68 protein-coding genes and 8 pseudogenes (1 of these 76 running past the window's edge) are annotated in these 115,343 nt (G+C 41.8%); 26 read left to right on the plus strand and 50 right to left on the minus strand.

The genetic code is table 11. The features are described from left to right. The first annotated feature begins 59 nt into the window (after nt 1-59). The 4 genes from ACQVGS_RS12495 to ACQVGS_RS12510 all read left to right on the plus strand — a co-directional run bounded on the left by ACQVGS_RS12495 (nt 60) and on the right by ACQVGS_RS12510 (nt 2,863). Nucleotides 60-452, plus strand: coding sequence for a hypothetical protein (locus ACQVGS_RS12495; RefSeq protein ID WP_017696898.1), 393 nt, complete (start codon nt 60-62; stop codon nt 450-452). 20 nt (nt 453-472) lie between these two features. Further along, nucleotides 473-724: a phage holin gene (locus ACQVGS_RS12500; RefSeq protein ID WP_017696899.1), complete on the plus strand. Its 252-nt coding sequence runs from the start codon at nt 473-475 to the stop codon at nt 722-724. 155 nt (nt 725-879) lie between these two features. Next, on the plus strand, nt 880-2,040 hold the full coding sequence (locus tag ACQVGS_RS12505) for a Rap family tetratricopeptide repeat protein (RefSeq protein WP_254518254.1): 1,161 nt from the start codon (nt 880-882) through the stop codon (nt 2,038-2,040). Between the two features lie 289 nt (nt 2,041-2,329). Then, the gene (locus ACQVGS_RS12510; RefSeq protein ID WP_254518253.1) at nt 2,330-2,863 is read left to right on the plus strand and encodes a GNAT family N-acetyltransferase; all 534 of its coding nucleotides are present in this window, start codon (nt 2,330-2,332) and stop codon (nt 2,861-2,863) included. 22 nt (nt 2,864-2,885) lie between these two features. Here the strand turns inward: ACQVGS_RS12510 and ACQVGS_RS12515 are convergent, their stop codons facing one another. The 8 genes from ACQVGS_RS12515 to ACQVGS_RS12550 all read right to left on the minus strand — a co-directional run bounded on the left by ACQVGS_RS12515 (nt 2,886) and on the right by ACQVGS_RS12550 (nt 10,454). Further along, nucleotides 2,886-3,737: a class I SAM-dependent methyltransferase gene (locus ACQVGS_RS12515; RefSeq protein ID WP_254518252.1), complete on the minus strand. Its 852-nt coding sequence runs from the start codon at nt 3,735-3,737 to the stop codon at nt 2,886-2,888. A gap of 173 nt (nt 3,738-3,910) precedes the next feature. Continuing rightward, nucleotides 3,911-5,056, minus strand: coding sequence for a HesA/MoeB/ThiF family protein (locus ACQVGS_RS12520; RefSeq protein WP_254518251.1), 1,146 nt, complete (start codon nt 5,054-5,056; stop codon nt 3,911-3,913). A gap of 4 nt (nt 5,057-5,060) precedes the next feature. Next, nucleotides 5,061-5,891: a class I SAM-dependent methyltransferase gene (locus ACQVGS_RS12525; RefSeq protein WP_254518250.1), complete on the minus strand. Its 831-nt coding sequence runs from the start codon at nt 5,889-5,891 to the stop codon at nt 5,061-5,063. Between the two features lie 11 nt (nt 5,892-5,902). Then, entirely contained in the window at nt 5,903-7,141 is a 1,239-nt protein-coding gene (locus ACQVGS_RS12530; RefSeq protein WP_254518249.1) for an MFS transporter, read from the minus strand. Nucleotides 7,142-7,253: 112 nt separating this feature from the next. Beyond that, nucleotides 7,254-8,504, minus strand: coding sequence for a Y-family DNA polymerase (locus ACQVGS_RS12535; protein ID WP_254518248.1), 1,251 nt, complete (start codon nt 8,502-8,504; stop codon nt 7,254-7,256). Continuing rightward, complete coding sequence (locus ACQVGS_RS12540) at nt 8,497-8,790, minus strand: YolD-like family protein (protein ID WP_081720806.1); 294 nt, start codon at nt 8,788-8,790, stop codon at nt 8,497-8,499. Before ACQVGS_RS12540 ends, ACQVGS_RS12535 begins: the two co-directional genes overlap by 8 nt. Before the next feature lie 259 nt (nt 8,791-9,049). Further along, nucleotides 9,050-9,304, minus strand: a complete 255-nt coding sequence (locus ACQVGS_RS12545; protein ID WP_491830277.1) for a DUF2651 family protein — start codon at nt 9,302-9,304, stop codon at nt 9,050-9,052. A gap of 19 nt (nt 9,305-9,323) precedes the next feature. After that, on the minus strand, nt 9,324-10,454 hold the full coding sequence (locus tag ACQVGS_RS12550; RefSeq protein ID WP_024121526.1) for an eIF2A family protein: 1,131 nt from the start codon (nt 10,452-10,454) through the stop codon (nt 9,324-9,326). 104 nt (nt 10,455-10,558) lie between these two features. On the opposite strand from ACQVGS_RS12550, the pseudogene ACQVGS_RS12555 reads away from it, so the two are divergent. After that, nucleotides 10,559-10,845: pseudogene (locus ACQVGS_RS12555) on the plus strand (thermonuclease family protein); the annotation flags it as partial. A gap of 467 nt (nt 10,846-11,312) precedes the next feature. On the opposite strand, the gene satA reads toward ACQVGS_RS12555, so the two are convergent. Together satA and ACQVGS_RS12565 are read right to left on the minus strand one after the other, a co-directional pair. Then, nucleotides 11,313-11,834 carry a streptothricin N-acetyltransferase SatA gene (satA, locus tag ACQVGS_RS12560; RefSeq protein ID WP_024121525.1) on the minus strand — a complete coding sequence of 174 codons (522 nt, stop codon included), beginning with the start codon at nt 11,832-11,834 and terminating at the stop codon, nt 11,313-11,315. Nucleotides 11,835-12,509: 675 nt separating this feature from the next. Further along, nucleotides 12,510-13,484, minus strand: coding sequence for an amidase domain-containing protein (locus tag ACQVGS_RS12565; RefSeq protein ID WP_254518246.1), 975 nt, complete (start codon nt 13,482-13,484; stop codon nt 12,510-12,512). A gap of 327 nt (nt 13,485-13,811) precedes the next feature. Here ACQVGS_RS12565 and ACQVGS_RS12570 point away from each other — a divergent pair, with 327 nt between their 5' ends. The 3 genes and pseudogenes from ACQVGS_RS12570 to ACQVGS_RS12580 all read left to right on the plus strand — a co-directional run. Continuing rightward, nucleotides 13,812-14,072 (plus strand): YjcN family protein, encoded by a 261-nt coding sequence (locus ACQVGS_RS12570; RefSeq protein WP_254518299.1) that lies wholly within the window; start codon nt 13,812-13,814, stop codon nt 14,070-14,072. A 123-nt stretch (nt 14,073-14,195) separates the two neighbouring features. Next, nucleotides 14,196-14,492: an RNase A-like domain-containing protein gene (locus ACQVGS_RS12575; protein ID WP_254518298.1), complete on the plus strand. Its 297-nt coding sequence runs from the start codon at nt 14,196-14,198 to the stop codon at nt 14,490-14,492. Between the two features lie 16 nt (nt 14,493-14,508). After that, nucleotides 14,509-14,754, plus strand: a pseudogene (locus ACQVGS_RS12580) (contact-dependent growth inhibition system immunity protein); the annotation flags it as partial. On the opposite strand, the gene ACQVGS_RS12585 reads toward ACQVGS_RS12580, so the two are convergent. Beyond that, nucleotides 14,743-14,958, minus strand: a complete 216-nt coding sequence (locus ACQVGS_RS12585; protein WP_024121522.1) for a hypothetical protein — start codon at nt 14,956-14,958, stop codon at nt 14,743-14,745. The pseudogene ACQVGS_RS12580 and the gene ACQVGS_RS12585 overlap by 12 nt on opposite strands. Before the next feature lie 128 nt (nt 14,959-15,086). On the opposite strand from ACQVGS_RS12585, the gene ACQVGS_RS12590 reads away from it, so the two are divergent. Next, nucleotides 15,087-15,230, plus strand: coding sequence for a hypothetical protein (locus tag ACQVGS_RS12590; protein ID WP_180948931.1), 144 nt, complete (start codon nt 15,087-15,089; stop codon nt 15,228-15,230). Nucleotides 15,231-15,319: 89 nt separating this feature from the next. On the opposite strand, the pseudogene ACQVGS_RS12595 reads toward ACQVGS_RS12590, so the two are convergent. After that, nucleotides 15,320-15,840, minus strand: a pseudogene (locus ACQVGS_RS12595) (hypothetical protein). Between the two features lie 120 nt (nt 15,841-15,960). Between ACQVGS_RS12595 and ACQVGS_RS12600 the strand changes: the two are divergent. Beyond that, nucleotides 15,961-16,221 carry a hypothetical protein gene (locus ACQVGS_RS12600; protein WP_101861265.1) on the plus strand — a complete coding sequence of 87 codons (261 nt, stop codon included), beginning with the start codon at nt 15,961-15,963 and terminating at the stop codon, nt 16,219-16,221. 39 nt (nt 16,222-16,260) lie between these two features. Here the strand turns inward: ACQVGS_RS12600 and ACQVGS_RS12605 are convergent, their stop codons facing one another. Continuing rightward, nucleotides 16,261-16,482, minus strand: coding sequence for a hypothetical protein (locus ACQVGS_RS12605; protein WP_081638308.1), 222 nt, complete (start codon nt 16,480-16,482; stop codon nt 16,261-16,263). A 198-nt stretch (nt 16,483-16,680) separates the two neighbouring features. Here ACQVGS_RS12605 and ACQVGS_RS12610 point away from each other — a divergent pair, with 198 nt between their 5' ends. Then, nucleotides 16,681-16,962 carry an LCI fold-containing protein gene (locus ACQVGS_RS12610; RefSeq protein WP_101861264.1) on the plus strand — a complete coding sequence of 94 codons (282 nt, stop codon included), beginning with the start codon at nt 16,681-16,683 and terminating at the stop codon, nt 16,960-16,962. A gap of 344 nt (nt 16,963-17,306) precedes the next feature. On the opposite strand, the pseudogene ACQVGS_RS12615 reads toward ACQVGS_RS12610, so the two are convergent. Further along, a pseudogene (locus tag ACQVGS_RS12615) lies at nt 17,307-17,644 on the minus strand (SLOG family protein); the annotation flags it as partial. 205 nt (nt 17,645-17,849) lie between these two features. After that, complete coding sequence (locus ACQVGS_RS12620; protein WP_101861263.1) at nt 17,850-18,722, minus strand: LysR family transcriptional regulator; 873 nt, start codon at nt 18,720-18,722, stop codon at nt 17,850-17,852. A gap of 101 nt (nt 18,723-18,823) precedes the next feature. On the opposite strand from ACQVGS_RS12620, the gene ACQVGS_RS12625 reads away from it, so the two are divergent. Then, nucleotides 18,824-19,702: a DMT family transporter gene (locus ACQVGS_RS12625; RefSeq protein ID WP_024121515.1), complete on the plus strand. Its 879-nt coding sequence runs from the start codon at nt 18,824-18,826 to the stop codon at nt 19,700-19,702. A gap of 342 nt (nt 19,703-20,044) precedes the next feature. Next, complete coding sequence (locus ACQVGS_RS12630; RefSeq protein ID WP_024121514.1) at nt 20,045-20,275, plus strand: membrane protein; 231 nt, start codon at nt 20,045-20,047, stop codon at nt 20,273-20,275. 32 nt (nt 20,276-20,307) lie between these two features. On the opposite strand, the pseudogene ACQVGS_RS12635 reads toward ACQVGS_RS12630, so the two are convergent. The 4 genes and pseudogenes from ACQVGS_RS12635 to ACQVGS_RS12650 form a co-directional block, all read right to left on the minus strand. Then, nucleotides 20,308-20,409, minus strand: a pseudogene (locus tag ACQVGS_RS12635) (hypothetical protein); the annotation flags it as partial. A gap of 52 nt (nt 20,410-20,461) precedes the next feature. Then, nucleotides 20,462-20,914, minus strand: coding sequence for a YoqH family protein (locus tag ACQVGS_RS12640; protein ID WP_024121513.1), 453 nt, complete (start codon nt 20,912-20,914; stop codon nt 20,462-20,464). A 63-nt stretch (nt 20,915-20,977) separates the two neighbouring features. After that, nucleotides 20,978-21,429: pseudogene (locus ACQVGS_RS12645) on the minus strand (Y-family DNA polymerase); the annotation flags it as partial. Then, nucleotides 21,422-21,754 carry a YolD-like family protein gene (locus ACQVGS_RS12650; RefSeq protein WP_060398795.1) on the minus strand — a complete coding sequence of 111 codons (333 nt, stop codon included), beginning with the start codon at nt 21,752-21,754 and terminating at the stop codon, nt 21,422-21,424. The gene ACQVGS_RS12650 and the pseudogene ACQVGS_RS12645, both read right to left, overlap by 8 nt. A gap of 173 nt (nt 21,755-21,927) precedes the next feature. On the opposite strand from ACQVGS_RS12650, the gene ACQVGS_RS12655 reads away from it, so the two are divergent. Then, on the plus strand, nt 21,928-22,263 hold the full coding sequence (locus tag ACQVGS_RS12655; protein WP_188323764.1) for a YolC/YozM family protein: 336 nt from the start codon (nt 21,928-21,930) through the stop codon (nt 22,261-22,263). 36 nt (nt 22,264-22,299) lie between these two features. Here the strand turns inward: ACQVGS_RS12655 and ACQVGS_RS12660 are convergent. Further along, nucleotides 22,300-22,655: pseudogene (locus tag ACQVGS_RS12660) on the minus strand (hypothetical protein). A 202-nt stretch (nt 22,656-22,857) separates the two neighbouring features. Beyond that, entirely contained in the window at nt 22,858-23,220 is a 363-nt protein-coding gene (locus ACQVGS_RS12665) for a hypothetical protein (protein WP_213418658.1), read from the minus strand. Nucleotides 23,221-23,378: 158 nt separating this feature from the next. Here ACQVGS_RS12665 and ACQVGS_RS12670 point away from each other — a divergent pair, with 158 nt between their 5' ends. Further along, a complete protein-coding gene (locus tag ACQVGS_RS12670; protein WP_106033591.1) occupies nt 23,379-23,462 on the plus strand; it encodes a putative holin-like toxin in 84 nt (27 codons plus the stop codon). A gap of 331 nt (nt 23,463-23,793) precedes the next feature. Here ACQVGS_RS12670 and ACQVGS_RS12675 read toward each other — a convergent pair whose 3' ends face one another. Genes ACQVGS_RS12675 through ACQVGS_RS12685 form a run of 3 tightly spaced genes read right to left on the minus strand, consistent with a single transcriptional unit; the run spans nt 23,794 to nt 26,718 of the window. Further along, nucleotides 23,794-24,390, minus strand: a complete 597-nt coding sequence (locus tag ACQVGS_RS12675; RefSeq protein ID WP_188323762.1) for an SMI1/KNR4 family protein — start codon at nt 24,388-24,390, stop codon at nt 23,794-23,796. Between the two features lie 55 nt (nt 24,391-24,445). After that, nucleotides 24,446-24,904: an SMI1/KNR4 family protein gene (locus ACQVGS_RS12680; protein WP_015417527.1), complete on the minus strand. Its 459-nt coding sequence runs from the start codon at nt 24,902-24,904 to the stop codon at nt 24,446-24,448. Between the two features lie 14 nt (nt 24,905-24,918). Then, nucleotides 24,919-26,718 carry a T7SS effector LXG polymorphic toxin gene (locus ACQVGS_RS12685; RefSeq protein ID WP_491830278.1) on the minus strand — a complete coding sequence of 600 codons (1,800 nt, stop codon included), beginning with the start codon at nt 26,716-26,718 and terminating at the stop codon, nt 24,919-24,921. Between the two features lie 252 nt (nt 26,719-26,970). Here ACQVGS_RS12685 and ACQVGS_RS12690 point away from each other — a divergent pair, with 252 nt between their 5' ends. Next, nucleotides 26,971-27,963 carry a hypothetical protein gene (locus ACQVGS_RS12690; RefSeq protein ID WP_491830279.1) on the plus strand — a complete coding sequence of 331 codons (993 nt, stop codon included), beginning with the start codon at nt 26,971-26,973 and terminating at the stop codon, nt 27,961-27,963. A 14-nt stretch (nt 27,964-27,977) separates the two neighbouring features. On the opposite strand, the gene ACQVGS_RS12695 is transcribed toward ACQVGS_RS12690, so the two are convergent. Both ACQVGS_RS12695 and ACQVGS_RS12700 read right to left on the minus strand, forming a co-directional pair. Then, the gene (locus ACQVGS_RS12695) at nt 27,978-28,529 is read right to left on the minus strand and encodes an SMI1/KNR4 family protein (RefSeq protein WP_188323759.1); all 552 of its coding nucleotides are present in this window, start codon (nt 28,527-28,529) and stop codon (nt 27,978-27,980) included. Nucleotides 28,530-28,615: 86 nt separating this feature from the next. Further along, nucleotides 28,616-28,867, minus strand: coding sequence for a SunI/YnzG family protein (locus ACQVGS_RS12700; protein WP_188323758.1), 252 nt, complete (start codon nt 28,865-28,867; stop codon nt 28,616-28,618). A 179-nt stretch (nt 28,868-29,046) separates the two neighbouring features. Here ACQVGS_RS12700 and ACQVGS_RS12705 point away from each other — a divergent pair. Continuing rightward, a pseudogene (locus ACQVGS_RS12705) lies at nt 29,047-29,928 on the plus strand (thermonuclease family protein). A 42-nt stretch (nt 29,929-29,970) separates the two neighbouring features. Here ACQVGS_RS12705 and ACQVGS_RS12710 read toward each other — a convergent pair. After that, nucleotides 29,971-30,444: a hypothetical protein gene (locus tag ACQVGS_RS12710; protein WP_188323757.1), complete on the minus strand. Its 474-nt coding sequence runs from the start codon at nt 30,442-30,444 to the stop codon at nt 29,971-29,973. A 451-nt stretch (nt 30,445-30,895) separates the two neighbouring features. On the opposite strand from ACQVGS_RS12710, the gene ACQVGS_RS12715 reads away from it, so the two are divergent. Further along, a complete protein-coding gene (locus ACQVGS_RS12715; protein ID WP_188323756.1) occupies nt 30,896-31,171 on the plus strand; it encodes a hypothetical protein in 276 nt (91 codons plus the stop codon). 543 nt (nt 31,172-31,714) lie between these two features. Then, nucleotides 31,715-32,863 carry a site-specific integrase gene (locus ACQVGS_RS12720; RefSeq protein ID WP_188323755.1) on the plus strand — a complete coding sequence of 383 codons (1,149 nt, stop codon included), beginning with the start codon at nt 31,715-31,717 and terminating at the stop codon, nt 32,861-32,863. A gap of 117 nt (nt 32,864-32,980) precedes the next feature. On the opposite strand, the gene glnA is transcribed toward ACQVGS_RS12720, so the two are convergent. From glnA to spoVK, 5 genes are all read right to left on the minus strand, one after another. Then, nucleotides 32,981-34,315 (minus strand): type I glutamate--ammonia ligase, encoded by a 1,335-nt coding sequence (glnA, locus tag ACQVGS_RS12725; RefSeq protein ID WP_024121509.1) that lies wholly within the window; start codon nt 34,313-34,315, stop codon nt 32,981-32,983. A 57-nt stretch (nt 34,316-34,372) separates the two neighbouring features. Next, entirely contained in the window at nt 34,373-34,780 is a 408-nt protein-coding gene (gene glnR, locus ACQVGS_RS12730) for a transcriptional repressor GlnR (protein WP_491830280.1), read from the minus strand. A 109-nt stretch (nt 34,781-34,889) separates the two neighbouring features. Further along, complete coding sequence (locus ACQVGS_RS12735) at nt 34,890-36,155, minus strand: methionine gamma-lyase family protein (protein ID WP_024121508.1); 1,266 nt, start codon at nt 36,153-36,155, stop codon at nt 34,890-34,892. A gap of 17 nt (nt 36,156-36,172) precedes the next feature. Continuing rightward, complete coding sequence (gene hflX / locus ACQVGS_RS12740; protein ID WP_095713882.1) at nt 36,173-37,435, minus strand: GTPase HflX; 1,263 nt, start codon at nt 37,433-37,435, stop codon at nt 36,173-36,175. A 130-nt stretch (nt 37,436-37,565) separates the two neighbouring features. Continuing rightward, complete coding sequence (spoVK, locus tag ACQVGS_RS12745; RefSeq protein ID WP_049809927.1) at nt 37,566-38,534, minus strand: stage V sporulation protein K; 969 nt, start codon at nt 38,532-38,534, stop codon at nt 37,566-37,568. 1,183 nt (nt 38,535-39,717) lie between these two features. Between spoVK and ACQVGS_RS12750 the strand changes: the two genes are divergently transcribed. Next, nucleotides 39,718-40,485: an N-acetylmuramoyl-L-alanine amidase gene (locus tag ACQVGS_RS12750; protein ID WP_101861257.1), complete on the plus strand. Its 768-nt coding sequence runs from the start codon at nt 39,718-39,720 to the stop codon at nt 40,483-40,485. Nucleotides 40,486-40,551: 66 nt separating this feature from the next. Here ACQVGS_RS12750 and ACQVGS_RS12755 read toward each other — a convergent pair whose 3' ends face one another. From ACQVGS_RS12755 to ACQVGS_RS12800, 10 genes are all read right to left on the minus strand, one after another. Next, complete coding sequence (locus tag ACQVGS_RS12755; RefSeq protein ID WP_095713879.1) at nt 40,552-41,172, minus strand: hypothetical protein; 621 nt, start codon at nt 41,170-41,172, stop codon at nt 40,552-40,554. Between the two features lie 48 nt (nt 41,173-41,220). Continuing rightward, a complete protein-coding gene (nrdF, locus tag ACQVGS_RS12760; protein WP_044155791.1) occupies nt 41,221-42,210 on the minus strand; it encodes a class 1b ribonucleoside-diphosphate reductase subunit beta in 990 nt (329 codons plus the stop codon). Nucleotides 42,211-42,227: 17 nt separating this feature from the next. Further along, entirely contained in the window at nt 42,228-44,330 is a 2,103-nt protein-coding gene (nrdE, locus tag ACQVGS_RS12765; protein ID WP_024121499.1) for a class 1b ribonucleoside-diphosphate reductase subunit alpha, read from the minus strand. Then, the gene (nrdI, locus tag ACQVGS_RS12770) at nt 44,290-44,682 is read right to left on the minus strand and encodes a class Ib ribonucleoside-diphosphate reductase assembly flavoprotein NrdI (RefSeq protein WP_491830281.1); all 393 of its coding nucleotides are present in this window, start codon (nt 44,680-44,682) and stop codon (nt 44,290-44,292) included. Before nrdI ends, nrdE begins: the two co-directional genes overlap by 41 nt. A gap of 232 nt (nt 44,683-44,914) precedes the next feature. Continuing rightward, nucleotides 44,915-45,145, minus strand: a complete 231-nt coding sequence (locus tag ACQVGS_RS12775; protein ID WP_024121497.1) for a hypothetical protein — start codon at nt 45,143-45,145, stop codon at nt 44,915-44,917. 81 nt (nt 45,146-45,226) lie between these two features. Beyond that, nucleotides 45,227-45,499: a YmzC family protein gene (locus ACQVGS_RS12780; RefSeq protein ID WP_024121496.1), complete on the minus strand. Its 273-nt coding sequence runs from the start codon at nt 45,497-45,499 to the stop codon at nt 45,227-45,229. Between the two features lie 110 nt (nt 45,500-45,609). Further along, entirely contained in the window at nt 45,610-47,184 is a 1,575-nt protein-coding gene (amyS, locus tag ACQVGS_RS12785; RefSeq protein ID WP_127695160.1) for an alpha-amylase, read from the minus strand. Between the two features lie 167 nt (nt 47,185-47,351). Beyond that, a complete protein-coding gene (gene hfq, locus ACQVGS_RS12790; RefSeq protein WP_003221097.1) occupies nt 47,352-47,573 on the minus strand; it encodes an RNA chaperone Hfq in 222 nt (73 codons plus the stop codon). A 39-nt stretch (nt 47,574-47,612) separates the two neighbouring features. Further along, on the minus strand, nt 47,613-48,557 hold the full coding sequence (gene miaA / locus ACQVGS_RS12795) for a tRNA (adenosine(37)-N6)-dimethylallyltransferase MiaA (protein WP_491830282.1): 945 nt from the start codon (nt 48,555-48,557) through the stop codon (nt 47,613-47,615). Nucleotides 48,558-48,657: 100 nt separating this feature from the next. Further along, nucleotides 48,658-49,035 carry a YmaF family protein gene (locus ACQVGS_RS12800; protein ID WP_240671154.1) on the minus strand — a complete coding sequence of 126 codons (378 nt, stop codon included), beginning with the start codon at nt 49,033-49,035 and terminating at the stop codon, nt 48,658-48,660. A gap of 126 nt (nt 49,036-49,161) precedes the next feature. Between ACQVGS_RS12800 and ymaG the strand changes: the two genes are divergently transcribed. The 3 genes from ymaG (at nt 49,162) to erbB (ending at nt 50,260) form a co-directional block, all read left to right on the plus strand. Next, entirely contained in the window at nt 49,162-49,419 is a 258-nt protein-coding gene (ymaG, locus tag ACQVGS_RS12805) for an inner spore coat protein YmaG (RefSeq protein ID WP_106020801.1), read from the plus strand. Between the two features lie 156 nt (nt 49,420-49,575). Next, a complete protein-coding gene (gene ebrA, locus ACQVGS_RS12810) occupies nt 49,576-49,893 on the plus strand; it encodes a multidrug efflux SMR transporter subunit EbrA (protein ID WP_024121491.1) in 318 nt (105 codons plus the stop codon). A 13-nt stretch (nt 49,894-49,906) separates the two neighbouring features. Continuing rightward, entirely contained in the window at nt 49,907-50,260 is a 354-nt protein-coding gene (gene erbB / locus ACQVGS_RS12815; RefSeq protein ID WP_106020799.1) for an SMR family multidrug efflux transporter EbrB, read from the plus strand. Nucleotides 50,261-50,272: 12 nt separating this feature from the next. On the opposite strand, the gene ACQVGS_RS12820 is transcribed toward erbB, so the two are convergent. From ACQVGS_RS12820 to ACQVGS_RS12830, 3 genes are all read right to left on the minus strand, one after another. Then, on the minus strand, nt 50,273-50,728 hold the full coding sequence (locus ACQVGS_RS12820; RefSeq protein WP_101863296.1) for an OsmC family protein: 456 nt from the start codon (nt 50,726-50,728) through the stop codon (nt 50,273-50,275). 71 nt (nt 50,729-50,799) lie between these two features. Continuing rightward, nucleotides 50,800-51,507 (minus strand): poly-gamma-glutamate hydrolase family protein, encoded by a 708-nt coding sequence (locus tag ACQVGS_RS12825; protein ID WP_106020797.1) that lies wholly within the window; start codon nt 51,505-51,507, stop codon nt 50,800-50,802. 285 nt (nt 51,508-51,792) lie between these two features. Beyond that, nucleotides 51,793-52,026: a WYL domain-containing protein gene (locus ACQVGS_RS12830; protein ID WP_326230056.1), complete on the minus strand. Its 234-nt coding sequence runs from the start codon at nt 52,024-52,026 to the stop codon at nt 51,793-51,795. A 221-nt stretch (nt 52,027-52,247) separates the two neighbouring features. Between ACQVGS_RS12830 and aprX the strand changes: the two genes are divergently transcribed. The 3 genes from aprX to ACQVGS_RS12845 all read left to right on the plus strand — a co-directional run bounded on the left by aprX (nt 52,248) and on the right by ACQVGS_RS12845 (nt 55,591). Further along, on the plus strand, nt 52,248-53,576 hold the full coding sequence (aprX, locus tag ACQVGS_RS12835) for a serine protease AprX (protein ID WP_151175046.1): 1,329 nt from the start codon (nt 52,248-52,250) through the stop codon (nt 53,574-53,576). A 145-nt stretch (nt 53,577-53,721) separates the two neighbouring features. Next, on the plus strand, nt 53,722-54,081 hold the full coding sequence (ymzB, locus tag ACQVGS_RS12840; protein ID WP_024121485.1) for a protein YmzB: 360 nt from the start codon (nt 53,722-53,724) through the stop codon (nt 54,079-54,081). 268 nt (nt 54,082-54,349) lie between these two features. Beyond that, entirely contained in the window at nt 54,350-55,591 is a 1,242-nt protein-coding gene (locus ACQVGS_RS12845) for a cytochrome P450 family protein (RefSeq protein ID WP_491830283.1), read from the plus strand. Nucleotides 55,592-55,642: 51 nt separating this feature from the next. Here the strand turns inward: ACQVGS_RS12845 and ACQVGS_RS12850 are convergent, their stop codons facing one another. The 5 genes from ACQVGS_RS12850 to ACQVGS_RS12870 form a co-directional block, all read right to left on the minus strand. Then, the gene (locus tag ACQVGS_RS12850) at nt 55,643-63,337 is read right to left on the minus strand and encodes a beta-ketoacyl synthase N-terminal-like domain-containing protein (protein WP_491830284.1); all 7,695 of its coding nucleotides are present in this window, start codon (nt 63,335-63,337) and stop codon (nt 55,643-55,645) included. A 15-nt stretch (nt 63,338-63,352) separates the two neighbouring features. Continuing rightward, complete coding sequence (locus tag ACQVGS_RS12855) at nt 63,353-79,834, minus strand: non-ribosomal peptide synthetase (protein WP_491831819.1); 16,482 nt, start codon at nt 79,832-79,834, stop codon at nt 63,353-63,355. Nucleotides 79,835-79,916: 82 nt separating this feature from the next. Further along, complete coding sequence (locus ACQVGS_RS12860) at nt 79,917-92,717, minus strand: SDR family NAD(P)-dependent oxidoreductase (protein WP_491830285.1); 12,801 nt, start codon at nt 92,715-92,717, stop codon at nt 79,917-79,919. Between the two features lie 15 nt (nt 92,718-92,732). Then, nucleotides 92,733-106,472, minus strand: a complete 13,740-nt coding sequence (locus ACQVGS_RS12865; protein ID WP_491830286.1) for a type I polyketide synthase — start codon at nt 106,470-106,472, stop codon at nt 92,733-92,735. Next, a protein-coding gene (locus ACQVGS_RS12870) for an amino acid adenylation domain-containing protein (protein ID WP_491830287.1) crosses the window boundary here: on the minus strand, nt 106,456-115,343 show its 3' portion. Its footprint extends 6,265 nt past the window's final position; 8,888 of the gene's 15,153 nt are visible here — the last part of the coding sequence; the start codon falls outside the window, past its right edge; its stop codon occupies nt 106,456-106,458. Before ACQVGS_RS12870 ends, ACQVGS_RS12865 begins: the two co-directional genes overlap by 17 nt.

Raw genomic sequence — 115,343 nt, forward strand, 5'->3', positions numbered from 1 at the left:
CTTAATTTTAGGAGGTGATGTAATGTCACCTTTCTATATTCATTAAAGGTTGGTGACAAATGGATAACTTTGAGCAAAGCACCATTTCAAGATTAAGTGCACTAGAAGAAAAAGCAAAACACACTAATAACAAGATTGACTCTCTTGAAGAAAGAACAAATGTTATCGGTCGTATCGCAACACTTGTTGAGCAACAAGTCGAAATTAATAAAGACTCTCAAGCACAATCAAGAGAACAGTTCAGCACTCTAAACGAAATGAGCAACAGTTTAAAAAATCTAAGCAAATCATATGAAAAACTGGACAATCGAGTTGAAATATTGGAACGCTCTGATTCTACTCGTAAAATTGATCCCTCACAATTTACAAAAGACCTTGTATTCAAGGTGCTGCCAAGTGTAATTGCCACAATTATCGGCGCATGGTTACTCATACATTTTGGCCTCAAATAAAATGAACAGGAGACGATTAAATGACTAAAATCAATTGGAAAGTAAGACTAAAAAAGAAAACATTTCTTGTGGCAATTTTCTCTGCCACGCTTTTATTTGTACAGGCAATTGCCTCTGCTTTTGGATACGACTTAACTGTATTTGGTGACGATTTAACAGAGAAATTTAATGCACTTCTAACTTTTTTAACTGCAATGGGTATCATCGTTGATCCAACAACTCAAGGTATTTCTGATAGTGAACAAGCAATGGATTATGATTCACCGAGATAAACCCCTACCCTTCTCTTAATTGAGGAGGGTATTTTTTTCGTTTTTTCAAGTTTCACGCTTATAATCATTTTATTTGTAATTTTCATACAAATCACTTTACATTTCTTTCCTCCAGTGCAACTATATAATAAAAAGGACAGAAAGGGGTTTGAAACTTGAAGACTGAAAAAGCCATTCCCTATGACTTAGTGGCGACAAAAATGAATCATTGGTATGTGGCAATTAAAAAAAATTGGGTCGGTAGAGCTGAGGAAATGCGAAAAGAAGTTATGCAAGAAATAAAGATTATGGAAGAGAATCAAGATGTCTTGCTATACTACTCTCTACTCGAATTTAGACATAAATTAATGTTAGCGTATATGTATCCTAACGCAATAAAAGACATTGAGAAAAATTATGGTGAGTTAAAAGAATATGAAGGTCATGAAAACTTAACAGGAATGCTCGAATATTACTATTATTTTTTCATGGGTATGTTCTATTTTAGACAAAAAGAAATGACGTTCTCTCTTAATCACTATAGACAAGCAGAGAAATATTTGGACTCAATCGATAGCGAAGACATTGAAGTAGAAAAAGCTGAATTTTATTTTAAATTGTCAGAAGTGTATTACCACATGAAACAGACTTATTTTTCAATGAATTATGCCATGAGAGCCTATAATATTTTTAAAAAGCAGCCTGATGTTGATGGAAACTCTACATACGGTGTACAAAAAGTACGTTGTCAATTCGTCATATTTGGCAATTTGCTGGATAGCATGAAGTTTGATGAGGCGTTAAAACGAGCATATAAAGCTTACCAAGAAGCAGAAGAGCTGAATAAAAATGAGAAGAATCGTGGACATTTGATACGTTCAGCACTGTTTAATATTGGATTATGTTATAATCAAATGGAAGAACTTGATAAAGCATTTTTTTACTTTAATAAGTCGCTCCAAATCATTGAACCAGAAAACCATGATTATGCAGCTAAAACATTGTTTGTTATCTCCTTCTTAAAAGGAAGGCAAAACGATACTAAAAATGCTCAAGCGTTTTATGAACAATCAAAGCAAATAGCAGAACAGTATAACAATGAAGTAGTTATTGAAAAGCTGAAAATGGTTAAAGGTCTTTTCTTGGACTCAGATTTAAATTTAGTAAGAGAAGCATTCCAGTTCTTCAGAGAAAGAGGCATGTACCCTGATATGGAAAGCTATGGAGTTGTTGTAGCTGATTTTCTTACAGCAAAAAAAGAAGCTTGGGGTGCAATTGAATTTTATCGTTTGGCAAATGAAGCAAGAAGACAAATTAAAAGGGGAGAAGCAATATGAAAACAAAACTAATTATCTGCGCAGTTCTATTATTCGGTGTTGCCGGAACAGTGGGTGCTTCCTATCTCCAACAACAAAACGATACGTTCAAGGTTGCTGAAAGAGCCGAAACTTAAGTGTAATTGCATGAAGAGTGAGATCAAAAAATTCACTCTTCATGCTCAGTAAAACCGTCTTGTAAGTGTGTTCACTAACTTTGTGTTTTTATAAGAACCTTTTACTTTCCAATAAAATTTAAATTTATATGAACTTTCCCTATGTAATTCAACACTTGATCAGAGGTGATAAGATGTTTACTGTTAACGTTAATAATAAAGTAAAATTAAAGTTGTTAGATTTAGATGATAGAGATACTTTATTTAGATTAGTTGATAATAACAGAAGCTATTTGAAGAAATGGCTACCATGGGTAGATTCTGTTCAAAAGAAAACTGTTTATGATGGCATTATTAGATCTTGGGCAAAGGAATATATTGAGAAAGAAAGTTTGAACTTAGGAATTTTATACAATGAGAAAATTGTTGGGATGATAAGTTTACATGAAATTGATTTTGACAATAGGAAAACAAGTATAGGGTATTGGATAGAAGAACAAAGCCAGGGCAAGGGAATAGTTACCAACTGCCTTGAATTTTTAATTGACTACGCTTTTAGCAAATTAAAATTGAACAGAATAGAAATAAGGTGTAATCCAGAAAACACAAAAAGTATTCAAATACCTATTGCGCTAGGCTTTGTAAAAGAAGGAGTACTTCGGAATTCAGAATATTTAAACGGAAAGTCACAAGATTTAGTTGTATTTAGTATGATAAAAACAACATAAATCAAGCGAGCAAACAGCTCGCTTAGTCATTTTTTTGGAAAAATAGTATTTCTCCAGATAAATAATTTTCATTTTCTTTAAATACTGTTAACGTTTCTGTTAATCTGTTTTTCAAGGCTAGTTTATAATCTTCCCCAATTGGCATATTTTCTTCTCTGCATAATATTTCTTCCCTGTAAAGTATGTGGTCAATAACTTTGTTAATATCTACATCACTATAGTCTTCTGACATTGAAACCTGATTAAATAATTTGAATCCGCATCTTTCATATAATTCTTTGTATTGATTTAAGTCATAATTCAATAGTTCAGATTCAAGTTTTTGAGATGCTCTCTTAATAACATCCTCAGGCGGTTTAATTTTATAATATAAACATGTGTCAATAACCACCCCATTATTGACCAGTACTCTATGCATTTCTTCTAATGCCTTTTGATGCCCGTTCGATAAAAATGCCAATGTACCAGTAGTTATTATATGAGTAAATTCTTTATTTTCAAATGGCATATCCTTAATATCACCACAAATAAAATCCACATTTAGATCCACATAATCACAGATTTTCTTGCTTATTTCAACAAGATCATTTCTGATATCAATCCCTGTCACTTTTGCATCTGTGAGCATTTTCAACAAAAAACTTGAATGTCCAGTATTTGAACCTATATCTAAAATATTTGATTTAGAATTAATGTTTGAATTATCGACTAATTTTTTTATAGTATTCCATCCTCCGGGCGCTACGTTAGGATCACCAATGTACGCTGAGAAAGTTAAATAATCCATAGACAAAACTTCATTAGATGTTCTCCGTGGCATTATTTCATATAATATATTATATAAATAATTAATATCTTCAATTTCAATTGACATATTAACCACTTCCTAAAATGTTGTTTTTATACATCCTTTTAAATAATAATGAGAGCGAGCCTTATAAAGACTCGCCCTTAGAATTAATTCATTACGGGACCATCAAATCCAATTTTAATAGGTTTCTTCTTTTTAATTTTTTTAACTTTCATTAACATTCACCCCCTTTCAAGTTAATTATTTGCAGTTATTTTGTAACAAGTACACTGATTTTTAGCATTTTCAATCTCATGGAAATCAATCTTAAGGCTACGAGTATCGATATTTAAAACTTTATTAATAGTGATAGGTGTTATAGTTAATTGCGCAAGCGCTTTAATTATTTCATGAGCAACAATTGAAGAGACTAAGAAACAAATGGGACCAATTGATGGAGGAGTTATTTTATTATCAAAGTAATTTACTTTTTCTCTAACGTTGTTTGAAATTGAGGAGTCAACTCTTGTGCTAAAGTGCTCATCACAATTTAAGCATAGAGTTTTTCTTGGAATAATCAATGGTCCAACTACGCCGATATCGCCTGAGTAACCAGTAAAGATAACAGGGACATTTTCTGATACACATGCTTCATTAATCCACATAGGCAGTTTACCTACAGGACTGTCAGCAGACACAACAACAAAATCAGAATTATTAATTACTTGTTTTGCTTGCTCTACCGAATGAATTGTTTCGTTTACACATTCAACTTTTACTTCATTATCAATTGATTGGAGTCTTTCCTTTGCGACCTCAACCTTTAATCTACCGATGTCTTTTTCACTATAGAGAGTTTGTCTGTTTAAATTACTTAACTCGACAATATCTCCATCTACACAACGTATATTTTTAATACCCGCTCTAACTAGTAAATCTGCAACTGGAGATCCAATCCCTCCCATTCCGATTAGTGTTACATGAGCTTTCATTAAATTCTTCATTTGTATAAAACTTTGATCATAATCATTATTAAACAATGAAAAATAGCTTTGTTGTCTACTGTATCGTTTTTTTATTTTTTTATGTTGGTAATTTTCTTCCGAAATTTCTTTTTTTTCAAGCAAACTATTTTCATATAAGATTTTCGCAACCTCTAGGCAATCCTCTTGATCTATATTATGATCTCGATTCATAAATGCACAAATAATATTAAGCGGTATTGATTTTTTTAAGAAATCAAAAAAGTCTAATATTAAATCTGGATCTCCTTCAATTTCAACTTCCTCACTTCCTCTATTGCAAATACATAAAGAGTTCTCAGTAATTTTAGTTATCATGGTACTCTCTTTAAGAATATATATTTTCTTGTAATCAATTACAGGTTTTTCGCAATTTGTCATATTATTACCACCAAGCACCTTTAGTAACTTTTCTATATATCAAAATACAATAATTTAAAAGTTTCCGATTTTCAAATAGTACCTGATATAACTCAAGCCACTTATCTTTAACCACACCCTTTAATTCTTGTGGTATTTCAAAACTCTCTACTTCTTGTTCTACATATTGTTCAATTGTTGATTCGTCGGCATGTTGTAACTCACCATCATAGAAATATACTTGTTGAAGGTTATCCTGATCTTCAAACGCTTGAATCCAATCTGCTTTGCTGAAGGCCTTCATATTTGTACCTAGGGTACTGTTAACCCTGTTTAAAAGCTCTGGCTGCGGTTTTTCTTTATAATAAAATTCTATTTCAACTATGTATCCCCATGGTCTAACTACTCGAGCATATTCTTTAATTGCTTGTTTAGGATTTTCCATAAAAGCAGTTGATCCTCCACATAAAACTCCATCAAATAAATCATCAGGGAAAACTAAATTCGTAGCATCACCTTGCATAAAAGTCGTGAGTCCTGGGTAGGAGATATCTTTTAACTTTGCATATTCTTTAGCAGTGCTGATCATTTCATGACTAATATCTAAACCAATCACTTTGCTCCCTGTTAAACGAGCCAATTCGTGTGTAACAAAACCAGTATTGCAACCAGCATCTAGAAGGAGTGAACCTGGTTCAAAATTACATTGTTCAACTGCTTTTTTAATAGAAGGAAAGCCGCCTGGTGGAATATTAGGTTGGTTTAAAAATGCTAAAAACTCGACATACGACATTTCATTAATATCATTCACAGTTGGATATGATGATTTTATGATTTCACTTGTTCTACTTCTCAATTAAATCACTCCTAAATTGTATAATTTGTAGTTGATTTTTCGTGGTCATCTAAATTAATTTTCGGAAAGTAAATTAACATAATCAACAAACCTACTGAACATAAAACAAATGAAAGTCCAAACGATGAAACTATACCATACAAATCAGCAATTCTTCCCAGTATTACAATGGATCCGGCATGTATAACACTATCCATTACATTATACAAAGAAAATAATTTTACCTTATTCTCAGTATTCCCAGCATTATTTTGTATAATAGTAACTTGTGCCACTTCTTTTAAATTGGTTGGTACACCAAACAGAAGAAACAGAAGTGCAGCAATAAAAAAGCTAGAATTCAAAATATAGCCTAAAACCACAACTGAATAGAATATAGAAGCTATTAATAAGGAAAAAAGCAACCTTTTTTTCAAGAAGTTATTTAACCTTAATACAACTAATCCGCCAATGATTGATCCGCATAAAAACGTAGCTGTTAAATAACCCCACCAAACCTCATTTCGATGTAAAACATTGATTACATATGCAAGTATGAAAGAGCTTGTCCAAATTCCCCCTCCTAAAAGAAAAAAAACTTCAGAAATAAAAAGCATCTTCAACTTTTTATTTTTCAAAATTAGCTTTAGTATACTTTTTGAATTTTTCTTTTGCTTTGTTTGTTGATAATTGGCAAGGTATAATTTATTTTTATCAAGGGTGCTAAATATTATAATAGAGAGTAATAGAAGAATTATAGATATGATTGTTACGTAGTTATAATTAAGTAGGGAAACTAACATACCACCACTAGACCATGCAATTAGATTGATAAGATTCCTTGTAATAGTTAAAGTACTATTACCTTTAACATTATCATCTTCAACAATCGGGATAATTGAATAATTTAAGGATTGATTGATGCCACTAGTGAATGGAATTAATGTAATTACCAAGAAGTATAAACTTAAGTTATTTATATATAGAACTATAAAAAACATTAAGAGAAGAACTAGCTTTATAATACTGCTTATTAAATATAGTTTTTTTAAATTTGATGTTAAAGACAAAACCCATCCAACAAAAAAGCTGCCTCCACTAAAGGCTATCATTGCAAGTACGACAGGCAAAGAGGCAAGTGTTAACGAATCTGTTAAGAAATAAATATAAGTTGTTGCAACTACTATATACAGAGTATCGGATAAAGTTGAAAAGCTAAAAGATAAAATAAATTTAAGAAAATTATTTTTCATATTTATGTAGAATACCACACCCCCTTTTTCATAATTATAACATTTCTTCTTTCTTTTTCAATACCAATTAATTGATTTTTTAGAATTTTTTATAATATCTAAACTTAATGAGTCTGATATCTCTTTTTTGCTATGAATTGTGCCCTCCTGTTAGCCCAGCTCTGTGAAGTGCTGTCCCTGCAGGTGTATAAGAAACTGCTCTTAGAATCGCTTTCGATCCGTATTTGCTTCTAATTCCATCCATCACAAACCCGAGTCTCCTTCTCTTTTCATTATCTACTTCAAATAAACTTAACTGCTGATTAACATCATCCTCAATATTCGATAACGTAACTGAGATACTTCGCACCGTCTTCCCCGAGTAAAACTTATTAAAGAGCATCAAGCAACATTCATAAATGTCCATCGTGATATTCGTGGGTAGATCAATTGTTTTGGATCGATGAAAACCACCGCCAAGCTCATCTTTACTGTATCCAATTCCTAGGCTGATTGTCCGACCAACTTTGTTGTGTGTACGTGCCCTTCTTGCGACTTCCTCACAAATCTCCAGAAGAACAGCCTTAATTTCTTCTCTCCTTGTGTAATCCCTCAGTAAGATCTGACTCTTACCAAAACTAATCTGACCTTGCATTATCGGTGCACCTATTTCTGATAAATCGATTCCATGTGCATGGTAGTACAACTGGTTTCCCATTATTCCGAACTTCTTTTCAAGCAGCTCTAAAGGAAATTTAGCTAACTGACCTACAGTCGATATTCCCATCCGATTCAGATTTCTTTCCATCCTCCCTCCTATTCCCCACATTTTAGACAACGGGTGAACCTTCCAGAGTTTATTTGGTACATCTTCATATCTCCAACGTGCAATACCACTTTTCGTTTTCTTACTCTCTAGGTCAAGTGCAAGCTTACTGAGCAACATATTATCTCCAATGCCTACTGTGCACATCAAACCAAATTCTCTCCACATGCTGCTTTGGATTGCTTTGGCCATTTCTTCAGGATCTTCTTTTCCTGCATCTAAAAAAGATTCATCAATTGAATACGTATGGACACATTTCTCAGGAACAAATCTGTAAAACAGCTTTGTAATTTCAGTTGAAACTCTGATGAAAAGCTTCATTTGTGGATTTACAATGTGTATCCTTGGATCTTCAGGTATCTCAAAAAGTCTCGATCCTGTTTTGATTCCAAAATCTTTTTTAAGTGCAGGAGATGCAGCTAATACTACACTTCCCTGTCTCTCCGTATTCCCTACAACAGCAAGATAACATGTTAAAGGGTTAAGCCCCATTGTTACAGCCGATACAGAAGCATAAAAGGATTTCATATCGACACAAAGTATATTCTTACGTGGAAATTGTGAGTAATCAATCATTGTATGTAACTCCTATGATGTTATTCATGTTGATATAGACTGTATTGTCGTTCTGGTCTTTAACGTGAAGCTTTTGTTGTTCAAAATTAATGTAATGGACTCTGCCGGTGACATTTTCAACGAATCCATTGTTAAAAAGCTTCAATACCAGCTCTTTATTAAATTCTAGCGCTTCAGAGACGATAATATCCATCTCTTCAATTTGTTGAGCGTCTAAGGACGGCTTTTCAATTTTTGATACATCAAGTAAGTCTTGTTTAAGCTGTGTTAAATGTTCTGGAAGCATCATTGATGTCCATTTGATTGTCCCTCGATCTCTAAGTATATCGACTCACTCCTTTATTGATCTAATATTAACAGAACAAATGTTCTTTATTCAATATAACGAGAACAAAAGTTCGATGTAAATGTTGGTAATAAATAAAACCCCCTTATATAAGGAGGTTAATTAGGAGCAAATCAAGTTCCCATATTACTTAGGGTTTTATTGAAAGAAATGTACGAAAAAATGCTGTCAAAGTTATCGCAACGCTTCGCTTCTACTATTATCCTCTAATCAAAGTTGCAATGGATTTAGTTAGAATTCCAGATATAAAACATACAACTGTCATGATAGACACCCAGATTAAAAAAGTTGGCTCTAATCCTATTTCAATTTCAATTAGCATAAAAACTAAAGAGAGTACGAATATAATCAAGGTTGTTACCCATACTCTTTTGAAAATAAAGTATCCAATTATCCCTAAGATAAATGATACAGCCGGCAGTACAAGTAGTATTAAAAATGCAGGACCACCCAAATGAGATATCCTCCTAATCTTATTCATTATGCAATAATTCAAAACGTGCAATTTCCCATTCTTTTTTCGCTTTTAATGGTGTTGTGTTAACCTTTTTCCCTGATTTTAAGTCATAGGAGGTTATTTCCCCTAAGATATTTTCTTTTTGCATGTCAAACCCTTTGATAAGGACGTACATGTTACTATCATCAAATTTAATATCATTTAATAACATTTCACTATTGCCTGCATAGTATTTGAAAGATTTTTTCTTATTTAGATTTTCATCAAAAAAGCTAACTTTTCCATTGTATGAGACAGCAACGATCTCATCATTTATTCTCTTTAATTTTGTTGGGATGAATCCATTCTCCATTACAACTTCTTTTTTTGTTTTTAATGTCTCCTTATCAATCAATAGTATTTTTGAAGCTTCTTTTTCATTTACATTATCATTAATAGCTAACATAAATGTTCTTTCATCAAAAGTTTGGAATGCATCTTTATCATCTGTGAAATAAACAGTTTTATTTGGAATGGAGGCCTTCTTTTCCTGCTTGTTCGTTTTTGGATTAATTGAGATGACGGACATATTCTCTTCATCACTCGTAATAGCGTAAATTTTATTATCTAGGACTTGTGCTGAAACAATCTCTCCATCAAGTTTAATTTGGTTTTTCTTTTGTTTGTCATCTTTCCAATAAACCAATTCACCTTGTAATCCTGAGTCAGTGTACCCAACGTTTATATCATGTAACACATAATTCTCTGAAGTGTTAATGAAAAAAGCTCCTTCATCTTCGGTTGCTTTAGATAAGCTTTTATCATTAAATTTCTTAATACGTCCAGTTTTGTTATTGATCATAAAATGGTTATTGCTTCTGTTTGAAGAAAAAAACGTATCATCTTTATTGTATGATGATGTGCTAAGATTAATTCCGTCCTTTATCATGATACTATCCTCTACTGATCCATCATCTTTATATATTGCTAACTCAGAACCTCTGTCTAATGTGTGTGAAAATCCAACAATAAAATCTGCTTTACTTATATTTTTTAATCCAGTTTTATTGTTGTTCCTTTCTGTCTTATTCCCTGTCGGTTGTAAATCACAAGAGCATGTGACTATAAGAATACTCATCAGAATAAAAAGGGCCTTTAGTCTTTTCATTTTTTCCTCCTTATGAAGCAACAAAACAATCGGTTTTAATCCGATTGTTTTGGCTTTTTCTGATTTGTTTAAATCATCATTTTCTGTGGTGGAATATTACCGTAGAAGAAAAGGAATCTACTAAAGAAAAAACTGCGGACAAATCTAAGGTAAAAGACGATAAGGAATTGGTCGATGTTACTTTAGATAGAGCTATTGATGGATACACAATTAAAGTTAACTACAACGGAAATGTAGACTCAGTTCGCTACTTACTAGTTGACACTCCTGAGACTAAAAAGGCAGATTCTTGTGTTCAACCGTATGGGGAAGATGCATCTAAGAGATCCAAGGAATTGGTAACAGTGGTAAGCTACAACTAGAATTTGATAAAGGTGATCGAAGAGATAAATAGAAGACTGTTAGCATATGCTCTCCTGAACTTTATTTTAATTTTTTCTAATTCTGGTGACATAATTATTGCAATTCTCAATAACAGTTGCCATATCACGAGGAAGTATTGACATCAATGTTCCTCTTATACTTTTTTGTTTATTTTCAACTTCTGTTTTAGAATCATTTTTCGATCGCCCATACTCCCCCTATAAACAATAATGTAAGGTTCAGAATCGCTGATTTCATATAGATCGTACCTTTCTTTACCACCCTATTTAGGAGTCGATATAATCCAGTCCAGGGAGGCGTTTGGCAATGTGGACTATATTTATGAATAGTATGCTTATTTTAGCGCGCAAAAATTAAATACAACCACAGTGGAATTCTTGAAGGGAATATAAAAAGACCGCCGTTTGATGGTCCATCATTTCAACAAGGCGATACATCAAATTCTCTCAAATAATTGAAATGCATCTATTAAAACTAAAATTTATAGTACCAAAAAATTGCATTTTCATTTGCTGTTGGAAAGTTTGAATAAAGCATAGTATCGACTGCACCTATTACAAAGTTATTTTTGGCATAAAAATGACAAGCTGAAACATTAATATCTTGTGTTTCAAGCATAAGACCACTAAAGTTATACTCCTTTGCCCACTCAATAGCTTTATTTAATAATGCCGTCCCAACACCATTTTTTCTATAATCTTTTGCAACAGCAATGTCTTCAATTAGTGCATATCCATTCCAATTAGAACGAAGCTTAATCCGACCAACGCAGTTGTTTTCAACGTAATAAAAAAATACAGCTTTCTCCTCTTCTTGAATATAACTGATATCAATTTCATCATCTTCATATTTCTTGAAATAAGGTTCAGAAAATATCTCTTCTGTATATTTCCAAACATTGTTTTTAAATGTTGGGATAATTCTACCTGATACAATGAAACTTTCGTTTGGTTTATTAAAATCCTTCATATTAAATTGAGTCATTTTAATTATCACATCAATCTGCCTCCAATCGAAATTGATTTGTAGTACAACTTGTATTATATCGTTATTTTCACTTCGACTTTTTTCATTTATTCTGCCTCTTTCGCTCAAGAACACCTAGATTCTATTATATGTCATTTATAGGATGAATCAATAACCCCTTGCGAAAACAGTTTTTATAAAAGAAGCCAGAGAGTATGTGAGAGAACTCTCAGACCTATAGTGGCTGATATATCACAGACGAGATCATTATTTGTACTGCATCTTCTGAAAAGCTTTACTTGAAACAGGGATGCATAAGGGAGAAGAAATATTCGTGGAAACAAAAACATAAGAATTTAATTCAGCAGCTCATTAGCAAAAGAATTAACAACATACATGTACTATATAATTTCTTTCAATTAGGCAGAAAGTCCTTAAAAGCGGTTTATTTTACCTGTGATAATTATACCAAACACTTGTTAAAAAGAGCTTGGACATGGAAGGTAAATGGTGGCTTTTTCTTTATGAAAAATATGCATTTTCTCGAGCTTCCCCTTTTCCATTTTTATAATTGATTATTTTTGATATTTTGATATATCACGCAGCCACTAAACAAAAAAAGTGGTGGCGATTTTGGAAATGAAAAGTCCAACAGCGCCACCACGTCCTAAAATTATATAATTTTCATCAAATCAAAAATCTTAATTACATACGGATGCTACTTGCGTAACGTTTTCCACCCTCTTTGGAAGTGTAATACTCTCTAGGGACATTGTGTCTATTGGTAGTATGGTAACTCACAAGAATCTTATTATTAGCTCGGCTAGTAACAATAGCAGTGTGCTCCATCCAACCATCAGAACGAGGAAGACCTATTTTATTCCTAGTATCATAATGATATACATCACCAAGCGCAACATTCGTATAAACGTCTTTTACAGTTTTCATTTTTATGCCGCCAGGTTCTAAAATATAGTTTCTAAAAGAACCTGCATTAATCCATGCATTTGTATAAGGCTTCCACTCTTTGAAATAAGGCATTGAACCCGCTCTTAAAGCCTGAGATACAAAGTTAGTACAGTCTCCATTTTTATAATATTTATAATTTTCATTTGGAGAAAAAGCATATTTGTCAGCGTATTCCATGGCTTTCCAACGATTATATCCTTTTACAGCAGATGCAGAGACTTCCGCCCCGTTGATCTTTTTTTCAGATTTTTGTTGCGTTGACAGTTCCTTATTTTCTTCAACTTCTTGATTGTAATTCTTTAAAAACTCATCCAATTTTATATTTGACGAATCGTCACCTTCATTCTCATAATGAAGCGTAGAAGATTTTTTTGTCTTAGGTGCCACTTTGCTTTCTGATGAAAGACTTTGTTTCTTGGAAACATTATTATTAGAAATCTCTAATTTAATATTGTCTCCTAACCCTGTATCTACTTTTTCTTCACCAAAAACAAAGTTTCTAACAATATAGGCCTCTACAAATGTTTTATTGTTTTCTTCATAAGTAGTGACATCACTAATTTTATATGTAAATTTATGCAGCTTTTGTTTGTCAACTGTGGTGAAAGCATAATACAACAAAATACCTTCATCAGAATCAGTTAATTTTGAAACATCTTTATGAGCAAAAGGCTCACTGTTCTCAAAATCTCTTTTTTGTTGTTCTAACATTGTATTAAGCTCTTTCATACCAATGTCATTTGATACATACGTTCTATCTTTTTCTTCATTTTCAGAAGACGCGGCAAATACATGATTCGACAAAAACAGCAAAGGCAACAGGCAACAAAATAAAGAAGTCAACAGAACTTTTTTCTTAACACCATCCATGTTTTCAGAATATAGGAAACTTTTACATTTACACCAACGGAAATATGGCATAAAATACATGAATAATAAAACGTAAAATCAAATACAAAAAAGGATAGTAGAAAAAAATGAAAAAGGACCAAAATATTGCTATCTATTTTAGCAACAGTATTAATCATATTAATTTTAATGCCTCCCCTTTCACCAGTTTTTTTCAATACTTCTTCAGAAAAAGGAGCCATAAGACATGAAATCTATAAAATGGGATACCCATACCAAAGCTATTTCATAATCCTTCAAAAAAGGGAAAGTGACAAATCATCAGGGAGTCTTTATTCTTTGATGTTATTTAATGCTTGGAAAAGTGAAACTGGTCAAACTCCTTATCTCTGTTATTCAAAGAAAGTAACAGAGGACGAATACAAAGTTGATTGCGGAACAGCACCTTAATTAGTTAAAAGACCCTCTCTATGAGAGGGTCTTTTGCCACTTCAATAATGATTCAAGTTTTGCTTTTTCTTTTATTTTATTGAAAGACACGTTGGAAGGACCGACGAAGAATTAATAGAAAGACTGAGTACTGATCCTAACCCACATATTACAGCTTCATCTACTTTCAAAGACAGGGCTACCGCTGAGAGAATTGCTAATTCAGTTTTAAACGATCCAAAAAATATAAAGAAAATCGAAAATTGGATTGATGATCCTAAAAAACCTAAATTAATGTTAAGATACAAGGGCGATGGAGAAATAATCGGTAGAAGTGTATCAAGAAATTCAGAACTAGTAGAAAACGTTACAAACGCAAAAATTATACTCAAAAAAGATAACAACGGTAACTTTATTCTTACAGGATATCCAACCAAATAGAAAGAGAGGAAGTATCATGGATGAAAGTTATGATTTCTTAGACGAATTAGAAAATTTTTTAGGTGCAACATTTCATCAAGATATCCGATCCCCTGAACACGCATTAGACGAATTTATTGAGGAAATTAGTAAAGAAGGTTTGCTATTTACAGTAAAGTATTGCGAAGAGTTTCTAAATAGCGATCAAACTAAAGAAGAAAAGGAAGACATTATAAAGTGTAATGCAGAAATATATTTCCCGACAATTGGATTACCACCTATTCCTAGCCGTTTCAGAAAGCCCGTACTTTTTTTCTACTTTGAAAATATCTCCGTTATCATACGGTTCCTCGTCTTGAACATCAGCGTCTACGATAATTACCTTCTCACCAATTTTTGCCTTTCTTTTGACCTCTACATATTCGCGCTTGATGCCGCCAAGTGTTTCGTCAGCCAGTACGTGAACATTTTGATTGCTTTTCGTCATTTAAATTTCCCCCTTTTTTTAATTTCCCATTTAAATTTTCACCTTAATTTCCATAGGTTAATTGTAAATACCTTTGTTGCTTACTAAGTTGAATGTCAAATTTATTTTAATTAATGGAGGAGATAGTTATGAATTATTTACTTGATTTATTCTTTAATTGGTTGTTTGAAAAGAGCTTGGATAGTTTTATTGCTGTTGTAATTTTTCTTGCATTTAATCCAAAAAAGAAGTACCCCGATCACTTTCAAGATAAACGGCGTTTCAGGCTATAAAGACGCTATCTGTAATTTACTCGCTACCTGTAAAATCTAAATCTTTTGCGGGTAGCGTACCCTTGAGTTATCTGGTTAAAAACTATCTTTTATTTAGATATCGTTATTGAACTCCAATCAAACGTTTCGAGAATTTTAAGCAACCTTTCAACTTTTGGCGCTCTCCAAGATGTCATCGCGTACGTATGAGCTTCTGAAGTATAATGATGCTTATTCAATTTGAGTGGCTCTTTGCTTCTGCTTTTGTCAAAAACATTGTATCTGGTTGTATAATGTGAACCTTTCTTTCTGGAATTAGTTCTGCTCCTTCATCAATGTATTTTTGAATCCACTCAATGACATCGTCATAGTCATCCTCAATTTCTTGCAACTCTATAAGGGCTTCCTTAGACAGCTCACTATCATCTTTTATTTCTTCTAGATAATCATCTAAAACATATGATTCTGCAATATATGGCAGGTATACAGAATAGCGTTCTGCGTTTTCCTCCCGAGCTTCAGCCCATTCATAATCACCGACTGTCCAATACCGCGGTGAAGCTTGACAATCGTTGTCTTGTGTTTTCAACTCATTTTGAAGCTCTTTTAAAAACTGAATATCTTGATTCATTCGTTTCCTCCTATCTGTTTAAAATCACGATTTTAACTATTTATGATCCATTATTCACTTCCGAAGCGACTTCCATTTACCTCATAATTAATGTATAAAATGTTAATGGAGTTGATATAATTGAACCCTCGAAAAATTTTATTGAGTTCTGCTTTAACATTTGGCATGCTAATATCCGCTGTTCCTGCCTTGGCAACAAGTTCTTCGTCTGAAGTGGTAGTAAAAAGTGATGAATATGATTATGACACCATATATCAGCTTAGCCCAATACCAAACTTCAAGCCTTCTATTGAATACAACGGATATACTTATACTCTTACAAGATATTATTTCGATTACTCAATTCAGTTTTATACGGCTATTTATACAAAAGTTGTTTAAATTTAAAGGTAGGGGCTTTTTAGCTCCTTTTTTCTTGTTTTAAGAAAGGCATTTCTTTTTATGCTGTCTTCTATGTACAAAATCAAATGCAATATCGACTTTTTCTTGTTTCTGTTCTTTAGCTGCTCGCTGCGTAACAACAATTAGTTGACCATTTTCTTGGCGATCAATACTCTGAACTGAATGTCCTTTAGCAGCGTAATATTCTCCGATAATCTCATCAACGTGGTTTCTAAGAAGATTCCTCTTTATCACTAATATAACCTCCACTTATTTTATTTTTATTCTATATTTTTTATGATTCCATCCTATAATCCATCTCTCCATTTGCCTTCTCATCTATCACGACATTAACCGACACACAATTTCCATATATATGGGAGTAATTTCGCTATTTCCCTATCCATCAAAACCATATAATGTAATTGCAAGAAAAAATTATAAGAATGGGGGATTTACATGAGTTACAAAAAAGCATTAACAGGTATTGCATTATCTGTAGGTTTACTTGTTTCAGCATCTCCAGCATTCGCTGCAAGTACAAGCCCAAGCCCGAGTCAGGGAATAGCTAATGTTGCAAGTGATGATTATAAAGCTCAAGCTATCACTTGGGATTTACCTAGCAGTACAGGTATTTTTGCCAACTCATTTGAAGACGGCGGATATCGCTGGTATTTAAAAGGTATTACGAAAGTTTCAGATGGATATTGGATTGGGCACTATGAAGGTGTACGAATATAAGATCGCAATTGGGGGCTTCTAGCTCCCTTTTTAAATTCAATGTTATTCAAATATGAACTTACGATAGAGTATTATTATTGATTATTTTGTCCAGTCCTCTCTAGATAAAATAATCCTTTTATTGTGATTCTGTGATCTTTATTAGAAATCTCATTCTTTCCTTCTTTGTTCTTGTTGAATAGTAGCTTTCTCTTAAAAAGTCCTGAAACCTGTGAAATGGGATAGGTACTAAACCAAGGTTTCTCACTTGATTACAATAACCCCCATAGTATTCTTGCTCATATCCTCTCTGTTCAGATCTGTAGTTAAAAGGATTCAATGCTTTATTACCTCCCGCTGGGTTATTAAGATGTATAAGATATATCCAATTCAAAGCTATAATCGGGATGAAGCCTCCATAGTTGATGCCCTAAATGAGCTCTTTGGGCATAATTTAAGCAGTCCTTGTGCCACTTTTAGTTCCATCATAAACAGCTACTATTGCTTCACTGTGATCAATCATGTATTCATTTCGTTTTTGCATCTTAGCTGGTGAAAACTCTCCTGGTTCATCTCCACTAACTTTATATTTATCTAATTCTTCAATATTAATAATCTCATCTGCTACATCAAGCATACGTTTATACCACATTTTTTGATCTGCAGACCATACTTTATCTTGTTCTTTGAAAATAATGTTTGGCATAGACTCATCCTTCTTATGTCAATTTTAAAGCTGGATTATAATTAACCCAGCTTAACAGCTTTTTGATTTTAAAAAAGGCTTTTCCAATCATAATCATATTTATCCACGGGCACAAAGTTTCAATAAGGTGATGGGAAAAGCAACGTTCGAATTGTTGCTTTTTTCTTATGATTGACCGCCTTATGTTTTTTTGTGTACGGATTTAAATCACATCTGCTTTCAACACCTTGATAAACTCTTGCACCGCCGGCGTTATTTCATCAAAAGAATGCGCGATAACGCCAATATCACGGGTGATCCGCGGAAAGATGTCTTTTTTGATCAATTGATGCGGGACAGATGACAGTGTAAAGTTTGAAATAATGCCTATGCCCAAGTTGTTTTTGACCATATTGATCAAGGTTTCGGCATTTTGCACAGTTAAGTTTTCCTTTAATTCAATGTGGTGCCGCTGAAACGTGTTTGACATCGCAATTTCATGACCGCCTTTGCAAAAAATAAGGTCATCTTGATATGTTTTGAGGTCAACATGCTTTTCCTGTTTTAATTCGTCATATTGCGGTGGGATGACAGCCACCATATAGTCTTTGCACAATAGTTGATGGTCAAACGGTTCAAATGGAGATGCTGCGACCCCAATATCAACCGTTCGATCCTCGACCCATCCTTTGATTTGATCAGAGGTCCCTTCGACCAATTCTATGCGGATCAGCGGGTAGTTTGATCTGAATGCCGCAATCGCCTGCGGCATGATATTTGTTGAAACAGCAGGAAATGAACCGATTTTCACCTTCCCGCTTAACAGCTTGTTTTCCCGGTTGGCTACTTGATATATTTTGCTTTCAATCCCCTTCATTTGCCTCGCCAGCAGCAAAATTTCCTTTCCGACATCAGTCAGCATTAAACCATGATGTTTATCTCTGATCAATAATTTCAGCTGCAGCGAGCTTTCCAGATTTTTAATCGCTTTGCTAACCGCTGGCTGAGAGATGAACAATTCTTTTGCCGCTTCGGTAATATTCAATTTCTCCCCGACTTTTACAAATATGTGAAGGTGGTTCATGTTCATAACCATTTGGTTATACCCCCAATAATAAAAATGTATTTCAGTTATATATAAATGTAACATATGATAGAAACCAGCACGAATATATAAACAAGAAAGGCGGCTTTATAATGGTAAAAGTCATGCTGGGAATCATATCTGTCACACTTATTTGGGGCTATACTTGGGTAGCGATGAAAGTTGGAATTCATGACCTCCCCCCGCTTTTGTTTTCGGCTTTGCGCCTGTTCATCGGGGCGGTTCCTTTATTTCTCATTCTCTTCATTCAAAGAAAGAAACTTTCAATAGGAAAAGCACATGTCAAAAGCTATATCATCATGAGCCTGCTAATGGGTCTGGGTTATATGGGGATCTTAACGTATGGAATGCAATTTGTTGATTCAGGAAAAACCTCTGTTTTGGTGTATACGATGCCTATATTTGTTACGGTGATCAGCCATTTTACATTAAACGAAAAAATGAATGTGTATAAAACGATCGGGCTGATAAGCGGCTTCTTCGGACTTTTATTTATATTTGGAAAAGAAATGCTGCATGTCAATCAAAGCGCTTTATTTGGAGAACTATGCGTCCTTGCGGCAGCGCTTAGCTGGGGAATCGCAAATGTGTTTAGCAAGCTTCAATTCAAGCATATCGATATCATTCATATGAATGCCTGGCATCTTCTGATGGGAGCCGTCATGTTATTGGTTTTCTCCTTTATATTGGAACCGGTGCATTCAGCCGAGTGGACATATCAGGCGATATGGTCATTGGTGTTTAATGGTTTGCTTTCCACCGGCTTTACATTTGTCGTATGGTTTTGGGTACTCAATCAAATCGAAGCGTCAAAAGCATCCATGGCACTAATGTTCGTTCCCGTATTGGCTCTATTCTTTGGATGGCTGCAATTGCACGAACAGATCACCATAAACATCATCATCGGCGCACTGCTGATATGCTGCGGCATCTTTATGAATACATTTAAATTTTCACGACAGAAAGTGTGAATGTATATACATTTCTCGGGAGTGGTATTTAGTAATAACAATTTCCAAAGCCTTTAGAGAAAATGAAAGATTTCTATACAGCGTTTTTTATAAAACCGAAAACGACAAATACATCAATCCAAAAAATAATTTAAAACTATTTCATACAGCTTCAATCAGGAACCCGGCTTGAGCAAATGAGACGGTCGGATCTGATGCGGGGAAATTGAAAAAAAGAGCATGTAATTTAATGCTCTTTTTGTTTTAAATTTGTTTAAAATACTTCGTTATCTTGATCCCTTTGCCTCTCCAATAATATATAACGTGTTAAGGTTTAATAAAAACTTCATTAGGAGTGGTTCTTTGCTTAAAGCTTCAAAAATTTTCATTTCATGTGCAGCTTTGATACTATGTGTGTATTCTCTATATAGTCAAAGTGAATTCCTCTTGATTTCTCTCCAAGTATTAGTTGCACTTCTCTTTGTTTTAGTGGGAGTGGAATCACTTTCAAATAAACAAACAAGGTCAGGGTATTTGTTGTTCGGATCAGCGGCCTTTATACTTGTTGTGAACGTTGTAAAATACGTGATTTAAGTTAAACAAAGGAATGTGGAGTCCCAGAACCAATACATTACCGCAGCGACAATGCTCATTATCGATTCTTCGCTTATTGGTTTTCCGACAGTTATTTTTGTATTCTCTTCAGGCAAAATAATCGATTTAATCATCCACTTCAACCCAATCCAAATTTATTTTCACTGTTGTGCCCTCAAATAACTTCTAATCACAAGATTGAATATTATTCGTTAATACACTTGGCCCCAACTGTTGAGTTCTAGAATTAGAAAGACGTACTTGAACTTTAACATTCTTCATTTCGGCTGTAATTAAGTCAAATCTTCCCGCCCAACTAGGGCTCTCTTCCTCAGGAGTAGGATAAAGTTTAAACCGCCAACTAATCTCACCAGGTTTAGTAGCAAATCCTTCGTAACTGTCGTAAGTTCCAAAAGAAGAAGGAGCAGGAAGATGGACAGCAAGAATGCTTATATTGGTTCTGGCAGCACTCGGTGGGTTCAATTGCACCTTATAGATTAATGCTACACCTTTAGCATTTTTAAAATTTTTATCTACCGGTTCCAGTATTACACTGCAAGGCATTGGACTGGCGTTTGTTTGAATGGGATAGGCAACAATAATACTCAATAAGGATAAAACTAAAATAAATCGTTTCATTGAATGTTCCTCACAATTTTTTAGTTAATTTTCCTTATTTCTGGATTGATTATTCATATGTATTTCACCAATTCCAACTGTACACATCAGGCCAAACTCTCTCCACATGCTACTTTGTATTGCTTTGGCATTTCTTCAGGATCTTCTTTTCCTGCATCTAAAAAAGATTCATCAATTGAATAAGTGTGGACACATTTTTCAGGAACAAATCTGTAAAACAGTTTTGTAATCTCAGTTGAAACTCTGATGAAAAGCTTCATTTGCGGATTTACAATGTGTATTCTTGGATCTTCAGGTATCTCAAAAAGTCTCGATCCTGTTTTGATTCCAAAATCTTTTTTAAGTGCAGGAGATGCAGCTAACACTACACTTCCCTGTCTCTCCGTATTCCCTACAACAGCAAGATAACAAGTTAAAGGATTAAGCCCCATTGTTACAGCCGATACAGAAGCATAAAAGGATTTCATATCGACACAAAGTATATTCTTACGTGGAAATTGTGAGTAATCAATCATTGTATGTAACTCCTATGATGTTATTCATGTTGATATAAACTGTATTGTCGTTCTGGTCTTTTACGTGAAGCTTTTGTTGTTCAAAATTAATGTAATGGACTCTGCCGGTAACATTTTCAACGAATCCATTGTTAAAGAGTTTGAATTTCAGCTCTTTATTAAATTCAAGTGCTTCAGAGACGAGAAGATCCATCTCTTCAATTTGTTGGTCATCTAAGGATGGTTTTTCAATTTTTGATACATCAATCAAATCTTGTTTAAGTTGTGTTAAATGTTCTGGAAGCATCATTGATGTCCATTTGATTGTCCCTCGATCCCTAAGCATATCGACCCACTCCTTTATTGATCTAATATTAACAGAACAAACGTTCTTTATTCAATGTAAATAAGAACAAAAGTTCGATGTAAATGTTGGTAATAAAATATAAAGGTCAATAATGATATACGTAGTATTAATAAAGGAGAGATTCTTATCGACGAGGGAGAGTGTAATGGTGAATGAAGAAGAGGTTAATTGGATTTTTGATTTTAGTTCCTGTTTTGATTATGTCAGGTATAACTTTAACCGAAGCAAATAAAAAGTCCCCTTTGGAAGTAATTGATAGTATTCGGGATGAATTTGGTTTATTTAGTGTGCAAATTGGTCAAACAGATCCGGCAATTACAATTGGCATGGATCAAACGAAAAGTGAAGCAAAGCTCCGTGAATATTTAGAACATAATCTGTCAAGAGAAGCAAAGGAAAAATATAAGATTTATATATTCAAAAATGATATTGAAAAGTTGGAGAAAGAACATCGAGAGTATCTGAAATCAAATAACTCTAATAAATAAAACGCCCAGCACTTTAAGCTGGGCTCTATCTCAAATTCAAATTGAATTTTTGTAAGCATTAACTGCTTCGTTTCGCAACAGCATATTATCTTTGTTAACCATGCCTAAGTTGTAAGCTTTTTTGATAATATCTAGTACCTGCGAATCCATTGCAGAAAGGCTGCCTCCTGGATTAAATCTTGATTTCCAATAATCTAAAGACTTATTTAGGTCAAGTGATCTTTTTTTGTTCTTGGGTTTAACTACTTCATTTTTCTCAAGTTTCTCACAGAATTCACTAAAGCCAATGGATGAAGGAGTTGGATTATTCCCTCCATACCTTCTGTAGCCAAGCTGCAAAATGTTAAGAATTTCGGATCATAAATAAGATCACTTGAGTTTACATTCATCATCGATAACTACAATCCTTTCAGAGCTTTTTATAATTGTATCACCTTTTCCATTTTTATACATGTTAAACATCGACAATCACCCAAATGATTTGATAAGGTTCTGTAAATTTTAATTTTGATAAATACGCAAAAATAAAAGGAAACCATAGTAAATAGGGTTTCCTTCAATCTTGTTTATGTAACGCACCCGATTGTAGAACAATTAAATAAGACGGCTCCCTAAAGATTCGATTGCCAGCTTTAGTGCAGTTAAGCGACTCTCATTTAATGTTTTTTGAGAACTGCCTTCTTTTGCTTTTGCTATTTGTTTTTCAATAGATGGGATGATATCTTGTAGAACTTCTTTAGAAGTCAATATGACTTCTTGCTCATAGCAAAAATCTTCACCATTCCAAGTACCTTTTAAGCTTTCTAAACCAATTTTTACTGCATTTAGCCTCTTTTTAACAAGAGTTGTGTTCGAACCTTTTTCTGTCATGCTTTTATAAGCATTTGAAAGTTTACTAAAAGTTGACTCCAAGGATTTAATGGACAAACCTTGGATTTCTTGGCTAACATTCTTCATATTCAATCCTCACTTTTCGTTTTTCTTTTAAATGTTGTTGTCAATATAATGTGATTTTTAACGACAAGGGGATTTACGTATAGTATAATATTTCCTGTACATTAAGTTTGCTCACTCAAGGGAGTCTTGCTCATCCCCTAATGAAAGGGGGTGATGCTATGTCAACATTCCAGGCATTAATGCTAATGCTTGCATTCGGGTCGTTTTTAATCGCCCTGTTGACGTATATAAATAAAAAATAGACCTCCCTTGAGCCTAAGAACCTGAAGGGGTAGGTCTACCAAGAAACCACATCGAGCAAGCCCTTTGATGGGCAGCTTTTTGTACAGATCCGGGGTGTTGGTAGCACCCTGGTCTTTTTATTTTATGCATTCCTTATTAAACAATGCATTTTTTTATACGCTAAAACGTATAATCTTTATACTAATTATAACCACTTAAAATGGTATTTACAATACTAATGCGCTCTCTGATTAAAACCATTATTTTATTTGGATTGTGGATGCTTACTTCTACAACATCTCATACAATTGCAATACTTTTGCCTAGAAGAGCGTTTTTAAAAAATAAAGACTAGTTGTCCTTCCCAAAGAGCAACTTTCCAAAATCATTGTCCAAAATCTCAATTTCAACATTGCCAACATTATCATCAGTTTCAATTGGTTCATCAACTAAACTTAGGATAAACTCCTCAAACGAGTTGGCAATCAGGAAAAAGTCTTTCTCAGGATGACTTGATTCATGATCCCAAAACAATATCTTGTCATCATCGATATCCATACATATTTCATTCCCACCTGCCGAGCTTGCAATCGGGATAATATTTCTAGGAAAGCGATCAGAATATGTATCGATCGCTTTCTGAAGACTGTTATGATCATTCGCTAAACCATAAAAACCCTCTAACAATTGCGTTTCATCGTCCTTATCCATCCAAGGGTCTTTCTCTATAGGTTTATAGCAAACGTCATACTCAATCTCATCTGTTGTTTTTTTACTTTCCAGATAACATCCTCCATATTTCTTCAAAAAGTCCTTATAATCTAAAGGTAATTGATTGCTTATGTTCATTTCAAGCTCTTTGAGTTGTTCATTTGTATTAATACTAGGATCTGTGCCAGCATCAATCGTAAACTCTTTCAACTTTTGTTCGATCTTAGTGAAGCTCATTTTAATACTCCTTCATATGCTATGGAAAAACAAGTTATAGACCTTCTTTTTAGTTTTAATCATCCCAATCCTCATCATCGATCCAGTCGTCTTTCGCTTCTTCAAGTTCTTCTATTAAAAACTCAAGAAATGTACTACCAACTTGTTTACCATATCCCTCTTGGTTGTCCCAAAGAATGACAGGGCATTCACCATTTTTCATCTTGTTAGTGTCAAGACAATAAGAAAATTCATCTACATATTCGATCACTACAAGACCATCGGAAAGGTTATAATATTTTTTATATTCATTAGTCTGTTCTACAACTTCAGCACCGTGAGAGTCATATCCGAGTATCATTGTTCCATATGCTCCCCCTGAACCATACTCAGTTAAAAACCACTTATAGCTGTCTGGAAGGGTTACATTGAGATCCTCTTCTATTTCTCTAATCTGCTCCTCAGTGACTCCTCCCGTGAGAATTGAATTTTCTTTATTTTCATCAAAGAAAGTTTTTATTTTCGAATAATCCATTAAACTTTCACCTCTTATTCTTGGTTCTCAAATTGCTGAGCTCTCCATCTCCAATACCTTCTTCTGAAACTTTTATATTGTTTATCAAGTACTGGATCATTTCTAAAACTCTGTCCATTCCCTTTTAATCCATGCAAAACATCACTGTACTTATTATGCCAGCTTTCAGGTATCTCCAGCATAGTACCAGGCTCTTCTTGAATTAAGTGATGTAAATTTATTTGCGTGCCATCTTTGGCAAATGGCGCATTTCCATTTTTCATTAGCTGAAGATTCGTGAGGCCTTTTCGATTTTTTTGATTGATATCAATATCTTTCATTGTATATACTCTTCGACTTACATCCCTAATTTCACCTTTAGCTTTTACTTTTCCGTCTATTTCGTATGCTTCATATTTTTCTTTATTTAACCAAGGAACATTTATTTTCTCTCCAGTAAATGGCTTTCTGCTCTCGTCTAATTTCTTAGCGTTAGTTAAAAGTTCATTTTTAAGGTTTTGGCTATCAACCACATTGTATGGCACGTCCCCTGCCATCGCAAGATTATATTTAGAGTTATACGGAAGCAAATCTGGAATCTTGACGTCCTTAATTTTCTTCCCTGCTTGACTTGCTTTGTTTATGACCTTCCCCGCTGCATCTGCTTTGTTAATGGCTCCTGCACCTTTTGTTCCAACAACAGCTACAGCCACTGAACCAACAGCATACGTCACCCATCTTGATCTAGAATAGGCATCTCCATTCACCATATCTTTTTGATATGACTCTTCAATTGCAGCAGATATAGCATCATATGTTTTTACTGGATGAAGAACTGCATTGCCCAGCGCTGAGAGTGTTTCTCCTGGATCGGTGATGAAATCCCATATGCCGGTTACAGTGTCTTTTCCTACATCATATAAGCCTACTCCAACACCTTTTACGATATCCCAGGTGATTTCTCCGGCTCCCTCTAGCTGCTTCGCTTGTTCAATTTGCACTGCAAGTTGTACTTGAGCTGGCTCGAGATTCTCGTACCCTACTTTCTTAGCAATCTCTAAATATTCATCAGGATCAGACACACCATCATTAAGTTTCTTTTTCAATTCTTTAATTTCTCGTTCTTTTGCTTCTTCTTTCTTCACGCTTAAGTAAGCTTCAGAATGCTTCTCAATTTTGCCTTTTTTCTTATGTATGTCACTTTCTCTATATGCTTTGGCATTATAGTGAATCGGAGTGGCGTTTTTCCCTTTCCCTGTAGATTCTTGCAGCTTTTTAAAATCTTGCTGAATGAATTGTTCGTTTGGCTCAGTCTCTGCGTACTCTGTTTTTAAATCCTCATCAAGCTTGTTTAGCTTATCGATTGTTTTTTCACGTTTGTCATCTGAAGAAGAAAGTTTGTCTTTGAAGTCTTCTGTTGAGAATATTTCAAGAGGAAGAATATCAATGATGTCGTTTAAAATGTCTTTCATTGCTTTCTTTTGTTCAGACATAATGGATTTTGATTTTGTGTATGCATTTACAAGTTCATGTTCTAGAAAGGATTCTTCTATGTAAGCATCAGACATCTTAGCATTTTCAAGTTTTGCAGAAACGCTGCTTAAGAAAGCAACCTTCATGTCAATTAAATCAATCCATTGGTCTGTTACGCCGACATGATCATGATAAAACGCTTTGATATTGTTAGCGCCCTTGCCGGAAAACTCACTGTCATCTAGGTCAGCTACGTCTTTAAACGCTTTTTTGAGCTTCACCATTTGCGACCTTAGTTCCTTATACTCTTTGGTTCTTTTATCCGCTTCAGAGAGTAGTGAATCAGCTTCAAAAACCTTCATATCATTCTCCTTTCATGCTTACTCCATATAAATTTTACCACAAATCCCCATGTTAGCACCTAACACACAACCAATTAACCTAGGAATTTAGAACTTTAAATGTTTCTTAACTCTCTAAAAATCAATTGTAATTTTTTAGGTCATTTGATATGATCCTGTCTGAAGGTGGGATAATATGTAATTATTTTCAACAATTTAACACTCATTAATTATTCATTTGTAATGTAACGCAGAAAAAGGAGATGATTGTTTATGAAAAAGTTTTTAAAATGCTTTGGATTAACCGCTCTAACTGTTGGTTTACTCCTTTCCGGGCTCTTCACACATGAAAAGAAAGTAGCTGCAAGTGAATCATCTAACAAAACAAGTATCCAAGGAATCGACCTTACACAACGTATTTCTTCAGTTAACGGGAAAAAACAAAAAACTGAAGATTCAAAACAATCTATTTCAGACGCTTCTAATAAGCTAACTCAAATAGCAAAAAAAGAAGGACTTGAAGTTGAAAACTCATACCAAACTTATATTGCATATGGTAAAAAAGATGGCAAAATTTCAACTGGACAAGTCACTTCTGATAGTCAGCGTATAAGAATACAGAAAAGTTCAAAAAGTGTTGTCTACCTAAGCCATACTTTTTTAGGTAGGAAAGTGAACAAAGTTATTCATGGAGTAGAGATTTCAAAAGTCGTTGGGGTTCGCCCTGCTACACTTGAAGTTCAACAAGCGCTATGTAAAAGTGGCTACTATAACAAGCAATTCACGTGTCCACATGTTATTAGAAAAACCTTTGTTGGAGGACAGATTAAGAAAGGGGCAGAAGTACATCAGCTTCTTAACGTTAACTATACTTCTTTTTGGAAATATTCAGGTAGCGCCATTGCAACATGGGCAGGAAAACCTCCTACACTTCGAACTCTAACATGGACTGAAGGTTTGTACTTAACCAATAAAAAAGGTACTTTCTTTCCTGTTTATACAGATAAACAATCAGGCTTAGACTTGCTTGCACCTGCGAACGTGTACTTTAAGAAAGTTAAGAAAAAAGTTGACTGGGGAAATAAAGAAAGAAAAGCATATCGAGCATGGTATGAGAAAAAGTACGGGAAAAAAACTTGGTCAAAGTTTGAAATACACCATCAATTGCCTAGAGAATATGGTGGCGGAAACTCAACTAGCAACTTAGTTCCTTTAGATAGCGCCTTTCATAGAAGTGAAGTTAATCCTTGGTGGAGAGCGTATTAATATAAAAGAGACTCCTAATCATAGGGAGTCTCTTCTAAATCCATATTTTCATAATACAGCTTAACATCTTTGTTTATTTCCCAGTATTTAAATCCATTAGAGCTTACCAACCGGTCTAACCAAATTTCAAAATTTGGAGCAACCTCAATAGCTTCATCGAAATGATCAATCGCATCCAAATAAAACATAAAGTCAAGACCCTTTTCATACCGTTTAGTATCAATTACATAACGGCCATCAAAATGATACCCAATTAAAAAACAATTTTCAGGAAGATCTTCTGTTTCATTGTATTCCAAAACATCTTCAATGCTAAGTATTTCAACCCCATCAAAAAACTTCATTCCATTATGTAGAGCTAGGAATTCTTCATAATCCTTGGGTAGTCTTACATTGAAATGTGATTTTAATTTTCTAATTTCTTCTTCTGTTGCGGGTTCATTAAATTCAAATGCAGCATCTTCTAATACGAAGCCACCTGGTTGAATCATTGGAAAAGTGCCGTACTTAGAAATAGCTTCTTTAATACCTGCAAGTGTGAAATTAATAAGTTTGCCTTCTTCCATATCCTATCCCCCTAACAAAGATTATCTAAATTTTACCATGTCGTGCAGACACATGGGAAGCCTTACTATAGGAAACCAACGAGATATTAGGAAACAATTTTACTCATAATTGAAGCAGCATTAGTAGTGAACAAAATATAAGTATTATTTGCTGTTCTAATCACTACCCTATCCGTAGAGCCATAAGGAAACCCTATCCTTACTGCACTTTTCTCCTCTCCCCCATAATTAGGATCAAGATACACATTGTTGATTTCTTTGATCGGAATTTCAACTTTGGAAAGTTGCCAATTAATAATTAAGTTTTCATTTGATTTTTCAACTTTAATCCCTAGCATAAACACATTCCCCTTTTGACTTGAATTCAGTTAAATTTTAACATGATCTGATCAATCTTAGACTGAAATAAAAACATGTTAAGGAAAAATCAAATTCACAATAATTGGATACAGGATTATAATTATTGATGATCTACCGATATAGATAGAGAACAAACATTGTAAAAGGGGAAATGAAATTGAAGAAAGTATTAATAGGCTTTACTGTCTTCACTTTAAGCTTATCATTGGCAGCCTGTGGCTCAAATGATGCTGAAAAAAGCAGTATAGAATCTAAAGAAACACAACAAGTCTCTAAGGATGCTGAACAAAAGGAAGCTACTAAAGAAAAAACAGCTGACAAATCCGATTCCAAAGACAAAAAGAAATTAGTGGATGTTACATTAGATAGAGCTGTTGATGGAGATACGATTAAGGTTAAATACAAAGGGAACGTTGATACAGTTCGTTACTTACTCGTAGACACTCCTGAGTCTAAAAAGCCAGACTCTTGTGTTTAGCCATATGGCGAGGATGCATCTAAACGAAACAAAGAATTGGTTAGCGACGGCAAACTGCAAATGGAATTTGATAAAGGTGACCACCGAGATAAATATGGAAGATTGTTAGCTTACGTTTATGTCGATGGCAAATCTGTTCAAGGAACACTGTTAAAAGAAGGATTAGCCAGAGTAGCATATGTATATGAACCAAACACGAAATACATAGACCAATTCAGGAAAGATGAGCAAGAGGCAAAGTCAGAGAAACTTTCAATCTGGAGCAAGAATGGTTTTGTGACTGACCGAGGATTTAATGGCTGTGTGAAAGAGAAAAACACTGCAGTTAAAAAAGCAACAACATCTAAACCGGCAACTAAACAGCCTACTACTTCAAAGGCATCAAGTGAAACTTCGACTACAACTGAAAACGAAGCATCTTCAGCGTCAACTGGAGAAACAGAAACGTTTAAAAATTGTACAGAGTTAAGAAAGAAATTTCCGAATGGAGTTCCTAGTTCCCACCCTGCATACCAATCTAAAATGGACAGGGATCATGACAACTATGCTTGTGAACGTTAATTGAAAGCCCTTTGTGGCTTTCTTTTTTATTTCTAGGATTTGTTAATCATTGAGTAAAAATATTAGAACCTCTTCAATTTCTTTTTCTAAGTCATTATTATTTAAATCAAATAATGTTCCACAACCGCTTCCTATAAAGCCACCGTAGTAATACCACAAATCCATGGTGATGCAGTCTAGATCTTCATCATAGGCTTTTGCAGGTTGATAAAAATTAATTGTTATTTGTGAACGGTATTCTTTTTCCAAGCATCTCTCAGCCGTTAAATCATTTATTACATCTCCATCTATGTCTCTACAAACTTTGATGCTAAGATTTGGTTTACCCTGAGCTTTAAAAACATCTATATACTTATTTTGCAGCTTTTCGGATACTACTTCCCCCAGGCCCTCCAGCTCAAATATCATTTGTTTAAATTCTAGATTTATATCCTTTTCCGTAATCTGTAAATAACCTTCATCGAGTGAACTTTGATTTTTCTGTTTCTTAAGTAACTGTCTTAAAACTTTCCACACAGTGTTGTCCTCCTTTGGCTCATGTTTCGCATCTCCTGCTGTTAGAACACAAGTTTCCCACAATAATAAAAATGGCTGCTGTTTACCTTCCTTTTTTATTGCGGAAGTATGAACGGCAGCCTTATTGATTTAGAATACCCAAAAAATAATCACAAGCCAGGAGATAATCAAAGTTAAAATGAACCATTTTTCCTGCAAAGAAATTAAAGCGTAGCAAATATAAGAGATAGTTAACATCACAATAGAAGTGATCTTAACATACCATCCAATAGATTCATTGGAGAATGCATAAACAAATAAAGAGATAAGAACAAGAACCATAAATATGTTCCCTACAGTCTTTAATATACTCTTTTTGTCATCAAAGTTCATAATTTCAACCTCCAAAATATGTATATTATACAGCATCCAGATAGTCATAAGCATTAAAAACTTGAAAGGATGATTGTTAGTGAAAAAAACAGTTCTAACTACCCTATCTCTCGGACTCCTATTCTCAACAGTGGCTCCACTAACTAGCCATGCAGAATCCATCTCAGAACCTACACCAAGTTATATCACTCAGGTTAATTCAACACCACTTCAAGAATTAGTTAAAACATCATCAGTTCCAGTCATCCAAGAGAATGAAGAAATTTCAATTCAAGCTGTACCACCATCAACAAAATGGAAGGTTGTAGATCATTTTAGAGGGAACTCTAAGAACATAGACCTGCAGCTGAATTAGGAGCAAGAATTGCTGCAGGATTACCTGGTCTTAAATACTCCTGGGCTGGTATATTCGCTCAAGCTGTGTTTGGAACATTTTATCACAAAAAACCAACTCGTTATTACTCAACAACCCAATACTTAGCCTACGACAAAAAGTATAGATACACAATCGTTGATATGTACGTCTACAAAGACAGTAAATATAGCAAACAAATAGGTTATGATTATAAAGTTTTCAGAACTCCTAGATAATGTGTTAGATATAAAGCCCTTTTAAAGGGCTTTTTAGCTTTTTTAAACAAAAGGCCAGAGAGTATGTGAGGGAACTCTCTGGCCTATAGTGGCTGATATACCAACTATGATACATATACAGGATACTTTAAATTTAGGATGTATTCAAGCAGCTTTTAGGTTTAAATAAAATGGGAATTTTATTTAGAGTAAAGAGGAGAAATTCACTTCAATATATGCTAGAGACTTACTTATCTGAATTTTTTGATTGTCCCTCAAAAAACTAAGTGCTAAAATGGGATATGTTACAAACGAAAGGTGGAATAATATGGCTAGTTTCAGAAAAAGAGGAACTACATGGCAATACAGAATAAAACATAAAGACCCTTTAACTCAAGAGCCAATCGAAGTCTCCAAAAGTGGATTTAAAACAAAAAAAGAGGCACAGATAGCTGCAAGACAAGAAGAGCAAAGATTGATAGGTGATTTAGAAATTAACGGAGGAGAAACCCTTTTAAAGCATTATCTTAAAGATTGGCTCGCTCAATACAAACAAGGTAATGTTAGGAAAAACACTTACATTCTTCATGAACGAAATGTTAATACAAAAATTCTCCCCTATTTTAAGGAGATTAAACTAAAAGATATTAAACCCTTACGTTATCAAAAATTTATTAATTATTTAGCAGACCAGGGATACAGCAAAAGAACAATTGAAATCATTCACGGGACAATGTTCAACGCTTTAGCTACGGCAGTAAAGCCTCTTAAAAAAATTGAAGAAAACCCATGTGAAGGGGTAACAATTCCAAGGGCTAAATCTAAGAAAAAAGAAAAGTTAGAATACATTAAGTCAGATGATATTTCCCTCTTCCTTAAATTTGCAAGACAAGATAATTATTTGTACTATATCTTCTTTAAAACTTTACTTGAAACAGGAATGCGTAAGGGAGAAGCAGCTGCTTTACAAAGAAAGGATATTGATCTAAAAAATAACTTCATCAACATTAACAAATCATTAGACTTTCAAGTTAAAGAGGGAGAAGAAATATTTGGAGAAACAAAAACATATGAATCCGAAAGAAGAATTAAAATTAGCAATTCATTAGCAAAAGAGTTAACAACACACATGAACTATTTAAATGATAATAGAATAGTTTTTAATGAGATTTACGAACATGAATTAGATCTTGTTTTTTGTAGACAGGATGGAAAACCTTTACCAAAGTCTACCCTCTTCAATGCACTCAATCGCATTCTGAAGAAAGCTGGATTAGAAAAAATGCCAATTCATGGTTTAAGACATACTCATGCTGTCCTTCTTCTAGAATCAGGTGCAAGTATGAAGTTTGTTCAAGAAAGACTCGGACATAAAAATATAACCATCACATCGGACGTATACTCTCATATATCTGAGAAGCTTGAAAATACATCAGTGGATGGTTATGAAGAATACATGAATTCACTTTTGTCCTAAATTTTTTTAATTTTTTTGGTGGTCAAAAAGTGGTCAAACTAGTTGTTTCTAGTTATCCCACTTGACTTGACCACCTAGTTATTAATCTAAAACCCTATCAAATCAAGGTTTATCAGATTAATACTGAGACATATACTGTTCTCGCTCCCAAGGATGTACTTGCGTGCGGAACATATCCCACTCGATTTCTTTTGCTTCGATGAAGTGCTCGAATAGGTGCTCGCCTAGAGCTTTGACCATCACTTCGTTTGATTTGAATTCGTCTAATGCTTCAGCAAGTGTTGCAGGAAGGTCGACGATTCCGTTTTCCATGCGCTCTTCTTTGCTCATCACGTAGATGTTGCGGTCGATTGGAGCTGGCGCTTCTAGTTTGTTTTTGATTCCGTCTAAACCTGCAGCAAGCAAGACGCTAAGTGCTAGATACGGATTCGCAGCCGGATCTACGCTGCGTACTTCAACACGTGTGCTGATACCGCGGGAAGCCGGGATACGGATAAGCGGGCTTCTGTTTTGCGCGCTCCATGCAACGTAGCAAGGTGCTTCATAGCCAGGAACCAGACGTTTGTAAGAGTTCACTGTCGGGTTTGTTACTGCTGTAAAGCTTGTTGCATGCTTCACGATACCTGCAATGAAGTGTTTCGCTGTTTCACTTAACTGAAGATCTGCGTTTGCATCATAGAATGAGTTAACGCCATCTTTGAAGAGTGATAGATTACAGTGCATACCTGAACCGTTCACACCGAACAACGGTTTTGGCATAAATGTCGCATGCAGACCGTGTTTGCGGGCAATTGTTTTAACAACTAGTTTAAACGTTTGGATATCGTCACAAGAGCGGACTGCACCAGCATATTTAAAGTCGATTTCATGCTGGCCAGGCGCTACTTCGTGGTGAGATGCTTCGATTTCAAAGCCCATCTCTTCAAGCTCAAGAACGATATCGCGGCGGCAGTTTTCTCCCAAGTCAGTTGGAGCTAAGTCGAAATATCCGCCTTTGTCGTTTAATTCAAGAGTCGGTTCGCCTTTTTCGTCTAATTTGAATAAGAAGAATTCAGGCTCAGGTCCTAGGTTGAAATCACTGAAGCCCAGGTCTTCCATTTCTTTCAGAATCCGTTTTAAGTTGTTTCGCGGGTCACCTTCGAAAGGTGTGCCATCCGGATTGTAAATATCACAGATGAAACGTGCTACTTTACCTTTTTCAGCTGTCCATGGGAAGATAACAAATGTATTTAGATCAGGATACAGGTACATATCTGATTCTTCGATGCGAACGAAACCTTCAATAGAAGATCCGTCAAACATGACCTTATTATCAAGTGCTTTTGGAAGCTGGCTTACAGGAATCTCAACGTTCTTGATTGTTCCAAGAATGTCGGTAAATTGCAGGCGGATGTACTTGACGTTTTCCTCATTTACTAATTTTACGATATCTTCTCTTGTATACTTTGCCATTTCGTAAAACTCCTCCTCTAAAAGGTAAATGTATATAGCAAAACAGTTGCTAACGGATTAATGAAAGAAGCGGGACATGTCGCCTTGACGGAATGTATTTCCTCTTTGAAAACGGCTGGCTTGCATAAGCTCGTTTTTCAGGAGCTGTCTCAGTTCGTCATCAGACAGATCATGTTTCATTGGTTTCTTCGTCTTCTCATTTTGTTTCTGTTCCGGCTCAGCCGAAGCTTTCGCCAGAATTTGTTTAATTCCTGCCATGTTTACACCTTGTTCAATCAGGTGTTTAATTTCTAACAGTTTATCTACATCGTGAAATGAGAATAATCGTCTATTTCCTTCGCTTCTAGCTGGAAATATCAGTCCATTTTCCTCATAATACCGAATTTGTCTTGCTGATAATTCGGTCAATTGCATGACAATTCCTATTGGAAATAAAGGCATTGAGCGGCGAATGTTATCACTCATCTCAATTTCCTCCTTTTCTTAACTTAGTTTCATTATAGGTGATGTTATATTTTGTGTCAATAACATGTAAGGATTCTTAACATGAAATTCAGTGAAAATTTTAAACTATTCAAATTAATTTCTTATCCATTAAAGAATCCACTGCACTGCATATGGCATTTTTCACATGCGCATAGGTTAATCCTCCCTGGACATACGCTACATATGGCGGGCGGATAGGGCCATCAGCTGATAATTCAATGCTTGCTCCTTGTATAAATGTGCCCGCTGCCATAATCACATCATCTTCGTATCCCGGCATGTAGGCTGGATAAGGCGTCACGTGGGCATTGATCGGCGATGCATATTGAATGGCCTGGCAAAAGGCAATCATCTTTTCTCTGTCGGAAAACTCAACGGATTGTATCAAATCTGTTCTTTTCGCATCCCATTTCGGGTTTGAAGTGAAGCCCAGTTTTTCAAGGAATCTCGCTGTAAACACCGCTCCCTTTAAGCTTTGTGACACAACGTGAGGCGCCAAAAAGAAGCCTTGATACATTTCCTGGAGCGAGTAAAGAGACGCTCCGGCTTCCCGGCCGATGCCCGGTGAAGTCATTCGGTATGAACAAGCCTCGATCCATTCAGATTTTCCAACGAGGTACCCGCCTGTTTTGGCAAGACCGCCTCCCGGATTTTTAATAAGAGATCCCGCCATGAGATCGGCACCTACATGGCAAGGTTCCAGCTCTTCTACAAATTCTCCGTAACAGTTGTCCACAAATACGATAAGATTTTCATTGATTTCTTTTACAAAGCGGATCATTTCTTTGATTTCACTAATTAAGAAAGAAGGACGATTGGCATATCCTTTTGAGCGCTGAATGCCGATCACCTTTGTCTTCGGATTGATAGCTGCAGCGACAGCATCGTAATCTATTTTTCCGTCTTCAGTCAGTTCAACCGCATTGTAGCCGATTTGAAAATCCTTTAGCGATCCAGAATTTTCTCCGCCTCTGACGCCGACAATTTCTTCTAACGTATCATACGGCTTGCCTGTGATATAAAGCAGCTCGTCCCCCGGTCTGAGGACACCGAATAAAGCAATGGAAATCGCATGTGTGCCTGAGATAATTTGAGGCCTGACAAGCCCGGCTTCGCCCCCAAACACATCTGCATAAATGCTTTCAAGTGTATCTCTTCCGATGTCATCATAGCCGTATCCTGTAGACGGCGTAAAATGAGTGTCGCTCACCTTGTGTTTTCTATAGCTTTGAAGCACTCTCCATTCATTGCGTTCACTGATTTCTTCTATTTGTTTATGAACGCCGGCAATTTCCGTTTCCACTTCCATTGCTGTTTTTTTTAATAAATCTCCGTGTGTTAAAGTTTCGAACATGTCCTTGTATTCCCTTCTTACATATACTTCTTCAATTCACCGATGATACTTTGCTCTTCTTGTACATATCCTGATATGTCGTACTGTTCGTTTTCTTCATTAAAATGAAAACGGTCAACCATCGTTTCGGATTTGATTCTGGAGAGAAGCTTGCCCTCACTTGCCGGTACCTGCGCTTCAAAAGGCGTTAACAGTTCTTGGCGCAAATAACGCTGGATGGCTTCCTTAAACTTTTCAGCATCCTCCTCAAATCTTGCACTGACCATGATATGATTCTTTCCAACGGACGGGATAAAGTCAGGCAGCTTTTGATCGCGTTTGTTATAAGCCGTCAGCACCGGGATATCATCTGCTTCAAGCTCTTCCAGCAAGCGAAGCACCGTTTTTTCGTGCCCTGTGTACTCCTCATTTGAGGAATCAATCAGATGCAGAATCACATCCGCTTCTTTTACTTCTTCAAGCGTTGAGCGGAATGCAGCGATCAGTGTCGTCGGAAGATCTTGAATAAATCCGACCGTATCTGACAGGAGCACGCTGTAGCCGCTTGGCAGCACCATTTTTCTGGTCATAGGGTCCAGCGTGGCAAACAGAAGGTCTTCTTCATAGCTGTCAGCGCTTGTCAGGCGGTTAAACCACGTTGATTTCCCCGCGTTCGTATACCCGACAAGAGCGATTTGCAGCACACCGTTTTTCTTTCTTCTTTCCCGGTAGCGGCTTCTATGGCGAATGACAGCCGATAACTGCGTGTTAATTTCATGAATGCGATTTCTAATATGGCGGCGATCGGTCTCCAGTTTTGTTTCCCCCGGTCCTCTCGCGCCGATCCCTCCGCCTTGCCGGGAAAGGTTGATCCCCTGTCCAGTCAGACGCGGGAGAGCATACTGGAGCTGAGCCAACTCGATTTGAAGCTTTCCTTCTCTTGTTCTTGCTCTTTTCGCAAAAATATCTAATATCAATTGCGTGCGGTCGATGATTTTTACTTCAATCGCAGTTGCCAAGGACTTTAGCTGGCTTGGTGACAGTTCATCATTAAAAATAAGAAGATCGGCTTCAAGCTCTTCAACGAGCGTCTTCAGCTCTTCAACCTTCCCTTTGCCTATATATGTAGCTGCGTCAGCCCGGTTTCGTTTTTGCGTGACGCTGGTCAATACTGTTCCATCTGCTGTTTTTGTCAGTGATGCAAGCTCTTCCATGGAATTTTCAAAATGCTCATCTGTGATATGCGGCAGCTGACATCCGACTAAAATGGCCTTTTCCTGTCTTGTTTCTTGTTCGTTCAAATGGATGTTCCTTTCTATTGCATATTGGGCAGTAGTATTATCATACCAAACCCTGCATGTGTATACCACAAATCGATTGCTGTGAAAACAAGAAATACATTAGAAAAAAAGACCTCTCACAGGAAGAGGTCTATATCGAGCCAGCGGTATCTTCTTTAATTGAAAGATCTTGGCTTTTAATGGTCATCAAATCGCTTTTTAAGTATTGGTCGCCCATTAGAAGTCTCATGGCTTGCGCTCTGATCGATTTTTCTATGACATTTCTGACAAAACGGCCATTGCTGAATTTAATGGGACTTGTTGTGCTTTTGACTGTCATTAAGTAATCCTTTAATTTCCATTCAGCTTCCTGACTGAGCTGGTATTCCCGCTCTGCGATCATCCGTTTCGCAATTTCCATAAGCTGATTGACGGAATAATCCGGGAAATCGATGGAGATGGGAAATCTGGATTGGAGACCGGGATTCAATGATAAAAAATGCTCCATTTCCCGTGAATATCCGGCAAGAATTAAAATGAATTCATGCTGTTTGTCTTCCATATGCTTGACAAGCGTGTCGATCGCTTCTTTCCCGAAGTCCTTTTCGCCGCCCCTTGCAAGGGAATAGGCTTCGTCTATAAACAAAATGCCGCCTAATGACTTTTTGATTAAATCCCTCGTCTTTTGGGCGGTGTGGCCAATGTATTCCCCGACCAAGTCAGCACGTTCCGCTTCGATCAGGTGGCCTTTTGACAGTACGTTCATTTCAAAGAACAGCCGGCCGATAAGCCGTGCAACTGTCGTTTTCCCAGTTCCCGGATTTCCTTTAAACATCATATGCAGCGCTTGCTTTCCCACCTTCAAGCCCTGTTCCGCACGTTTTTGATTGACAAAAATCCAAGCGTATATTTCCTTAATGTTTCGTTTCATTTCCTCCATTCCAACCAGTGTGTTCATCTCTTTTTCTATTTCCTTCAAAATGCCGTGCTTAGCTTCGTTTTTTTGCAAAGCCGCTTGATATTCCGCCTCTGCCTCAGCGTTTGTCAGCACCTGCTTTTGTCCGTTAAGAATAATGTTGATCTGTCCGTTGTTTTTATAAGTCACAGCGCGCTCCAACATTTTCACCTCTCAGTTCTCTCTATATGATATTCAAGCGTATGCCTTATGTGACAAACGCCTATCATGTGTCGAAACAAATGCTTTTTTTCGGGAACAATGGGGAATCCTGCGCTTTCCCGAGAAATACTTTATTTCTTATTGTATTCACGAACACAGGGTGGACAAACCAAGAGATTTTATTTTCAGCAAATTTGTTAGAACAATCAGCTATGAAAGTGGTATTTCTTCGATGTATAAACCTCAGTTAGGATATTTTCAATGCGCAGATATGCTTGTAATGAGCTGAGGAATTTATGAATTATCAGATATACTTCCCTTTCACTTCAGTAGGTTGACATGAAAGTAAACCCCAGTCTGCATGAACGGCGTCTACTTCAACAGCTAAGCTTCTCTTACTGTTCGTCAATTGTGACAGCTTTTCTTTTGGTCCGTCGAATGATTTCTCCCTCCTCAATCAGGATGATCCGTTTACATAAACGTTCAACGTCATCAATTTGATGGGAGGTGAGAAGAATCGTCGTTTTATGCTCAGTATTTACATGATGAAGAAATTGCTGTATTCTTCTTTTCGCAACGATATCTAAACCGATTGTCGGATCATCGAGAAAGAGGATTTTTTGGGTGATGTATAAAAACCAGCAACTTTTTGGAAGAAATCCGGGTAAAACATCCGGGAAATCAACTTTCCTGAGAGACTAAGCCTAGGATGATGTCAAATCCCCATACTTCTTCAAATACAAATGCCAATAATCCGATGAAGAACTGGAGAGCAAAATAATGGCACCGAGGAAAAGAGTGAGTATAAACGTTAACCCATGCAACCAAGAGTGAGTGATATTAATAGGAAACAAAAAGAATGTCTGAACGTTATTTCCATTGAGTACGTTCTGACTGACCTCCCAAACCACAGTCCGTAAAAAGACCGAAGCAGCATGGAGACCGTTGAGTGTGTCGGCATCATTTTCCCCTCCGCTTTCTGCTAAATTCGATTGAATAACCACCTTTTTTAAACCGATTAGAAGACAAACTTTTAGCAACCTTCCTGTCACATCCTGTTGAATTGTGCGCTTTCCCGAGAAATAATTTTTCGGGTAACAGGGGTTATTTCCTCATTTTTCTGCCGGATGATAATCGTACAAGCAGAAGCCGTCTTTTTTCATATCCTGTAATGAGGTGATGGAGAATGGTTAAAATTTTTATTGATCCAGGTCATGGCGGGTCCGATCCAGGCGCAACAGGCAATGGTCTCCAAGAAAAAACGTTAACCTTGCAAATCGCTTTAGCTTTACGCACTATATTGACGAATGAGTATGAGGGTGTTACTGTGCTGCTGAGCCGGACAAGCGACCAATATGTCAGCTTAAGCGACCGGACAAATGCTGCAAATAACTGGGGAGCCGATTTCTTTTTATCCATTCACATTAATTCCGGGGGCGGAACAGGTTTCGAAAGCTACATTTATCCGGGAGTCGGAGCACCGACAACGACTTACCAATCGGAGATTCACTCTGAAGTCATACAAGCTGTCGACTTTTCCGATCGCGGTAAAAAAACAGCAAACTTCCACGTATTAAGGGAATCCTCAATGCCTGCCCTGCTTACGGAAAACGGTTTTATTGATACGGTTACAGATGCGAACAAGCTTAAAACGAGCAGTTTTATTCAAAGCTTGGCAAGAGGACATGCAAACGGGTTAGAGCAATCCTTCAGCCTTCAGAAAACATCCGACTCAGGGTTATATAAGGTTCAAATCGGGGCTTTTAAGGTTAAAGCAAATGCGGACAATCTTGCAAGCAGCGCAGAGTCTAAGGGCTTTGACGCCATTGTGCTCTTAAAGGACGGATTATATAAGGTTCAGATCGGCGCTTTTTCTTCCAAAGATAATGCCGATGCCCTTGCTGCCAGAGCTGAGAATACCGGCTTTGACGCTATGGTCTTCCTAGAATCATAATACTGTTTGCGGACGAGCATGCCTGATAAAAAAACCCGGTTCCTCTTCATGAGAAACCGGGTTTTTTTATTCAAGAATGTCAACCACGAATTGCGACCATGTTTCCAGACGGTTATAAATGTCTGTTTGTTTTAGTTCAGAAATTTTCATCCATTTACCCGCAATTTGCTCTTTCTCTTTGACTTCCACATGTGAGCCTGGATTTAATTGAAGCGCAGATAGAATACCGATATGCACTTTGCCGACACTGTTGTCATCATCATTTATCAAACCTAATGTGACAATGGCCTGCTTATCCTCTTCTTCGATTTGCAGTTCTTCATCAAGCTCCCGGTCTGTGTTCAGCTTTAAGACCTCGGCAAAGGAAGCAGCTCCTTCAATATGATTCATATGGCCGCCAAAGCCAAGAGAAAGCTTATTGTGAAGACGTGATTCTCCGCCGCCAGCCAGCCGCTCATAAAGGAAAACTTCATCCTCGCGTTTAATGACGACATAAGGAATCGGCTGCTTATAATGAGGATCTTCTTCTGCGTCTCCCCTTCTCATTTCAGAATAGGTCGCCTCAATTTGAGCCATAATTTCTGCTACTCGGGCATCTTCACTGTTTACGCCTTGAAAAGTCAATTTTTCTTTTTTAAACACTTCATCGCGCGGAGCGACCAAGATGATTTCATCCATTTTTCCCATGATTACTGCGTCCTCCTATTTCAACCTTCAAGCCGAAAAGAGCAGATATTATATCTGCTCTTTTTCATCATCAAAGAAAAAGTCATCGTCTTTGATCGGCTCAACGGTCGCCTTTTTGTACCCATTCCCCTTCATGGAGAAGAAGTCATGTGATTTTGTTTTTGTATTTAATCCGTTTAAAACGATCGGATTAATGTCTTCCTCTTCAAAGTACGGATCAAATCCAAGGTTCATCAGCGCTTTATTCGCATTATAGCGGATGAACTTCTTGACATCGTGCGAGAGTCCGACTTGATCGTATAAGTCCTCGGTATACTCAAGCTCATTCTCATAAAGCTCATTCAAAAGGTCAATGGCAAATTCGCGAAGCTCTGCTTTTGTCTCTTCTGTCTGCTTATTGTAGATTTCTTGAGCGAGAAGTCCGACATAAACACCGTGAATCGCTTCATCACGAAGGATCAGGTTGATAATTTCACCGCTTTGCATCAGTTTTCCTTGTCCGTAGAAATATAACGGATAATAGAAACCGCTATAGAATAGGAAGCTTTCTAAATACACAGATGCAACCATTGCTTTGAACAGTGAAATCTCGTCATCTTTTTTAATCGCTTTGTAGAGTCCGACGATGATTTGCGCTTTTTTCTGCAAAAATTTGTTTTGTTTGACCCATTCGAATACTTCATTAATCGTTTCAGTCGGTGCCAGTGTCATGAAAATATTAGAGTACGATTTTGCGTGAACGGCGTTCTCCATCATCGCCATAAAATTCAGCACGGCTTTCCGCTGGTGGCCGTCTACGTGCTCAGCCACGATCGGCATTCCTGTATTCCCCTGCTCTGTATCAAGAAGAGTCAATCCGGCCAGTACCTTCATATACGTGTCTTGCTCGTTTTTCCCGAGGTACTTCCAAGTGAGGAGATCGCCGTTTAAAGCAATCTCTTCCGGAAGCCAGAACTGTTTCACATTTTGGTTATAAAACATTTGGGTAAAGTCGTCTTCATGCTTTGACCAGTTTGCTGCGTCATAAATTTTCGTCACTATAAACTCTCCTTTAATCAAACAACACAAGAAAGGCAGCTGTCTTGCCCAGTATCTTTCGTTCTTGCATAGTAAATGGTTTTAATTCCTCTGTGATGTGCATACAAATCAATCCGGTTTAAATCACGAGTCGTCATTGTATCTTTTAGGAACAATGTAAAGCTGATTCCCTGATCAACGTGCTGCTGGATTGTCGCGATCATATCTACGACTTTGAACATATCCATATCATAGGCTTCTTTGTAGAAGAACCAGTTATTAGATGCAAGCCCAGGCATTGGGTAGTACGTTTTTGAGTTGCCGTATGTTCTTTCTTCAATCCGTTCCATAATCGGCATGACAGATGCCGTGCTTGACTGAACGTATGAAATCGAGCCTGTCGGCGCAATGCATAATCTGTAGCTGTGATACATGCCGTGTTCAGCCACAAATGCTTTTAATTGTTTCCAGTCCTCTGTCGTCGGGATATGCATACCTTCAAATAGATTTGCGATTTTTTCGTATTTCGGCGAGAAATCAGTTGAAACGTATTTATCGAAGTATTCACCAGTTGCATAGGTTGATCCTTCATATTGATCAAACGTCTCGCCCTTCTCTTTTGCGATCTCTGCAGAACGCTGGATAGAGTAGAAGTTCACCATCATAAAGAATGTGTTCGCAAAGTCGCGCGCTTCTGGACTTTCATACGCGATGCCGTTTTGCGCAAGGTATCCGTGAAGGTTCATAGCGCCGAGACCGATTGATTTCATCGCTTTGTTTGCCCGTCTTACAGCAGGTGCATTACGGATATCAGTCGTTTCAGATACGTGAGTTAAGGAATCAGTCGCAAGCTTAACAGTCTTTTCGATCGATTTGTGCTCCATCACGTTGAGAATGTTAAGCGATCCCAGGTTGCAGGAAATATCCAAACCGATTTCATCTTCTACATCGTAGTCAGTGTAAGAAGAAACCTGAGATGCCTGCAGCACTTCAGAGCAAAGATTAGAAAATTTCACCTTTGAAATATGGTTATTCGCATGTACTTTGTTGACATTATCCTGGAACATGATGTATGGATAGCCTGATTCAGAACGAAGCACCGCCAGTTTTTCGAGCAATTTCCGCGGGTTGATTTTCTCTTTTTTCACCCTAGGGTTGTCGACGAACTTGTCGTACATTTCATTCATGTCCATTTCGTCCATGTGCTGTCCGTACTCTTTATAGATGGTATGCGGATAGAATACATAAGCCGCTTTGTCCTCACGCGCAAGCTCAACGAACTTGTCCGGAATGACTACACCGATAGAAAGTGTTTTGACGCGCACATCCTCGTCGGCAGAAATCTTTTTCGTATCGAGAAAATCATTGATATCGCGGTGGAAAATGTTTAAATACGCCGCACCAGATCCTTGTCTTTGTCCCATTTGGTCAGCATAACGGAACGCGTTATCAAGAAGCTTCATGACGCCTACAACACCTTTTGTGGCATTTTCAACATCTTTGATGGCTTCACCTTTCGCGCGAAGCTTGGACAGGTTAAGAGAAACCCCGCCGCCCAGTTTAGAAAGCTGCATGGAGATATCGATCGCTCTTGAAATATCATTTAATGAATCATTGACTTCGAGCAAGAAGCAGCTCACCAGTTCACCGCGGCGTTTTCTGCCGGCGTTCAAAAATGTCGGTGTACTCGGCTGATATTCCTGATTGATCATTAGGTTCACATATTCTTTTGCTTTCTCAGTGTCCCCGTTTGCGAAGAACAGCGCAACAATTGAGATCCGATCCTCATAACGCTCGAGGATTCTTTTCTTGTCATTCGTTTTCAAAGCATAGTCATTATAGAATTTAAACGCACTCATGAAGGAAGGAAAACGAAACTTCTTAGCGTAAGCTGTCTTAAACACTTCTTTAATGTCTTCAAAAGAATAAAGGCTTAAGAATTCCTCTTCGTAGTATTGATTTTCAATCAAATAATCCAGCTTCTCTTTTAGATCGTGAAAGTAAACTGTGTTTTGATTGATATAGTCTACAAAATAACTATGTACAGCCTCTTTATCCTTATCAAACTGGAATTTTCCATCTTTTTGGATCATGATTTCGTTATTTAATTGGATCCATTTTGGCACTTGATTTTGTGACAACTCTTTCTACCTCCTGAGTAAACAATTCAACGTCTTTAGATGTGCCGCTGAGTTCAAATTTGTGCAAAATCGGCACCTGATATTGTCTTGAAATGGTATCGGCGCTTTTCGCAAAGTTATCGCCCCATACTTTATTGCCGCTCGCAGCGACCCCTAATAAGAGATGGGCGTATTTTTCGAGAAATGATTGTGTTGATGCCGGTACCTGGCCGAAGTTTGTCGTGTAGGTGACCAAAACAAACGGAGTGTCCAGGTGGTCAATTTCGTCCACCTTGCGTATTTGCTGAAAGTCTATTTTATTCACAAAGCGCTGAACATTCCCTGTTTTTGAATCAAATATGATTTGTACCACGTTTTATCACGACCTATCAAAAAATATGAATCTCTCAACCACTAACACTATATATAGTATACTACCCTCTGGCAAAAACACAATATATAGATTCGTTTTAATAAAAAATTCATATTTTCTCTCTGGCACCCTCATCAGGGCCCAAAAAAGAGAGCAGAACGAGAATCATCTCTCATCCTACTCGAAGTGTCGTTTTTAAGCCGATGTATATCATAACATGAAAAAAAACTGCTTAGTAGTCTAGATTTTTTTTTCTTATACTGTCACAGCATTTTTCGCTTTCGACTGTTTCTTCTATTTCTGCATCAGCGCCGATTTCTTCTAAAACTGCCTTCAACGCGCTTATAATTGAGGCTTCTCTGATTAATTCTTTTCCATTAACAATAATACTCGTTCCATATTCATAGCAGGAATCGTCTTCACAGATTTCTTCCCAGTGATTGACAATAATCTTATGCTTCATCATTTCACCCTCTGTATGTTCTGTGTCAGTATTCAGTTTAGCGATCTGCGTCTGCTTTGTAAAATTCCATGCTTGTGAATTTTATTCAAGCTCATCAGACGGAAACGCTTTTTTAAGCTTTACCTTGTTATCAGCCTCATTATACTCATAAATTTCTATATTGCCGTCATTTACGATTCCAAAATGATTATTTTCGAGCGGAAATGAACTTGGCTGGGGCGTTTCATAAGAATCTCCGCTATCTGTTTCAATCACTGTTTCATCTCTCCCGCACGCACCAAACAATAAGAACACAGCAATCCAGACAAGTGCAATTCTGATTCGTCTCAACTCCGCTTCAGATTCAGAAAACATTCGTTCACTCCTCTCACGTTCAAATTTTTTACATTATATACACTTTCCCCCTTCTTATGTTCTCATTATAAAAAAGACCTAGCAAGATAAAAAACAAGAGAGGTGCTGTGTTAGCCTTTCAGCCCCTCCCTTTCTTGCTTCTGTACATAAATGGATACTGAACCTCCGTTTACATGAAACTCTCCCCATCCATCAGAATGAATCGTAACAGGATCGGAGCGGTTCCCAGTAATGTCATACCATGCCTCGCCGGCATTTTGCTTTCCGACGTACATCCTCTTTGACCCGCCAGGACCGTCTGTGATTAATGCAGCCAATCCTGATTGGGCGGCCGATTGATCACCTTCCCTCGTCCAGCCAATCACATCCTCATGGTCAAAATAATCATGCTGGGTCCCGTATGCATAATGTTTACGCGCTTTTAAAATGGGTTCTATTTTATTTTTGAGCGACGGAATTTCCCTTGACGATGAACCCTTTGTTCCATACATATCTCCATAGAAAACCTGCGGGTAACCAGCCTCTCTTGTTAAAATGAAGGCATAAGCGAGGGGCTTAAACCATGTTTGTACAGTCGACTCCAATGATTGCCCCGGCTGTGTATCATGATTTTCCACAAATGTTACCGCTTGCATCGGATGCTTCGATACGACAGTGCCATCCAGCAAATGTCTCATATCATAGCCGCCCCCCTGTGAGGATGCAGCCTGCAAATGATAGTGAAGCGGGACATCAAAAACAGATTGCTTAAAATCAGTTTTATTCAAATAGTTTTCGAGCTCGTTCAGGTTATTTTGCCAATACTCTGCAACTGTAAACATTTCCTTTCCTGTTGATTGTCTGACTGCCTTTACCCAATCACTCAGAAAAGAAAATTTAATATGTTTAACAGCGTCGAGCCGAAAACCGTCGAGTTGAAGCTCGTTTGCATACCAGGTACCCCATCTTTTCGTTTCTGCGACAACATCCGGATGATCATAGTCAACGTCTGCATACATCAAATAATCGTAGTTGCCGTTTTCCCTTGATACTTCCCAATCCCATGCCTTTCCATCCCCTCGAAACTTATAGATGCGGTTCAGCTTTCGGGATTCGTCCCAATCCGCTCCGTCGAAATGGTACCAATGCCACTTAAAATCGCTGTACGTGCTTCCGCGGCCCGGGTAATGAAAGCCTGTCCATGCTTTTATTTGATACTCTCCTGATGTTTCCTGATTTCTATCGTTTGGATTCACTTCGACCGCGGTTACATCTTCCGTTGCATCCGCGCCTGCCTTATGATTCAAAACAACATCACCGTATACTTGAATGTTTTGCGAATGCAGGGAGCTGATCGCTGACTGAAGCTCCGGTTTTGTGCCGTATTTTGTGCGCATCGTCCCTTTTTGCTGAAATTCTCCTAAATCGTACAAATCATATGGGCCATATCCATTGTCAGATTGACTCGTTCCTTTGTATGCAGGCGGAATCCATACAGCAGTGATTCCAATTTCAGATAAATGCCCCGCATCTTCTTGCAAGCGTTTCCAATGTTGTCCGTCATTAGGCAGGTACCATTCAAAGTACTGCATCAGCGTGCCATTTACGCTTGCAGCCCAAGTTTTAGATACCGGCAGCGTGACAAACAGCAATGTTAAGAAAAACACCAGACCGCATGATATGGCACGTTTTCGTTTGTGAATCATTCTCCTCTCCCCTTTCCAGCATGATCACAAATCATTGTACAACAATAGGGGTTTTACACAAATAACCAATTTCCTATATTTTTTGTAATCTCTATAGGAATTTCTGCGACACAAAAAACCTCGGACTGAAAGCCCGAGGTTCTTCTATTTCGTTTTATCTTTATGGTCTATTCTAATTCAAGCTGGACGTTTTTTTGCGGTGCAAAAGTCGAGATCGCATGTTTATATATAAGCTGCTGCTTACCTTCCGATTCTAGCAATACGGTAAAGTTATCAAAGCCTTTCACCTGGCCGCGCAATTGAAAGCCGTTCAGTAAAAAAACAGTGACATACGTATTTTCTTTGCGGATTTGATTCAAAAACTGATCCTGAATATTAATCGGTTTCATGTTTCGTCCTCCTTGATTCTCTATATCATACAGTTTCGATTAAAGTTGCAGTTTTCCTGCTATATATGTGAAAATTTCCTTTTTTTTCAGCTCCATATCAACAGGCGGGGTCATATCGAACCAGTCAACCGGCATTTTGTTGCGAAACCACGTCAGCTGGCGTTTCGCATACCGTCTGGAGTTTTGTTTTAATTGCTCGACAGCCTCAGAAAGTGTCACAAATCCGTCAAAATATGCGTACAGCTCCTTGTAGCCGATCGCCTGTATCGATTGACAGTCTCTCAATTTTCGGTCGTAGAGCTGTTTCACTTCCGGAAGAAGTCCGGCTTCCATCATCAGATCGACTCGCTGATTAATCCTGTCGTAAAGCGTGTCTCTGTCCATTGTAAGCCCGATTAATACAGCATTGTACAGCAGCTCCCGCTTTTGCTCTTTTAAATGCTGGGACATCGTTTTACCAGATGTATGTAAAATCTCCAGCGCGCGAATCACTCTTCTTGTATTATTCGGATGAATCGCTTTTGCTGCTTCCGGATCAGCCGCAGCCAGCTTAGCATGAAGGAATTCAGCCCCCTCCTGCGACGCAGCCTTCTGCATTTCTTCCCGAAACGCCGGATCGTTCGCCTCTTCCGTAAAGGTATAATCGTAAAGGACGGATTGAATGTAAAGCCCCGTACCGCCTACAATCATCGGAAGCTTTCCTTTTTTTGCGATCTCGCTGATTTTATTTCTGACCAAGCCTTGATAATCCGCGGTGGAAAAAGAATCTGCCGGGTCTAGAATGTCAATCAGATGATGCGGCACACCTTCTGTCTCCTGTTCAGAGATTTTAGCTGTCCCGATGTCCATTCCTTTATAAACCTGCATGGAATCTCCGCTGATAATTTCCGCGTTCAAAGCCTTAGCAAGCTGAATGCTTAAATTGGTTTTCCCCACTGCCGTTGGTCCGACTAATATGACAACGGGCTGTTTGTTATTTTTCACTATGTATCACTCTCTTTTACAAATCTCCCCCCATTATAGCACTCATCATATATAACCACCTATCCATTTTGCCCTTTTTTTGCAGCAGTAAACATTTCTTCTACCAGCCAAGAGGCTCATTTCCGACAATTTCCCGTGTCTTGCCTTTCAAATGATGGCGATGCGTTTTTCTGCTGTTATTTCGGGGATCGTACACTACGCCTCCGTAACGGATCTGAATCGGCTCGTTATAAGCGAGATAAGTGTTTTCTTCAATTTTGTGATAATGTGTGCCGTCAGCCCTGGGAATGGCAGGGCCCGAGATCCCGTAATAGCGGTGGAAATGACCATTTTCAAACGAAGTAATCCCAGTGAAGTAGTGTGTATGGCGATCCGTATTCGTTCCGTTTGCCGGCTGAGTAAAACCTTCAATGATATGATAATGCCCCTGTTCACTGGTTGTTTTAGCACGATAAGCATGTACGTGAGGCGGCGCCATGGCCCAGTCAGACTGATACAGGCCCAATCAATTCACTCTCCTTCTTTTTCAGCTGAACGCCCAATCAAATTTGGGTAGGCTGAATACACTGCATCATCTATACTTTATTATTGGAGGAAGAAAAAAATGAACGAAGCGGAATATTTCATTGATGAAAATGATGCAAGAATCTTTGGCAGACCAGGGTTCGGCTACGGGTTTGGACGGCCAGGTTTTGGATTTGGAAGACCTGGGTTTGGCTATGGCTATGGCTTTGGACGGCCGTTTGGATTTTACGGAGGACCTTTTTTTGGCGGGCTGGTAGGCGGACTTGTAGGAAGTGCTTTATTTAACCCTTATTTTTATGGCGGGTATCCTTATCCCCCGTACCCGTATTACTACTAAACCCGGCAGACCCCTTATAAAAGGGGTCTTTTTTATCCCCCGAATCTGAGTTGAAATGAATCTCTTGACTCATACATAGGTTTGCACTAATATTTTTCTAGCTGATGATCTTTTCATTAACTTACATTTATCATATTTTGAGTGAGGAGGATTACGATGATGATCGGTTATTTATTCCTCACAATTGCCATATGCTCAGAATCAATCGGAGCGGCCATGCTGAAAGTGTCTGATGGCTTCAAAAAGTGGAAGCCGAGCGCATTGGTCGTGATTGGTTATTCCCTTGCCTTTTATATGCTGTCGCTTACCTTAAACCGCATCCCTCTAAGCCTTTCATATGCGACATGGAGCGGCGTGGGTACGGTGCTGACGGCCGTTATCGGTGCGAAATTTTTCAAGGAAAAACTGAATGTAAAAGGACTTATTGGGATTGCTCTATTAATTTCAGGTGTTGTGCTGCTTAATTGGCAGTAAGGGAGTGTTGTATATGAGAGGATTTCTTTATTTGGCTCTTGCCATATTATCTGAGGTATTTGGGAGCACAATGCTCAAACTCTCCGAAGGCTTTACGCAATTCTGGCCTATTATCGGAGTGGCTGCCGGATTTCTGTCCGCCTTCACGTTTTTAAGCTTTTCTTTAAGAACCATAGACTTATCAAGCGCTTACGCCACTTGGTCCGGTATCGGGACGGCGCTTACAGCTGTAGTCGGTTTTTTGCTTTTTGGCGAAACCATCAGCTTGAAGGGTATATTTGGGCTGACACTCGTTATTGTAGGCGTTGTGCTGTTAAATCAGTCAAAAGCCCCTAATAAAGAAAAAAAGCAGACGGCCTGTCAGTGACCGTCTGCTTTTTTATGATTGCTCCGATATTTTTACAGAAGCTTCCAGCTGCAGTTCGACGTTTCCTTGAATAGCTCGTGATATCATGCAGGAAGACTCCGCTTTTTCACAAAGCTTGTGGGCTAACGCAACGTCTTCTTCTGAGGCATCGTGTCTGAGGACTACTGCGGGGCGGTGAATGATTTTTTTGTATGTAAAGATCCCTCTTGTCACATCGACTATGCCTTCTGATTCCATCTGCAGATCTTCTTTTTCCAGTCCGCTTCTTTCCATCATAGCAGCAAGCGTAATAATATAACAGGTTGCCGCTGCCCCGAGAAGCATTTCATCCGGGTTGGTCCCCTCCCCCGGTCCGTCCATTTCTTTAGGAATAGAAATAGACGTGATGAGATTCCCGCTTTCGATTGTGCCGACATCATTGCGTTTTCCCGGCCAATTCGCTTTTAAATAAAAATGATGATCTGCCATTTGATTGCCTCCTTCAATGGATTCCATTTCAGTCTACTGATCTTCCTTGATTTTGTCCTCTGATTTGCTTATTAGGAATATTCTTTTTCAAGTACATGTTTTATCGCCCGGACATAAGAGTAGAATTCACTGGTTTTCGTGTATTTCCTATCTTTATAGTAAAAATCATCAAAAAAGGCTTCTCTCTGTTCACGGCTGATTTCCAGCTGGATACTCAGCCCGGTTTCCCCCTGGTTATTAATGTTATCTGCACTTAATCCTGCAAGGCCGCTTTGAGAGGACGCTAATTCAGCGGAAAACCCTCTTTTTTCAAGAGCTCTGACAATCATTTTCGCCCGCTTACGGTCTGTTCCTCCGACAAGTGTATTTTTCTTTTCTCCTTTATATCCGTGAAAAGCGACAACGTACTGGTGCTCCTTGATCTTCTCTTCAGCCAATGGCTCATCAAAGTTGGTGCTTGTAATGTGCAGCGTTTGATTACCATGTGACTTTAAGCCCTCAAACAGGTAAGTCGAGTAGTCATCGTTGAAATAACGCACAAGCTCACTTACTCCGCCTTCAATTCTTCCGCCGTGCGGAGACATGATTAAAACTTTGCTCCCTTTTTTCTCTTGATAAGAAATATCATAATCAGCAGGGTCCTCATTCTCTGCCAGACTGCTGAAATTTGAATATGTATCCGGCTGGTTGGATGGTTCAGGTTCTAATGAGTAATGAACATATCTTATGAATAAGACTATGGCTAAGACTAATATGACATTTAGTAAAAATCTTCTCATGTTAAACTCCTTTCACAAGAATGGCAAGGTTCATTATATGAGGTATAGTCAATAGGTTTTATCTTACCATTGTATACACCATATCATCAGTGAAAAAGTTCCCGGTTTCAAAAAATCAATTGAATGTCACATTTATCAGCGGTTATATTCAAATATCAGTGAAAAAAGATTGAGAGGAAAAACGAAAAAGGTAGGAATAACCTCACTTGGTAATTAAATGTATAGAGGAATAAGGAAGGTTTTACTAAAAACCAGGCTGTCCGGGATGCTGAAGCGGACGGCCTGTTATAGTCCTGCGAACCGGGGTTCTTGCTTCCTTGTTCGCACAAAGTCACAGGAGAGGATAGAGTCTAATAAAAACGTTCTGATCTGATGGTTCGTAAAACAAAAAGCTTTAATTTGTGTTTTGCTTTTCTGCCTGACGATAATCGTTCTTTTTGTTATGGTGCCGTCTTTCTTCATATATATAATGCTGATTGGTATCTGATCTTCCAAAGACTGGCGTAAGAAGATATTCATACGATTATCGCTCCTCCTGTTTGATATATATAAATGATAATACGAACAAACGTTCTTTTTCAATACCCAATGATTAACAGTACACATGATTCTTTCGTATCAGATTCAAAAGATTCATAAAAACAAACTCTTGTCCGCCTCCTCTAAAGGACAAACAAACTTACCAAACATATGATCCACTCATAGAGTATACAGAGAACTTCATAATAGGAGGAAAATCTATGTTTGGCTACTCTATGGTACAAATGGTGAGAGCAAACGCTCATAAGCTTGATTGGCCATTGCGTGAAAGCGTCTTGCAGCTCTACAAGCCCTTCAAGTGGACTCCTTGCTTTTTACATCAGTTTTTTGAAACAAAATTAAAAAACAGAAAAAAAATGTCGGTCATCATTGAATTCGAGGAAGGCTGCCATGAGGCCGGCTTTCAAATGGCGGGACGGGTTTTACAAAAAGAAAAACGCAGCAAGCTAAAAAACCGTTTTAACAAAATCAATTGCTGCAGCGCAGAGGTTACCCCTTCAGCATTGCATTCTCTTCTTTCTGAATGCAGCGATATTCGCAAAGTGTATTTAAACCGCGAAGTCAAAGCGCTTCTTGACACAGCAGCCGAAGCAAGCCATGCAAAGGAAGTCGTCAGAAGCGGGCAAACCTTAACCGGTAAAGGCGTTACAGTCGCAGTAGTCGATACAGGAATCTACCCGCACCCTGACTTAGAGGGAAGAATTATTGGCTTTGCCGATATGGTAAACCAAAAAACAGAGCCGTATGATGATAATGGACATGGCACACACTGCGCAGGTGATGTCGCAAGCAGCGGCGCGTCGTCTTCCGGCCGTTACCGCGGCCCTGCACCGGAAGCCAATTTAATCGGAGTAAAAGTGCTGAACAAACAAGGTTCAGGCACGTTAGCGGACATTATTGAAGGCGTCGAATGGTGCATTCAATATAATGAAGACAATCCGGATGAACCAATTGATATTATCAGCATGTCCCTTGGCGGCGATGCGCTGCGTTATGACAATGAACTAGAAGATCCTTTAGTCAAAGCAGTTGAAGAAGCTTGGAACGCCGGGATTGTCGTCTGTGTTGCTGCCGGAAATTCTGGCCCTGATCAGCAGACTATTTCAAGCCCTGGTGTAAGCGAAAAAGTCATTACTGTCGGTGCGTTTGACGATAACAATACAGGAAGCAGCGAAGATGATACAGTTGCTTCTTTCTCAAGCCGCGGACCGACTGTATACGGGAAAGAAAAGCCCGATATTTTAGCACCGGGCGTAAACATCATTTCCCTTCGCTCACCGAATTCATATATCGATAAGCTGCAAAAATCAAGCCGTGTAGGGTCTCATTATTTTACAATGTCGGGGACATCAATGGCAACGCCGATCTGTGCGGGAATCGCAGCCTTAATACTCCAGCAAAATCCAGATCTTACGCCGGACGAAGTGAAAGAGCTGCTTAAAAATGGGGCTGATAAATGGACAGGCGAAGACCCGAATATTTACGGTGCCGGAGCAATCAATGCTGAGAAAGCTATTCCTGGTGAATAAGATTTCATGATCTTCGTGAACACTGCTGGTTCGTTAAAGGGTCAGCAGTGTTTTTTAGCATACATAAGCCGGTATATCCCAGCAGAGTGTAAAACATAAAACAATTGGGAATAGTTACAGTATAGATCAAAAGGAGGAATGACTGATGGCACTCAACAACACTGAGCTTTCTGAATGGTTGAGAGAGCGGATCGGCCAGACGCTTGATATTAGAAAAGGCGAACTGACCAATAACCAAGACGAGATTTCAGATTTGGATCAGATTGTTCTTCACCTTCAAAAAGTGGGCATACGCAGCGCAAACCACCCTGACGACTACGTTGCAAATGACGAACTCGTCCTGGAAGGCGAAGGAACAACCTTTACTGAAGCTGGAGACGTACCGCTTCCGCAGAACGCTTATGAAATTCCTTTATTAGGGGATATTCACATTCACCAAGAAAATGGCGGATTGAAGGTACTGACAGATCGTGCGGTATATACTATTGATGTACAAAACAAATGAAGAAACTTTCACCTGGTCGAAAGAATACAGCGCCTTTGAAATTGCCCCAAAGGCGCTTTTTTGCATGGAATCATTTCCTTACCCGCAAGCCGATATTTTCGTCCCAAAACTATTGAACGGCACCTAAAATAGATATATAGTTTTAGACATAACAGGTTGTCGTTTCCAATGGGATTCTGTTATACAGATTGCGCAAAGCTTTCTTTTACATCTGGTCTAAACTGAATAAATGCATCTGTCTTAATCTATTAGGCGAGGAGAATGGAAAATGGAAAATTTGATGTTTCATCCGCATGCTAAAGAGTTTCATGAAAACCCCTTTTCAGTTTTAGGCCGTTTTAGAGAACACGCACCCATTCATCGATTCGAATTACACCGTTTTGGAAGTACATATCCGGCGTGGTTAATCACCCGTTACGATGATTGCATGGCATTTCTTAAAGACAACCGAATTACAAGAGACGTTAAAAATGTAATGAGTAAAGAACAAATTGAAATGCTCAATGTCAGTGAAGACGTTGATTTTGTATCAGATCATATGCTGGCAAAAGACACACCTGACCATACTCGTTTAAGGTCACTGGTTCACCAAGCATTTACCCCCCGCGCCATTGAAAATCTACGCATCAGCATCGAACAAATTACTGAACGATTGTTAGATGACATGGAAAAAGAGAATGAAACAGACTTTATGGCATCCTTTGCCTCTCCGTTACCGTTTATCGTGATTTCTGAAATGATGGGCATACCGAAAGAGGATCGGGCACAGTTTCAAATATGGACCAATGCCATGGTTGATACTTCAGAGGCCAACCGAGAACTGACCAATCAGGCTCTTCGGGAGTTTAAAGACTATGTTGGCAAGTTAATTCATGAAAGAAGAATACAGCCAAAAGACGATTTGATCAGTAAACTTGTGCATGCTGAAGAAGACGGCCAAACGTTAAGTGAAAAAGAACTTTACTCTATGCTGTTCCTTTTGGTGGTAGCAGGACTTGAAACGACGGTTAACTTAATCGGATCTGGCACCCTTGCATTGCTTCAGCACAAGGAAGAATTAGAGAAACTGAAACAGCATCCTGAAATGATAGATACAGCCGTTGAAGAATTGCTGCGCTACACCTCCCCTGTCGTTATGATGGCAAATCGGTGGGCCATTGAAGACTTCTCCTACCAAGGCCATTCTATCAAAAAGGGAGACATGATTTTTATAGGAATCGGTTCTGCCAATCGAGATCCTGAACGATTTGAAAATCCAGAAACATTCGATATAACCAGAACACCTAATCGGCATATCTCTTTCGGCTTTGGGATACACTTCTGTTTAGGAGCGCCGCTGGCAAGATTGGAAGGGCAAATTGCGTTTAACGCACTGCTGAAACGATTTCCGCAAATTGAACTTACGGTAACGCCAGAAGAGTTGAAATGGAGAAAAAATGCTTTTTTAAGAGGATTAGAAAGTCTTCCAGTCTCACTTGCAAGGAAAGATTCACTTTCACACCTCAGCTGATTTCTTCCAGCAGATAAAAATCCCCCTTTTAAAGGGGGATTTTATATTTCCTCAGCGCTTTACCAATTCATCAGCGTTTTCTTCGCTGGCTTCATGTTTTTTGCGAAAAGCCTTAAGGAAATTCGCGTTTACTACGCCTCTGTTTGAGTATAGTTTTTCACAAAACTCCAGCATGGCGCTGGACGCTTTAGATTCTGTTAACATCATCATGTGATTGCTGGAATCGACATCCACCAGATGGAATTGAGGGATTTGCCGCTCCCATTCCTCCCAGTAGGCAGTATCATCCAACGGTATTTTTTCATTTGAAATGGCAAAGTAAATGTCCAAGTCTCCAAGGAATGACCTGCTTTTATTGCGGAAATAATAACATTTTACCGCTTCAGGATCCACAAGCGGCTGCACAGTGTACGCCTCAAATCCATAAGCATGCTGAGTTTTGACCATTTGGTTAAGCTGAGTCCGTATTCTCTTCTCTGGTTTGTTTAATCCCCGCTTTCTTGCTAAACCAATCAGTTCAGTTAAAAATTCCTCTTCCTCTCTGTCAACATCTACCTCTTCACGGCTGATGAGAACGTCTGTAAGCTTTTCCGGCTGAACAATAGATGCCAGCATCGTATTTATCGTTTGAAGCATTGACGTTTTTACAGAAGGCTCATTTTGTTCACGTCCAGGACTGTAAGGGGAATCAATCATGACCATGCTTTTTACAGCAAGCCCCTTCCTTTGCAGCTGGCGTGTTACTTCATATGCGAGCAGTCCGCCTAAGGAATATCCGCCTACATCATAAGGGCCTTCCGGCTGTACGGCTCGCATAATGTCTATATAATAGGAAGCCATTTGTTCAATTCCGTGTAAAGGAGCATGATTTGTCATAAAGCCCCTGGCTTGAATGCCGTAAAAAGGACGCTGGCTTTTCTTCGCAAATGGCGTATAGATTTCTACACCGCCTACTCCTCCATGAAACCAAAATACAGGGCGCCCCCGCTTGCCATCATTTAACGGTATCAATTCCGGAAATGACCGGCTGACAGTCTGGACTGACTGGTCTTGTACTGTGTTTTCCCGTTTCGTTGCTATCAAGTCCACCATATTCTGCACGGTTTGACACGTTTGCAGCTCTGCCAGGCTGATTGACAGGCCAGCTTCTGCTTGCAATTGCTGCAATAACTGTATACAAACGATAGAATCAAACCCGTAATCTTGTAATGCCTTTTGAGGATTTAATTCTTCAGGCGTCATGCCCAATACATCAGATATCATTTGAATATCGTTTCTTTTGTGAAGGGGAATCTCAGCATTTGAAAAAGCAGGTGCTATTTCTGGTGATAGAAAGCCATTCCAGCAATTTCTTTTTTCAAACGGATAGGCGGGCAATGATATTCTCCGCGCACCTTTTCCTCGATGAAGCTGCTCCCATGGAATTTGCACTCCTTTTGCCCAGCAAAACGCGATCTTTTCAAGATGGTTTTCAGACAATAGTGTCTGCATCACGATATCGCCCAATGTTCCCTCAAGCAAGGCGCCGATATCTGACAAGCCTTCTTCTAAATTTCCGATAAAGCAAGGTACAGTGCTTTTCGGCTTTTCGGCTTTTTCCGCAGCTGTTAAGTACTCTTCCAATCCGAGTACGAGTTCATCCTTACTGCGGATGATCAAGGCCATCCGGTCACTCATCTCTTCTCGTCCGACTTGAAGTGTGTAAGCGTAATTTTGTAAAGACAGTTCTTTTTGCTGTTTTACATAGTCAAGCATCTGTTGAACAACGGCTCTTAGTCTGTCTTGGTTTTTTGCAGAAAGCACCACAATGTGCGGCTCATCTGTATGTTCAATTGCTGGTTCTGTATGAGAAGGAACATATTCTTCTAAGATGATGTGCGCGTTTATTCCTCCAAAACCATAGCTATTAATGCTTGCTCTGCGTGGTATCGTTCTGCCTGCATCATCCTGTATTTCTTCCCACTGCTGGTTTCTGTCAATCATCCGGAAACGCGTTTCCTTTATTGACACCTGATCATTCAATGAATCAAAACCGGGAATACCAGGTATTGTTTTATGCTGCATCGCCATGCTGACTTTCATAAGAGCAGCCATGCCTGAGACCAGTTCTCCATGCCCGATGCTCGGCTTTAAGCTGCTGATGTAACATGGCATTTCTCCTTGCAATTGGTGTGAATGCTCCGATTCGAGCTGTCTGTATCCCGATTTCAACGCTTCCACTTCTATAACGTCAGCCACTGGCGAGGCGATCCCGTGCGCTTCTATATAAGTCACCGTTTTCGGATCAACTTGCGACCCTTGATAAGCCTTCTTCATCGCATCCTTCATTCCGATCGGATTAGGCGCGTGCAGTGACATTCCCCTGCCGCCATGCGATACACCTGTCCCTTTAATGACAGAATAAATATGATCAGAGTCTTCAATGGCTTTTTGTAAAGGTTTAATGATGAGAACCCCTGCACCTTCACTTCGAACAAATCCATTCGCCTCTGCTTGAAAGGACTTGGCTTTTCCTTCCGCACTCAAATATCCCATTGAATCAAAGCCGATAAAGCCCTTTGGTGAGAGCAGAAGGTTCATAGCGCCAACAATGGCTTGCTCACATTCGCCGTTTCGAATGGATTGAATCGCTCTGTGCAAAGCGACAAGAGCTGAGGAACAGGCAGCCTCATAATATTCACTTGGCCCTTTTACATTCAGTGCATAGGAAATACGGTTTGGCATTAAGGAAGGAATCACAGCCGCATCGGTATTGCCGGCTGCGACAAAAACTCCTGTCGGGCAGCTGGATAAGGCTTGGCCTGTTATACCGGCGTCTTCCATCGCCTTCCACGCATGTGTCAAAAGCAGAAACTCCTGGGGATCCATTGTCGCTGCTTCTTTCGGTGAAATGCCGAAAAACAGCGGGTCAAACTCACCTATGCCTTCTATAAACCCGCCCCATTGAAGGCTTGACTGCTTCCCATCAGTATTTTCGGTATATTTTCGCCAATCCCAGCGTTCTTCCGGCACTTCAGAAATACAATTCCTCCCATGAACCAGGTTATCCCAAAATTCCGTTACATTGTTTGCTTTTGGAAACTGCCCTGACATGCCGATAATGGCTATACCGTCTGCCGTATATTCTTTTGTCTCATCCGTCTTTGTTTCATAGGTTTGCATTTGCTTTATTTTATTTTCTTTTATATTCGGGGATTTCTGCTGTTGCTTGGCCCCTCCAAACAATTGAATAAAGGATTTTTCATGTTGTTCGGCAAAAAAATCAACCAGTTCTTGAAGAGTCGGATATTCAAAAAACAATGTAGGATTTAGCTCAATCTTTGTCGCTGATTCCAGCTCTCTTGTCAACGCAATCAATTGGGAAGAATCGATCCCCAAATCCATGATATGAACTTTTGCAAGAGACAGTTTTGATGGATTGGCCGTCTTCTCAGCCAGTTTATCTGTGAGATAGCTTCGAATACGGTCTCTTATATCGTGTATTTGAACTTCCTGATTTTCCTCTTTGCTTCCTCGATCTGTTAAGCGGAATTGCTGTAAAGAGTAACCTGAATAGCGCAGCACCGTTTCTGACGCTTCATTCATCACATCTATGTCAAACAGCAGCATTTCACCGGTATTCTTAACCAAAGTAATCAAAAGCCAGCAATCTTCTCTTATTTTATTTTTTGTGAATTGAATATCGTTGATTCCAAATGGCAAGAAATGCCCCTCTATGTCTAATTGTTCTGTGAAACTGAGAATTGCCAGGTAAGCACTGTTTGTAATCAATGGGCTGACAGTGTAATGATGCGCATTTGCCATGCCGTTTTGAGACAAACGCACTTTTGCAAGGATTGAATTATTGCCTCTGTACAGATGAGTGATGGTTTTATATAAGTCTCCCCACTCAGCGCCGCCGTCGATGGTTTGATACATTTGGTCAATATGATCCAGCTCTGTTAACGAACGTTTTACGCTTTCGATGTTTACTTTTTTTGTTTCAAAATGATCTTTTTGGCATTGCCCGATTGCGGCAGGCTTCCAAGTTTCAGATGCCCGCTCACGATACATGATTTGCAAATCGATTGCATGATCTTTCTGAAGAGGATCAGCTTTCACTTCAATTGTTTGCCCTTGGTTTATGACAACAGGGTTTAGATAACTTAATTTACTGATACGGCCGCTGATTTCCTCAGGAAACATTTCAAAAAATGCGTCAATCGCAAGACTTGCATAGGTTGCACCGACGAGCACCCGTTCTTTGTTGAACACATGGCCTTGAACGTAAGGCTCATCGTATACGAATGAATCTTGTATCAGCGGATGATTAACCGTTTGCTCATCATGCCTTTTCCCTTCTTCATGAGGCAGGGTACCGAATTGAAAGACTGTTTGATGGTCAAATGCATAGTGAGGCAGATTGATCCAGCCAGTTTCATTCCCTTGATGTATATGGTCAAAATGAATCGAAGCCCCCGCAGCCCATTGCTGTGCTGTTAAGCTTGTTTCTTCATGGGGTAACCCTCCATTAGTAGAAATCGCACCTGATTGTAAATCAAAGGATGTATAGATACCATCCTGGAGTGAGCTTTCTTTTGTTTTTTGGAGAATCTCTAGTTTTTCAATCAATTCCTGCGTCGACGATACCGAAAATGCAGCCCGCTGTTCTAAGTCATGGTTGATCCTGTGCAGTGAGCGTACAACTGCTCCAATAGAAGAAGATGGTTTTTTTTCTAAAAACACTCGCAGTTTTTCAAGATAGCTGAGCAGGCTCCATTTCGTTTTCGCAGAAAAAACGGCCAGATATTCCTGCTGGTGAGGCACTGGATGTTGCTGCTCAGTTGCAGCGCCGATAAATTCTTCTATAATGAGATTCGCATAGGCCCCTCCCGCTCCGAAAGAATTAATCATGCTTCTTCTGGGCAGATGCTTTCCTGTATCGGGATCTTTTAACCGCTGCCACGGCTCCGTTCGTTTTTGCAGATAAAATGCTGTGTTTTCCAGGTTAATATTTGGATTGACAGGGGCGGCATTAATCGTCGGCACAAGCGTCCCATTTTTCATCTGCAACAGAACTTTCGTGAGCTGAGAAATGCCGGAAGCCGCCTCCAAATGTCCAAGATTCGATTTTACAGAGCCTATCGCACAAAACTGTTTCTTATTTGTATACTGATGAAATGCATTAGATAGTGCGATTACTTCAATCGGGTCGCCTAACGCTGAACCATTTGCCGCAGATTCTATATAGCCGATTGTTTCCGGATCAATGCCGGATTGCTGAATGGACTTGGAGATTAATGCAGCTTGCTGCTTCGGGTCTGGCGCTGTATACATCTGCCTTCCTCCGCTATGATTGGCAAAGCTGCTTTTGATGACGGCATAAATATGGTCGTGATCTTCTATCGCTTTAGAGAGCGGTTTTAGCAGGACGGCTCCGACGCCTTCACCCGGAATAAGCCCGCTTCCTGTGCCAAAGCTCTTGCTTTGATTTCCGTTCCCTAAAAGATTTGCGCGCTCCAGCGCATCATATTTAGAGAGATCCAATGTTAAATTGACACCGCCGGCTATTGCCATCGAACAGTTTTTCAGTTTCAAACTCTCACATGCAAGATGGATTGCGTTTAATGAACTGGAGCATGCGGAGCTGACAGCCAGACTTGGTCCTGTCAGGTTAAAAAAATGAGAAACGCGATTTGCAATATGCCAGTCTCCGCCATTAGAGCTCAGCACCGCTTGTTCTAATGAAGGGATATTCCAAAAATACTGATTATACATGTTTCCAACAAAGACACCTACTCCCGTTCCGTTGTCCTGCAGTTCATTTAATCGGATTTGAGAATAGCCGCCGTCCTCAAATGTTTCCCAGACGGTTTCTAAAAATAAACGAAGTTCCGGCGTCATTTCCATTACTTGATTCTGATCCGCTTCAAAAAGATGATGATCAAACGCATGTACGTCTTTTAAAAATCCGCCGTAGCGCTTCTTATCTGACGATTGTAATGATGCTTTCGACAAAGTGTTTACTAAAGATGTCCGCCACCTTGATTGCGGAGCCTCTGTAATACAATTATCCCCAGCTATTAAATGCCCCCAGAGCTCTTCTACGTTTTCAGACATCGGATAACGTCCGCTTATGCCGATAATTGCAATATCTTCTGTGCCGTAATGATTCGGTGTGGTTCTATGAGAAGGGAGTGCCTTTACGTTTTTCGCTGTTTCGGTTTCTGATTTTGGATTCGCCTTTGCTTGCTGAGTTTTAATTAGCTGCTGGTCTCCGCTAAAACGGCGCGTTTGATATGTAAACGGCTGTTCAGATTTTACTGGCTTCGCTTGAATAGAAGTTTCTTTATTTGCGGGCTGTGATTTTTCTTTCAGCAGTGATGTCCGCAGCTTCCCTTCATGCTCCTTTATCAGAAAATCGACGAGTTCTTTCGTATTGCTGTGTTCAAATAAAATTGTTTTCGGAAGCTCACCCGTCAGTTTTTCTAACTCACGAATAAAATTCACCTGCAAAATAGAATCGATTCCATACTTCTCAAACGTTGTTTCTGCATGTATACGCTCCGGTGATAGTTTTATTGATTTTGCTAACGTATGTTTCACAAATTGTGTCGTTTGTTCAAGAAGAGAATCCTCATCACTATCCTTCGTTTGAGAATGATGTTCATCTAGATGGTAATCTATAATTTCTTCTGCTGGTTTTTCTGTTCGTGTTTTTTGACGGACGATTCCGTCACTTTCCGCTGCGATGATCTGCTGGCCGAGCTGATGTGATTGTTCAGCCATAAAGGAAACATAACGAAAGCCCTCACTCTCAAGCACCATTTTCCATGAGTCTGGATATAAACAGGGGCAGCCCGGGATACGCAGATCAGGATCTTCATACAGCCACCAGCCCTCTAACAAGCCAAAGGTCAGGTGTGAATATATATTATGGTCATTAATCTCATTCAGAAGGAGCAGGCCGTTTTTCTTCAAAACCGCTTTGGCATTTCTCAATGTCTGCCGGATATTTTTCGTCGCATGAAGCACATTTGCAGCGACAATCACATCATATCCGCCCACTTCTATATGTTGTTCAGCCGCCGGCTCTTCCACATTAAATACCTTATACGTCAGATAAGGGTTGTCCGGACCGTACATTTTTTCCGCATGCAGTAAAAACGCCTTGGAGAGATCTGTATAGCAATATTCTTTTATATGTGACTGATAGGCTTTCATTTTTTGAAAAACCGCAGCGCTTGTACCGCCTGTTCCTGCTCCGATTTCTAGTATACGAATCCTTGCTTCAGGCTCTTGCTTTAGACGCTCCTGCATAAAGGCAGCCAAGGTGTCTGCCAGCACATCGTTAAAATAGTCTGCGACTTGATTGTTTTTATAGATTCCTTCCACTAATTCCATAGATGAGTTCGGAAAAAGGATATCGGTGGCAGATGCCTTGCCGGTCAGAATATCCGGCAAGGCTTTAAGTGCAGTCTCTACTAATACCACCATGGCTTTCATGTTACTGTCTTGAAGCAAGTCTGCTTTTTTTTCATCCCATTCGTACCATAATTCATTTATGTCCTCTGTTGAGCGGGTTACGGCGTATCCATTTGACGTTTGTTGAAGAAAACCATGCCGCTCCAAAATCGATAGGCTCTCCTCAAACCATCTGCCATAGAAATTATGCAGCACCGGCTGGGGCTTATTTTCCTTAAAAAATCCTATGGACTGCAATTGTGCTAACAGCATCTTACAGAGAATGTCTTCTGTGTTTCGCATTGGCGCTTTCCCCTCCTATAACAGTTGTTGTATCGTTGTGCTGTCTCCCGGGTGATAGCTTCGCAGTTTCTCAATGGCGGAGCTGTGAGTTTCCGGATACACCTCAATTGTTTCGTCATTCTGTCCTGAGTCATTGCCCGTTTCGCAGTCTGCCATCTTCATCATCACAAGCTGTTTCAGCGGCCCCCCGAGCAGCAGTTCCAACGCTTCCATCGCTTCAGGGGCTTCAATGGAGCCTATGCCCGCCTGCGCCATTCTTCGCTGATAATCAGGTGAGGAAACAACACCAATGCTGCCCCAATAACTCCAATTGATCACAGCTACTGTACAAGGCCATACTTGTGAAAGCCGATGAGCAAAAGCATCCTTAAAGCTGCAGCCGGCAGCATAATTGCTCTGTCCTGAAGCTCTTGCAAATGATTGTACGGAAGAGAAAAACAAAGCAAAGTCCAACGGCTCTTTCTGGAAGACTTGAGCCATTTGCACACTTACATCCACTTTTGCAGAAAGAACATTTCTGAAACGTTCCTCGTCCATATTCATCAGGCTTTGGTCTTGCAAAACAATGGCAGAATGAATGATTCCGTTGATTTCCCGATGTATTTGTTTGATGGCTGCATAAGCGCGTTCCAAGTCCTCTCGATTTGCGGCATCAGCTTCGATGTAAAACGGAGCCGGCCCTAAACGCGCAAGTCTGTCCAGCTTGCTTTGAATGGATGCATCTTTTGTTCTTCTGCCAATCCAAACGACATGCGCTTGGTATGTTCGAATCACATATTCGCTCCAAGCTTCTCCAATTCCGCCCGCACCGCCTATGACCACATAAACGCCTCCGTGTTTATACTTGGTGTGCACAGGCTGATTGCTGTGTACAGGGATCAGACGCTGTTTGTGCCAGGTTTTGTTCCGATACGCCCAAGTATTTCCCTCTTGGTCGAAAGGCAGGGAAAAGATTTCAGCCACCGGCCAATCCTTATTTCGATCTACATCGATCAGTTTTGTCTGCCAATTTGTATATTCTTTTGCCATCGAGCCGATCAGACCGTGAAGACCGGCATCAATTGGATTGACAATGTCATACTGACCAACACATTGCGTATTCGCTGTCACGACCGTCCAGCTTATCGTCTTCTCTCCACAGCCTAAAGAAAGCATCGCCTTAATGAGCCTGAACAGTTGCATAACGCTTTGGTTTTGGGCTTCAATCATGTCATCACCGATTTCGTACTCCGCAATATGGGAAGGAGAAATCCACACAATATGGCCAAATGCCCCTAATGCTTCAAGCTCGTTTGCCAACTGATGAATAGAATCATGCGGCTTGATGTGCAGCTCTTTGGCAAGCGGGAACTGTCTTTGTACAGCGTTTCTGCTGTTTTCATCCCCACCTAGAATGACAACACGCTCATCAGCAGACGGAATGATCCTGCTATTCTCCGTTTGCACTTGATCCCATACCGGCGACATTAGAAGCGCTCCATTAAGAGACGCCTTGCTGTCAGATGGTTTTATTTTTTCCGGGCGTTGTATGTCTTCTTCTATCACTCTTGAGGAGATGCCCTTGATTCTTACACATACCTGGCCTTGTTCATCACATAGATCAATATCCAGCCGTTGTATTCTGTCCTCGTTTGGACGCGAGGCGACAGAGACCCACATGTTTTCTGTACATGGGCTGTATACCTCAAGCTCCTGCAGTGCAAAAGGCAATGAAAGCTGTTCATCTCCGGAATTCAGCTTTAACCCGATCGACGCCTGTAAAGCAGAATCCGTCATACTCGGATGAAGTACAAATTCGTTCAGCGTTTGAGATACTCCAGACGGCAGCGAAAGCTCTGCCAACGCTTGATTGCGGCCAATGTAAAGGTGCTGTATTCCTTGAAAACCAAGCCCGTATTCTATGCCGATCGCTTTAAATAACTCATAGCACTGTTCATTTGAAAGTATGCTTTGACTGCATTGCGATTGCAGCGCGCTGATATTATGAGAAGGAATGTTTCCTGCTTCTCTTATCTCAACATTGCCCTGACTGTGTACCTTTCGTGCGCCCTCACCGTCTTCTGTAAAAATTTCAAAAGCAATTTCAGCATCGTGCTGAGGTTCAAGACTGATATGCACTTGGACAGGATGACCGTCCGCCACAATCGGCTGCACCCAAACAACATTTTTTATATGAATGACAGATTGATGATCTTTGAGCCCTCGCACTGCCTGCGAAATGGCTGCATGCACCATCTCAAGATAAGCGACCCCCGGCATGACCGGTTTTCCCTTCACCTTGTGGTCGTTGAAAAAGAACTCAGCGCCTGTAAAGATTGAGCTGAAACGCTGCTCTGTCAAATCAGAAGTGTTGGTTTGTACTAATGGGTGCAAAACTGCTGTATCGACAGTTTTTGTCGGTGCCTTTTGTGTGATTGCCTCCTCTTTCATATCCGTTATCCAGTAGCGCTCTTTTGCAAATGGATAGGTCGGCAAGCTGATACGGTTAGGCAGTTTGCCGCTATACAGTTTGTTCCAATCTATTTTTAATCCTGCTACCCATAATTCAACCAGTTTTGTATAAACTCCGGGTTCCCAGTCATTTTCGAGTGTTTTCTGAATGTCTTCGTCTGACATGAGTGTCTGTAATATCCCTTTATTCGCCCTGCCTCTATACATGTTCGTCGCATTGGTTTGTCCTTCTATAAAGAGGTACAGTTTCTCCAGCAAATCTTGAACCGAGACAGCGATAATCCCTAATCTCTCCTCCATTGCATCGCGCCCCTCTTGAAGTGTATAGGCAATATCAACGAGATCACGATCGGAGATTGAATGTTTGCTGATAAAATCCGCCAATTGCTGTGCTTGGTCCTTCAGGCGATCTTCTTCCTTTGCCGACAAGACAAAGATGCCCGGGTTCTGTGATGTCACTGCTGGCGCTTGTTCAGATGGAGCAGTTTCTTTTGGAATATATTCCTCAATGACCACATGGGCATTGACACCGCCTATGCCAAATGAACTGACTCCGGCTCGGCGAGGCAGCTCCCGTCCGTTTTCATCCCGCATCGATTTCCATTCTCTGGATTCCTGCACGATATAAAATGGGCTGTCTTCCAATCTGATATACGGATTGATCGTCTCACTGTGCAGACTTTTTACCAGCGTTTTGTGTTTTAGCTGCAACAGGATTTTGATGACACCGGCTACACCGGCTGCGAGCGATAAATGGCCGATGTTTGTCTTCGCTGAACCCAGTCCGCAATGGCTGGCATGAACAGAAGGATCTCCCGTTTTCTCGTACAGTTCTTTAAATGCAGCCTTCAGCCCGTTAATTTCTACCGGATCGCCAAGTTCCGTTCCGGTTCCATGCGCTTCAATATACGTCACAGTTCTCGGATCGATTCCCGCCTTCATATAAGCGGTTTTTACGACTTCTGCCTGAGCCTTCGGATTAGGAGTCGTCAGAGAATTCGCGCGGCCTCCGTGATTTACCGCACTTCCTTTGATCACACCGTAAATATGATCGCCGTCGCGTTCCGCCGCCTTTAGTTTTTTCAGGAAGAGGATGCCTGCACCTTCACTGACCGCAAATCCATCGGCTTTATCAGAGAACGTTTTGCATTTTCCTTCTTTGCTCAGAGCCCCTGCTTTATCGTAGGCAATGTGGCCTTGCGGTGTTACAACCGTGTTGACGCCTCCCGCGATCGCCATTTCACAGTTTCCAGCTTCAATTGCACAGACTGCATGATGAATGGCGACCAGTGAGCTTGAACATGCCGTGTCAATCGGTTCGCTCGGTCCATGAATGTTCAGAAAATAACTGACTCTATTCGGTCCGGCAGAAGGACTCATATTAGCAGCTGCAGAGCCTTCGATATCTACATTTGAGAGAAGAGAGCTGTATCCCGTGTTTCCAGTACCGATGAATAAGCCCGTTTTGGTTCCTGATAGGCTTTGGGCTGAATGTCCCGCTTCTTCTATCGCTTTCCAAGCATAGGTCATTAATAGACGCTGCTGAGGCTCCATCTGCTCAGCCTCCAGCGGAGAAATGCCGAAGAACAACGGATCAAAGTCGGCTACTCCATCAATAAAACCGCCCCATTTGACGTTCGTTTTATTTGCTTCTTTTAGCGGGTCTCCGTAGTACTCACGCCAATCCCAGCGGTCTTTTGGAACCTCTGTTATACAATCTGTCCCTTCTTTCAAATTCATCCAGTACTCCTCAACATCCTTTGCTTTTGGGAAAACTCCGCTCATCCCTACAATGGCAATAGGTTCGGGCTCAGGCGCATGCTCGGCTGCCTTCTTCACTGGCAGCTCCTTTGGTTTGCCAAAACGGTTTTCGGTTGAAAACCTGATGTCTTTCATGGCTTTTTCCGCAGGCTGTACAGGCAGATCCTCCTTGACAGGTACTGCAAATTGCGCCGAGAATGTATCTTGATATTCTGCTGATAAATACGCGGCAAAGGCAGAAACAGTTGCATGCTCAAAGAAAATTGTAGGGGCCAGATCCAGCTTGTATTGTTCATTCAATATATTAGCGAATTCAGTTAAAGTGATTGAATCAAATCCATATTGATTGAACTCCATATCCGGATCAATCTCTTTAGTTTTGATTTTGAGCAATTGAGAGATTGCTTGCTTTAAAATGTCTTGTATTTGGTCCAATAAGCTGTCTTGATCCATTCTTGCTATCTGGGTCACCGGTTCTTGCGCTGGTTTATTCGGAACATCTTCAGAAGGCGGCTTTTGAGACAGCTTTTCTCTCATCATGTCTTTGATACCTTCCATGACAATGACGTTATCTTTATCAAAAGCCAATCCTTTATAAAGTGCCTGAATGCCGGTTTCGGTTCGCATAGCCGTAACGCCCGTATTTTTCATTGTCATTTTTTCAGTTTCTTTATTTACACGCATGCCGCCCTCTTTCCACAGCGGCCAATTGATCGACAATGTTTGGCCGTGTCTGTACATGGCGGTCACAAGCGCATTACGATAAGCAGCATAGCTGTCCATAAATGCATTAGCCATTGCATAATCCGCCTGTCCCGCGCTGCCGGTGATACTAGATATGGAAGAGAAAAGGATAAAGAAATCTAACGCGAGATGCTCGGTTGCCTTATCCACATTTACGAGCCCTTTTACCTTAGGAGCGAGGACCTGCTTAAGTTCTTCATTTGTTTTATTCATGAGATAGTTGTCTTTAAGCAGTCCAGCACTGTGAATCACACCATGCAAGTCGTCATAATCAGCTGTGATCCTTGTGATTAACTCGGACGCAGCCTCCGTTTGAGTCACATCAACCCGTCTGTACTCTGTACGAGCACCTAAACGCTGCAGTTCGCTAAGCTGTAATTGCTGATCAGCGCTAAGCGCGGACCTGCCTGTAAGAATCAAAACAGGCTGTTTGACTTGGCTTGCAATTTCTTTCGCAAAAATAAATCCAAGTCCTCCTGCGCCGCCTGTGATGAGGTACACACCCTTATCCCTCCACGGCAATCTGATTTCACGGTCAGGCGTATGAATTTCATTTAATTCATTGATGTACCGTTTGCCTTTTTCATATTTAATGCGCTGATCTCCTGCGTTTCTTTTATTCTCTTGGACTATCTCTGCGATCCTATTCATAGTTTCGTTTGTATCGATTTCAATCGTCTGGCCGATCAGCTTTGTATTCTCCAGCCCGGCCGTTTTAAGGAGCGCCGAAAGTCCTGAGAAAGAGTAATGCTTTCTTTGCGCTGAGGTAAGCATTTGGATCAGAACATGGCCTTGCGGCTTGCTTTTGAGGATACTCTGTATCGTCTCAAGCGCTTGTTCGGCATAATCTTGGAATCGCTCTGCCAGACCCTCCCGATAAGACTCTAATACTATACATTCCGCTCCTTTGAGCTTTGATTCAATACTGTCTTTTGAGAGTCCGTTCATTTCACAAAGCATGATAATATGCCGTTCATATTCTGGTTCCAGACCGTCTTTGTCGATCTCCTTAGACATCCATTTTTCCTCAAACATCAAAGTTTCCATTGTTTGGTCAGACTCTGCTGATCTAGGGTCGCTTTCTGCCGCTCTGAATGACAAACCTTTTAACCGTACGCAAACATTGCCGTTCTCATCTAAGATATCGATATCCCGTTTTTGTACCTTATCAGTCGCTTTGCTGCCTTCACTGAATCTGGCGTATACCCACATGTTCGAGGAGCATGTCCCGAAGACTTCAAGCTCTTGAACCGCAAAAGGCAGCGTCAGCCGGTTATTTTCTGCGCCTGTCAAAATGCTGGATGCCTGTAAAGCGGAGTCCATCAGACCCGGATGCATGCTGAATTGGCCAATTGTATCTAAGACAGAAGGATGCAATGACAATCTTGCCAATACAAAATGTTCAGCTGTATAAATCTTTTCTACACCGCGATAAGCTGGACCGTAGTCAAAACCAATCATTTTATAGGTGTCGTATACTTCGTTTACGGAGAAATGAGTTTGCTGACACTTCTTGCGCAGGGATGCTACATCAATGACCGGCGTATCCGCAGCAGGATGTAATTCAGCCCCGCCTTGACTGTATACTATTGGTTTGTCACCGGCTATTTCCGGGTTGCCGTAGATTTCATACGTAATGTCACCATGCTCCTCCGGAAAAAGCCTGATGTGTACTTGCACCGGCTGCTCCCCGACTACAATCGGCCGCACCCACACTGTGTTTTTGAGCGTAATGCGATACTGACCGTTTTGTACCTCGGCAGCCTGCTCAATGGCAGCCCGCGCCATTTCAAGATGGGCCACTCCCGGCAAGATCCGTTGGCCTTTGACAACATGATCTGCAAGGAAAAACTCTTCTCCCGTATAGATTGAGCTAAACCGCTGTTCCGAGAGATTCGAAGTGTTTTGATGCATTAATGGATGTAACACAGATGCGCTGATGTGAGATGCTTTTTTGTCGGCTTCAAGGCTTCCCCTATTTGCGACATAATCAGAAATCCAGTAACGGTCTTTCGCAAACGGATATGTCGGCAAGCTAATGCGATGCGGCTCATTCTCGCCATACAGCTTCGCCCAGTCCACATCAAGCCCTTTCACCCATAATTCCAGCAATTTTGCATACTTTCCGCGCTCCATCCATTTTTCAACCGCTTCTTGAATTTCTTCATCTTCCGTCAGCATTTGCAGCGTTCCTTTATCAATCCGCCCTCTATATACATCCTCCACATTATTTTTGCCGGCTGCATAGTCTTTTAGCTTGTCTTGCAAATCCTCAATTGACCCGGAAATGATCCCCAGCCGTTCTTCCATCGCGTCTCGCCCGGCTTGCAGCGTATAAGCAATATTTGCGAGATCTTCGTCTTTGTAAATATGCTGGTCTAACGCTTCAGCCAGCTGCTGTGCGTATTCTTTCAGTCTTGCTTCATTTTTAGCTGATAGGACGAAAATACCTGGATGTTCAGAAGTGATCGACGGTATGTTGCCAGCGTCCGCCTTCGGAATATATTCCTCGATGAGCACGTGGGCATTTACCCCGCCGATACCAAATGAACTGACGCCTGCACGGCGAGGCAGCTTCTGCCCCTGCTCATTCTGTAGCGCTTTCCATTCTTCTGTTTCCCGAACGATATAAAATGGGCTGTTTTCAAGCTGAATATACGGATTGACAGTCTCGCAATGGAGACTTTTCACTAAGGTTTTGTGTTTAAGCTGCATTAAAATTTTAATAATTCCTGCTGCACCGGCTGCAAGCGATAAATGACCGATGTTTGTCTTCGCTGAACCAAGGCCGCAATAATGATTGGCAGAAGTGTCTCCTTCTTTTACACCCAGCCCTTTAAAAGCCGCTTTCAATCCGTTAATTTCAACCGGATCTCCAAGCTCCGTACCTGTTCCGTGCGCCTCAATGTACGTCACCGTTTTGGGATCGATTCCCGCCTTTTGGAATGCCGTTTGAATGACTTCCGCCTGGGCCTTCGGATTAGGCGTCGTTAAAGACGCCGCACGCCCCCCGTGGTTCACTGCGCTTCCTTTTATCACCCCATAAATATGGTCTCCCGCTTCCTCGGCCGCTTTTAACTTCTTCAGAAACAGTATGCCGGCTCCTTCCCCATGAGCAAAACCATCAGCTCGATTTGAGAACGTCTTGCATTTGCCTTCTTTGCTCAGGGCACCCGCTTTATCAAAGCTGATATACACCTCAGGCAGAATAATCGTATTAACGCCGCCGGCTAATGCCATGTCACAAGTGCCTTCCTCGATTGAGGAAATGGCGTGATGGATCGCTACCAATGAACTGGAGCACGCCGTATCAATAGGTTCACTCGGCCCATGCAGATTAAGGAAATAACTGACACGATTCGGACCGACTGACGGGCTCGTGTTAGCTGCCGCTGACCCTTCTATTGCCGAGTTCGCTTTAGATAAAAGAGAACTGTATCCTGTATTTCCCGTTCCGATGAATACGCCTGTTTTTGTGCCTGACAGACTTTTTGCCGAATACCCTGCATCTTCAATCGCTTTCCATGCATAAGTCAATAATAAGCGTTGCTGTGGCTCCATTTGTTCAGCTTCACGCGGGGAAATGCCAAAGAATAATGGGTCGAATTCCGCAATGCCGTCAATAAAACCTCCCCATCTTACATTCGTTTTATTGGCTTCCTTCGCAGGGTCCCCTTCATATTCGCGCCAATCCCAGCGGTCTTTCGGAATTTCCGTCATGCAGTCCTTGCCTTCTTTTAAGTTCTTCCAGTAGGCATCCACATCTTTTGCCATAGGAAAAATGCCGCTTATTCCGACGATTGCGATTGGCTCGGGACCGGATTCACTCTGTATGGTTCCCGGCAGCATAACCGGCTGCTTTCGGCGTCTTTTTGAGGTGACATGTATGGTTTTATCCTGTTCAAATGCAGGCTGAGCCTGAATCTTTGACCTGGTCCGTACAGCAAATGTTTTCGCAAATACCGCTTGATATTCTTCTGACAAATGCTTGCCGAACTCATGGATCGTCGGATGGTCAAAAAAGACGGTTGGCGTCAGCGCCAGTTTATATGCCCGATTGATATGGTTGGTGAATTCAGTCATAGAAATGGAGTCAAACCCATACACCGTCATTTCGGCATGGTCATCAATCGTTTCAAATGGAACCTTTAATAGCTTGGCGACCTCCCGCTTTAACATCGCCTTTACTTTATCCAGCAAACTCCCTGTGTCAATGCTCTTTGCCGGTTCAGTCATGCTTTCTGTTTCCCTCTTTTCAATAGGTGCTGAGGCTGTTTTTGACAGCATGTTTTGTTTTATCTTCTGAACGTTGCCTTCCATCACCATGACCTGGCTTGCCTCACTATTGAACGCTTGATAAAAAGCCTGTATGCCTTGTTTTGCTTCCAGAGGAACAATTCCGGCCAGCTGCACAAGTCTTTTCTCCGTTTCACGATCGACCTTCATGCCGCCCTCTTTCCATAATGGCCAGTTTACAGAAAGCGTTTTGCCATGCCGCTGACCGTGTTCGGCTAGCGTACTGCGGTATCCGGCATACATATCCATAAATACATTGGCTGCCGCATAGTCAGCCTGACCAATGCTGCCTAAACTTCCCGAAAGAGATGAAAAGAGAATGAAAACATCCAATGCCAAATCTTTGCTGGCTTCATCCAGGTGAACGAGTCCTTTTACTTTAGGCGCCAGCACATCATGCAAATCTTCTGCTGATTTCTTGGCCAAATAGCTATCTTTAATAATTCCCGCGCTATGAAGAATGCCATCAAGACGGCCATGTTCTTTCTGGATATTGTTCATTAACTGGTACACTGCGATTTTATCGGCAACATCCATTTGCTGATAGGTGATCTCGGCCCCTATGGCGCGAAGCTCTTCAATCTTCCCTCTTTTATTATCATTCAGAGGTGAACGGCCCGTCAGAACGACTGTCGCATTTTTCGTTTGTTCAGCAATTTCTTTTGCGAACATAAGGCCTAAGCCACCGGCACCGCCTGTGATGAGATAAACGCCGCCGTCTTTCCACGGCATGCTGATGTTACGGCTTGCCGCTTTCATTTCACTCCAATCTGCAATAAATCGTGTACCGTTTTGATATCTGATATGGGTGCCGCTGCTTATTTGATTTTCTTTCAGTTTGCGGGCGATACTTTCCCCGCTTTCTTCACTGCTGATTTCAATCATTTGTCCGGTCAGCTTAACCGTTTCTAACTCGGCCGTTTTCAGCAGCCCTGTCAATCCAGAAAACAATTGCTGCTCGCCTTCTGCGGAGGTCACGATCTGAATCAGAATATCTCCTTTCGGTTTCTCGCGAATCAGCGCTTGCACTTTTCTAAACACCTGTTCCGTATACGAATGAAAACGCCCATCCACTGAAGCAGGCCTTGCTTCCAGGATGAAGACATGGACATGCTCCATTTCTGCTTCGATCTTTTTTCTCATGTCCTGATCACATTCACAGAGGAACACGAGATGCTCTGCATATTCTTTATCCGCTTTTCCGCCAGCCTTTTGTTCTTTCCAAACGGGCTGAAGCAATAAGGTTTCTGAATGTGATGATTCTGTTTGTATGTCAGCCTCCATCACTCTCGTCGAAAACCCCTTCATCCGTATACAAACGCTGCCATGCTCATCGCATAGATCAATATCAACTTTCTGTATCAGATCGCCCGGTTTATTTTTTGAATTAAACTGAACATAAACCCACATATCAGAAACGCATTCATGAAAGACTTCAAGCTCCTCTAAAGCAAATGGCAGTGCAGCTTTAAAGTCTTCACTGTCAGAAAGCTCCGCCCTGGTGACGTTTTGCAAATATTCAGCCGCCTGTAACGCCCCATCCAATAAACTTGGATGAAGAGCATAATCGGCTGCTGTATGAGAGACAGATCCCGGCAGCGATAATTTGGCAAGCAGCTGGCCGTCTCCTTTATAAACGGTCTCCACACTCTTGTATCCGGGACCGTAATCGGCTCCGATCATGCCTTCATAAAATAAGGAGGTGTCCATCAAGCCTTGATTACATTGATTCTTTATCGCCTCTAGATCCAATACCTCCGCATGCTTTGGCTGAAATAATTCCGCTATGCCCTGGTTATATACAATTGGGTCTGCGTCAGCGGATTCCGGTTCACCATACATCCGATAAAGAATATGTCCGCCGTCTTCATCATAGAGTCCGATGTTTACTGTAACCGGCTCATCTCCCGCTACAACCGGACGCATCCAAACCACATGTTTCAGGCGGATTCCGGATTCCTCATCATCTAAACCGCCAATTCCTTGTTCTATAGCGGCTCTTGCCATTTCAAGCGTGACAGCTGCCGGCAAAATCGCCATCCCTTTAATGATATGCTCAGCAATAAAATACTCCTGTCCTGTGAAGCTGGAGCTGAACCGCTGCTCCGATAAAACAGATGTATTCTGGTGCACCAAAGGATGCAAGCGTGATGGTACGGCTGTTTTACGATTGCCCGTGCTGATGTCAGGCCAATACCGTTCTTCAGCAAAAGGATATGTCGGCAGACTCATGCGGCGCGGCTTCGTATTCGGGTAAAGATGGCGCCATTCAACCTGAAAACCTTTGGCCCACACTTCGGCAAGCTTTTTCAGTTTGCCTTTGGACATCCATGATGCAACCAGTTCTTCCGTTTCCTCATCTCCAAGCAAGAGATCAGCGGATTTCACTCGCGTTTTTTCTCCTTGAATACAGCCTTCTGTCAACGGTTGTCCATTCACAAAACGCTCCAGCTGCAGCTTCCATTCTTCCAAATCGCTCGCCATAAAAATAACTCTTGTGTCCATCGCCTCCCTGCCGATCTGGAAGGTGTATGCTAAATCCCTTAAAGAGTGTTGTGTCAGATCATTTTGACTGACAAATGTCAGCAGTTCCTTTACATATGCTTGCAGCCGCTCCCTGTTCTTTGCCGATACCGGAATGAGGTACGGAGGATTTCCTTCGTTATCCGCTCTTGTATCTTGGGCATTTTCATATTGTTCGAATATGGCATGAGCGTTCGTTCCGCCAAGCCCAAACGAGCTCAGAGCTGCCCGATGTACACCTTGATTTTTCTGTAATAATTTTCGTTCGCGGACAACATAAAATGGAGAGCTGTCAAAGTGAATATTAGGATTCGGCTCCTGGCAGTTGATAGTTGGCGCAAGTTCGTTATGAGATAAGCTCATGGCAACCTTAATGCAGCCGGCTAACCCTGCGGCAGTATCCAAATGTCCGATATTGGTTTTCACCGAACCGATGCCGCAAAATTGTATTTTGTCCGTGTATTGCTTGTACACTTTGTTTAAGGCAGAAATTTCAATAGGGTCGCCTAATTTAGTCCCTGTACCGTGTGCTTCAATGTAGCTGATCGTTTCAGGATGGATATCGGTTTCGTCCAATACGCTCTGTATGACCTCTGTTTGGCCTTTTACGCTAGGAGCATAAAAGCCGGCCTTATCAGCTCCGTCATTATTGATTCCTATTCCGCGCATGATGGCGTAAATATGGTCTCCGTCTCTTACCGCATCCACAGCTTTTTTCAATAGGACGACAGCTACACCTTCTCCTCCAGCCATTCCGTCAGCTGCGGCGTCAAATGCCTTAACATGCCCGTCACTTGAAAAATTCAATCCGTTTTGATGCACATAGCCTATTCCTGACTGCGCGTGCAAGGTTGCGCCTCCAACAAGCGCGTATTCAGATTCACCAGCTGTTAGGCTTTTGTACGCTTGATACAAACCTACTAGTGAAGAAGAACAATTGGAATGAACAAAGTAGCTTGGCCCCTTTAATCCGAGCTTGTGCGAGATCATCGTCGGGATCGTTCCGCTTTGGGCTAATACCCATGAGACATAGCCATCCGGAGATTCATGTCCTTCTGTTCTCTCCTTCGGCAATAACGTTCTGTAGGAATTGTTGCTTGCAGACATATACACACTTGTTTCCGGAATCTCTTTTGCCACATAGCCCGCATCCTCAATTGCTTTCCATGAATGCAGCAATAAGAGACGGAGCTGAGGGTCCATAAACTCAGCATCTTTAGGAGAGATCTGAAAGAAACCTGGGTCAAACAAATCTTTTCCCTCAATTACAGATTGCACAGGAACGTAATCAGGATGTTGAATTAATTCTTCAGGCACTCCATTTTCTCGCAGTTCTTCTTTTGAAAAAAATTGAATACTTTCCTTGCCTTCTTTGATTTGATTCCAGAACTCATGATGATTTTTCGCCCCCGGAAACTGGCAGGAGATTCCCACAATGGCAATACTGTCTTCAAAATACGGCGGCAGCGCTTGCTGTTCCGTTTGTTTCACCCTCTTCACATTCTGCTTGCTTTCATTTTGAGGAATGGCCGCCGTATCTGTGTTTTTCATTTCAATAATGTATTGGCTGATGGCCCTGATATTGGCGTACTCGAACAGCTCCGTTACACTGAATTCACAGTCAAATTCTTTTTGGATTCGTTCCGCCACGGCCACGGCAAGAAGTGAATCGCCTCCCACATCGAAAAATCCGTCCTCTGGCCCAAAACCGCTGACTTTCAGCATATCCTCCCAAATGAGCTGCACTTTGCCTTCTACTTCTGATAACTGTAAGTATTGTGTTTTTCTATTATTTAAAATGACCTTCCGATGTTCCAATTCCTTGCGGTTCACTTTCCCGCTTGGTGTTAACGGCATCTCATCCAGGCGGATAAAGTGCGCAGGTATCATATATTCCGGCAGGCTGGATTTCAGGCAGCGGCGCAAATCGTTTGGATCGATAGGCGGATGTCCATTTTGCTCCGTATAATATGCAGCCAGCTTTTTATGTCCTTCCAGCTGTTTGACCACTACTGCCTGATCTAAAATGCCCGGATATTCACTCAGTTTCGTTTCTATTGCACCTAATTCAATTCGGAAACCTCGGATTTTAACCTGGCTGTCAATGCGGCCTAAATATTCAATATTGCCGTCAGGCAGCCATCTTGCTGAATCACCGGATTTATAAAGCTTGGTCCCAGATTCAAACGGATTGTCAATAAATGTTTCCGCTGTCAGGCCGGGCTGGTTATAATAGCCCCTTGCCAATCCGTCGCCTGCGATACAAAGCTCACCAGGTTTTCCGATCGGAACAGGCTTCAAATGCTGGTCCACGATATAAATCTTCGTATTGGATACAGGCTTGCCGATTGGCGTATGATGACTGGCGATATCTCCTGTTCCGCATCCGAAATAAGTCGCGTAAATGGAGGCTTCTGTTGGTCCGTAAATATTTTCAACACGGCAGTTTTTAAAGATCGATACTGCCTTTTTCACCAATTCCTTAGGAAAGGCTTCTCCTGCAACCATCATGTATTTGATTGGTCCTTCTTCAGTAAATTTCCTGTTGTCTTTTGCCGTTTCTAAAAATACATGCAGCATGGCAGGGACAAAATTAACATGGGTCACATGATATTTTTCAATCACATCCATGCACAGCTGCGGTGATTTCTCTTCATCCGGCGGAAGAATAATAAGGCGGCCGTTTCCGATAAACCAGCCGAATAATTCCGATATGGATACGTCGAAAACATAGTTCGTCTTTAATAAATAAGCGTCCCCAGCAGTGACAGGATACTGGGATTCAAGAAAATTCAGCGTATTCATAATGCTCTGATGCTCTACCATGACTCCTTTAGGCTGACCGGTACTGCCCGAGGTGTAAATGATATAAGCGAGATGATGGGGTTTGACTTCTCGTTTCAATCCACTTTTTTGTTGAGCTGTGTCCGTTTGACTGTAAGCCAAATCGATATTGATGACTTTTACATGGTCATCAGTTAATTTGTTTACTTTGTCATGAGCTTTAGATTGTGTAAGGACAATGGACGCTTCACTGTCTTTGAGCATGTACGCTAATCGTTCTTGAGGGAAGTTCGGATCTAGAGGCACATACGCCCCGCCGGCTTTCAGAATCCCTAAAATTCCGATCAGCATATCAAACGAACGCTCTGCACAAATCCCTACCGGTCGTTCCGGTCCAGCCCCCTGTGCCTGAAGATAAATGGCCAGCGATGTGCTTTTTTGATCTAATTCCTTATATGTAAGAGTCTCCTCTTCGAATACGACCGCTATCGCATCGGGGGTTTTTTTCGCTTTTTCCTCAAAAATCTCATGTATGCACTTGTCTTTGGAGTCATTTGTCTTTGTCGCATTCCATTGCTCGAACAAGCTGATTTGTTCTTGATCTAACTGTAAAGAGTATGTTTCAAGTGATAAAGACGGATCGAGAATGATGTGTTCAGTGAGTTTGATGTAGTTCTCCATCATTCTTTCAATGGTAGATAATTCATATATATCAGGGTTATACAGAAGATGAAGCACTGTTTCGTTTTCTTGTTCATACACTTCCAGCGCCAGCTCGAATTCCCCTTCTTGCCGAATGTCTTCGATATATTTGATGCCAAGAGCTTGATATGGTTCCAGCATTTTTTGTAAGCCTGCTGTCTGAAAGAAATTCTGGTAGAGAAAGGCTGTTTGAAAAATCGGAGAATCCGCTGCTGAGCGGTCTACATTCAGTTCTCTTACCAGTGCCGGAAACGGGTATGCCGCATGGTCAAGTCCGTCTGCCACTGTCAGCTGCAGGTCTCGAAGGAACTCTTGAAATGTTTGGGTTCCTATCTCTTTACTCCGAACAGCCATCATATTAATAAAGTACCCGATGATCGATTCAAAACCGTCTTCAGGCCGCCCCATTGTCGGGACTCCCACAATGATGTCCTTTTGTTTTGTATAGTGATGCAGCAGCACTTTATAAATAGAAAGGTACACAACAGATTCGTTCACATAATGAGAACGTGCTAACGACTTTATTTGCTTGCTCAGGTTATGAGGGAGCAAGCTTTTGTAAGCTTGCCCCTTATATTTTTGTGCTGAAGGACGTGGACGGTCGGCCGGCAGCTCAAGAATAGGCAGCGTTCCGGACAGCTGCTCTTTCCAATAAGCGAGATGCTCAGCCCCTTCTCTAGCGCCCAGCATACGATTTTCCCAGTCAACAAAGTCAGGATAATCGGCCGGTAAAGTCTGCAGCATCAACTCTTCGCCTTGCAGCAATTGTTGATACGCCTCTAAAAGCGTCGATATAAATGTCAGCATTGACACACCGTCAAATATAATATGATGAACCGTGATAAGCACAATGCATGCCTCGTTTGACTGATGAAACAGATATGTGCGCATTAACGGACCAGTTTCCAAATGAAAAGGTTCTTTAGCTTTTTCTTTTAGGTAGGGCAATACCTCAGCTGAATGCATAGCTGAGATATCCGCTTCCTCAAAATGAAGAGCCTGCGACGGCTGAACCGTTTGAAATGGAATGCCATTTTCCTCTTGAATCACACTCGTTAAAACAGGATATTGTTTCTGTACAAACAGAAGGGCTTGCTTGAACGTCTCGACATGTAATTTTTTGCTGACGTGAAAGCATAAAGGTATATTATATGCACCCATATCAGGAGACATTTTTTGAAGCATCCATAACCCTTTTTGACCTTCTGAAAGCGGGCTATTCAACTGACGCTTCATGCTTTGAAGATGTTCTTCTACCTCAGTAATCGTTAATTCTCCTGATCTGTAGGCATCGAGAATTTCTTTATGGTTCATACGATTAACTCCCTTCTATGATGTTTTGCACACTCTTAAAATCCAAATTCCCTTGCGCCACCTCTTGCATCAAACCGATGATTTGCTCGTCACTGTACAGGCTGTTGGTTTGATTTTGCGGCAGAGCCTCCGCGCTTCGGTTTTTTCCTTCAGCTTTTAAGGCCACATAAGCAGAAAGCGCTTGGATTGTCTGGAATTCAAGAAGCTCCCGGCCGGTCAGCTTGATCTGAATGGTCTTTTCTAAATGACGCATCAGCTTTCGGCCAAGAATTGAATCCATCCCGTATTCTTGAACGTTTCTTTTGAAACTGATTTGATGCCGTGACAGGCTCAGCTCTCGTTCCAGAAATTGTACGATGATGTCTTGAATGTGTTTCTCTTCATTGGACTTGTCAGTCTCACTTTGGGCGACTTGTGACGATAGCCTAATATTCTTATCTGATGAGATCCAATAGCGTTCCTTTGCAAATGGATAGCCAGGTAACGGAACGATACGGACATTATTGTCTTCATGGAGCAGTTCCCAAGAAATATGATTTCCTTTCGTCCACCAATCTGCTATCTTTTTAAAATCTTTTTCTATGACGACCGTTTTCAGAGATGTTTCATCTCGTTCTTCTGAAATGTCTTCCGCATTCCCTGTATAAAAGGATGTAAATTGGCCGAATGATTCACCATTCTTCACTGCTTCTTCAAATTCCTTCAATTTTCGCACCAGTTGTTCCTGATTATTCACTACGATCGCCAGTCTTGCTTCCATTGCTTTTCTTCCAACCTGGAGTGTATACGCAACATCAGGTAATGAAAGGCTGTCAATCTGCTCTGCATACTCAAGCATTTGCAGAACAGCATCGTGAAGCCGATCCTCATTTTGAGCAGAAAGCACGATAACTTGCGGACATTCGGTTGGCTCTTGATGCGCGGATGCCTGCTCATCCGGAATGTATTCTTCAATTACTGCATGCGCATTCGTCCCGCTGATGCCCGTTGTGCTGATTGTCCCCGTCCTCGGATTATGATTTTTTCTGATCCATGGCTGGTTCTCTTTGTGAAGCACAAAAGGGCTCTCTGCAAACTGAATATAGGGGTTGCTCGATTCACATTCATGGGTAGCCGGAATGGTTTGATTTTTCATAGCCATCAGCATACTGATCAAAGCAACCACACCGGAAGCTGCAAATGTGTGTCCGATTAATGATTTAATCGAGCCGATGGTGCAGAATTGCTTCTGTTTCGTATATTTGCTGAACGCACCCGTCAATGCCTGTACTTCAAGCGGATCTCCCAGATTTGATCCAGTGCTGTGCGCCATCACATATTGAATATCCAGCGGATTGATCTGATATTTTTCATAAATGCTTTCTATTAATTCCGCCTGACTAAAAGGATTGGGAGCTGTCATTCCATTGGTTTTGCCGTCATAATTCACGCCGCTTGCTTTTATACATCCATAAATGTGATCTTGATCTTCAATTGCCTTTGATAATGGTTTCAGCAAAACAGCTGCTACCGCTTCACCAGGCACAAGTCCATTGGCATCCTGGTCAAACACTTTGCATTGTCCATCTGGAGAAAGCATTTCCGCCTTTGTCAGCGCCTCATAAGACATTTGAGAAATATTCAGACTGACGCCTCCGGCTAAAGCCATTTCACAGTCTCCCTGACGCAAGGCTGCGCATGCCTGATGAATGGCTACAAGTCCTGAGGAACATGCTGCCGTCAACGCCATATTAGGTCCTTTTAAATCTAATGCGTATGCAATTCGCGCAGCCAATGTGGCGTTTTGAGTGCCGGTAATGTAATCCGTCTCACCGGTTAAGTGGGCATATTCTCCTTCTTCCACACCCACATAAACGCCGCAGGACTTTCCTTTAATCCGGTTTCCCATATATCCTGCGTCCTCAAATGTATGCCATGCTTCTTCCAGAAACAATCGCTGGCGCGGGTCCATACTTTCGGCTTCTTTAGGCGATATGTGAAAAAACAGCGGATCAAATCGGTCTATGTCTTTCAAAAATGCGCCCCATCTCGGCACTTCTGCTTTCTCTGGATGTCCTTTGACTTCACGCCAGTCCCAGCGGTCTTTCGGAATTTCTGAAATGCATTTTTTTCCGTTTTTCAGATTGTCCCACAATTCATGAACCGAATCAGCTTGAGGAAACCTGCCGCTCATTCCGATAATGGCGATAGGCTCTGTGTAAAGCTGCCGGCCGCTTCTATGGCTGTTTTCTGATTGGAGTGCTGCAGAAACCGGCACTTCAGCTTTAGCCTGATTCTGAGTATCAGATGCATCACCCCGGTAAAATTCCTCGATCAGGCCTTTATGATCCGTTAAAAAGAAGCGGATCAATTCTTTTAAAGTCGAATAGCCAAAAAATAAAGCAGGCGTTATCTCGACTTTGTAATAGTCAGTTAACACGTTCGAGAATTTAGCCAAGTAGATGGAATCAAATCCAAAGTCGGCCCAGTTCTTATTCAAGTCTAGCTTGTCTTTTGAGATCTTAAGCAAGGTGTGAATATGCATTTTCAAATCCATTTCCAAACGTTTTTCAACGCTTAGGTTCTTCATCCCGCCCGATGTTTCTTGTGCAGGCGGTGCTATCATGTCCGGTTCTGGAACGGCACGTTCAGTCATTCCTAAAAAGCGGCGGACCCGGCTTGGCTGACCGGCTATGATAAGATGCTGCGCATCCTGCTGAGACAAAATATGTTCAAACATACGTATGCCTTCTTCCGCTTCTAAGAAGCGCTGACCGCTTGACTTCAGGTACATCTCGGTAGTTTCGGCATTCCCGATTGACATCCCGCCGTCCTTCCAAACAGGCCAGTTGATAACAAATGTATTACCGTGATGAAGCTTGTTTCTGTAATGTGCATAAGCCATTTGGAACCGATTCCCTACCGCATAATCACAAAAACCAAAGTCTCCTAAAATAGCAGAAGACGAAGAGAAGTAACAGATAAAATCCAGGGTTTCTTTTTTAAACCACTCGTCAAGCGCGATCGTTCCATTGATTTTCGGTTCAATAATGCGCTTGAAGCTATCCATCTCTTTTTCAAAAATAGAGGACCCGCTCTCGATACCGGCGGCATGAATGACACCATTGATGGTGCCGTACCGGTCTTTTCCGCGTTTCACGCAGTCTCCCATTGCGATCGGATCACACACATCCGCCTCTGCATACATGGCTTCGCCGCCTAACTCCCTCAATGCTTTTAGCTGCTTTTGTTTTTCTTTGTTGATAGGCGTTCGTCCTGTCAGAATGATGTTCGCGGCATAGTTTTTAGCCAAATGCTTGGCGAATAAATAACCGAGCCCTCCTAACCCGCCTGTAATCAGGTAAGTTCCCCCGGACTTCAATTTGCTGTTGCCTGGCTGTAACGTTGTCTGTTCAATCTGACATACATAACGTTTCTCATTCTGATACAAGACGGTTTGTTCGGTTGAAGCCTGTAATTCCGTCCAGATCTTACTTGTCCAATCATCCATTGATTCTTTTGGAATTTGATCAGCATCCTGAAAGATTCCTGTCACTTTCGTATTCGGAAGGACTAGCCCGAGTGAACGTTCAAATCCTATCCATGATTCCAGATAACTTCGGTCAAGACCATTTTCAAAACATCCAGCCAATAACACACGGGCAGGTTGAAGCTTCGCGGCCGCCATAGCTTGCAATAAATAGACTGCACAGGAATAATCCTGACTACAGCTTGAATCCTCCGTCGCCCATAAATAGAGGATTGCATCCGGTTCTCCATGTTCTTCCTGAATCCTACGGAAGGCTTTCTCAAAAGTGCCGGGATCCTTCCGTACAATTTGATAAGAGTATTGAGACTGTTTGCCGTACGTTTCGCCTTGAGAAACAAATATGACCTTGGTCTCTGAATCAAAGCTTTTCACAGCTGAAGCGAATGCTTGTTGCTTGTCTCTGTCAGTCAGAAAACAGACGAGAGTTGTGAAGCTTTTCGATGTGAGAGACACCTGCTGTTCTTTCCATACTTCTTTAAAGGTCATCACCTCGAAGTCTTCTTGCTCTTGGTGTTCTATATTGTTTTCAAAGGACGTTGTTCTCTTTTCAACACCTGATGCCCAGTAATGTTCCTTCGCAAATGGATATGTCGGCAGGCTGATTCGGATCGGCTTATGAGCTCCGTACAGCTTTGTCCAGTCAAAAGACAAGCCCTTCACCCAAAGATCCAGTAATTTCGTAAATTTCCCTTTGCTCATCCAGGCGTCTATCATCTTCTCCGTATCTTCATCAGCTGATAAGAGCGCTAATGCTTGTTTATTACCGTCGATACGATCCAGATACAGATCCTCTGCTTTCATTTCTATAAAATCTTGCAGCTTGCTCTCTAGATCTTCTATTGATTCGGCAATAAAGCCAAGCCTTTCCTCCATTGCTTCACGGCCTGTTTGCAGCGTAAAGGCAATCCGGACCAGATCTGATTCACTGTACCTTTTTTCGCGAACGGCAGTGAGCAGCTGCTCCGCTCTTTCTTGAAGCCGTTCACTGTTTTTCGCTGACAGCACGATCAGAGCAGGAGGATGAGCTTGGGGTGTTTGTGCCCCGGTTTTCGGAATATATTCTTCTAAGATCAGATGGGCATTTGACCCTCCGGCGCCAAAACTGCTTAATCCGGCGCGTCTTGGCACTTCCCGACCATCAATGATCGGCCGCTTCCATTCACCAAGCTTTTGCTGAACGATAAACGGAGTTTGACTGAATTCAATATTTGGATTCAAACGCTCAGCATGCAATGATGGTGCGATTTGACCGTATCTAAACTGAAACAGTATTTTTGTCAAACCAGCGATGCCGGCTGCACTTTCACAATGACCAATATTGGATTTGCTGGAGCCGATCGCGCAGAACTGTCTTTCTTGTGTATCTTCCTCAAACGCTTTTGTTAATCCAGCAATCTCAATCGGATCTCCTAATGCAGTGCCTGTTCCGTGTGCCTCCAGATAACTGATCGTTCTGGCTGGGATATTGGCATGCTGAATGGCTTCTTTAATCAGCTTGGCTTGGGCATTCGGATTTGGAACCGTATATCCGTTGGTTTTGCCTCCGCTGTTAATGGAGCTGGCCTTTATCACCCCATATATATGGTCACCGTCTTCTATTGCTTTTTGCAAAGGCTTTAAAATGACGGCACCCACTCCTTCTCCGTCAACAAACCCATCTGCGTCATCACCGAATGATTTACATTTGTCAGTTTCAGAGAGCATGTTCATGACAGATAAGTTCTGATAGTGAACAGGGTCGACAACTAAATTGACGCCGCCGGCAATGGCGCACTCACTTGATCCGCTGTAAATGCTTTCTAACGCCAAATGGATCGCTGTCAGAGAAGACGAACATGCTGTGTCAACAGCAAGGCTCGGGCCTTGGAAATTCAGCAAGTAGGATACCCTGTTGGCAATGGACCAATAGCCGTAGCCAGTAGGATAATTTTTGTTCATTACTCCGGCAAAGACGCCGACTTTTCTGCTTGAGCAGAGCGTGTCTGGCGTGTATCCCGCATCTTCAATACTCGCATAGGCGGTTTGCAGGAATAATCGCTCCTGAGGGTCCATTCTTTCTGCTTCTAGCGGAGAAATTTGAAAGAATAAAGGATCAAAAGTATCCATACCTTTGATAAATCCGCCCCATTTTGTATAAATCGAGCCTTCTTTTCCTTTTTCTTTATCGTAATATGCTTTCCAATCCCAGCGGTCTTTCGGGATTTCCTCTATACAATTTCTTCCTTCTTTTAGATTGTTCCAAAATTCTTCTGCTGTCTCCGCCTGAGGATAACGCCCGGATATGCCGATAATGGCAACATCACGGCTGACCGGTGCTTGTGCCAGTGATGGTGCTTCTTTCTCGCGGCTGCGGCCAAGCTTACGATAGCGCCGGGTTGTGTCAGGCGCCTGCCCAGCCTCCTGTGAAGATTTGTTATTGATTGCTACCGGCTTGTCATTTTGCACTTGACGGTCAAGGCCTGTCAGTCTCAAAAGTGCTGCTTTTTTCGTTTTGATTAAGTGTTCCACTAACGCGTCTATTGTCTGATACTCAAAAAATAAAGTGCTGCTCACATGGTCCAGTTCCTTACGTAATGTATTCGTGAGCTGAACAACGACAATAGAATCGATTCCGTACTTTTCAAGCTGTTCAGATGAATCAATTTTACTTGCAGGGATTTTCAATGTTTGTCCGATTAGTTTTTTCATATACTCGGTGCTTTTTTCTATCAAGACGGCATCATTTGATGATCCGCCTATCTCTGAAGCTACGTTTTGGACAGATGCCGGCTCCTTCCTCGCTGAAGAAAAATCCTTTTCTGCAGGAGGCACCATTTCCATAGCCATACGGCGCACCACTCCGTTGCTTGAGGCTGCTATGATCTGGTGACTGAGGTCATGTGCTGCTTCTGCCGGGAAGAACACGGATTCAAAGCCTTCGCTTTCTAAGACCTCTTTCCATTTGTTTGGATATAGACCAGGACAGCCGGGAATTCGCAGCGCAGGATCTTCATACAGCCACCAGCCTTCCAACAGTCCGAAGGTGATGTGTGGAAACAAGCTGTTTCCCGCCATTTCATTTAGTAACAGCAGTCCGTTGTGCTTCATCACAGCTTTTGCATGCCGCAGCGTTTGGCGAATATTTTTTGTCGCGTGAAGAACATTAGCGGCAATTACAACGTCATAGCCGCCTGCCTCGATTTCCTGCTGATCGATTGGTTTTTCTACGTCAAATAGCTGATATGTCAGGTAAGGATTTTCCGCCCCATACTCTTTTTCTGCATGCAGCAAAAACGCCTTTGAAAGATCTGTATAACAATATTCTCCTATATGATTTTGATAGGTTTTCAGTTTTTGAAAGATTCCGGCACTCGTGCCGCCAGTACCTGCGCCTATCTCCATAATGCGAATGGGGGTTTTAGGGTCCTGTTTCAGCCGTTCATCTACGTAAGCTGTTAACGTATCAGCGAGCACTGTATTGAAGTAGTCTGCAACTTGGTTATGCTTGTAAATACCTTCCACCAATTCCATTGACGAATGAGGGAACATGATATCTGTCGCAGGCACCTTCCCTGTCAGGATATCCGGTAATGCTTTCAGCATGGCCTCAGCTAACACAACCATCGCTTTTGTGTTGCTGTCTTGGAGCCATTCTGCTTTTTTTGCATCCCATTCATTCCAAAGCATGTCTATATCCGCTGCCTTGTCCTTCCTCACCAAAGAATCTCCATCTTTTTTAAGGTAGTCTTGCTGCAGAAGGAATTCGCTGCTTTGCCGGAGCCACTTTTCATAAAACTCACGAGTATTGTTGTTTCGTTGAAGACGTTCAACCGATAATGTATGACCATCAAACAGCCCGGCCGTCTGCAGCTGCGCTAACAGAAGTCTGTAAAGGAGAGCGTCCAGCTCCTCGTGTGTTACTCTTTTTATTTTCCGTGTTTCCGGCAGGCGTCTCTTCAGGCTTTCGGCGTCTATCGAAGGCTGCTGCGGGTAAAGGGTGATGAATTCCTTCTGATTCACGCCTTCGACTGCAACAGATTTAGTCGTATGAATGAAAGCCGTTTGGCTGACAGGCCCTGAAAGCAGGGCTTCTAACGCTTTCATCCCTTCCTCAGGTTCAATTAAGCCTAAGCCAATTTGATTCATGAGCTGCACATAATTTTCATCTTCGGCCGCTTCCCTGTTCCCCCAATATCCCCAATTCATGACGTTAACGGGACAACTCCAGCTTTGGGACAGCCGGTAAGCAAATGCATCTGCGAACGCACAGCCAGAGGCATAATGGCTTTGCTTCACATTTTTGATATGGGACACAAGCGAAGAGAAAAATAGAGCAAAATCCAAATCCTCCTGCTGAAATACTTGGGCCATATGAACACTTACATCCACCTTTGCCGCCAATCCAGCTCTGAATTCTTCGAGCGTCATATTTTCCAGGCTTTGTTCAAATAAAACCATTGCAGAATGAACGATCCCATGAATATGAGGATGGCGTTTTTTCACTTGTTCATAAGCCTGCTGCAATGAATGCATATCCGCAGCATCGGCTGCAATATAGTAAGGCGCAGGTCCAAGTGCCGAGAGACGGTTTAATTTTGCCTGGATGGCATCATTGATTTGACTGCGTCCAATCCAAACGATCTGTGCCTGATAGCGGCGGATCATATACTCACTCCATGCCTCTCCGATGTACCCAGCTCCTCCAATAACCACATACACTCCGCCGGTTCGATATAACGTATCATTTGAAGGGGATTGCTGATAGGGAATCAATTGCTGCTGATGCCATTGGTGATTCCGATAGGCCCACGCGTGCCCAAGACGGTCTGCAGGGAGTGTAAACATCTGTTTGATCGGCCAAGTGCAGCCTTCTTCAAGGTCAATCAGCCGGATATTCCAATGCGGATATTCCTTAGCCATTGTGCCAATGAGTCCATGAATGCTAGCATGAGCAGGATTGACAGCTTCATGCTGAGTAATCGGCTGCGCTTGGACGGTGATAATTGACCATTCCAGCTTTTCCCCGCCATAGCCTAATTGAAGAAGTGCTTTCACAAGCTTAAATACGTGAAGAACGTTTTCTTCCTGTTCTTCAATAAACATTTGCTCTGAGTGTAGCGGAGCAATCCACAGTACATGGTCAATGCTGCCGCACGCTTGCAGCTTGTTCGCTATCGTTTCCATGTGATCTGCCGGCTGGATATCCAAAACCACAGCCTGAGGATAGTATTGTTTCATTAACTTCTGTTCGTGCTCAGTACCCCCTAATAAAACGGCTTGTCCACCGGCAGCAAAGACACCGCTCTCCGCATTTGGAGACACTGGTTCCCAGACAGGAACCATCATCGTATGTCCTATCGATGAAGATCCCGCTGCTATTGCTTCCGGAGATTGAGGTTCTCCTTCCAGCGCTCTAATGGAAGCACCCTTCATTTGCACACAGACATTCCCGTCTTCATCGCATAGATCAATATCATACTTTCTGATTTTGTCCTCTGCCTTACTGTCTGAACTGAATCTAATATAAGACCACATTTCAGAAGGGCAAGGGGCAAGAATGTTAAGTTCCTGCATTGCAAACGGCAGAGACAGCTTATGGACTTGAGCATCCGTATTGACTGAGCTAACGATAAAACCAATCGATGCATGGAAAGCGGCATCCATCAAACTCGGATGGAGCATGAATTGCTTCTTACCGTCTTCCAAAAAAGCGGGCAAGGAGATTTTTGCAAGCAATTGTTCGTGTCCGATAAGCACTTTTTTAATCCCTTGATAGCCCTCTCCATAGTCAAGCCCTATCTTCCGAAACGCCGCATAGCATTGCTCTGATGTCACTGTGTCCAGACTGCATTCCGCCTGCAGCGCTTTAATATCTAAAACAGGAATGTCCGGTTCAGCCCCTAGGATTGCAGTCCCTTGGCTGTGTATCATCTGGTTTTCATCTTTGCTGTAAATCTCATAGCTGATCTCTCCGCTCTCCTCAGGATAAAGACCAATATGTATCTCTTTTGGTTCACTTTCAATCGCGATAGGACGAATCCAGACGATGTCTCTGAGCGACACAATTCTTTGTCCCTCTCCCAGATCACCCGCTGCTTTTTCCGCTGCTTCCCTTGCCATTTCTAAATAGGCAACACCCGGCAGGATTTTCTGTCCCTGCACAACATGATCTGATAGAAAAAATTCCTTGCCTGTGAAGCTAGAGCTAAAGCGCTGCTCAGAAAAGTCTGACGTATTCCTATGCAGCAGCGGATGTAATGCAGCATTCGTTGTTCTGCCGCTGATTTTCGTCTCAGGTGCCGGTATCCAGTAGCGTTCTTTTGCAAACGGGTAGGTTGGAACACTTATTTTAAGCGGCTTGCGAGCGCCGTAGAGTTCATCCCAGTTGACCTGTTTTCCTTGAACCCATGATTCCGCGATGTTCTTCAAATCTCCCGCTTTTGCCCCGGTAAACCCTTGGCCCTCTTTGGCCTGTCCGGTCCAGCAGCGATCGGCTTCTTCACCTTTTACAAATGCTTGAAGTTGATGAATTAGATCCTTTATGTCTTTTACGATGAAGGCTGCCCGCTCCTCCATTTCCACCCGTCCTGCCTGCAGTGTATAAGCAAGCTCAAAAAGATTAATGTCCTCGTGAAGAAACTCAATGAGTTTGCCGGCGTATGCTTGCAGCCTGTCTATATTTCTCGCCGACAAGGGGATAATTGCCTCTTCATATTTCACAGAAACAGAGGCTGAGTCGTTCTCTGCCGGGATGTATTCTTCCAAAATGATATGCGCATTGGACCCTGACGCTCCAAACGAACTTACACCGGCACGGCGGGGATACTTAATCTCCATTCCGTTTTCTGTCAATGCCGGCTGCTCCCATTTCTTTGCTTCGCGCTGAACAAAAAACGGTGATTGATCCAGCTCCAAATAAGGATTCAGCTCTTCTGAGTGTAGGGATGGGACCAGCGTTTTATAATACAGCTGCAGAACGGTCTTCGTTAACCCGCTGATGCCGGCTGCAGATTCAGCATGGCCAATATTTGATTTCACAGAACCGATCGAACAAAATTGCTGATCCTGCGTATTTCGGCTGAAAGCCTTCACCAATCCTTGAATTTCAATTGGGTCTCCTAATGAGGTGCCGGTGCCATGCGCTTCCACATAGCCGACCGTACGCGGATCGATTCCTGTTTTTTCTAAGCAGGTTTCTATAACATCGGCTTGCGCTATAGGGCTCGGAACCGTAATACCGCTGACTTTGCCTACATGATTAATGGCACTTCCTTTGATGACGGCATAAATCCGGTCACCATCCTGTTCAGCTTTTCGCAGAGGCTTTAATAATACCGTTCCAACCCCTTCTCCAGAAACGTATCCGTCACCGCCTTCGCCGAATGTATGACAATAGCCGTCACTCGAGTGCATCCCCACACTGCCATAGCTGATATATTTAGCTGGATGCAGAGATAAATTGACACCCCCTGCTATCGCAGCCTCACATTCACCATTCCGGACGCTTTCTATCGCCAAGTGAATGGCAGTCAAAGAGGATGAGCAGACCGTGTCCACTGCCATGCTTGGCCCATGGAAATTACAGTAGTAAGACACTCTATTGGCGATTTGCGCATAGTTCAGTGACAAAGGAAATGGATTTTGTTCGGATAAAGCTTCAGCACCTATAAGGGAATAGTCCTTATGCATGACACCGGCAAAGACGCCGACATGCCGTCTTTTATTAGCGCCTCGCTGTGCAGCAATTGTCTCAGGCGTATAACCTGCATCTTCAATGGCTTCCCAGCATGTCTCTAAAAATAAGCGTTCTTGAGGATCCATGGTTTCTGCTTCTCTGGGAGAAATTCTGAAGAATTGCGGATCAAAACAATCGGCATCCTCAATGAACCCGCCCCATTTTGAAAAGGGCTTTCCAGAAGGTGTTGTCAGTTCATCGAATTCCTTCCATTCCCACCGTGATTTCGGAATTTCACTGATGCAGTCTGTTCCAGCCTTAAGATTTTCCCAAAATTCTTGTATGTTTTTCGCCTTAGGATAACGGCCTGCCATCCCAATGATCGCAATGTCCTCCGCTTTTTTTGGCGGGGAAGAAAGAGCATCTAAAGACTCCGGCAGTGATGCAGGAGACTGGCGGACAGCATCGTCCGCCTCTCCAAACAAATAGTTTTCAGCCAAATGCGCTGATAATTCTGCAATCGTTGTATATTCAAACAGCAAAGTGGGAGAGAGATCTTCTCCAACATGAGATCCTATCGCCTGAACAATTTCAAGCAAGGATGGCGAATCTAACCCAAGCTCATAGTACCCGGCGTGAATATCCATTTGTTCTGCCGGTTTTTCAAGCTGTTCAGCCAGCAACTGACGCAGTAACCTTTCAAACGCATTGTATTTCCGGCCAGCGTCATGAGAGACAGAAGTTTCTTTTACCACTCTCTCTTCCTGGAGCTGATCGATTTCTTTTTCAGGCTGAAAGGCCTTCGCATCCCGGACAGACTTGCTTGCGAAGTTTTTAAGTTCGGCTATTTTTTGTCCAGAAGAATTAAAATATTCAATGGTCATATAAGTAAGCTCGTTTTTCTGGCGCACGGAGGAAGCCTGAATGCGCGCCGCACATTCTTTTTGTAATGGCTCCGAAGCTGTAAAGGATTCGAAAAACAAAGGCAGATACACAGTCTGTTCGTTTTTATTTACACTTGAAAGCAAGCCGCTTGACCCTAAACCGCTGCCGTCGATGAGCGTCGGATGAAACATAAAAGCCTCAGAATGAAGCAATGCTTCTTGTCCGACAGATACATCAATCAAAACGGCCTCTTTTGTTTCATACACCTGTCCTTCTGCTTTCATCATGCCTGTATGCACTAATTCTTGACGGCGGCATTGATCATAAATGTCGTCCAAATTCAGAATTCGGCCGGCCGCTTTTTTCCATTGATGAAGGTCAATCTTTTCCGTGAAAGCAGCTGGTGCTTTATGATGCATCTCGGCCGAAGCATATCGTCTATGACCTGATAACGACTCTCCATGCTGTTTTTGCCCTTCAATTAAGATGGACCATGTCCCTTTTTTGCTTTCAGACACTTGGATTGTCAGGGCAATGTCATACGATGCTTCCGCGATTAAAGGATAAAAAATGGTCAGATTTTTCAGTTCTAGCTCTTGATAAGCGTAACCATGTTCTTGGAATACTTGATAAATCAGATCTATATAAGCAAGGCCGGGTAATAACGCTTGTCCATATACCTTGTGATTGCACATGATAGGATTATTTAATGAGATGCGCAGCTGTTCAGTTATCATGTTCCCACTCCTCTCTTATTTGAAAGTTTTCCAAAACATTTCTTTAGGAGCACTCTTGTCTGAAAACCCTTGTCCCCGCTCAGTTTGAGCTGATAGGGCTCGATTCTCTGTTAAAACGGGCCGCCGATGCAGTGCCGGCAGCGGCAAAGGCTTTCTTCTGATCGGCCGATCAGCCGAGTCATCCCAGGCTTCTAAAATCAAGTGGGCATTCGTTCCTCCATCGGCAAAACAATTAATCGCTGCAGCCGGCGTTTTCTCTTTCCACTCGGCTTGTGTTTTACAAAAATACAAATCCGTTTCCTCAATATTAAAATGCGTCATTTTCTCATCACCTGACAGGAACGGAACCAATTGTCTATGTTTCAGCATCAAAGCGACCTTAATCAGGCTTGCTATCCCTTCTGCGCATAAAGGGTGGCCGATGTTAGGCTTAACCGACCCCAATCCTAATGGAGCATTGCAGCGAGAGCGGTAAATCGCTTGAATCGCCTTAAGCTCAAGCAAGTCTGTCACAATTGAACCAGATCCATTTGCTTCGAGATAACTGATTTCTTCAGGCTTTTTGCCGCTTTTCTCAAGCGCCGACAGCATCACGTCCTTTTGCGCCTCAAGATTCGGTGCGGACGGACCTGCGGTTCTTCCGTCATTGTTTACAGCTGCGGCTTTAATGACAGCATAAATGGAATCTCCGTCTTCAAGTGCTTGGCTGACCGTTTTGACTAAAACCATTCCCACGCCTTCTCCTAAAACGACGCCTTCTGCTCGCTTGTCAAATACATGGAAAGACGGCTTGTCACTTAAAAGTCCGCGCTCCTGAAACATTCGATGTGCATCTGTATCAAGCAAGCTGACACCGCCGACAACCGCTGCCTCGATATCTCCGCTTCGTAAAGCCTGAATGGCCATATTCATGCCGACCAATGCAGAGGAACAAGCTGTATCCAGAACAATACTCGGTCCTCGCAAATCAAAAAATTGTGAAATATTAGCGGCTAAATAGTTTTGTCCTCCAGCCACAATCGGATTTCTCGCTTTTGAAAGACTGGATTGATCAGGCTTGTGCTGACTGCGACCTCCTATATAGACACCAGCCCGCATGCCTTTCATTTCCTTTTCGGTGTACCCGGCGTGATACATCAGCTTCAGACTTTCTTCCAATACTGCCAAAGCCTGCGGGTCCATTGCTCTGACATCATCATCGGAAATCATGAAGAAATCAGGATCAAATCGGTTCAGGTCCTCGATTACCCCGGCATAATACGAGCTTGAATTGCCAAAGCGTTCATGCGGCACAGGTTTGATCTCTGATCGACCGTCACGTATTAAATCCCAGTATGCCTCCAGCGTTTCCGCTCCGGGAAATCGGCATGTCAGGCCAACGATCGCGATGTCTTCTGCATGAACTGCCGGTTTTATATCGCTTGCCTTTTGCATTTGCTGTTTCGCCGCGGAAGCCTGATCGGGCGGCAATGATGCCGCATCAGGCACATGTTCTTTTGAGTCAGCTGGATGTACAGCATCTGGTAAGGCAGATTTATATTCAGAAATCAGCCACTTTGCAAAAGATTCTATTGTGGGGTATTCAAATAAAATAGATGGATCGATATCTCCTTTTAACTTTTGATTAATCTGCTGTAATAGCTGCGCCAAAATAATCGAATCTACTCCGTATTCTTGAAAAGGCTCATCAGTTTCAAGGTCTTCGGCGCCTATCTTCAGCTCGTCAGAAAAAATAGTCACAAGCCATTCTACTGTTCCATGGAACAAGCTCTGAGCGCTGTCTTGTTCTCTTGTCTCAGCACGTTGGAAAGCCTTATCCGTCAGTGAGTGCTGCATGAGCTTACCCGGCTGCCATACATCTGTATGGTGAATCGCGGGCAGGACAACAGCTTGCTGTTTTGCAGAAAGAATCTGATCCAGAAGCTGCAATCCCTCCTCGTTATTCAAGCCTAACAGTCCGGTCTGTTCTAAAGCTTTGCTTCGAACCTCGCCTAAGCCGGTCTCCTTCCAATTTGGCCACTGAATGCTGACGATCGGATATTTATCTTTATGTGATTCTGCAAAATAATCCATAAATGCATTCGCCATTGCATAATCAGCTTGTCCGGCCGCAAGCACAGGGACGGTCGCTGATACAGATGAAAATAAAACAAAGAATTGCAGCGGCTCATCTTTGAGCAGGTCAAATAAGGTTTGAAGCCCTCCGACTTTCGGCTCCAGCACGGCTTGAATTTCTTCTGCTGATTTTCTTATAAATGCCGGATTATGTTTATTCAGAGTCCCGGCACAATGAATCACTCCGCCAATCGCTCCCATCGTATGCTGAATCGTCTCGATGCTTTGTTTGACAGCAAGCGGATCGGATAGCTGAAGAGACTGTACTTGTACTTGAGCGCCCATTGCTTCCAACTCTTGGATGGCTTTCAATTTCTGAGCAAGCGGCGTGTTTTTCGCTTTAAGAAACTCCCACTGTTCACGCGGGGGCATGACTTCACGGCCGGTGAGAACCAATCGTTTCACCCCGTATGTTTGCACAAAATGACGCGCACACACCATTCCAAGCCCTCTTGTCCCCCCTGTAATCAACAGCACCTGATCTGACGGAAACGATAATTCTTTTTGATTAAAAGCATCTGCTGTTCGCTCGTCCAAATATGCGCGATAACGCCGTCCGTCTCGATAACAGACTTCGGTGTCTGTACTGTCAGCATAAAATTCATCTGCAATCTGTCTGGCCAGCTCCTTTTCGGCTGTTACATGGTCTGTGTCCATATGTCTTGATGTAAGGTGACTGTATTCACTTTGGAGCATTCGGTATAGACCAGCCCGGGATGCACCGGACAGATTAACATCTTTATTTTCAAAAGACTCGAGCCCCTTCGTCACACACAAGACAGTCAATTCTTGCTTGTGTTTACGGCCAAGCTCAATCAGTTTTTGCAGCCAACTGATCCAGTTTATCGATTGCTCATGGCTCATTCCGCATCCGATCAAATCCACTGCTCCGCCGACATTTTCCCAGTCGGCGTCTGACAGATGCTCAAGCTCTTGTCTGTCAATGATGCGATAGCTCGAGAAATACAGGGAAAGCTCTTCAGCCAATGACCTTGTTTCTGCGTTTGCCAATATGGCAACCGTTTGGCTCATACGTTCTGCTGATGTAATCGGGCAATCCTGCCACTGTTTTTGTAACAAGCTCTGTTTCGTAGGCCGTACAGCAGATGGCAATGCCGAACGGCTGTCTTTTTCTGCAGCATCTTCAATTGGGAGCCAATAGTATTCTTCTGCAAACGGATAAGCAGGCAGACTGATTCGGCGAGGCACGTGATCGCCATAAAGCTTGTTCCAGTTTATTCGCAATCCTTTTACCCATAATTCTGCTAGCTTCTCCAGCCTTTTTTTCTCAATCCACGTTTCCAGCAGGATTTTGGCGTCATTATCTGTTTCAAACACTTTCATTTCACTTTTCTTCGTTTTGACATGCGCGTCATAGATTTCCGTATTCGGAATATCTGCAATATAGTCTTCTAACGTTTTGATAAGCATTTCTCTCGAATCAGCCAAAAATGCCATTCGGTAGTCCATTGGTTCCCGGCCAGTCTGAAGGGTATATGCCATATCATCCAGATTGATATCTTTATTAGAATCTGCGAAGTCTCTCATCAATTGGGCATAAGCCTTCAATTGCTGCCTCTTTTTCGCTGAGAGCACAAATAGCTTTGAATGATGGCGATCTGGCAATGGATCATTGTTTCTATCAGACTGATATTCTTCAATCACGAGGTGGGCGTTCGTTCCGCTATATCCAAAAGAACTCACACAGGCCCGCCGCGGTTTTCTATCAGCCGTTTCCCAATGCTTAAGCTCAGTGTTTACATACAAAGGCGATTCTTCAAATTGAAAATGCTCATTAGGTTCAGAGAAGTTCAGTGTAGGCACCAGCGTTTTATGTTTCATGCACATCAGCACTTTTTGAACACCGGCAACACCCGCTGCCGCTGATGTATGGCCAATGTTGCTTTTCACAGAACCGATCGCACAAAATTGCTTTTTGTCTGTTTTCTCTTTAAAGACGGTGGACAGCGCCTCTAATTCTATTGGATCTCCTTGTTTTGTTCCGGTGCCGTGCATTTCAACATAGCTAATGCTTTCAGGATGTATGCCATATGTCTCATATATATCCCGTTCCAGATCCATTTGGCTTTTCACGCTAGGTGCCGTAATTCCGTTTGTTTTCCCGTCCTGATTAATGCCCGAACCGATAATAACGCCATAGATGTGATCACGATCCGCTTCTGCATCTTTCAGCCGTTTCAAAACGAGCGCTCCTGCCCCTTCTCCGGGAACAAAACCATTTGCGCCATTATCAAATGCTTTGCATTGTCCATCAGGAGACAGCATGCCGGCTTCACACATACTGATGTAAGATTCCGGTGTCAGGTATAAGGTGACTCCTCCCACCAGCGCCATATCAATTTCTTTGTTTACTAATGCTTGACGCGCTAAATGTGTACCGACTAGTGAGGATGAGCATGCCGTATCGATCGGAATCGCCGGCCCTTTTAAATTGAGATAATACGGAATACGCGCTGCCGCTATCGCAAAGCTGTTTCCGGTGGCGCTTGCTCTTGCCTGATTCCGATTCAGCATCACTCCGTATTCATTGCTCATAATGCCAAGATAAACACCGCACTTTTTATTGCTTAACGTTTGCGCATTATATCCGGCATCCTCGAATGCTTTATAGCCTTCCTGCAAAAAGATTCGATGCTGCGGGTCTATCAGTTCAGCTTCTGACGGCGGAATATTAAAAAACAGCGGATCAAAATGTTCAATATCATCCAGCATCCCCAGTGATTTGCAATAGACTTTCCCCTTTTGATTCAGTGCCGGGTCATAGTATTTGTCTACATCCCACCGTGATTTCGGAATGTCACGAATCGCATTTCTTGCATTGACCAGATGATCCCAATATTCTCTTACATCCTTGGCACCGGGGTATCTGCCTGCCATCCCGACTATGGCTATCGCATCGTCTCGGTAACCTTGATGAGATCGGTCTGGTTTCTGTTCAGGCGCTTTCATCGCTGGCAGCCGAACGGGCTGAATCGAACGCTCCGCGGGTTTCGCTTTAGCTTTAGCTGTTGCTTCAGGCTGTTTATTCTCTTGGAAAAGCTCATCCGCTCTTTCTTTACTTCTATTACTATGATTGACAAGCTCGGCTTTTAACATATTTGCAAACTGACGAATTGTTGGATAATCATAAACTTTGGTAACTGAAAATGATGTGCCATATTGCTTATTGATTGCTTTTATCCATTCTAGTCCTGTAATGGAGTCCATTCCGATATCGATAAAGGTGTCATCAATATCGACCTCTTGGGAATCCATGCATAACACTTCAGCAATGCTTTCCTTTAATTCATCATTCAGTGTTTCAATTGTTCCAGCATATTGACTGGAAGCAGAAATTTCCGACGCTGCATATTGAATGTCTTCAACTGGTTTCTGCTGCTCCGGCTCATGATGGCCTAAAGGCGGCAACGAAATATTATCCGGTTTAGATAAGATGGATTCCCGTTGTATCGGTGTATACGTCTCCTCTGATTTTTGCGGATGGTTTTCTGCATTTTCTCCATCAGCTTGTGTGCTTAATTCATCTTTTAAGAAAGCGGCAAAATCACGGATTGTCGGATAATCATAAACCTTGGTCACAAGAAGCGATGTACCAAATTTCTTATTGATTGATTTTATCCATTCAAGACCGGTAATGGAGTCCATGCCGATATCAATGAATGCCTCGTCCGGGTCGATTTCATTTTGATCCATATATAACACGTCTGCTAAGCTTGCTGTCAGTTCATCACATAAGACTTCAGCAGTTATGGTTTGCTGCTTTCTAACCGGCTGCAGCGGAACAGATGTACTTTGCTGTGTTTCCTGACTGCTTGCCATCAAAGGCTGCAACGAAATATTGGCAGGCTTACCGCTGACTTTTTCCGGAATAAATGGCTCTTGGATGACTGGCTGTGATGTAACAGCCGGCTTCACTGGTCTTTTTTCAACTGTCTTCACCACAGTTTCTTCTATCCAATAACGGTCTCTTGCAAAAGGATAGGCAGGCAAGCTGATACGGCGCGGCTTACCATTTTGATAAAGCATGTTCCAATCGATATTTAACCCTTTGACCCAGAGGTCTAAAAACTTTGCGAATTTTCCTTTGCGAACCCATGCTTCAATTGTCTTCGCCATATCTTCATCAGCCGCAAAAACTGCCATGGTTTCTTTATTTCGCTTCACTTGTCCCCGATATAAGTGTTCAATGTGTTCTTTTCCAGAGATAAAATCATTCAGCTTTTCTTTAAGCTCCTGCATATTTTCAGCCACAAACGCCAAACGCTCATTCATTGCTTCCCGTCCGACCTGAAGCGTATATGCGATACGAGGCAGATCGGCTTCAGAATAACGCCCCTCACGGAGAGCATCCAGCAATCGTTCCGCCCGTTTTTGAAGTCTCTCTTCATTTTTTGCTGAGAGCACAATAACAGCCGCCTGTCCCGCTGAAGAATGCTCTGGCTCAGATTTCGAAGCATATTCTTCTATTAGAATATGGGCGTTACCCCCTCCGGCGCCAAATGATGAGAGGCCTGCGATTCGCGGATATTCAATTTCTTTTCCATTTACTTCAATGATCGGCTTCTTCCATTCTTCAAGCTCTTGCTGGACTTTGAATGGAGAATTAAAGAAGTCAATATTCGGATTCAGCACTTTTGAATGAAGGGAAGGCGCCAGCTGTCTGTATTTCATTTGAAGCAATACCTTTGTTAATCCCGCAATGCCCGCTGCACTCTCACAGTGCCCGATATTTGATTTGGCTGAGCCTATGGCACAAAATTGTTTGTCTTTCGTATGTTCTGAGAACACTTTAGCCAGCCCTGTTATTTCAATAGGATCTCCGAGTGAAGTGCCTGTGCCATGCGCTTCGATATAACTGATAGCCCGCGGGTCAATTTGCGCCTCTGTAACCGCCTTTTTAATGACATCTGCCTGGGCTTTCGGGTTAGGAACTGAGTATCCGTTTGTTTTTCCTCCGTGGTTAATGGCTGTGCCCTTAATGACTCCATAAATGTGATCGCCATCTTCAATCGCTTTGGACAATGGCTTAAGGAGTACAGCTCCAACGCCTTCTCCCGGCACATAGCCGTCTCCTCCCTGTCCAAAGCTTTCACACCTGCCTTTACTTGACATAAATTTGTTCTGTCCAAGCATCAAATATTTATTGGGGTGGATTGAAACATTGACTCCCCCTGCGAAAGCTGCCTCACATTCACCGCGATGCAAGCTTTGGCAAGCCAAATGTATAGCGGTCAATGAAGAAGAGCACATCGTATCCAGAGCCATACTCGGTCCATGGAAATCGAAATAATAGGATACCCGGTTTGCTACAGAGGATGGATTCCCCGGTAAAGCCAGAGACCGGCCCCGCGCTTGTTCTTGCGCTCCGTACAGCTGATATTCTTCGTACATGACACCGACGTAAACGCCTACGTTTCCGCCAAGTTCAGCATCCTGTTTACGGCCGAGGTGCTCTCTTGTATATCCGGCATCCTCCATCGTTTCGTAAACACATTGCAAAAATAAACGCTCCTGCGGATCCATTAATTTTGCTTCACGAGGAGAGATATGGAAAAATTGCGGATCAAACTTATCTACATCCCTAATAAAGCCTCCCCACTTGCTGTACGTTTTTCCTGGTTTGTCCTTATCTTTATCGTAATAGAGACTGTGGTCCCAGCGGTCTTCAGGAATCTCGGTAATACAGTCGTGGCCGTCCCTCAAGTTTTTCCACAGTTCATGGATATTGTCTGCTTGCGGATAGCGTCCGGAGATTCCGATAATCGCAATCTCTTCCGTTTCTTTTTCAGCAGACTGCTTTTGCCCATTTCTTTGCATGGGGACGAATCCGGACTTTCTGCGGCGAACCGGACTTTCTTTTTTCTCTTCGGTCTCAGAATCTGTCTTTCTATTTTCTTCTATTGAAGAAGATGTTTCTGATTCAATCCCCAAGATGTGTAACAGCTTTTCTCTATGTGATTCAGTAAAATACTGTGATAATGACCGAATATTGAGGTATTCAAAGAACAAGGTTTTAGACAATGAACCGAATACTTTTTCTAATTGTCCGGTAACATGCATGATCATAATTGAATCGATTCCGTAATCCTCCATTGGAGCTTCGGCGTCAATCTGGCTGACAGGCAGCTTTGTAACTGAGGAAAGCACACTCTTGAAATAATCCTCTGCTTTTTCTCTCAGCATCTCTTCATCGGCTTCCATCACGGAACTCGCATTTTCAGTATGCTGAATTTCACTTTTGTATTTTCCATTTGGAGATTGCCCATTTCCTGTTTGATCCAAAAATGAATGGATTTTGCTCACAACGCCTGCAGCCACCATCAGCTGCGATTTTCCTGAGGCCCATCCATGGTATAATGCCTGAATTCCGTCATCTGCTTCCATGGCGACCATACCTGTATCTCTCGTCAGCATCCTTTCGGTTTCAGCATCAACATGCATGCCTCCGTCTTTCCACAGCGGCCAGCTCATGGAAAGGGTTTTCCCGTAGCGCTTGTGCTGTGCTGCTTGGACATTCCGGTACTCGCTGAATGTATTCATAAAAGCATTTGCCATTGCGTAATCTGCCTGTCCTGCACTTCCCACTGTCCCGGCATTTGAAGAAAAAAGGATAAAAAAGTCGAGCAGGATATCTTTCGTTGCTTCGTCAAGATGAATCAGGCCGGTGACCTTTGGAGCGAGCACATCTTGAATCTCATCTTTCTTTTTTCTAATAATGAAATTATCTTTTATAATGCCAGCGCTATGAATGATGCCATTTAAGCCGCCATAGTCCTCTTGAATCTCTTTCGTTAAAGCCATAACAGCTTCTTTTTCAGTCATATCTGTTTGTCTATAAACAACACGCGCGCCCATTTTCTGTAACTTCTGAAGCTCTGACTGCTTTCTTTCATTGACAGGAGACCTGCCTGTGAGAATCATGACAGCCTCACGCGTTTTGTTTGCAATTTCATTTGCAAATAGGAAACCAAGCCCCCCTGCACCGCCTGTAATCAGATAAACCCCTTTATCCTTCCATGGCATGTCGGTGCCCGGTTGATCAGCTGCTGTCTCTTTCCATTTGCTTACATACCGTTTTCCTTGCCAATATCGGATATGGTTATCATGAGGATATTGCCTGCATTCTGCTAATGTTTCGGCCAGATCGCTTGCAGATATCCCTGAATCAAATTCAATCAGCTGGCCATTGAATGCTGGGTTTTCCAGCTGGGCCGTTTTGAGAAGTCCCGCTAAGCCGTTTAGCAGCTGCGGTTCGTCCAATGCAGGAACAGCGACTTGAACGAGCACATTCCCGCCAGGTTTTGAGTTTAGCAGCTGTTGAATGTCTTCGAATAACTGTAAAGCATACGCTTTAAACCGTTCATGAACTGCCTGCCCGCTTATTTCTAATACCGTACAGTCAAACTTGTTCCGGATTCTTTCGATTTGCCTTTCTGCCATATCACAAACAATAACTTTATGCCTCTGATATTCCATTAACTCATTTTTCTCGGAAACAGCTGTTTCTTCCCATATATGCTCGAATAAAAGTATGCCAGTTGCTAAATCTGTCTCGTTTTCTAGAGTTCTGGCAGAATAACCTTTCATTCGCACGCATACCTGGCCCGCTTCATTACACAAATCGATGTCAAGCTTCTGAATACGATCCGCAGCGGTACTGTCCTTGCTGTATTTCACGCGGGCCCACATCGAAGTCTCACAATCTTTGAAAATTTGGATATCCTGCAATGCGAAAGGTAGCATTGCTTGTCTTTCTGTCAAACTGGCATCCTCTGTTCCAAGCCTCAGACCGATAGAAGCTTGAAATGCCGCATCAATCATGCTCGGATGCAAAACATAATGATCTTGGGTATGTGAAACGACAGACGGCAACGTCAATTTAGCTAGAGCTTCGTTTGCCCCGACATATATAGTATCAATCGCTCTGTGGCCGTCACCGTACTCAATTCCCATTTCCGCATAAGCGTCATAGCATACACCAGGCGGCAGAATGCGTCTACTGCAGCTTGCTTTCACCTCTTCAATATTCAGTTTAGGTGCTTCTTCGGTCTGGCAAAGCACAACGCTTCCTTGGCCGTATATCACCGGTTCCTCCCCCGCGCTGTCACTCTCCCTGCAGATTTCGAACAAAATATCACCATTGTCTTCCGGATAAAGGTGAACGTATATGACTGATTGCAGATCTGTGACAGCAACAGGGCGAATCCAAACGATATCCTGAAGACGAATATCTGCATGCATCTGGTTCGCAGCCGCCTTTTCTGCAGCTGCCCGAACCATTTCTAACAAGGCTGCACCGGGTAAAATGTGCTGACCTTTAATGACATGATCCTTTAAGAAAAATTCACGCCCTGTGAACTCTGAACGAAAACGCACGCCCGACATGTCAGACACATTTTCGTGCAGGAGAGGATGAATGGCATGGCCTAGGGTCAAATTCTGTTTTGGCAAGTCAATCTCTGTCTCTTTCTCCGGTACCCAATACCGCACTTTTGCGAAAGGGTATGTCGGCAAGCTGATCCGCTTAGGTTTGTTTCCCCCGTATAAGAGCTTCCAATCAACCGCAGATCCGCCGGCCCATTTTTCAGCGATCAGGTTTAGATTTTCTTGTTCCAGCCATTTATGTACTGTTTCTCCGGAAAGTGATATATCACCGGTTTCTTTTGTCATTCGGCCCTTCCAGCAATGCTCAATGGTTTCCTGTCCTTTTAGATATGCTTCTAATTGACCTCTCAATTCTTGAATCCCGCCTGCTAAAAAAGCAACCCGCTCTTCCATCGGTTCACGGCCAATCTGCAATGTATAAGCTACATCTCTGATTTCAATACCCTCATGAAGAAAATCGAGAAGACGTTCCGCATACACATGAAGACGTTCTTGATTCCGGGCAGAAAGCGGAATAATCACCGGTGTGGTGTCAGGTACAGACACGGTCTGCTCCGCTGCTTCAGGAATGTATTCTTCTAAAATCATATGGGCATTAGACCCCGTTGCACCGAACGAACTGATGCTTGCCCGGCGCGGATAGATGATTCCCTCACCATTCTCATTGATAACAGGCTGCTTCCAAGTTTCGGTTTTATGCTGCACATAAAATGGCGACTTTTCAAAGTCTACGTACGGGTTCAGCTCTTCTGAATGCAAAGAAGGCACGAGGGTTTGATGGTGAAGCTGAAGGGCGACTTTGCTTAAACCGCTGATACCTGCGGCGGATTCCGCATGCCCGATATTTGACTTGACAGAACCGATTGAACAGAACTGACGATCCTCTGTATATTGGCGGAACGCTTTTACCAGACCCTGTAATTCGATCGGATCTCCTAAAGATGTACCGGTTCCGTGCGCTTCCACATAACTGACAGTCCGCGGGTCAATCCCTGTTTTCTCCAAGCATGTCTCAATCAGATCAGCTTGTGAAACAGGACTTGGCACAGAAATCCCGCTTACAGTTCCTACATGGTTGACTGCACTTCCTTTAATTACTGCATAAATACGATCTCCATCTTTCTCGGCCTGACGTAAAGGCTTTAATAAGACCGCACCAATTCCTTCTGCCGGCACATAGCCGTCCCCATCCTTGCCAAACGTGCGGCAGTGCCCGTCAGTGGAAAACATATCCCAAACACCGTACGTCATATACTTATTCGGGTGCAGAGAAAGGTTAACACCGCCGGCTAATGCGACCTCGCACTCTCCGTGACGAAGGCTTTCCAACGCCAGATGTACGGCAGTTAAAGATGAGGAACATACCGTATCAACCGCCATACTCGGACCGTGGAAATTGCAAAAATAGGACACTCTGTTGGCAATTTGCGCATAGTTGAGAGAGAGAGGGAACACATTTTCCTTCGATGCTGCTTCAGCACCGACTAATGTATAATCCTTGTGCATGACGCCGGCAAAAACGCCTACATGCTGTCTTTTGTTCCGTCCTCTAGGTGTGACCAACGTCTTCGGCGTGTAGCCAGCATCCTCAATCGTTTCCCAGCATGTTTCTAAAAACAGCCGCTCCTGAGGATCCATTGTCTCCGCTTCTCTCGGCGTAATTCTGAAAAATTGAGGATCAAAGCAATCAGGATCATCAATAAATCCGCCCCACTTAGAAATGCTTTTTCCTGAAGGGGAGGTGATTCCTTCAAAGCGCCTCCAATCCCAGCGCGACTCGGGAATCTCACTAATGCAATCCATTCCCTCTTTCAGATTGTTCCAAAAGTCATGAATATTGTTTGCCTTCGGGTACCGGCCCGCCATCCCGATAATCGCAACGTCTCCTTCTGCTGCCTTCAGAGATGCAGTTCGGGCAGAATCCTCATGTATACGTCTCTTCCGGCTTTCAGCAGTACCGCGATCAATTGTGCGAATAGCGGCACGCTTTCGTTCGTTTTGATCAATAGAATGAGAGGAGGTAAAATGCTCACCGTACTCCTGGGCAAGAAACGCTGACAGCTCCGCAATCGTGGTATGCTCAAACAGGAGAGTCGGTGAAAGGCTCTCACCAATTTTGTCACTGATGGTTTCTACCACTTCAAGCAAACCGGATGAATTCAGTCCCATTTGATAATAGCCAACCTGCTTTTCAATCTGTTCAACCGCCTTATTAATTTTGTCTGCGATTAATTGGCTGACGAATTGTTCAGCTGCCTCGTATGTCCCCGTACTCTCGGCTGACGATGACACCTCTTTGATTCCTTCTGCAGCCTGTGAAAGTTCGGCTGTATCTTTACTCGCCTCCTGGCTTTGAGGCAAATCCTTGCGGCCTCCATGAATAAGCTCTGCTTCACGCACTAATTTACTTGTGAAGTTTTTCAGTTCAGCTACCTTTTCTCCCGAAGCATTAAAAAATTCAAGCGTTACATAAATGAGCTCTTTTTCCTGACGGACAGATGAACGCTTAATTCTTGTCATGCAATGCGTCTGCAAAAGGGCTGAAGCAGAAAAAGATTCATAGAACAGAGGCAAAAACAGCCTCTGTTCCCCTTTAAGCAAAGATGTAAGCAAATTGTTGGCTCCCACTCCGCTCCCATCGATGAGAGCCGGATGAAACATAAAGCCTTCTGCATGAAGCATAGCTTCGGAGCCAAGAGAAAGATCAAGGAGCACACCGTCTTCCTCTTCATAAATATGTCCATTCGCTTTCATATATCCGCTATGCACAAGTTCCTGGCGTCTGCACTGTTCATACACATCATCGAGCTGTACAATCGTGTCCGGAATTGCTTTGAGGTGATTGACCTCCAGTGTTTCTTCAAACACTGCCGGCACGTCGGTGTGCATATCAGCCTTCATAAAGAGCTTTTCATCTGACGCTTCTTTATCACGGCGTTTTTCGAAGCCTTTAACTGATATTTGCCAATGCCCTTCATTTTTCTCCGTGCAATCGATATTGAGCATAATTACCGAATCCTGTCTAGCAGTCAACGGCTGGTAAATGGATAAGTTCCGCAGTTGAAGCTCTGAGAAGGAATAGCCGTGTTCTCTGAATATCTGGTAAATCATATCAATATAAGCCAAACCCGGAAGAACATGTTGTCCGTAAACCACATGGTGATAAATAAACGGATTTTTTAACGATAGAGTGAGTTGCTTCGTTATATTTTTCACGTTAGACCTCCACTTCATAAGAATCCCATATGTTTGCTGTGTCCATTTTTAAGGTCTCCTCTTCCGGCTTTGACGCGCCAGCCGAAAACACCCGTTTCTTTAATTCAGGAGGCGATATTGGACTACGCTTAATCACACGTTTTTTATCTTCATCCCACGCCTCTAAAATGACATGGGCGTTTGTCCCCCCATCGGCAAAGCAGTTAATGGCCGCAGCAGGCAGCGGTTCTGTCCATTTTTCCAGCGATCGGCTGAACGTGAGATTCGCTTTCTGCTTATCGAAATGTGACATCTCTTTATCACCTGATAAAAATGGAACAACACTGCGCTCTTTCATCATCAGAACAACCTTGATAAAACTTGCGATTCCTTCAGCACAAAGCGGATGTCCGATATTCGGCTTGATTGATCCGAGCGAAAGGGGATTTGCGTTCCCTGAACGGTACACGGATTGAATCGCTTTAAGCTCAAGCAGATCGGTTACCATTGAACCTGATCCGTTTGCTTCAAGATAGCTGATGTCCTCTGGCTGTTTTCCGCTTTTGGCAAGCGCAGCCTTCATGACTTCCTTTTGCGCTTCCAAATTAGGTGTTGCAGGCCCTGCGGTTCTTCCGTCATTATTGACCGAGGCCGCTTTGACCACAGCATAAATGGTATCTCCGTCTTGTATGGCCTGTTTTACCGTTTTTAACAGAACCATTCCGACACCCTCACCTAAAACAACGCCATCAGCACGCTCATCAAACACATGGAAGGATGAACGCTTACTTAAAATGCCGCGCTGCTCAAACAGCCGGTGAGAGGCGTCTGAACCAAGCAAGCTGACACCGCCCACTACAGCAGCTTTCATATCCCCGCTGTGTAAGGCCTGAATAGCCATGTTCATGCCGACTAAAGCTGATGAACATGCTGTATCTAACACAACACTCGGGCCGCGGACATCAAAAAATTGTGAAATATTTGCCGCTACATAATTCTGGCCGACTGTCACGATAGGATTCTTCGTATGAAGAAGACTCTCTTCATCAGGCTTGTGCTGGCTTCTGCCTCCAAGATAGACACCGATAGATTCACCCTTTATTTCATCTGGTGTATATCCGGCGTGATACCAAAGTTTCAAACACTCTTCCAATACCAATAACGCTTGCGGGTCCATCGCCTTTACATCCTCTTCATGGAGCAGGAAGAAATCATGATCGAAATGGCTGATGTGATCAATGACTCCGGCATAATACGGTGACTGATAACCCCAGCGCTCTGCCGGAACCGGTCCGATTGACGAGCGTCCCTCAGATAATAACGACCAATATGCTTCCAGTGTATCCGCCCCCGGAAAGCGGCAAGATAATCCGACAACGGCGATATCCTCTGGATGAGAACTCGGTGACGAGGACACCGGCACCTGTCTTCGGCTGACAGAAGCAGGATCCTCCGCAGGGTGAGGTGTGACTGTCTCAGTTCTATTTGCCGAAGATGCTTCCGCATTTTCCCCTATCTTGTCTCCAAACAGAGCAGTCAAGGATTCGGCATAAGATCCTACAAGCCAATCAGCAAAGCGCTGAATTGTTGGATATTCATAAAGAATAGATGGATCGAGCGCTGTGTCTAACTTTCGATTAATACGCTGGAGCAGCTGTGCCAAGATAATAGAATCTACACCATAATCCTGAAATAAATCATCAATTTTCAGGTGTTCGCGTTCGATTCTCAGCTCTTCAGAAAACAAAGCAACAAGCCATGTCCGCGTTTCATCTAAAAGCAGCTCATGTTTAGCCGGCTCTGCGGTTTTCCCGATTTTTTCAGATTGTGATACAAGCAAAGCTTCTTCTTTCAATCCAGATTCTTGCCGGATCCGCCGCTCCATCAGCCGGTCTGGCTTCCAATTTTCCTGATTCGTTATAGCAGGGAGGACAACCGGCTGCAAGGTCCCAGATAAGATTTGATCCAGAAAACGCAAGCCCTCTGAATTCGTAATGCTCAGCAAGCCGCTTTCTCGATATGCTTGATTTGTCACTTCCCCCATACCGGTTTCTTTCCAATTCGGCCACTGAATGCTGAAGATTGGCGCATTTTCCTTATGTGCTTCTGCAAAATAATCCATATAGCTGTTAGCCATGGCATAATCAGCTTGTCCAGCCGAAAGTGCCGGAATAATGGCCGAAACAGAAGAAAATAATACAAAAAACTGTAGTGGCTCATGACTTACATAGCGATAAAGGGTTGTAAGCCCAGACACCTTCGGCTCCAGTACCTGCCGCATATCATCAGCTGTTTTGCGGATAAACGCCAAGGTATCCATGTCCGTTATTCCTGCACAATGAATGACTCCGCCAATTGGCCCCATTGTTTGATTGATTTCATGTAAGGCTTGCTGTACTTGTGTCTCATCAGACAAAGAGAGTGACAGCATTTGAACTTGTATGCCTTGTGCCTCCAGCTCCCGTACCGCTTGAATTTTCTGCGCCGCAGAGGTATTTAATGTCTCAGCATGAGCCCATTCTTCTCGCGGAGGAAGCTGCTCACGTCCTGTCAAAACCAGCTTTTTCACTCCATAGTGTTCCGCAAAATGCCGGGCGCTTAATAGTCCGATTCCTCTTGTCCCGCCTGTAATGAGAAGCACATGTTCTTCCGGGAAGGTCTGTCGATCTTCGACTCCTCTCCAGGTTACCGGATGCGCTTTTAAGTAAGCCTGGTACCGCAAGCCCTCTCTGTAGCAAACCTCCGTCTCCTCAGTATCGGAATAAAACTCCTCAGCGATCTGCTTCGCGAGAATATGAGGATGAACAGAGTCTTCCGCATCCATATGCCTTGATCTCAAATGGCTGTATTCGCTTTGAAGCATACGATACAAGCCAGCACGGGAGGCTCCTGTCATCTGCACGGAAGGGTTTTGGAATGATTCCAGCCCTTTCGTCACACAAAGCAGCATGATTCCCTCTTTATGCCCGTCTTCAACCAGCCTTTGAATCCAGCTAATCCAATGTAGCTGTTCTTCCTCGTGTCCGCCGCAACCGATTAAATCCACAAGGCCGTCAAACTGTTTCCAATCATTACTTAACTGTTCATTGTCAATCCGGCTCACATTTAATATGAGATGTTTCGGGAAATGCTTTGATACTTCAGCTGCCAAGTCTGCCGTCTCTTCATTGCTGAGAATCGCAACAGCCCTTGTCCCCGGCGTTTTTGTGGCAATCGGACTTGCGCTCCATTGTTTTGTCAAAACACATGAGGTCCGCTTTTCACTATGATCAACGAACTCTATGTTGTCCGGTTCTGAAAGACTTTTCTCTGCCGGAAGCCAATAGTAATCCTTCGCAAACGGATATGAAGGAAGGCTCATTAGACGCGGTTTGGCCGCCCCGCCATACAGTTTAGCCCAATTGACCGCGACACCTTTGACCCATAAATCCGCAAGCTTGGCGTATTTCCTTTTTCTGATCCAAGCCTCAATAGCCATTGCCAAGTCCTCATCAGCAGAAAAAATGGCCAACGCTTCTTTGTTTCGATTCGCCTGTCCGCGGAAGAGCCCTTCAGTCCCTTCCTCGCTGTCAACATACGCTTGCAGTTTTTCTTCAAGCTCCTGCATTGTGCCCGCAATACAAGCCATGCGTTCATCCATTTCTTCCCGCCCGACTTGAAGCGTGTAGGCGATACGGTGCAGATCTTGATCTGTATACTTTTTGTCACGAATGGCACCCAGCAATTGTGCAGCCCGATCCATTAGCCTTTGTTTATTTTTAGCCGACAGCACAATAATGTTCGGATGTTCAGTAAGCGCATGTCGGGAACCTGCTTTTGGAATGTATTCTTCAATCACAATATGGGCGTTTACTCCGCCAATCCCAAAAGAACTTATTCCTGCCCGGCGCGGGATTTCGTTTCCGTTCCGGTCTTTGACAGCCTTCCATTCCTCTTTTTCTTGAACAATGTAAAATGGACTGTCAGTAAGCTGCAGGTAAGGATTGAGCGTATCGCAATGCAGGCTTTTGGCCAAGGTTTTATGCTTCATCTGCAGCAGTACCTTAATCAGGCCAGAAATACCCGCTGCCAGCTCCAAATGACCGATATTGCTTTTAACTGAGCCGATCCCGCATCGATGATCCGGAACTTCCGGCTGTGTGTGCTCATCCCTATTAGACAGTTCTTTAAACGCGGCTTTCAGCCCGTTTATTTCTATCGGATCTCCCAATTCAGTCCCCGTTCCGTGCGCTTCGATATATGTGACTGTACTTGGATCTATGCCTGCCCGGCGATATGCACGCACCAGCAAATCAGCTTGCGCTTTCGGATTAGGAGATGTCAGAGTATTGGCTCTTCCTCCGTGATTTTCTGCCGTACCCCGAATGACGCCGTAAATATGATTCCCATCGCGCTCAGCATCTGTCAGTTTTTTCAGCATGACCATTCCGACACCTTCTCCTCTGACATAACCATTCGCATCAGCAGAGAATGTTTTACATCTACCGTCTTTGCTCAGCATGCCAGCTTTGCTGTAGCTAATGTGCGCCTCCTCGGTTAATATCGTGTTCACGCCTCCTGCGATTGCCATCTCACAGTCGCCGCTTTGCATAGCAGTCACAGCACGGTGAATCGCAACAAGCGAGCTTGAACAAGCCGTTTCTACCGGTTCACTTGGACCATGGGTATTTAAGAAATAACTCATTCTATTCGGACCTACCGAAGGAATCATATGGCCTGTTGCGGCATGTCCTTCAATCGGGAGATTTTCTTTAGTAAATAAATCTTTATATCCTGTATTTCCTGTGCCGATAAAGATGCCTGTCCCTGTACCTGAAAGGCTCTGCGGCGAGCATCCAGCATCTTCTATCACCTTCCATGCATATTCCATTAACAGCCTCTGTTGAGGATCTACATAATGGGCTTCACGGGGTGATATCCCAAAAAACAACGGATCAAATTCTGCTACACCATCAATAAATCCGCCCCATTTGATGTCAGTCTTATTGGCTTCTGAGTCAGGATTTCCAAAATGCTCCCGCCAATCCCAACGGTCTTTCGGGACTTCCGTGATACTGTCTTTGCCTTCCTCAAGATTTCTCCAGAATTCATCTATGTCATTGGCTCCAGGGAATCGGCCGCTGATGCCGACAATGGCGATCGGCTCATAATCGGCAGCCTGATTTGTGTTTCTTTCCTCTTTTGGCATAACAGTCTGTTTAAAGCGCTGTTTTCTCCTCTTTGTCATGCTTGGAGCCGCAGGAGCTGTTTCTTCATCTTTTTCAGGAACCGATGATATTACGTTCTCCTCAGCAAAAGCCTCCTTGTATTCATCTATCAGATAGTCAGCCAAACTTTGAATCCTTCCATATTCAAAGAAAATGGTCGGCGTCAATTCCAATTGATATGCTTCGTTAATCTGATTCGTAAATACAGTGAATGAAACTGAATCAAAGCCATACTCACTCAGCTCTGTATTGATATCGATATCTTCAACGTTCACTTTTAAAATGACGCTGACCATGTGACTCAATGAAGCTTGCAGGCTGTCTGCAGCAGATAAAGAGTTGGATGGTTCATCAGTCCCGCTGACGGCTACATCTTGAGGCAGCCATTCATCCTGATACTCAGACATTACATATTCAGCCAGGCTTCGTATACTTCCATATTCGAAGAAAATGGTCGGCGCTAACTCCAATTGGTACACTTCATTAATCCGGTTTGTAAATACAGTAAACGTAACCGAATCGAATCCGTACTCGCTGAGTTCTGTATTGATATCAATATCTTCAGTGTTAACTTTTAAAATCTCTCCGACCATCTGGATGAAAGACTGTTCCAATTTACGGGTTTGGCTGTTATGTTTATCTGCGCTTTTATGATCCGTCCGTTTGATTTTAGACCCGGAAGAGAGCAATTTTTGCTTCATTTTCGCAAGCTGACCTTCCATCACGAATACTTGCGGCTTTTCTGAAGCGATTCCTTGATAAAGGGCTTTAATGCCGTGATCACTTTGCATCGGGACCATTCCTGCGTTTTTCAACATACTCTTTTCAATTTCAGCATCAACTTGCATACCGCCCTCTTTCCATAACGGCCAGTTGAAGGAAATGGTTGTGCCGTTCCGCTTCTTAGACACGGCAAGCGCGTTTCTGTACACGGCAAATGCATCCATAAATGTATTGGCTGCTGCATAGTCTGCTTGTCCAGTGTTTCCTAAACATCCGGACACAGAAGAAAACAAGATGAAAAAGTCCAACTGCCAATCTTTGCTGCATTCATCTAGATAAAACAAACCGTTCACTTTTGGCTGTAATACTTCTTGAAACTCTTTATTTGTTTTGTGCACAATGAAGTGATCTTTTATGATGCCTGCACCGTGAAGAATTCCATTGAGATGGCCGTACGTCTCTTTGATTTCATCCATGAGCCGTGAGACCGCCTTTTGATCTCCAACATCAGCCTGTTTATAGATAACCTCTGCACCCAACTTTCGGAGAGCCTCAAGCTCCTGCTCCTTATGCTCACTTAAGACTGAGCGTCCCGTAAGAATGATGGCCGGATGAACGGCTCGATTGGCAATTTCTTTTGCAAACAAAAGGCCTAAGCTCCCCGCTCCACCTGTGATAAGGTAAACGCCATTATCCTTCCATGGCATATGAAGCTCAGCAGCTGCCGGACGCGCTATTTCACTCCAGCCTTTGACAAAGCGGTCACCAGCTTCATATTTGATCTGTTTGTCATCAGGCCTCTGACTGTCGTCTATCAGCTTTTGATGAAGGCCAATGATCTCTTCCGGATTCTCGACCTCAATGACCTGAGCTGTAAGTTTGCTGTATTCCAATTCTGCTGTTTTGAGTAATCCGGACATTCCCGCAAACAATTGCTTCTCGCCTTTCCCCGGCACAATCACTTGAATGATCAGATTAGCTTTAGAGCGAATCTTCTTTTGTATGAGTTCAAAAACCTGCTGTGTATAGCTTTGAAAACGTTCAGCGATATTCCCCTCAGTTTCATTCAGAGTAATGACATGCACATTCTGCATGCGGGATGCAATGCCGTCGCTGACCTTTCGTTCGGTTTCACAGAAGACAACGAGATGCTCTCCGTAAGATGTCACCTCTTTAGCGATCACCTCATCCTGCTTATTCCAAATCGGCTCGAGCATTAACCGCTCATGTGTAACTGCAGGTTTTGGCGAATGAACTTCTCCTTCCAACACTCTTGTTGAAAATCCCTTCATCCTTACGCATACGTCCCCAGTCTCGTCAAACAAATCGATATCCGCTTTCTGCACCATATCTCCGCCGTGATCACCGTCACTTAACCGGGCATATGCCCACATCGCAGACGTACATCCTTTGATCACTTCAAGTTCTTCAAGCGCAAACGGCAAAATCAATTTTTGCTCAGTAAATTCCTGCATGATACAGATTGTGGCAGCCTGAACAGCGGAGTCCATCATACTTGGATGCAGCACAAAACGTTCCTGTGTGTCAGAAACAGATGCTGGCAGCTGCAATCGTGCCAAAACCTCTCTGTTTCCGATATTCACTTTCTGAATTCCTTGGAATGCCGGACCATGAAACATTCCCCTGCTTCTGCCTTCCTCGTAAAATTGGTGAGGCGAAAGCTCCTTCCGGCTGCAGCGGCGCTGTAATTCACCAAGATCCCAAGCCGGCTTTTCTGCTGCAGTTATCAGTTCCGCACTGCCTTGACTGTGTATGGCTGAGCCTGACCCTTCTCCGGTACTGTAAATGTCATATGTGATTTTCCCATCCTCTTCTGGAAAGAGACTGATATGCACATGAACCGGCTGACTCTCGACCACTACAGGCTGAACCCAAACGGCGTGATTTAATTTGATTCTGACATCCTGTTCGTTTATGCTGCCTGTAGCCTTGTTTACAGCCATTTGCGCCATTTCAAGGTAGGCAACCCCAGGGAGCACCGGCTTCCCTCTCACCACATGATCTGTCAGAAAGAATTCCTCACCTGTAAAAACTGAACTGAATCTCTGCTCAGAAAAGTCTGACGTATTTTGATGAAGCAGCGGATGCAATGCACTGACGCCTGTCTGTTTAGCGGACATTCTTCCCGAAAGCTTGTGATCATCCTGTGATGCCCAGTATCGTTCCTTTGCAAAAGGATATGTCGGCAAACTCATTCTGTTTGGACGCACATCTTTGTAAAGCTGCAGCCAATCAATATGCGCTCCTTTACTCCATATCTCCGCCAGCTTGTTCACTTTTCCTTTTTCGATCCACTTCCCAATCAGTTCCGCGCTGTCTTCATCCTCTGTCAGCCATGAAACATCCTTGGCTTGCTGCTTCTCTCCTTGATAACAGCCTTCTATTGGTGAATTTCCATTGATAAAATCAGCCAGCCTTTGTTTTAACTCATCCACATGATCAGCGATAAAGGCAACCCGATATTCCATTGCTTCTCGCCCGACCTGAAGGGTATAAGCAAAATCAGCCAGACGGCCGCTTTCAAGCCCTCTTCTTTCCAAATGAACCAAAATGCCATGTACATACTCATGCAGCCGCTCTTTATTTTTTGCCGATATCGGAATGATGCAGGCCCCTGTTTGTTTCTGATCAGCAGAAACTGTTTTGTATTGCTCGAAAATCGCATGAGTGTTTGTCCCGCCAAGCCCGAACGAACTAAGTGCAGCCCTGTGCGTTTTTATTTCATTACTCAATGCTTTCTTTTGATCGACGACGTAAAAAGGAGAATTAGCTAAGTCTGTATTTGGATTCGGATCCTTATAATTGATGCTAGGAGCAAGCTCATTATGGTAAAGGCTCATCACAACCTTAATGCAGCCTGCCAGCCCGGCGGCCGTATCAGCGTGTCCTATATTGGATTTGACCGATCCGATTCCGCAAAATTGTTTTTTATTTGTATACTGCCTGTAAACTGCCGTCA

It is taken from the genome of Bacillus sp. SD127 (assembly GCF_058566445.1).

Excerpts from the sequence above, each read along its gene's own strand:
- ACQVGS_RS12495 (WP_017696898.1), top strand. The coding sequence starts at position 60 with ATGGATAACTTTGAGCAAAGCACCATTTCAAGATTAAGTGCACTAGAA.
- ACQVGS_RS12500 (WP_017696899.1), top strand. The coding sequence starts at position 473 with ATGACTAAAATCAATTGGAAAGTAAGACTAAAAAAGAAAACATTTCTT.
- ACQVGS_RS12510 (WP_254518253.1), top strand. The coding sequence starts at position 2,330 with ATGTTTACTGTTAACGTTAATAATAAAGTAAAATTAAAGTTGTTAGAT.
- ACQVGS_RS12515 (WP_254518252.1), bottom strand. The coding sequence starts at position 3,737 with ATGTCAATTGAAATTGAAGATATTAATTATTTATATAATATATTATAT.
- ACQVGS_RS12520 (WP_254518251.1), bottom strand. The coding sequence starts at position 5,056 with ATGACAAATTGCGAAAAACCTGTAATTGATTACAAGAAAATATATATT.
- ACQVGS_RS12535 (WP_254518248.1), bottom strand. The coding sequence starts at position 8,504 with ATGATTGATTACTCACAATTTCCACGTAAGAATATACTTTGTGTCGAT.
- ACQVGS_RS12540 (WP_081720806.1), bottom strand. The coding sequence starts at position 8,790 with ATGCTTCCAGAACATTTAACACAGCTTAAACAAGACTTACTTGATGTA.
- ACQVGS_RS12550 (WP_024121526.1), bottom strand. The coding sequence starts at position 10,454 with ATGAAAAGACTAAAGGCCCTTTTTATTCTGATGAGTATTCTTATAGTC.
- ACQVGS_RS12565 (WP_254518246.1), bottom strand. The coding sequence starts at position 13,484 with ATGTTAGAACAACAAAAAAGAGATTTTGAGAACAGTGAGCCTTTTGCT.
- ACQVGS_RS12570 (WP_254518299.1), top strand. The coding sequence starts at position 13,812 with ATGCCTCCCCTTTCACCAGTTTTTTTCAATACTTCTTCAGAAAAAGGA.
- ACQVGS_RS12585 (WP_024121522.1), bottom strand. The coding sequence starts at position 14,958 with ATGACGAAAAGCAATCAAAATGTTCACGTACTGGCTGACGAAACACTT.
- ACQVGS_RS12590 (WP_180948931.1), top strand. The coding sequence starts at position 15,087 with ATGAATTATTTACTTGATTTATTCTTTAATTGGTTGTTTGAAAAGAGC.
- ACQVGS_RS12610 (WP_101861264.1), top strand. The coding sequence starts at position 16,681 with ATGAGTTACAAAAAAGCATTAACAGGTATTGCATTATCTGTAGGTTTA.
- ACQVGS_RS12620 (WP_101861263.1), bottom strand. The coding sequence starts at position 18,722 with ATGGTTATGAACATGAACCACCTTCACATATTTGTAAAAGTCGGGGAG.
- ACQVGS_RS12625 (WP_024121515.1), top strand. The coding sequence starts at position 18,824 with ATGGTAAAAGTCATGCTGGGAATCATATCTGTCACACTTATTTGGGGC.
- ACQVGS_RS12640 (WP_024121513.1), bottom strand. The coding sequence starts at position 20,914 with ATGAAACGATTTATTTTAGTTTTATCCTTATTGAGTATTATTGTTGCC.
- ACQVGS_RS12650 (WP_060398795.1), bottom strand. The coding sequence starts at position 21,754 with ATGCTTAGGGATCGAGGGACAATCAAATGGACATCAATGATGCTTCCA.
- ACQVGS_RS12655 (WP_188323764.1), top strand. The coding sequence starts at position 21,928 with ATGAAGAAGAGGTTAATTGGATTTTTGATTTTAGTTCCTGTTTTGATT.
- ACQVGS_RS12665 (WP_213418658.1), bottom strand. The coding sequence starts at position 23,220 with ATGAAGAATGTTAGCCAAGAAATCCAAGGTTTGTCCATTAAATCCTTG.
- ACQVGS_RS12670 (WP_106033591.1), top strand. The coding sequence starts at position 23,379 with ATGTCAACATTCCAGGCATTAATGCTAATGCTTGCATTCGGGTCGTTT.
- ACQVGS_RS12675 (WP_188323762.1), bottom strand. The coding sequence starts at position 24,390 with ATGAGCTTCACTAAGATCGAACAAAAGTTGAAAGAGTTTACGATTGAT.
- ACQVGS_RS12680 (WP_015417527.1), bottom strand. The coding sequence starts at position 24,904 with ATGGATTATTCGAAAATAAAAACTTTCTTTGATGAAAATAAAGAAAAT.
- ACQVGS_RS12685 (WP_491830278.1), bottom strand. The coding sequence starts at position 26,718 with ATGAAGGTTTTTGAAGCTGATTCACTACTCTCTGAAGCGGATAAAAGA.
- ACQVGS_RS12690 (WP_491830279.1), top strand. The coding sequence starts at position 26,971 with ATGAAAAAGTTTTTAAAATGCTTTGGATTAACCGCTCTAACTGTTGGT.
- ACQVGS_RS12695 (WP_188323759.1), bottom strand. The coding sequence starts at position 28,529 with ATGGAAGAAGGCAAACTTATTAATTTCACACTTGCAGGTATTAAAGAA.
- ACQVGS_RS12700 (WP_188323758.1), bottom strand. The coding sequence starts at position 28,867 with ATGCTAGGGATTAAAGTTGAAAAATCAAATGAAAACTTAATTATTAAT.
- ACQVGS_RS12720 (WP_188323755.1), top strand. The coding sequence starts at position 31,715 with ATGGCTAGTTTCAGAAAAAGAGGAACTACATGGCAATACAGAATAAAA.
- glnA (WP_024121509.1), bottom strand. The coding sequence starts at position 34,315 with ATGGCAAAGTATACAAGAGAAGATATCGTAAAATTAGTAAATGAGGAA.
- glnR (WP_491830280.1), bottom strand. The coding sequence starts at position 34,780 with ATGAGTGATAACATTCGCCGCTCAATGCCTTTATTTCCAATAGGAATT.
- ACQVGS_RS12735 (WP_024121508.1), bottom strand. The coding sequence starts at position 36,155 with ATGTTCGAAACTTTAACACACGGAGATTTATTAAAAAAAACAGCAATG.
- spoVK (WP_049809927.1), bottom strand. The coding sequence starts at position 38,534 with ATGTTGGAGCGCGCTGTGACTTATAAAAACAACGGACAGATCAACATT.
- ACQVGS_RS12750 (WP_101861257.1), top strand. The coding sequence starts at position 39,718 with ATGGTTAAAATTTTTATTGATCCAGGTCATGGCGGGTCCGATCCAGGC.
- ACQVGS_RS12755 (WP_095713879.1), bottom strand. The coding sequence starts at position 41,172 with ATGGGAAAAATGGATGAAATCATCTTGGTCGCTCCGCGCGATGAAGTG.
- ACQVGS_RS12775 (WP_024121497.1), bottom strand. The coding sequence starts at position 45,145 with ATGAAGCATAAGATTATTGTCAATCACTGGGAAGAAATCTGTGAAGAC.
- ACQVGS_RS12780 (WP_024121496.1), bottom strand. The coding sequence starts at position 45,499 with ATGTTTTCTGAATCTGAAGCGGAGTTGAGACGAATCAGAATTGCACTT.
- amyS (WP_127695160.1), bottom strand. The coding sequence starts at position 47,184 with ATGATTCACAAACGAAAACGTGCCATATCATGCGGTCTGGTGTTTTTC.
- hfq (WP_003221097.1), bottom strand. The coding sequence starts at position 47,573 with ATGAAACCGATTAATATTCAGGATCAGTTTTTGAATCAAATCCGCAAA.
- ACQVGS_RS12800 (WP_240671154.1), bottom strand. The coding sequence starts at position 49,035 with ATGGCGCCGCCTCACGTACATGCTTATCGTGCTAAAACAACCAGTGAA.
- ymaG (WP_106020801.1), top strand. The coding sequence starts at position 49,162 with ATGAACGAAGCGGAATATTTCATTGATGAAAATGATGCAAGAATCTTT.
- ebrA (WP_024121491.1), top strand. The coding sequence starts at position 49,576 with ATGATGATCGGTTATTTATTCCTCACAATTGCCATATGCTCAGAATCA.
- erbB (WP_106020799.1), top strand. The coding sequence starts at position 49,907 with ATGAGAGGATTTCTTTATTTGGCTCTTGCCATATTATCTGAGGTATTT.
- ACQVGS_RS12820 (WP_101863296.1), bottom strand. The coding sequence starts at position 50,728 with ATGGCAGATCATCATTTTTATTTAAAAGCGAATTGGCCGGGAAAACGC.
- ACQVGS_RS12825 (WP_106020797.1), bottom strand. The coding sequence starts at position 51,507 with ATGAGAAGATTTTTACTAAATGTCATATTAGTCTTAGCCATAGTCTTA.
- ACQVGS_RS12830 (WP_326230056.1), bottom strand. The coding sequence starts at position 52,026 with ATGAATATCTTCTTACGCCAGTCTTTGGAAGATCAGATACCAATCAGC.
- aprX (WP_151175046.1), top strand. The coding sequence starts at position 52,248 with ATGTTTGGCTACTCTATGGTACAAATGGTGAGAGCAAACGCTCATAAG.
- ymzB (WP_024121485.1), top strand. The coding sequence starts at position 53,722 with ATGGCACTCAACAACACTGAGCTTTCTGAATGGTTGAGAGAGCGGATC.
- ACQVGS_RS12845 (WP_491830283.1), top strand. The coding sequence starts at position 54,350 with ATGGAAAATTTGATGTTTCATCCGCATGCTAAAGAGTTTCATGAAAAC.
- ACQVGS_RS12850 (WP_491830284.1), bottom strand. The coding sequence starts at position 63,337 with ATGCGAAACACAGAAGACATTCTCTGTAAGATGCTGTTAGCACAATTG.
- ACQVGS_RS12855 (WP_491831819.1), bottom strand. The coding sequence starts at position 79,834 with ATGAAGCGTCAGTTGAATAGCCCGCTTTCAGAAGGTCAAAAAGGGTTA.
- ACQVGS_RS12860 (WP_491830285.1), bottom strand. The coding sequence starts at position 92,717 with ATGATAACTGAACAGCTGCGCATCTCATTAAATAATCCTATCATGTGC.
- ACQVGS_RS12865 (WP_491830286.1), bottom strand. The coding sequence starts at position 106,472 with ATGAAGTGGAGGTCTAACGTGAAAAATATAACGAAGCAACTCACTCTA.